The sequence below is a fragment of the Streptomyces sp. NPDC037271 genome (assembly GCF_055603605.1).
Window position 1 is genome coordinate 57,672 of record NZ_JBVJVN010000017.1, and the last position, 108,391, is coordinate 166,062.

Here is a 108,391-nt window from a genome sequence, read left to right on the forward strand (position 1 = left end):
CGGGCGGCGGGAGCCTGGCTCGCCCTCGCCTCCGCCGCCCACCGGCGCGTGTACGGCGGGGACTTCACCCTCGTCCACGGCCCGGCGCCGCTGCACGAGCTGCCGGACCACCTGGTGGACAGCCTGCTGGAGAACCCCATGGAGTGGTTCGACAGCGAGCGCGGCTCCATCACCGGACTGGTCGACCAGCTGGCCCGGGAGGGCGAGGCGGCGCACGCCTGGGACCTGGCACTCACCAGCGTCACCCTCTTCCAGAACCGCGACTACCTGGAGGACTGGCGCTACTGCGCCGACCGCGCGCTGTCCGCCGCCCGCCGGGCCGGCGACCGGCTCGGTGAGGCGGCCATGCTGCACTCCCTCGGTACCCTGGAGATCGTCGTCTGGGCGTACGACGCCGCCCTCGGCCATCTGGTGGACGCGCTACGGCTGTTCGGGGAGACCGGGCAGGACAAGGGACGCGCTCTGGTCCTGCGCAACCTGGCCCTGTGCGAGCGGCACCGCGGGGACCTGCACACCGCGCGGGACCTCGCGCACCGCTCCCTGGAGCTGTTCCGCCGCACCGGCGACCGCTACGCCGAGGCCCACGTCCTGGGCCTGCTCGCGCAGATCGAGCTGGAGCGGGGCCGGCCACAGGCGAGTTTCCTGCTGTCGTCGGAGGCGGTGGCCCGGAGCCGGGGCCTGGGCACGGCCCGCGGGGAGGCGCAGAGCTCGGTGCGGCTGGCCGAGGTGCTGATCCACCAGGGGGACGGCGAGCGGGCGGAGGAGGTCTGCCGGCGCGCCCTGGAACTGGTGCGCGCCACGGGGGACCGGCGCGGTGAGACCCATGCGCTGCGCACGCTGGGCGAGGCGCTGTGGCGGCAGGACCGGATCGCGCAGGCGGAGGAGGTGCTGGAGGAGGCGCTCACGGCGGCTGCCGACGTGCCCGACCGCTTCCTCGAGGCGCGGGCCGGAACCGTGCTCGGCTGTGTGCGGGCCCTGCGGGGCGACCGTGACAGCGCGGCGGACTGCTTCAAGATCGCCGCCGACCTCTTCGTCGAGGTGGGCGTCGAGTCCTGGCGCGACCGCACGACGCACCTGCTGGATCTGCTGTCGCGGTCCGGGCCGCTCGACATGGACGGGTTGTTCGGCATGGTGCGGCCGTGAGGGCTCCCGCCGTGCCGTCCCGGCACCGTCGGGAGAGAGGTCAGGTCCAGGGGTCGTCCCCGTTGAGGGCGGCCGTCCACGGGTCGTCGCCCAGCGGGGCGGCCGTCCACGGGTCGTCGCCCAGCTGGGCGGCCGTCCACGGGTCGTCGGCGCCGGCGTGGGCGGACATGGAGAGCGGAGCCAGCGCGTGGGCGGTGCCCGCGCCGGCCACCGCCAGCCAGAGGGCAGCGCCCGTCGTTGCGACGAGCCTGGCCGGAGCGGTGCGAATGCCGTGCATGTGCCCTCCCGGGGACGAGCGTTGAGCGGGTGACCCGCGGGCCGGAGAGCCGCGGTGCACAACGAAGGTACGAAGCCGCCTTTCTCCGGCGGTTTCGCATCGCTTTCGCGGGGGCGAAATCGCACCGATGCCGCTACGGAAGCCCCGCCCCCTAGCGTGCTGCGGAGTCCGCCCGGTGACCGCACCGGGCCTGCCGCAGGAGGGCGACATGGACTTCCGGATTCTCGGCTTCGTGTCGGCCGAGCGCGAAGGCCGGCCGGTCGCGCTCGGCGGCGGCAAGCAGCGCACCGTGCTGGCCGCCCTGCTGCTGGCCCGGGGCAGGGTGGTCCCGGACGAGCGGCTCACCACGCTGCTGTGGGACTGCGACCCGCCGGCCACCAGCACCAAGCAGCTGTACACCTATGTGTCCCGGCTGCGCACCGGACTGGGCGACACGGTCGTCGTGGAGCGCAGTGGCCAGGGCTACCGCATGGACATCGGTGACGCCTCCTTCGACTGGGCGTCCTTCCGCGAGCTCCGCGAGGCCGGGGCCGCCGATCTGGCGGCGGGCCGGCACGCCGAGGCCGAACGCCGTCTCGCGGCCGCCCTCGCGCTGTGGAACGGGCCCGTGCTGACCGGCGTGACCGAGCGCTTCGCCGCGGCCGAGGGGCCCCGTCTGGAGGAGGCCAGGCTCGCCGTCGTGGAACAGCACGCCGAGGCCGCGCTGGCCCTCGGCCGGCACGCCGAGTCGGTGCCGGCCCTCACCCGCGCGGTGGACCGGTACCCGCTGCGCGAGCGGCTGAGGGGCCAGTTGATGACCGCGCTGTACCGTTGCGGCCGCCAGGCGGACGGGCTGGCGGTCTACGAGGAGGGCCGCCGCCTGCTCGCCGACGACCTCGGCATCGACCCCGGCCCTGACCTGCGCACCCTGCACCAGCGGATACTCACCGCCACCCTGCCGCCCCCATCCGCCGCTCCCGCGCCTCCTGCCCCTCCCGTCTCTCCGGCACCCACGGCGGTCACGGCACCCACGGCGGTCACGGCACCCACGGCGGCCGGCGGCGCCGGGACCGCGGCGCATGCCCCGCCCGCCCCCGCCGCGGGCCCCGCACACGGCGGGGACGCCCGGCCCGTGCCGGCTCAGGTGCCCGCGCCCCCCGGTGACTTCACCGGGCGGCGGGCCGAGGTGGCACAGGTGGCCGGTGCGCTGCTGGGCGGGCGCGACGTGGTGGTGACCGGTGCACCGGGGACCGGGAAGTCCGTGCTCGCGCGCCGGGCCGCCGAGCAGTGCCGTGACGCCTTCCCGGACGGTCACCTCTACGCCGACCTCGGCTCCCCGGCCGCCGTGCGCGGCGGCCCCCGCGAGATCCTCGGCTGGTTCCTGCGTGCCCTGGGCGCCGGCGACCTGCCCGCCGGACTCGACGAACGCGTCCACCTCTACCGCACCGTGTCGGCGGGCCGGCGCATGCTGGTCGTCCTCGACGGCGCGGTGGACGACGTCCAGGTACGCCCGCTGCTCCCCGGCGGCGGAGCCTGCCGCACCGTAGTCACCGGCGTCCGTGCCCCGCTCGCCTCCCTGGAGGGCACCAGCCTGGTGCGGCTCGGGCAGATGGCGCCGGCCGACGCGGTGCGCCTGCTCGCCGCCGTCGCGGGCCGGCCGCGCATCGTCGCCGAGCCCCAGGCCACGGTGCGCCTCGCCGAGCTGTGCGACCGCAACCCGCTGGCGCTGCGCACAGCCGCGGCCCGCCTCGCGGCGCGCCCCCAGTGGTCCGTCGCCCGGTTGGTGGCCCGTCTGCAGCCGGAGGAGCGCCGGCTGGCCGAGCTGCGCCTGGGCAGTCTCGACGTGGCGGCAGGCCTCAGCGCCGTACGGGACACGCTGCCCGCGTCCCTCGCCGCGGCGTTCACGGCGCTCGCCGCCTCGGGCGCGGGACGGCTGACCGCCGCCGACGCCGCCCTCGTGCTGGGCACCGGGGCGGACGATGCCGAGGACGCCCTCGGCCAACTGGCCGACGCCGGGCTGCTGGAGGCCGAGGACGCCGACGGCGGGGACTGGCCGTCCTACCGGCTTCCGCCGCTCGCGCGCCTGCTCGCCCGCCGCTCCCACGGTCACACGCTCGCCGCGGCCTGACCGCCCCTTCGGCACGCCCCCACGCAAGGGGCCGGCGACCGCGCATCTCCGGTGGGCGGTCCGCAGCGCCGGGACGGCCCACCGGTGCCTGCCGTGCCGTCAGCCGCAGCCGCCCGCGTGCCCTTCGTCGAAGGTGTACATCTCCGCGGGGGGCTCGACGGTACGTCGTGCCATCAGCTCGGTGAGCGCGTTGACGTACTCCGCGAGGAGCCGGGCCCTGGGTACCGGACCGTCCTGCGGCGGCTCCAGGCCGACGCCGGCCCACGCCGCCGCACGCTGCTCGATCTCGTTCAGGAACTGCAGCGGATCCTGAACCCCGGCAGCGGATCCGTGATCGTCGCGCATGGCTCCTCCTCTGTGTCGGTCCCGGCCTTCGTGGGCCGTGACGACAGATTCGGAGGAGCCGGTATACGAATTGCCGCGCCCTTCTCCGCCCCCGGGTACAGGGGCGTGCAAGCTCGGATACAGATTCCGTACAGACCCGCGGCGCCGGGCAGCCGGCGGCGTGGCCGCGGGCGCGACCGGCGGCTGCGCACCGGGGCTGCATGAAGCTGCCACGGGACGCCGGGGCGGGGCGAGTTCGGCCTAGGGTGACCCGCGACCTACCCCAGGGAGCGGTTTCATGGCATTACTGGCTGAAGGTGAATTCGGCGACGTGTCCCTCACTCTCCTCGTCGCCCTGATCGCCACCGTCCTGCTGGCCGTCCTCGCGTTCGGCGTCTCCACGGCGTCGCGCCGGCTTCTCGGGGTCACCGTCGCCCCGCTGCGCGCGCTCGGTGCCGGCCTGGTGGGCGTGGCCAGCCTCTTCGTCTACGGGCAGGTCCCGGGGAGCCGCGACGACGACCTCGGGGCCCTGTCGACCATCCAGATACCGCTGGCGCTGTTCGCGGCGATGGCCACCCTGGTGGCCCTGGAGGTCTTCGTGCCCTACGGCACCTGGGCCCGGCCCCTGCAGGCGGCCCGCGGCCTCGGGGACCGGATGCGACGTGCCCGCCGCTACGCGCAGATCAGCCGCATCCTCATGCGCAACGGACTGGGCTGGGTACTGCGTGGCCGGGCCGGCTGGGACCGGGCGATGCGGCCCGGGCCGTACGGGGAGCAGTCCGCCCGGTCGGCGCGCCGCGCCGTGGAGGAGTGCGGCGGGGCTCTCATCAAGTTCGGGCAGGTGCTCTCCACCCGGCGCGATCTGCTGCCGCCCCACTTCATCGACGAACTGAGCAGGCTGCAGAGCGATGTGCCCCCGGCACCCTGGCCGGAGGTCGAGGCGGTGCTGCGCAAGGAGCTGGGCAGGCCGGTCGCCGAGGTGTTCGAGAGCATCGAGCACGAGCCGCTGGCCGCCGCCTCCATCGCCCAGGTGCACCGGGCGCGGCTGCGCGGCGGACCCACCGTCGTGGTCAAGATCCAGCGGCCCGGCATCCGCGAAGTGGTGGAGCGGGACCTGGACATCGTCCTCGCGGTCAGCCGCAGTCTGCAGAGCCGGGTGCGTGCCGCGCAGGCCTTCGGTCTGCGCGAGCTGAGCGACGGCTTCGCCGGGTCGGTGCGCGAGGAGCTCGACTTCCGTATCGAGGCGCGCAACGCGGGCGCCATCGCCAAGGCCACCGGAGGCCGCGAGGGCGACGCCCGGGTGCGCATCCCGCACGTCTACTACGAGTACACCTCGGCGCGGGTCCTGGTGCAGGAGTGGCTGGAGGGTGTCACCTTCGACCGGGCGGCGGCGGTCGCCGACGAGTCGGGCCGCGACCGGGAGGCGCTGGCCCGCACCGCCCTGCGCTCGATGCTCCACCAGATCCTGCGGGTGGGCGTCTTCCACGCCGACCCGCACCCGGGCAACATGCTGCTGCTGGAGGACGGGCGGATCGGGCTGATCGACTTCGGCTCGGTGGGGCGCATCGACCCCTCCGCGCAGAGCGCCATCCGTGAGCTCCTGGTCGCCGTGGACCGGGGCGACCCCGCCGGGCTGCACGACGCGCTGCTCACCCTGCTCGGCACCCGCGCGACCGTGCACGAGGAACTGCTGCCCGGTCCGCTGCTGGAGCGGGAGCTGGCCCGGTTCATGGCCCGGCACCTGGGCGTGGACGCGCAGCCCGACACCGAGATGTTCACCGCCCTGTTCCGGATGCTGGCGCAGTTCGGCCTGGCGGTGCCCCCGGAGGTCGCCGCGGTGTTCCGGGCGCTCGCCACCATCGAGGGGACCCTCACCCGGATCGCACCGTCCTTCAACCTTCTGCAGGAGGCACGCGCGTTCGCCGTCGGCATGCTCACCGACCGGTTGAGGCCCGGCGCGTCGAAGGCGTACGGCGGGGCCGGTGATTCCGGTACGACGACGGTGTCGGCCCTGATGCACGGAGCGGCCCAGGAACTGCTGCACGTGCTGCCCATGCTGCGCAGGCTGCCGCGACGGGCGGAGCGGATCAGCGCCTCACTGGAGGAGGGCCGGCTCGGGGTGCGGATCCGGCTGCTCGCCGACGAGCGGGAGCGGCGGTTCGTCTCCGGACTCATCCACCAGGTGACCGTCAGCCTGATGGCCTGCTGCACCGGGCTGATGGGGGTGATGCTGGTGGTGTTCGGCACCGGCAAGGGACCCCGGGTGACCCGCCAGCTGGAGCTGTACCCGCTGGTCGGCTACCACGTGCTCGCGGTGAGCGCGATCCTCATCCTGCGGGCGCTCTACACGGCGATGCGCCGCCCGGAGTGAGCGGCGCGTCGCCCGGGTCTCACGGACGCAGCAGGACCGGCAGGGCCTTCAACGGGCGTACGACCACGTTCTGCTGGTACTCCAGACGGGCGGGGTCGACGGCCAGCCGGGCGTCGGGGAACCGCTCGAAGAGCCGGCGGGCGGCGATCTCGGTGATCACCTTGGCCAGGTGTGCGCCGGAGCAGTAGTGGATGCCGTGCCCGAAGCTGAGGTGCGCCGGCTTGGGCCGGTCCAGGTCCAGTTCGCCGGGGTGGTCCGGGAACTGCCCGGTGTCCCGGTTCGTCGACATCACGCAGATGACGACCACTTCACCGGCCGGGATGGTCACCCCGCCCAGCTCCACCGGCTCGGTCGTGACGCGCTGCAGCGCGTTGCTGATCGGGCCGACGTACCGGATCAGCTCGTCCATCGACTTGCCCCACCGGCCCGGCTCCGACATCAGCCGCTCCCGCTCGGCGGGATGCGTCAGCAGCGCGGCGAGCACCCCGCCGACCAGGCTCGCGGTGGTGTCGTTGCCGCCCGTCATCAGGGCGAACCCGGTGGACAGGATCTCGGTGCTGGTGAGCCGGCGTTCCGGATCGGCGTGGATGAGCGCGGAGAGCAGGTCGTCGCCCCGTTCCCGTTCCTTGCGGGCGATCAGCTCCGACATGTAGGAGGACAGCTCACGGATGTTGCGGTCCAGGGCGCCGGAGCCGTCCGTCGGCGAGTACGTGCGCAGGGCGGCCGACCACCGCAGGAAGTCCGGCCACCGGTCGGAGGGCACGCCCATCAGCTCGGCGATGGTGATGACCGGCAGGGGATCGGCGTATCCGGCGACCAGATCGGCGCCGGCACCGGTGGGCAGTGCGTCGAGGAGGCTGTCGGCGATCACCTCCACCCGGGGCCGCAGGGCCTCCGCCCGGCGCGGGGTGAACGCGAAGCTGATCGCCCGGCGCAGCGGTGTGTGCCGTGGCGGCTCCAGGTTCGCGAGGTGGTTGGCCTCCTCGGGCGGCGGGTTCATGGTGCGCCCGGTGCGCTCGGACATCAGCCGGTAGTGAACGTGGATGTCCCGGCTGAGCCGCGGATCGGCGAGCGCGGCCTTCGCGTCCTCGTAGCGGGTCACCACGAAGGCCCGTCCGCCGTCCGGAAAGGCGAGTTCGCGCACCGGGCATTCCCGCCGCACGTATTCGAGCACCGGATAGGGATTCTGGGTGAACTCGTTGGTGAGCATCCAGAACCTGGAGAGGGTCCGCGTGGCTGTCATGTCCGACCTCCGTGCCGCCGAGCCGGGAGTACCCCGTTCGGTCCAGCACGCTAGGCGGGCTCTGCCGTTCGGCGCAGTGCTGGTTTCAAGAGTTCGATCTGCGCTCGGAACAGGGGGTCGGACCGGGAGACCATCTATGCCGTTTGGTGGATGTGGCCCGAGCGGGTCCGCTCGTAGGTTCTTGTCCACGGCCGGGCACGGTGCACAGTGACCCGCTTATGAACCATCCGATCTCAGAACCCTTGTGGGGAGTGTGAGTCATGACCGCGACCATTTCGGCTTCGACGAAGCGACAGGTCGCCGCCCGAGCTGTCGGGGTGACGAAACTGTACGGCGAAGGGGAGGCGCAAGTCGCGGCATTGCGTGGTGTGGACGTCGAATTCACCGCCGGTGAATTCACGGCGATCATGGGGCCGTCCGGCTCCGGGAAATCGACGCTCATGCACACGCTGGCCGGCCTCGACACGCTCACCGAGGGCGAGGTCTACATCGGTGACGCCCGGGTCAGCGACATGTCGGACAAGAAGCTGACGCTGCTGCGGCGCAATCGGATCGGCTTCATCTTCCAGCAGTTCAACCTGCTGCCGACGCTGACGGCCGAGGAGAACATCCTGCTGCCCCTGGCGATCGCCGGCCGCAAGCCGTCGAAGGACTGGTTCGACCGGGTCGTCGACACGGTCGGCCTCGGCCAGCGGCTCGGCCACCGGCCCACCCAGCTGTCCGGCGGCCAGCAGCAGCGCGTGGCCTGCGCCCGCGCCCTGGTCTCCCAGCCGGAGGTCATCTTCGCGGACGAGCCGACCGGCAACCTGGACTCCGCCTCCGGCACCGAGGTGCTGGAGTTCCTGCGGGACTCCGTGCGCACTCTCGGCCAGACGATTGTCATGGTCACGCACGACCCGCGGGCCGCGTCCTACGCGGACCGTGTCGTCTTCCTCGCCGACGGCCGGATCGTGGACGAACTGCGCGAGCCCACCGCCGACGCGGTCCTCGACAAGATGCGCAACCTCGACTCCCGGGTGCGGGTGGCGTGATGCTGACCGCGACCCTCAAGAGCCTGCTCTCCCGCAAGCTGCGCCTGGTCCTGTCGGGCCTCGCGATCGTGCTCGCCGTGATGTTCGTGTCCGGCGCCATGGTCATCAAGGACACCCTCAACCGTTCCGTCGACGCGCAGTTCAGCGGCGCGTACGAGGACATCGACCTGTACGTGGAGCGCAAGCCCAAGGTCGAGGCGCAGACCGCCGACGACCCGGCCGTCGTACCGCCGGTGGACCCGGCACTGGTCGAGACGGTCTCCCGTGTCGAAGGCGTCGACCGGGCCGGCGGCCTGGTCCTCGCCGAGGGCGCCCGCGCCATCGGCAAGGACGGCAAGGTCGTCCCCGGCACCGGCGGTCCCCGCTACGGCGGCAGCTGGCGCGGGGAGAGCGATCTGATCAAACTCCGTGAGGGCCACGAGCCGCGCACCGACGGCGAGGTCGCCGTCAACGCCGGCCTCGCCCGGGAGGCGGACCTGAAGGTCGGCGACCGGATCGGCGTGCTGACCAACGAGCCGCGGCAGGACTTCACCGTGTCGGGTGTCTTCGGATACTCCGGCGACCGCGATTCCATCGGCGGCGAGCAGACGGTCGTGTTCAGCGAGCCGGTCGCCCAGCGGCTGATGCTCGACGGCGCGGGGGGCTTCTCCGGGGTGCGGGTCGGCCTCGCCGCGGGTGCTTCCGCCGAGACCGTGGCCGCCTCGCTCGGCAAAAAACTGGGCGCCGACTACGAGGTGCTGACGGGGCGTGAGCTCGCGGAGAAGGCGTCCGACAAGTCACGCGGCATCCTCGACATGATGAGCACGGTGCTCCTCGGCTTCGCCGGTGTGGCCGTCCTCGTCGGGGTCTTCCTGATCATCAACACCTTCTCCATCATCGTCGCCCAGCGCCTGCGGGAACTGGCCCTGCTGCGCGCCCTCGGCGCCAGCCGCAAGCAGATGATCGGCTCCGTGCTCCTCGAGTCGTTCGTCGTCGGCCTGGTCTCCTCCGCCCTGGGGCTGGCGGCCGGCATCGGTATCGGTGCGCTCGGCTCCAACCTGCTGGCCGGCTCGACCGACGGCCTGGAGGTGGCCTCGCTCGGCATCCCGGCCAGCGCCGTGGTCACCGCGTTCGCGGTGGGCGTCTTCACCACCATGCTGGCGGCCCTCTTCCCGGCACTGCGGGCCTCCAAGGTCGCGCCCATCTCGGTGATCAGGGCGTCGGCGGGACCGGAGGGCCGGCACCGCAAGCAGACCTGGACCGGCGGAATCCTCCTCGGCCTCGGTGTACTGCTGCTCGTCGCGGGCTCCCTGTCCTCCGACGGGGCCAACCTCATCCTGCTCGGCCTCCTTCCCGCGTTCATCGGCGTCGTCCTGCTCACCCCGCTGATCAGCCGGCCCGCCGTCCACCTGCTCGGAGCGGTGTTCGCCCGCTCGGTGCCCGGGCGGCTGGGCCGCGGCAACTCCGCCCGCAACCCCCGCCGTACCGCCATCACGGCCTTGGCCATGATGATCGGGGTCGCGCTGGTGACGGCCATCAGCACGGTCGCCGCATCCTCGGAGGACAGCGTCACCCACGACATCCGGCGGGACCTGAAGGCCGACCTGGTGGCCATGGGCGAGGCCGGTTCGGCCAACTCGGCGTCCATCGAGCCGGCCGCCCTGGACCGGATCGCCGAGGTGCCCGGGGTCCGCCACCTGGCCGCCGCGGTGATGGACACCGCCGCCGTCGGCAAGGAGAACCAGCCGGTCGCCGCCTGGCGGGACTGGAACGCCGCGCGCGAGGTGCTCGGCCTGCGGTCCGCCGGCGGTTCCGTCGAGACCCTGGCCGCCGGGACCGTGGTGATGAACACGAGCACGGCCGAGGCGCGCGGACTGAAGGTCGGCGACACCGTCCGCCTCCAGCTCCAGCGCGGCGAGGAGCGCACCTACCGGGTCGGTGGCCTCTTCGCCAACTCCACCCTCGTCAACGGCATGGTCGTGCCGTGGGCGGACGCCGAGGCCGGCTTCCGCACCGGACAGCCCTCGCAGGCCTACTTCCAGCTGGCGGGCGACGCCGACGAGTCCGAGGTGCGGTCGCGCATCGAGACGCTCCTGAAGGACAGCCCCGAGGTGACGGTGCAGACCCGGGAGGACGTCATCGAGGAGTTCAGCGGCGGGTTCGCCATGATGCTCGCGATCGTCCAGGCACTGCTGGGCGTGGCGATGCTCATCGCGATCCTCGGCATCGTCAACACCCTGGCCCTCTCCATCCTGGAACGGACCCGCGAGATGGGCGCGCTGCGCGCCATCGGGCTCAGCCGGGGACAGACGAGGCGCATGATCATGACCGAGTCGGTGGTGATCTCGCTCTTCGGCGCCGTGCTCGGCATCGCGGTCGGCGGAGTGCTCGGCCTCGCCGTCTCCCACGCGATGGAGGACCAGGGCGTCACCCGGCTCTCCCTCCCGTGGGGGCAGATGGCCGCCTACCTGGTCGGCGCGGCGGTCGTCGGGGTCATCGCCTCGATCGCCCCGGCCCGGCGCGGCGCGCGGCTCAACGTCCTCGCGGCCGTCAACCACGGCTGACCGCACGGCACCCGTACGAGCCCGGTTTCCCCCTACTGCGGGGGAAACCGGGCTCGATGCTGTCCGTGGCACGTCCCCCGTTTGCAGCTTCCTGCACCGTTCATTGCCTCTTCAGACCAAGTCGGCTGACATGGAAGCGCATTTCGACGGAATCCGGCGCCACCGCGCGGAGGCCCGTCGGAGCCGCTTGTGTTCCACCAGACAGACAGGGGGAGTGATGCACGAGCGTGAGTTCCGTGCTTTCGTGTCCGTGGCAGAGATCGGGCGTATGGACCAGGCCGCCAGGGTGCTCGGATATTCACAACCGGCCATCAGTTACCAGATCAAGTGCCTCGAACAGGTACTGGGTATCAAACTCTTCACCCGCGATTCGACCGGCGCGAGACTCACCCGCGAAGGCCGGATGATATTGCCCTCGGCGCGGGCGGTACTCGCATTGATCGACAGTATGAAAGACGTCTGTGCGCCGGCCTGACCCGGCCGGCTCCGGCCCCGGCGGAGGGGGCCGGCGCCGGCCGGATTCCGTACGGTCAGTTCTGGGCCAGGCCGTTGCCCCACACCCAGGCGGCGATGCCCACCCGGTTGCGGGCGTCCAGTTTCCGCTGGATGTTGGCGATGTGCGTCTTGGCCGTACCGGCCGAGATGAACAGCTCCGCGCCGATCTCGGCGTTCGTCAGTCCCTTGGCGACCAGCCGGGCGATCTCCGTCTCCCGCTCCGTCAGCGACTCCAGCGGCCGCGCGGCACTGGGCCGGTTCGCGCCCTGCAGATTCTGCAGCAGGCTCACCGTCAGCGAGGGGCTGATGAGGGTGTCGCCGGCCATCGCCGCCCGTACGGCCTCCACCAGGAGGGTCGGGCCCGAGCGCTTGAGCAGGAACCCGCAGGCACCGTTGTGCAGTGCGGTGTGGACGTACTCGTCCAGCCCGAACGTCGTCACCACCACGACGCGCACCGGGTTCGCGGCCTCGGGGCCGGCCAGCCGCCGGGTCACCTCGAGACCGTCCATGCGGGGCATGCGGATGTCGGCGAGCACCACGTCCGGCTTGAGCCGCTCGGCCAGATCCACCGCCTGCCGTCCGTCCTCCGCCTCCCCGACGACTTCCATGTCCGGCTGGGAGTCCAGGATCAGGCGGAATCCGATGCGTACCGACTCTTGGTCGTCGGCGAGAAGAATACGAATGGTCACGGACAGCACCGTAGTTGGACGGGCCGACGGGCAGCCACCGGAGCGTATTCAAAGATTCTCTGCGGACTGGGGCCCCGATCCGGCCACTGACAGGATCGGGACGGCAGTACCCGAGCGCCGCCGCGCGCCGCCTTCCCCCCTTCTTCTCGCTTCTTCCCTCTTTGGAGCGGTGATTGAGCATGGCTCACACCAAGAGACTCGGATGGACCGCCGCGACCGCGGCGACGGCTCTGTCCTTCACCCTGCTGGGAGCTGTCCCCCCGGCGGCGGCCGAGGCCGCGGCGCGAGGTGACGCCACCCGGGTGCCACTGCTGCCCGCCGATCCCGGATCGCCCAACCGGCCCGCATGGCCGGAGGGCGACTTCGACACGGCCGCCACGCCGTCCGACGGCAGCGGCGCCCGGCCCGCCGTGCTGGCGCCCGCCGACGGTGCCGCCGTCACCGGTGCCCGGCCCTGGCTGTCCGCCGAGCGGCAACGCGGGGCGCGCGCCTACGAGTTCGTCATCGGCAGCGGTGACGGCGCGCGCACCGGGCAGGTGACCTCGTCCGGCTGGATCCGGTCGCCCCGGTGGCAGGTTCCTGCCGGGCTGCTGAAGGACGGTGGCCGCTACCACTGGACGGTACGCACCAAGGACGCCGCCGGCCGCGTCGGCAAGGACGCCGAGGCCCGCACCCTCACCGTTCGCCGACTGCTCGGCGCACAGGAGGCGGGCGGCCCCGTTCCCGTCGACAGCCTCGGCCCGGTCACCGTCGACCTCGCCACCGGCAACGTCACCACCTCCGTCAACACCGCCCAGGTGCCCACCGGTTCGGGCGACCTCGGCGCCACGTTCAGCTTCGACGCGCAGGGCGCCGCCACCGTCGGCGGACTGACCGGCTCCTATTACGCGGGCGACGACGAGGCCCGTATCGGGGAGGCCGCCGAGCCGGCCGAGGTGCGCACCGACGCCCGCGTCGACTTCCGCTGGGGCGGCGGCGCCCCCTACCCGGACGCCGAGCCCGGCGCCGGGTTCCGGGTGCGCTGGAGCGGACGGCTGTCGGTTCCCGCCGACGGCACGTACCGCCTCGGCGGCACCTACGACGGCGGACTGCGCGTCCTCGTCGACGGAAAGCCGCTCCTGGACGACTGGCAGGGCGACCGGGCCGGTGAGGACGGGCCGGTGTACGGGCGAAACGTCCGGCTGAAGGCCGGAACCGCCCACCGGATCACCGTCGAGTACCGCCGCCCGGAGCAGGGCGGCCAGGTCACCCTGTGGGCCGCCGCCGGCCGCCACGCCGCCCCCGTCCCCGCCTCCTGGCTGCAGCCGTCCGGCGCCGTGCTCCCGCCCGGCTGGACGGTCACCCCCGACGCGACGCCTCCCGCCGCGGCCTCCACCGCCGGCGCGCCCACGACGCCCGGAGCGGCGGCACCGGCCGCCACGCGCGCGGGGCAGGCGCCCGCCGGGGCCACGACCGCAGGGCAGGCGCCCGCCGGGGCCGCGGCCTCCGGGCCCACCGCCCCCGGGCCTGCCCCCTCCGGCTCCGCCGCCTTCCCCACGCCCGGAGACCGGGCAGAACGGGGCGACCGCGCCGGCGACGCCGGCGAGGACGGCGCCGACGCGGTCCCCGCCGCCGTCCCCGAGGGCCAGGCCGCGGCGATCGACGCCGCCGAGGAGGAAGGGCTCACCTTCCGCTACGCGGGCGACGAGGCCTGCGCCGATCACAACGCGCCGGCCGGGTACGTGTGCGCCGTCCGGGTGCCCGGCGCCGGCACCACCCAGCTGCACTACCGCGACGGCAAACTCGTCCGCGTCGTCAACCCCGGTGCGGAGGTGACGGACTTCGGGTACACGGCCGACCACCGGCTCACCACGGTGCGCCCGCCGCTGGTCATGGACTGGATCGCGGCCGGCACCGGCCGCGACACCGCCGCCGCCCAGTACCGCGTCGCCTACCGCGGGGACACCCCCGTCGTCTCCCGTGTCACCGGACCCGTGCCGGACGGCACCGACGCCGGGTCCGCACTCCGGCCGATGCGTTCCTACGCCATCGCGGCACGGGGGACCGAGGTCGAGGTCGCGGGAGTCACCACGCCGCAGGGCTGGGCGCGCCGGGTCACCTTCGACGCCGCCGGCCGGCTCGCGACGGACACCGACGCCACCCGCCGCACCACCCGCTACACCTGGACCGAGGACGGCCGCCCGCGGTCGCGGACCGACCCGGCCGGGCGGACGAGCACGACCGTCTACGACGAGACCGGCATGCCGTCCGGCTCCTACGGCCCCGGACCGCGCGAGTGCTTCGGCGCCGATCTGCGCCTCATCAGCCCGGCCCCCGACGGCTGCGCCCGAGTCCCGGCGCAGACCACCCGAGTCGGCGCCACCGGTCTCACCACCGTCCGTGCGGACTCCGACGGCGTGCCGCCGCTGACCACGCAGACCCGCCTCGACGAACTCGGCCTCCCGTCCGCCGTGGTGACCGACCCCGACGGTCTCGCCCTCGCCACCGGCTACACCTACGACGAGGCGTTCCGCCCGGTCGCCGAGACCAGCCCGGCGGGCACCCGGAAGACCTTCACCTACTACGGCAGCGCGGAGAGCGCGGACAACCCCTGCACGGAGGAGAACGACCCCGCGCCGCAACGCGGACTGCCCGAGTCCATCGCACTGCCCGCCGGCGCCGACGGCGCCGCCCGCGTCGAGAGGTTCGTCTTCGGCGCTCGCGGCCTGCCCGTCGCGGTCAACTTCGGCGGCCCCGAATGGACCTGCGTCGAGTACGACGAGCGCGGTGTCATCAGCAGGATGTCCATGCCGGGCAACGCCAACCTGCCCGCCTGGAGCGTCACCTACGACAACAGCCACGGCGGCGACCCGCTGACGCTGCGGGCCACCCAGCACGACCACACCATGACCCGCACCGTCGACCTGCTCGGCCGCACCGTCGACTACACGGACGGCCAGGGCACCCGCACCCGGACCGCCTACGACCGGGCCGGCCGCGTCGTGCTCGAGACGGTGACCCCGCCGTCCGCGGGCGACGCGCCCCAGGTCACGAAGTTCCGTCGTGACGCCGCCGGCCGCGTCGGCACCGTCGTCCTTGACGGCAGGCGGCTGGCCACGGCCGAGTACGACGCCGCGGGCGGGCTGAAGGGCGTGCGCTACGCCAACGGCACCCGGCTCGCCGTGGAGCGCGACGCCGCCGGACGGATCACCGCCAAGAACTGGACGCTCGCCGACGGCACCGGCAGGAACACCGGCGTGACCCGGTCCCGGTCCGGCACCGTCGTGGACGAGACCGTCGCGGGCGCCGACGGACGCCCCGGCGGCCCCGACTTCGTCTACGACACGGCCGGGCGGCTGGTGCGCGCCTGGACCACGGGACACGAGTACGTCCGCGACTTCACCTCCCGGGCGGCCGACGACTGCCCGAGCGGCACCCGGCCGGACGCCGGCGCCAACGGCAACGTCGTCCGCCTCACCGACCGCACCGCCCGCGGCACGACGGTCACCGGTTACTGCTACGACGACGCCGACCGGCTGCTCGCCACCACCGGCGACCACGCCGTCACCGGCCCGGACTACGCCCTCAACGGTCACCTCACCGGGTACCGGGCCGACGGCACGCGGGTGACGCAGCGTCCCGACGCCGCGGAGCGCTACCTCGGCGCCCGTCTCACCGGCGCGGGCGCCGGCGACGCCGACGTGACGTACAGCAAGGACATCGCCGACCACGTGATGGCCCGCACCACCACCACGGCACAGGGCACCCGGCACCTGCGCTACGGGCACACCGACATGGCCGAGGCCGCTCCCGACCTGGTGCTCGACGGCGACGGGCGGCTGCTGAACCGGGTCGTCGGCCTGCCCGGCGGAGTGGTGCTGACCGTGGACGCCGGCCGGGACGGCGCCACACCCACGACGTGGAGCCACCCCACGGTCCGCGGTGACGTCTTCCTCGTCACCGGCGACGACGGCCGGCAGCGCGGGGACCTCCACCGTTACAACCTGAACGGCGAGCCCGTGACCGCCGACGGCACCGTCGACCCGCGGGGCGTGCCGGACAACATGCCCGGCGACTTCGACTACGGATGGCTCGGCCGGTACCAGGTGGGCACCGAGCATGCCGGAGCCCTCTACAACGTGGTCCTCGACACCCGCGTGTACAACCCCTCCTTCGGGCGGTTCTCCGCCCCGGTGTCGTCGGGACCCTTCCTCAACCCCTACGAATACGCGGCCGGCGACCCGGTCAACCACACGAGCATCAACGGCTACAGCCTGGACGTGGAGAAGGAATGATGACGACGCCTTTCACCGACGCCGAGACCGAGCTGGTCGAGCACAACGGCACCCACCTGGTACGGGTGACGCCCCGTTCCGGCGGCGACCACCGCGGCTGGTTCACCGCCAACGCGGAGGCGCTGCGATCGACGATGTACGAGCACGCCGCCGTCATGGTGAAGGGGAGCGGGCTCGCCGAGCAGGCCGAACTGGCCGAGATCGCCGAGGAGATCGGCGGGGGACCGAGCCTGGAGTACAACGAGCGCTCCACCCCGCGCAGCCGGGTGACCGGCAACGTCTACACCTCGACCGAGTACCCGCAGGAACAGACGATCCCGCAGCACAACGAGAGCGCGTACTCGCAGAACTGGCCCCACAACGTCTTCTTCTTCTGCGCGCGCGCCGCGCAGACCGGCGGGGAGACCCCGGTCGCCGACAGCGCCGCCCTTCTCGACGCGCTCCCCGCCGACCTGGTACGCCGGTTCGAGGACAAGGGCGTGCTCTACACCCGGACCTACCGCACCGGCATGGGCCTGTCCTGGCAGGAGGGCTTCCAGACCGACGACAAGGGCCGGGTCGAGGCGTACTGCGCCGAGCACGGCATCGAGGCCGAGTGGGACGGCGACGTGCTGCGCACCCGCCAGCGCCGGCCCGCGGTCATGGAGCACCCCGTCACCGGGCGCAAGGTCTGGTTCAACCAGGCGCATCTGTTCCACGTCCACGCGCTGCCCGAGGCCGTCCGCGAGGGCCTGCTGGAGATCTGCGGCGAGGACGGTCTGCCCCGCAACGCCTACTACGGCGACGGCACGCCCATCACGGGCGACGAGATCGACACCGTCCTCGGCGCCTACCGGGACAAGACCCTGGCCGAGCCGTGGCGTACCGGCGACCTGCTGATGATCGACAACATCCTCACCTCGCACGGCCGCCGTCCCTTCACCGGCGACCGCACGGTGCTGGTGGCCATGACCCAGCGCACGGCGGACGCGGCATGACCACCGCCACCAGGGCCCCGGGCGACGTCGACCTCACGGACATCGACCTCACCGACCCGCGGACCTTCCTGGACCGCCAGGAGGAACTCGTCGGCATCTGGCGGGCATTCCGGACGCAGGACCCGGTCCACTGGCATCCCGTGCGGGGACGTGCCGTGCCCGGTTTCTGGGTCCTGTCCCGCTACCGGGACGTGATGGAGGTGTACCGGGACAACAAGCGGTTCACCTCCGAGCGGGGCAACGTGCTCGCCACCCTCCTGGAGGGCGGCGACTCGGCCGCCGGCCGGATGCTGGCCGTCACCGACGGACGGCGCCACCGGGAACTGCGCAACGTCCTGCTCAAGGCGTTCGCGCCCCGTGTTCTGGAGCCCGTCGTCGAGGGGGTGCGCCGGCGCGCCGACCGGCTGGTGCGCGAGGCGGTGGCACGCGGCACCTGTGACTTCGCACAGGACGTCGCCGAGCACATCCCGATGGCGACCATCGCCGACCTGCTCGGCGTGCCCACCGCCGACCGGGACTACCTGCTGTCCCTGACCAAGCAGGCCCTCAGTTCCGAGGAGGAGGGCCAGTCGGAGGAGGAGGCGCTGGTCGCCCGCAACGAACTCCTGCTGTACTTCTCCGACCTGGCCGCCGACCGCCGGGACGATCCCCGCGACGACGTGGTCAGCGTGCTCGCCGCGGCCACCGTGGACGGCGAGCCGCTCAACGAGCAGGAGATCGTGCTCAACTGCTACAGCGTCATCATCGGCGGCGACGAGACCAGCAGGCTGTCGATGATCTGCGGGATGCACGAGCTGATCGAGCACCCCGATCAGTGGCGCCGCCTCAAGGAGGGCGAGGTCACCGTGGAGAGCGCGGTGGAGGAGGTGCTGCGCTGGGTCTCCCCGGCCATGCACTTCGGACGCCGTGCCCTGACCGACGTGGAGATCGGCGGCCGGACGATCCGTGCCGGGGACGTCGTCACCCTGTGGAACAGCTCCGCCAACTACGACGAGGACGTCTTCGACCGGCCCGAGGTGTTCGACCTGCGCCGGACACCCAACAAGCACGTCTCGTTCGGGTACGGACCGCACTTCTGCCTCGGGGCCTACCTGGGCAGGGCGGAGATCCACGCGATGCTCAGCGCGCTGCGCACCCATGTCGCGGAGGCGGCCCTGACCTCGCCCGGACGTCCCATCCACTCGAACTTCCTGCACGGGTACAGCAGTCTGCCCGTCTCCCTGCGCGCGGAGCGGTAACCCCCCGGCCGACCGTGCGCACCCCGGGTGCCCCGCCTCTTCCGAGGTGGGGCACCCGGTGCTTTCCGGGTACCTGGAATGCCCTGCTGTACAGCGCGATGAGCATTCTTCGATATGGCTCTCCGGCGCTTCGAAGTTTTCCATGAGTCCACCTGACCGGCGGGATTTCATTCGTAGGGTGGGCCGGGTCGCCGCGACTGCCGCCCCCTGTCGGCAGGCGATTCTTCACGGGTCTCGACGCATCTACTCAATCGGAGTGAATGGCAATGGCCGATCGGAATGGACACCAATTGCCGCTGACGGCCGCTCAGTACGGAATGTGGCTGGCGCAGCAGGTGAATCCGGAAAACCCGATGTACAGCATCGCCGAGTGCGTTGAGATATCGGGGGAGATCGACCCGGGCCTGTTCGAGACGGCGCTGCGCCGGACGGTCACCGAGGCCGACGTGCTGCGCGTCCGGCTGGCGGAGGGCGACGAAGGCCCCGTGCAGAGCGTGGTGGCGGAGCCGGACTGGCAGCTGCACACCCCCGACGTCAGCGGTGCGGCGGACCCCGCCGCCGCTGCCGAGCAGTGGATGCTGGAGCGGGTGAGGGCGCCGGTCGACGTGGCGTCCGGGCCGCTGTTCACCTTCGGCCTGGTCAAGCTCGCCGACGACCGCCACACCTGGTTCAGCCGGGTCCACCACGTCCTCGTCGACGGCTACAGCTGGTCCCTGATCGTGTCCCGGGTGGCCGCCGTCTACTCGGCGCTGGTGGCCGGCGAGGAACCCGCGCCGGCCGGCTTCGGCAACCTGCGCGAACTCGTCGACCTCGACACCGCCTACCGCGGTTCGGACCAGTTCGCGGCCGACGCCGCCTTCTGGAGCGAGGAGCTGGCCGACGTCGCCCCGCCGACCGGCCTGGCCGGCCGGCCCGCCCGGGTGCCGGCCGACCACGTCCGTCAGGCCGGCCACATCACCCCCGGCACCGCGTCGGCGCTGCGCGACCTGGCCCGCGAGACCCGGGTCAGCTGGCCCGCCGTGGTGGTCGCGGGCCTCGCCGCCTACCTCAACCGGCTCACCGGCGCCGACGACATCGTCGTCGGACTCGCCGCCGCCGCCCGCCCCGGGGCCGCCGCCCGGCGGACCCCCGGCATGGTCTCCAACGCCCTGCCGATCCGCGTGCGGGTGCGGCCCGGAACGAGCAGTGCCGAATTCCTGGCCTCGGTCAGCGACGGCATCCACCGCGCCCTGCGCCACCAGCGCTACCGCTACGAGGACATCCACCGCGACCTCGGCCTGGTCGGTGACCGCAAGCGGCTGTGGGGCCCGGAGATCAACTTCGTCATGTACGGCGAGCCACTGGTGTTCGCCGGCCGCCCGGCCACCGTGCGGGGCTTCTCGATCGGCCCGGAGGAGGACCTGTCGCTGGTCGTCGACAACCGCGCATCCGACGGCGGATTCCTCATCGACTTCCACGCCAACGCCGACCTCTACACCGAAGAGACGCTCACCGGTCACCGCGAGGCCCTCACCGCCTTCCTCGCCGCGCTGGCCGGCGCGGATCCGGACGCCCCCCTCGACTCCGTCGCGCTCACCGCGCCGGCCGGCTGGGCCCCGCCGCGGACGGACGACGACGCCGGCGGGCCCGCGGCCGCCGAGGCGGTGGCGTACCGCGCGCCCGGCACCCCGCACGAGGAGACCCTGTGCGGGCTGGTGGCCGACGTGCTGAAGGTGCCCCGCGTGGGCCTCGACGACAACTTCTTCACCCTGGGAGGCCACTCGCTCACCGCGATCCGCCTGCTCGGCCGGATCCGGGAGGCGTTCGGCGCGGAGCTGTCCATCCGCGCCGTCTTCGAGACACCGACCGTCGCGGGGCTCGCCGCCCGGCTCGACGGCGCCGGTGACCGCCGCAGAGCCCTCGAACCCGCCCCCCACCGCCCCTCCGAACTGCCGCTCTCCCTGACCCAGCAGCGACTGTGGCTCGTCAACCGGCTCCAGGGCCCGAGCGGCGCCTACAACATGGGCCTGGCACTGAAACTGACCGGCCGGCTCGACAAGGCAGCCCTCGGCGCCGCTCTCGCCGACGTCCTGGCACGGCACGAGAGCCTGCGCACCACCTTCCCGGAGGCCGACGGACGGCCCCGCCAGCACGTGCTCACCCCCGAGGAGGCCGCCACCCGCGCACGCCTCGTGGAACTGCCCGCCGACCCCGACACCGTGGACGCCACCGTCGCCGGGGTGGTCGCCGAGGGGTTCGACCTCACCACCGACCTCGCCGTGCGCCCGCGCCTGCTGGTGCTCGCCCCCGAGGAGCACGTCCTCCTCGTCGTCCTGCACCACATCGTCGCCGACGGCCTGTCGCTCGCCCCTCTCGCGCGTGACCTGGGACGCGCCTACACCGCCCGCACCGCCGGCCGGGCCCCGGACTTCGCGCCGCTGCCGGTGCAGTACGCCGACTACACCCTCTGGCAGCAGTCGGTGCTCGGCGACGACAGCGACCCGGACAGCCCGCTGGGCCGCCAGCTCGCCCACTGGACCCGGGTGCTGGCCGGCCTGCCGGAGGAACTGGACCTGCCCGTCGACCGGCCGCGCCCGAGCGAGCTGAGCCAGCGCGGTGACATCGTCCGCTTCGAGATCGGTGCCGAACTGCACCAGCGGCTCATCGACCTGGGCCGCACCCACCGGGCCAGCCTCTTCATGGTGCTGCAGAGCGCGGTCGCCGTACTGCTGAGCAAGCTCGGCGCGGGCGACGACATCCCGCTCGGCAGTGCCGTGGCGGGCCGCGGCGATGCGCGGCTGGACGAACTGGTCGGATGCTTCGTCAACACCGTGGTGTTCCGCAACGACGTCTCCGGCAACCCGACCGTCGCCGAACTCATGGACCGCAGCCGGGAGACGGCACTGTCGGCCCAGGCGCACCAGGACCTCCCCTTCGAGCGGCTGGTCGAAGTCCTCAACCCCGAGCGCTCGCTCGCCCGGAACCCCCTGTTCCAGGTGATGATGGACGTCCAGACACCGGCCGAGGCCACCCTTGAACTGCCGGGCCTGGCCACCGCCCCGCAGCAGGTGGACCCGGGCGTCACCAAGATCGACCTGTTGTTCGGGTTCGACGAGCGGTCCGCGGGACACGAGGTCGCCGCCGGCGTCTCGGGCCGCCTGGAGTACAGCACCGACCTCTTCGACCGGTCGACCGTCGAGGCGATGGGCGACCGCCTGCTGCGGGTGCTGGAGGCCTTCGCCGCCGACCCCGCCCGGCGGACCGGCGACATCGGCGTCCTCTCCACCGCGGAACGCCGGCAGGTCCTCGAGGAGTTCGCCTCCGCCCCCGCCGTCGCCCCCGAGGCGCTGCTGCCGCGGCTGTTCGAGCGGCAGGCCGCGCGCAGCCCGCGGGCCGAGGCGCTGCGGGAGGGCGACCGGGCGCTGACGTACGCGGAGCTCAACGCGCGAGCCAACCGGCTGGCCCACCACCTGATCGCGGCCGGCGCGGGCCCCGAGCGGCGAGTGGCGGTCCTGCTGCCCCGCTCCGTCGAACTGGTGATCGCGCTGCTCGCCGTCACCAAGTCCGGCGCCGCCTACGTCCCGGTCGACCCGGACTACCCCGCCGAGCGGATCGCGTACATGCTCGACGACTCCGCGCCCGCACTGGTGCTGGCCGACGAGCGCACCCGGGCAGCGGTCCCCGGACGGCTGCCGGTCGTCGACCCCGGCGCGGAGCACTCCGCCCCGGAGACCGACCCCACCGACACCGACCGGATCCGGCCGCTCGGCCCCGCCCACCCCGCCTACGTCATCTACACCTCCGGCTCCACCGGCCGGCCCAAGGGCGTGGTGGTCGAGCACCGCTCCGTCGCCGTCTACCTCCAGTACGCCCGCGAGCACTACCCGTCGGTGGCCGGCGGTACGCTGCTGCACTCCCCGGTCTCCTTCGACCTGACCGTCACCTCCCTGTACGCGCCCCTCATCACCGGCGGCACCGTCCGCGTCACCGCGCTCGACGGACCCGCGACGGGAGCCCGGCGCCCCGCCTTCCTGAAGGCCACTCCCGCCCACCTGGCCCTGCTCGGCGTGCTCCCCGAGGAGTTCTCGCCCACCGGGGAACTCGTCGTCGGCGGCGAGATGCTGATCGGCGAGGCCGTCACGGAACTGCGCCGCCACCGCCCGGGCGTGACCGTCGTCAACGAGTACGGCCCGACCGAGGCCACCGTCGGCTGCGTCGCGTACCGCATCGGCCCCGACGAGCCCGTGCCCGGCGGACCGGTGCCGATCGGGCGCCCCATGTGGAACTCGGTCGTCCATGTGCTCGACCCCGCCCTGGGCCCCGTCCCGCCGGGCGTGGCCGGCGAGATCTACATCGGCGGCGGGCAACTCGCCCGCGGCTATCTGGACCGGCCGGCGCTCACCGCGGAGCGGTTCGTCGCCGACCCCCACGGCCCGGCCGGCGCCCGCATGTACCGCACCGGCGACGTGGGCCGCTGGCGCGCCGACGGCCGGCTGGAGTACCTCGGCCGGGTCGACGACCAGGTCAAGCTGAACGGCTTCCGCATCGAGCTGGGCGAGGTCGAGGCCGTGCTCGCCCGCCACCCGAAGGCGGCGCGGGCCGCCGCCACGGTGCGCGAGGACCTGCCCGGCCACCGGCAGCTCGTCGGCTACGTGGTCCCCGGCGAGGGCGAGCGGCCCGGACCCGAGGAGGTCCTCGCGCACGCCGCCGGGCGGCTGCCCGCCTACATGGTGCCCGCGACGGTCGTCGTCGTGGACACCCTGCCGCTCACCCCGAACGGCAAACTGGACCGCGAGGCCCTGCCCGCCCCCGAGGCCACCGCCGGGACCCCGGCAGGTGAGGACCGGCCGCGCACCCCGGTGGAGGAGACGCTCGCCGCGCTGTTCGCCGAGGTCCTCGGCCGTGACGCCGTCGGCCTCGACGAGAGCTTCTTCGAACTCGGCGGTGACAGCATCGTCTCCATCCAGCTGGTGGCCCGCGCCCGGCGCCGCGGCATCGCGCTGAGCCCGAAGGACGTCTTCGAGCTGAGGACAGTGGCGGCCTTGGCGGCCCAGGCGGCCCCCATGGAGACCGGACCGGCCGACGACACCGCCGCGAGCAGCGGTCCGCTCACGCCGACCCCGGTCATGCGCTGGCTGCGCGAACGCGGCGGCCCGGTGGACGCCTTCCACCAGTCGATGCTCGTGCAGGTCCCGCCCGGCCTGGGGGAGGAACCGCTCACGGAGGCCTTGCAGGCCCTGCTCGACCGGCACGCGGCCCTTCGCCTCCGCCTGGACCGGAGCGGCGCCGAGTGGACGTACGACATCCCCGCGCCCGGCAGCGTCCGTGCCGCCGGCCTCGTGCACCGGGTCGGCATCGCCGGGCAGCGCGGCGAACGGCTGCGGGCGACCCTGGAACGGGAGGCCCGCGCCGCCTGGCGGCGCCTCGACCCGGAGGCCGGCACGATGGCCGGGCTGGTGTGGTTCGACGCCGGTCAGGACGCCCCCGGCCGACTGCTGTTCGCCGCCCACCACCTGGCCGTCGACGGCGTGTCGTGGGGTGTCCTGCTGCCCGACCTGCGGGTTGCCTGGGAGGCGGCCGCGGCCGGCAAGGAACCCGAACTCGCCCCCGTGGGCACACCGTTGCGGCGCTGGGCCGAGCTGCTCACCGAACAGGCCACCGCCCGGGCCGCCGAGGAGGAGCTGTGGGCACGGACGCTCCGGCAGCCCGCCCCCGCCCTCACCGACCGGCCGCTCGACCCGGCCCGGGACACCGCGCACGCCGCCCGGCACCTCACCCAGGTGCTGACCGCCGACGCCACCGCCGGACTCCTGGACCGGGCGCCCACCGCACTCAACGCCGGTGTGCACGAGGTCCTGATCACCGCGCTCGCCGTGGCGGTCGACCACTGGCGCAGGCACCGGCACCGCGGCGGGGGCGAGGGAGTCCTCCTCGACGTGGAGGGCCACGGCCGCCAGGAGATCGCCGACGGCGTCGACCTGTCGCGCACCGTCGGCTGGCTGACCGCCATCCGGCCCGCCCGGCTCGACCCCGGCGTCGAGGACTGGGAGGGGCTGTGGTCCGGAGGGCCGGAGGCCGGCCGGGTGCTGCGCACGGTCAAGGAACAGTTCCGGGCCGTACCCGACGAGGGCATCGGCTTCGGGGTACTGCGCCATCTGCATCCGGAGGCCGGGCCACGCCTGGCCGGGCTCGCCGCCTCACCCCTGCTCTTCAACTACCTGGGACGAGTCGCCGCCTCGGGCGGCGACTGGGCGGCCGCCGCCGAGAGCGACGTGGTCCTCGCCGAGGGCGCGGACCTGCCGCTGTCCCACCCGATCGAGATCAACGCCCTCATCCAGGAGCAGCCCGACGGGCCGCGCCTGACCGCCCGCTGGACCTACCCGGGACGGCTCCTGTCGGAGGCCGACGTCCGCGAACTGTCGGACACCTGGTTCCGCGCCGTACGCGCGCTGCTCCACCACGCCGAACGCCCCGACGCCGGCGGCCGGTCCCCGTCGGACCTGGCCCTGGTGGAACTTTCCCAAGACGAGATCGACGGCCTCGAAGCCGAGTGGAGGACGCTGCAATGACGAACACGGGTCCCGAGGACATCCTTCCGCTGTCCCCGCTCCAGGAGGGACTTCTCTTCCACGCGCTGTACGACGAGACCGGCAACGACGTCTACACGGTGCAGGTCGTCCTCGACCTGGGCGGAGCCCTGCACACCGAGGCGCTGCACCGCACCGCGCAGGCACTGCTGGACCGGCACGCCAACCTCCGGGTGGCCTTCCTGCACCCCAAGCAGAGCCGGCCGGTGCAGGTCGTCGCCCGACAGGTCGAGGTGCCGTGGGCCGTGAGCGACCTCAGCCCCCTGGGCGAGGCCGAGCGGACCGCCGAACTGGCCCGCATCCAGGCGGCGGAGAAGGCCCACGCCTTCGATCTCACCCGCCCGCCGCTGATGCGCTACCGCCTGGTCCGGCTCGCCGAGGACGCGCACCGCCTGCTGTGCACCTTCCACCACATCCTGCTCGACGGCTGGTCCACGTCCGTGCTGCTCGGCGAGCTGTTCCAGGTGTACGCCGCCGGCGGCGACGCCTCCGGCCTCGAACCGGTGACGCCCTTCCGTGAGCACCTCGCCCACCTCGCCCGCCAGGACCACCGGGCCTCCGAGGAAGCCTGGCGCCGCGCCCTCGCCGGCATCGACGCCCCCACCCGGCTGGTGCCGTCGGACCCGGCGCGCGAGGTCCTGCACCCCGACACCCGCGTCCTGGAGCTGTCCACCGAGCAGACCGAGGCGCTCTCGGCCCGGCTGCGTGCCCTCGGCCTGACCTTCTCCACGGCCGTCCACGGCTCCTGGGCCCTGCTGCTGTCGGTGCTCGCCGGCCGCGACGACGTGGTGTTCGGCACCGTGGTCTCCGGCCGGCCCCCGGAGGTGGCGGGCGTCGAGCGCATGGTCGGCATGCTCATCAACACCCTGCCGGTCCGCGTCCGGCTGGGCAGCGGCGACACCCTGCACAGCGTGCTCGACGCGGTGCAGCGCGAGCACCTGGAGATGACGGCCCACCAGTACACGGGCATGCGGGACATCCTCCGTGTCTCCGGCCACCCCGAACTCTTCGACACCTACGTGGCGTTCGAGAACTTCCCCTTCGACCTGCAGAGCCTGCGCGGGCTGGCCGGTGACCTCAGGATCGACGGCTTCGACGTCCTGGACGCCAACCACTACCCGCTCTGCCTCGTCTCGCACGTCCACGAGGGCCGGCTCCGGTTGCTGCTCAACTACCGCCCGGACCTGTTCGAACCCGAGCAGGTCGAGGTGATCGGCGCCCGGCTGGTGAACATCCTGAACACGCTGGCCGAGGACCCCGCGCGAACCGTCGCGGGCCTGGACCTGCTCGACGACGACGAGCGGGCCCGCCTGACCGCGGGACCGCAGGAGGTCGAACAGGCCACCTTCCCCGAGCTGTTCGCCGCCCAGGCGGCCCGCACCCCGAACGCCGTGGCGGTGGACGCCCCCGGCCTCACGCTCACCTACGCCGAACTGGACGCGCGCACCGACGCGCTCGCCGCCCGCCTGAGCGCCGCGGGCGTCGGCCCCGAGCAGACCGTCGCCCTCGTCCTGGGCCGCAGCGCCGAGTCCGTCATCGGCTCGCTCGCCGTGATGAAGGCCGGCGCCGCCTACCTCCCGGTCGACCCCGACTACCCGGCCGAGCGCATCGCCTTCATGTTCGACGACGCGCGTCCCGCCGCCGTGCTCACCACCACCGCCCACCGCGCCGTCGTCCCCGCGGGCGACGCCACCGTCGTCGTCCTGGACGACGACCACGCCCGGACCGACCCCGCCGAGCGGCCCGCCGGGCCCGTGTCGGCGGCCTCGCCCGCCTACCTGATCTACACCTCCGGCTCGACCGGCGTGCCCAAGGGCGTCGTCGTCAGCCACGCCGGGCTCGCCGCGTTCGCCGCCACCGAGCGCGAGCGGTTCGCCGTCGACGCCACCGCCCGCGTCCTGCAGTTCTCCTCGCCCAGCTTCGACGCCTCGGTGCTGGAGCTGTGCATGGCGCTGACCTCCGGGGCCGCTCTCGTCGTCCCCGAGCCCGGCGCGCTCGCCGGTGAGCCGCTCGCCGAGCTGATCGGCGCCCGACGGGTCACCCACGCCCTGATCCCGCCGGCGGCGCTGGCCAGCGTGCCCGTCTCCGAACTGCCGGGCTTCCGCTGCCTGATCGTCGGGGGCGACGCCTGCCCGCCGGAGCTCGTGGAGCGCTGGGCACCCGGCCGCCGCATGGTCAACGCCTACGGTCCCACCGAGTCCACCGTCGCCGTGTCCATGAGTACTCCGCTGGAGCCCACCGGAACGGTCCCGCCGATCGGCGCCGCGGTGCGCGGCACCCGCCTCTACGTCCTCGACGCGGCACTGCGCCTCGTGCCCCAGGGCACCGAGGGCGAGCTGTACGTGTCCGGCGCCGGTCTCGCCCGCGGCTATCTGCGCCGTCCGGGCCTGACCGCCGAGCGCTTCGTCGCCGACCCCTTCGGCTCCCCGGGCGAGCGGATGTACCGCACCGGTGACGTGGTGCGGATACGGCCGGACGGACAGCTGGAGTTCGTCGGCCGCGCCGACGGCCAGGTCAAGATCCGCGGCTTCCGCATCGAACTCGGCGAGATCGAGAGCGCCCTGGCACGCCACCCGGCGGTGGACCGGGCCGCCGTCGCCGTCCACGAGCTCCAGGAGGGCGTGCGGCAGCTCGTCGCCTACGTCGTGCCGTCCGGGACGGGCGACGCCGACGCCGGCACGCTGCGCACCCACGTCGGCGAACTGCTGCCCGAGTACATGGTGCCGTCCGTCGTCGTCACCCTCGACACGCTGCCGCTGACCGCCAACGGCAAGCTCGACCGCAAGGCGCTGCCCGCCCCGCGGCCCGCCGCCGGCGCGGGCCGGGCCCCGGCCACCGAGCGCGAGGAACTGCTGTGCGGGATCTTCGCCGAGGTGCTCGGACTGGAGAAGGCCGGCGCCGACCAGAGCTTCTTCGAGCTCGGCGGTGACAGCATCGGCTCCATCCAGCTGATCAGCCGGGCCCGCAAGGCCGGACTGCGCCTCACCCCCCGCGACGTGTTCACCCACCGCACCGTCGAGGCGCTCGCCGAGGTCGCCCAGGAGGGCGCCGCCCCGCGCCGTGCCGCCCCGTCCGACGGGGTGGGCGGGGTCCCGCTGACACCGATCATCCACTGGTTCCGCGAACACAGCGGCCCCGCCGCCCGGTTCAGCCAGGCCATGCCCGTGCCGGTGCCCGCCGGCCTGGACACCGCGCGGGTCACCGCCGCCCTGCAGACCCTCCTCGACCACCACGACGCGCTGCGGCTGCGGCTGACCCGCATCGAGGACATCGACGAGTGGACACTGGAGATCACCCCGCCCGGCACCGTCGCGGCCGCCGACACCCTGCGCCGGGTCGACGTCGCCGGCCTCGAGGCGGACGCCGTGCGGGCCGTCACCGAGCGGGAGTCCGCCGCCGCCCAGGACCGGCTCGCCCCCGAGGAGGGGCGGACGGTGCAGGCCGTCTGGTTCGACGCCGGTGCAGGCCGGCCCGGCCGCCTGCTGCTGGTCGTCCACCACCTGTGCGTGGACGGCGTCTCGTGGCGCATCCTGCTGCCGGACCTCTCCGCCGCACTCGACGCGGCCGCCCGGGGCACCGCCTTCGCACCGGAGCCCGTCGGCACCTCCTTCCGGCGCTGGGCCCAGCACCTGACCGCGGCCGCCGGCGAACCCGACCGCATCCGCGAACTCTCCCTGTGGCGCTCCGTCCTCTCCGCGCCCGACCCGCTGCTCACCGACCGCCCCCTCGACCCGGCGACCGACACCCTCGCCGGCGCCGGGCACCTCACCCTGCGCCTGCCCGCCGACGTCACCGAGCCGCTTCTCGGCCGGGTCCCGGCAGCCTTCCACGCACAGATCAACGACGTCCTGCTGACCGCCCTCGCGCTCGCCGTCGCCGACTGGCGGCGCCGGCAGGGCCGCGGCGACACCTCGTCGGTGCTGATCGGGCTCGAGGGCCACGGCCGCGAGGACATCCTCGACGGCGCCGACCTGTCGCGCACCGTCGGCTGGTTCACCAGTCTCTACCCGGTGCGTCTCGACCCGGGCCCGGTCACCGCCGTCGGCCTCGCCGCCGAGGGGCCCGCGGCGGCCCGCGCGCTCAAGGCCGTCAAGGAACAGCTGCGGGCCATCCCCGACAACGGCATCGGCTTCGGCCTGCTGCGCCACCTCAACCCGCGCACCGCGGCCGCCCTGGCCCGGTTCGCCGAGCCGCAGATCGGCTTCAACTACCTCGGCCGCATCGGCGAGTCCGGCGACACCGCCGACGACGGGCAGGACAGCGGCCTGGGCGGCGGCGCGGACCCCGGCACGCCGCTGCCGTACACCCTCACCGCCAACGCGGTCACCGAGACCCACGCCGACGGCCCGCGGCTGACGGCCACCTGGACCTGGCCCGGCGGCCTGCTCACCGAGGAGGACGTGCGGGACCTCGCCACCGGCTGGTTCGACGCCCTGCGCGCCCTCGTCGCGCGCGCCGACCGGCCCGAGGACACCGGCGGCCTGGTCCCCTCCGACCTGCCGCTGGTCGCCCTCGACCAGAACGAGATCGACCGCCTGGAGCGGGCCAGGCCGCGGCTGACCGACATCCTGCCGCTCTCCCCGCTGCAGGAGGGCCTGCTCTTCCACACCGAGTACGACCAGGACGCCGAGGACGTCTACATCACCCGGCTCGCCGTCGACGTGCGCGGTGAACTGGACACCGGGGCACTGCGCGGTGCCGTCGCCGGGCTGCTCGCCCGCCACGCCAGCCTGCGCGCCTGCTTCCACCGCACCACCGACGGCACACCCGTGCAGCTGATCCCGGCCGAGGCCGGCACCCCCTGGCACGACATCGACCTCAGCGGCCTCGGCGAAGCCGCCCAGCAGGCCGAACTCGACAGGCTGCTGGCCGCCGAGCGGTCCCGTCGCTTCGACCCCGAGCAGCCGCCGCTGCTGCGCTTCACCCTCATCCGGCTCGGCCCGGACCGCCACCGGCTGCTGTTCGCCGCCCACCACCTGCTGCTCGACGGCTGGTCGGCACCGGTGCTCGCCGGCGAGCTGTTCGCGCTGTACGGGCAGCGTGGCGACGCCCTGGCGCTGCCGCCCGTCGTCCCGTACCGGGAGTACCTCGCCTGGCTCGCGCGGCAGGACCGCGGCGCCGCACAGGACGCCTGGCGGGCGGCGCTCGCCGGCGTCGAGGAGCCGACGCTCGTCGCTCCGCAGGCGGCCGGGCACGCCGCCGCCCTGCCCGGCCGGATCGTGGACGAACTGCCGGCCGGCCTCACGGCCGCCCTGACCGCGGCGGCCAGAGCCCACGGCCTCACCATGAACGCCGTGGTGCAGGGCGCCTGGGGCCTGGTGCTGGCCGGCCTCACCGGCCGCGGCGACGTGCTCTTCGGAGAGACCGTCTCCGGCCGCCCGCCGGAGCTGCCGGGTGTGGAGTCCATGGTCGGTCTGTTCAGCAACACCGTGCCGGTACGCGTCCGCGTCGACCCGGCCCTCTCGCTCGCCGAGACGCTCACCCGCGTCCAGGCGCAGCGCGTGGAGCTCCTCGGCCACCACTACCTGGGCCTGGCCGACCTCCAGCGCCTGACCGGCCTCGGCACCCTCTTCGACACCGCCGTCGTCTTCGAGAACTTCCCCGCCGACGACGGCACGGGGCGGACCGTGCACGGGCTCACCCTGTCCGACGTCGACACCAAGGGCGACAACCACTACCCGCTGGGCATGGTCGTGATGCAGGACGACCGGCGGATGGTCATCAACTGGTACTACCGCGGCGACCTGCTCGACGAGGACCTGGTACGGTCCGCGACCCGTCAGCTGCGCCGCGTCCTGGAGGCCGTCGTCACCGCGCCCGACACCCCCGTCGGCCGGCTCCGGCTGCTGGACGACGAGGAGACCCGGCAGCTGACCACCGGATCCGCCGGCCCCGCCGTGGCCGCCGCCGCGACCCTCGTCCCCGAGCTGATCGAGGCCCAGGCCGCCCGTACCCCCGACGCCGTCGCCGTCGCCGACGCCACCACCGAACTCACCTACGCCCAGCTCGACGCACGCGCCAACCGTCTCGCGCGGACGCTGACCGCCGAGGGGGCCGGACCCGAGCAACTCGTCGCCGTCGCCCTGCGACGGTCGGCGGACCTGGCGGTGGCGCTGCTCGCGGTACTCAAGTCCGGTGCCGCCTACGTGCCCGTCGACCCCGCCCACCCGGCCGAGCGCATCGGGTACCTGCTCGCCGACGCCCGCCCGGGCCTGGCGCTCACCGACCGGGCGACGGCCGCCGTTCTCGCGGACCACGACGTGCCCACACTCGTCGTCGACGATCCGGAGACGGCCCGGCGCGCGGACGCCCACCCGGCCACCGCCCTCGTGAACGCCGACCGGCGCGCCCCGCTCACCGCCGACCACCCGGCGTACGTCATCTACACCTCCGGCTCCACCGGGCGCCCCAAGGGTGTCGTCGTCACGCACCGCTCCGTCGTGGACTACCTCACCTGGGCGGGGAGCGCCTACCGGGGTGCCGCCGGCCTCGCGCTGCTGCACTCGCCGGTCGCCTTCGACCTGACGGTCACCGCCCTGTTCACGCCCCTCACGGTCGGCGGCACGGTACTGATGGCCGCCCTGGAGGAGGACCCGGCGACCGCCGGGCGGCTCCGGCACACCCCGGTCGCCTTCATGAAGGCGACCCCCAGCCACCTCCCGCTGCTCGGCGCCCTCCCCGAGGAGTACTCGCCGTCCGGTGAACTCCTCCTGGGCGGCGAGGCCCTGCTCGGCGAGTCGCTGACCGCCTGGCGGAACCGCCACCCCGACGCCACCGTGTGGAACGTCTACGGCCCCACCGAGGCGACCGTCAACGTCACCGAGTACCGCATCGACCCCGGCACCGAACTCGTCCCCGGCCCGGTCCCGATCGGCCGGCCCCAGGGCAACGTGCGGGCCTACGTCCTGGACCGGGCGCTGAGGCCCGTCCCGGTCGGTGTCCCGGGCGAGCTGTACCTCGCCGGGCCCTGCCTGGCCCGCGGCTACCTCGGGCGCCCCGGCCTGACCGCGGAGCGCTTCACCGCCGACCCCCACGGACCGGCCGGCTCACGGATGTACCGCACCGGAGACGTGGCCCACCGGCTGCTCGACGGGAACCTGGTGTTCACCGGCCGCGCCGACGACCAGGTGAAGATCCGCGGCCACCGGGTCGAGACCGGCGAGATCTCCGCCGCCCTCGCCGCCCTCCCCGGCGTCGCCGCCCAGGCCGTCGTGACCACCGGCTCCGCCGACGGAGCCCGGCTGCTGGCGTACGCCGTGCCCGCGCCGGGGACGGCGCCGGCCGCCGCCGCGCTGCGCGAGCAACTCGCCGCGGTCCTGCCCGACTACATGGTCCCGGACGCCGTCGTCCTCCTCGACGAGCTGCCGCTCACCCCGAACGGCAAGCTCGACCGCAGCGCCCTGCCCGAACCGGAGACGGCCGCCGGCCCGGCCACCCGCGCCCCGCGCGGCCCGCAGGAGGAGATCCTGTGCGGCCTGTTCGCCCAGGTGCTGGACCGCCCCGAGGCCGGCCCCGACGACCACTTCTTCGAGCTCGGCGGCAACTCGCTCAGCGCCGTCCGGCTCCTCAGCCGGATCCGCTCCGCCTTCGGCTCCGAAGTCGACGTGCGCGCCGTCTTCGAGGCGCCGACACCGGCCCTGCTCGCCGCCCGGCTGACCGCGTCCGGCAGCCGGCGCCCCGAACTCACCGCCCGGGAGAGGACCGCCGGGATCCCACTGTCGTACGCCCAGCGCCGGCTGTGGTTCCTGAGCCGGCTGCACGGCCCGTCCGGCGCCTACAACATCCCGCTCGCCATCCGGCTCGACGGCGCCCTCGACGTGCCGTCGCTGCGCGCGGCCCTCGCCGACGTGGTGGCCCGGCACGAGGCGCTGCGCACCGTCTTCCCGGACGACGGCGGCAGGCCGCGGCAGGCCGTCCTCGACGCCGACGGCACCCCCGTGCCGCTGCGCGTCGTGACGTGCGGGCCGCAGGAGCTCGACGCGGCGCTGCGCGAGGAGGCCGCCCGCGGCTTCGACCTCGCCACCGAACCGCCGCTGCGGGCCACTCTGTTCGCCGTCTCCGACACCGAGCACCGTCTGCTGCTGACCCTGCACCACATCGCGTCCGACGGCTGGTCCAACGCCCCGCTGGCCCGCGACCTCTCCCGGGCGTACGCCGCCCGGCGGGCCGGCCGCGCACCGGACTTCGCGCCACTGCCCGTGCAGTACGCCGACTACACCCTCTGGCAGCGCGACCTGCTCGGTGACGAGGAGGACGCCGACAGCCTCGCCGCCCGCCAACTCGCCTTCTGGCGCGACGCCCTGGCCGGCGCGCCCGCCGAACTGGCGCTGCCCACCGACCGGCCCCGGCCGGCCGAGATGACCGGCGACGGCGCCACGGTGGGCTTCCGGATCGAACCCGCGCTGCACGCCCGCCTCACCGAGCTCGCCCGCACCCACCAGGTCAGCCTGTTCATGGTGGCGCAGGCAGCACTGGCGGCACTGCTGACCAGGCTCGGCTCCGGAACCGACATCCCCGTCGGCACCGCCGTCGCCGGCCGCTCCGACGCGGCCCTCGAGGACCTCGTCGGCTTCTTCGTCAACACCCTCGTGCTGCGCACCGACACCTCCGGCGACCCCACCTTCGCCGAGCTGCTGCGCCGCGTGCGGGCCACCGACCTGGCGGCCTACGCCCACCAGGACCTGCCCTTCGAACGGCTCGTCGACCACCTCGGGGCCGAGGCCCGGTCACTCGCCCACACCCCCCTGTTCCAGGTGTTCCTCGCCTTCCAGAACAACGCGGCCCCGCGCCTGGAGCTGCCCGGTCTCACCGTCCGGCCGGCGGCCGTGGAACTCACCTCGGCCAAGACCGACCTGGGCATCGAACTCACCGAGGAACGGACCCCCGACGGGGGCCCCGCCGGACTGCGCGGACTGGTCAGCTACCGCACCGACCTGTTCGACCGCGGCACCGTCGAGTCCGTGGTGTCCCGCTTCACCGCACTGCTCGGCGCGGTCACCGCCGACCCGGACCGCCCGCTCGGCAGGATCGACCTGCTGCCCGAGGCCGAACTGCACCGCATGCTCACCGAGTGGAACGACACCGCCCGTGAGGTGCCCGCGGCCACCCTGCCGCAGCTGTTCGAGCGGCAGGCCGCCGCCACCCCCGGGGCCACGGCCGTGATCACGGGACAGGAACGGCTCACCTACGCGGCCCTCAACGCCCGGGCGAACCGCTGGGCGCACCACCTCATCAGGCACGGTGCCGGTCCCGAGCAGCGGGTCATGGTCGCCCTGCCCCGCTCGGCGGAGTGGCTCGCCGTCACCCTCGGCGTGCTCAAGGCGGGCGCCGCCCACCTGCCCGTCGACCCCGGCTATCCGGCCGAGCGCATCGCCTACATGGCCGAGGACGCGCGCCCCGCCCTGGTCGTCACCAGCGGCGAGGCCCTCGCGGACCGGGCGCTGCCCGCCGGGGTGCCGGTCCTGCGCGCCGACGCCGCCGACGTCCGGGAGGCGGTGGCCGCCGCCTCGGCGACCGACCCGGCGAACACCGACCGCACGCGGCCGCTCGCCCCGGACCACCCCGCCTACGTCATCTACACCTCCGGGTCGACCGGCCGGCCCAAGGGCGTCGTCGTCACCCACCGGGGTGTCGCGGGCATGGCCGGGGCCCACGCGGAGAACTTCGCCATCGACGCGGACAGCCGGATCCTGCAGGCCGTGTCGCCCAGCTTCGACGTGTCCGTCGCCGACCTGGCGATGACCCTGCTGAGCGGCGCCGCCCTGGTGCTGCCCGACGGCAACCGCGCCCCGGTCGGCGACGAACTCGCCCAGCTGCTCACCGAGTACGAGGTCACCCACCTGCAGATCACGGCCGGCGTGCTGGCCACCCTGCCGGGCGACCCGCTGCCCCACCTGCGCACCCTCGCCGTCGGCGGCGAGGCCTGCCCGCCCGAGCAGGTGGCCCACTGGTCCCGGGGCCGCCGGCTGCTCAACGTCTACGGCCCGAGCGAGGTGACCGTCTGCGCGACGATGAGCGCGCCCCAGTCCGGCGCGGTCCAGCCGCCGATCGGCGCCCCGCTGTGGAACACGCGGGTGTACGTCCTCGACGACTTCCTGCGCCCGGTGCCGGCCGGGGTGACCGGCGAGCTGTACATCGCCGGCGACGGGCTCGCCCGCGGCTACCTCGGCCGGCCCGCCCTCACCGCGGAACGCTTCGTCGCCGACCCGTTCGGGGCGCCCGGAGCCCGCCTGTACCGCACCGGCGACCTGGTGGCCTGGAACACCGACGGGCAGCTGCGGTTCGCCGGCCGCGCCGACGACCAGGTCAAGATCCGCGGGTTCCGCATCGAGCTCGGGGAGATCGAGGCCACGCTGGACGGCCACCCGTCCGTCGCCCGCTCGGCCGTGACCGTCCACCACGGCGACGACGGCCGCAAGCAACTGGTCGCACACGTCGTCGCCGCCGACGGTGCCGACGCCGACCCGCGGATGCTGCGCACCCATCTCGCCGAACGGCTCCCGGAGTACATGGTCCCCGCGGCGTACACCCTGCTGGAGGCCCTGCCGCTGAACGCCAACGGCAAGGTCGACCGCGCGGCGCTGCCGGAACCGGACTTCGCCTCCCGGGGCGAGGGCCGCGCCCCGCGCGACGCCAAGGAGACCCTGCTGTGCGAACTGATCGGTGACCTGCTCGGCGTGGAGTCGGTGAGCGTCGACGACAGCTTCTTCGACCTCGGCGGCGACAGCATCGTGTCCATCCAGCTGGTCAGCCGGGCCCTCGAGGCGGGCCTGGAGTTCACCGCGGCGGACGTCCTGCGCCACCGCACCGTCGAGGCACTCGCCGCCGCCGCGACCGGACCGGCCGCGCTCCTCCCGGCCGACGGCCCGGGCGGCTCCGGTGACCCCGGGACCGGCGAGGTTCCGCTGCTGCCCGCCGCGCACGCACTGCGCGAACGCGGCGGCCACGCCGGCCACTCGGCGGCCACCGCCGTGCTCGCCCTTCCGCCCGGCACCGGCGAGTCCCGGCTGCACACCGTGCTGCAGGCACTGATCGACCACCACGACGCCCTGCGGCAACGGCTCACCCGCCGGGCCGGCAACCTGGTATGGGGCCTGGAGGTTCTGCCGCGCGGCGACGTACCGGCGGCCGGCCTGCTCACCCGTATCGACGTGGCCGCGGCCGACAAGGACGCGCTCGCCGCCGAGACCGCCCGGCAGACGGACGCCGTCCGGTCCGCCCTGGCGCCCGAGGACGGCGTGCTGCTGCGGGCCGCGTGGCTGGACGGCGGACCCGACGGTGAGCACCGGCTGGTCCTCGCGGTGCACACCCTCGCCGCCGACGCCGCCTCCTGGCGGATCCTCCTCGACGACCTGCGCACCGCGTGGCAGGCGGCCGGCACCGGGGCGGCGCCCCAGCTGCCGCCGGTCACCACCGCCTACCGCACCCGGGCCGAGCAGATCGCCGCGGCGGCCGCCGTCCCGGAACTCGTCGACGAGCTCGAAGCCTGGACCGACATGCTCGCCGCCCGGGCCGTGGCCCCGGTGGCGGCGGCGCCGGACCAGCGCCGCGACACCGAGGGGACCGTCCGCCGCCTGGAGATGACCTTCTCCGCGGCCGAGTCGAAGGCCCTGCTCACCACCGTCCCCGAGGGCCTGGCCACCGGGGTGCGCGAAGTGCTGCTCGGCGCCCTGACGGCCGCGGTCGCCCAGTGGCGCACCCGGCGCGGACTGCCCGCGGACGCGGGTGTCCTGGTCGCCGTCGAACAGGACGCCCGCGACGCCCGGAGCGGCACGGGCCGTACCGTCGGCCCGTTCACCGCCGTCCACCCGGTGCTGCTCGGCACCGGCGAGCCGGGCACCGCGCCCGCGGCCCGGGTCAAGCAGGTCAAGGAACAGCTCGCGGCCGTCCCCGGTGACGGCTCCGGCTACGGCCTGCTGCGGTACCTCAACCCGCAGACGGTCCCCCTGCTGGCCGGGCTGCCCGCCCCGTGGGTGCGCGTCGCACACCGGGACGGCTGCGCCGAGCCGCTCGCCGACGGCTCCGTGCCGGTCGACGCACCGGGAGCCGCCCGGCCCGTCCGCGGCGAGGACGCGGACACACCGGCCCGCTACGTCCTCGACGTGGAGACCTGGTCCCACGACGGCCCGGGCGGCCCCCGCCTGACGGCCGTCTGGTCCTGGCCCGAGGCGCTGTTCGGGGACGGCGAGGCCGCCGAACTCGCCGCGGACTGGCAGCAGGCGGTCCGGGAGACGGCCGCCGTCCACGACGGTGGCCGGTCCCCGTCGGACTTCCCGCTGGTGGACCTCACCCAGCAGGACATCGACGTCCTCGAACGCGACGGACACCGGCTCGCCGACGTGCTGCCACTGGCCCCGCTGCAGGAGGGGCTGCTCTTCCACTCCCTCTACGACCAGCGCGAACCGGACGTGTACACCGTGCAGTTCGGACTCGACCTGGAGGGCGACCCGAAGACCCCGGTGCTGCGGGCCGCGGTCGGGGCGCTGCTGCGCAGGCACGCCAACCTCCGCGCCGGCTTCGCCCACCAGGGCCTCAGCCGACCGGTGCAGTTCATCCCCGAGGACGTCGACGTGCCGTGGTCGGAGACCGACCTCGGCGACCTCGACGAGGCCGCACGGCAGGACGCCGTGGAGCGGGCGATGCGCGAGGCCGGGACGGAGCGGTTCGCCATCGGCAGGCCCCCGCTGCTGCGCTGCGCGCTGCTCCGCCTCGGCGGCGGCCGGGCACGGCTGGTGCTGACCCTGCACCACCTGCTGCTCGACGGCTGGTCCACGCCGGTCCTGCTCGACGAGCTGATGCGGCTGTACGCGGCAGAGGGCGACCCGGCGGGTCTGCCCGAGGTCCGGCCGTACCGCGACTACCTGTCCTGGCTCGCCGGCCAGGACCGCGCGGCCGCCGAGCGGGCCTGGCGCCGGGTGCTGGACGACTCCGCCGAGCCGACCCTGCTGGCACCCGCGGACCCGGAGCGGGCGGCGGTGGCGACCGAGAAGATCTCCGTAACCTTCGGCGGCGAACTGACCGCCGGCCTCGCGGCACTCGCCGCCCGGCACGGCACCACGATGAACACGGTCGTGCAGGCCGCCTGGGGACAACTGCTGGCCCGGCTCACCGGCCGCGCCGACATCGTCTTCGGCGCCACCGTCTCCGGCCGGCCGCCCGAGGTCGCGGGCGTCGAGCGCATGGTGGGGCTGTTCATCAACACCGTGCCGGTACGGGTGAGTCTCAGGCCCGGGGAGAGCGCCGAGGCCGTGCTGCCCCGGCTGTGGGAACAGCAGCTCGACCTGACCGCACACCAGTACATCCGTCTGGTCGACCTTCAGCGGCTGACCGGCAAGGGCGAACTCTTCGACACCCTGCTGGTGTTCCAGAACATCCCGGCCGACGGCGCCGGGTTCGGCGGCGACGACGACCGCGTCCGGGCGGTCGACCTGGTGATGGACGACGCCACCCACTACCCCCTCACCCTGGACGCCGGCCTCGCCGGCGACCTGCTGCACTGCCGCTTCGGGTACCGGCCCGACCTGTTCACCAAGGCCGACGCCGAGGCCGTCGCCGACGGGCTGCGCGACGTCCTGGAGGCGCTCGCCGCGGACCCGGCCGGGCCCTGGCGTCCGGCGGACGACCCGCTCCCCGGCTGGTGGGCCGGCGTCCGCGCGCGCATCGCGGGGCAGCCGGCGCGGGAGCGGCCCGCACGTGAGGCCGGCGTGCCGGAACCGGCCGACGCGGACGGCCCCGCCACGCGTGAGCGGATCCTCACCGGGCTGTTCGCGGAGCTGCTGGGCGTCGCCGAGGTCGGTGCGGACGACGACTTCTTCGAGCTGGGCGGCGACAGCATCGTCTCCATCCAGCTGGCCGGCCGGGCCCGCAGCGCGGGCCTGCTGATCAGCCTGCGGGACGTCTTCAAGCACAAGACGGTCCGCGCGCTGGCCCGCATCGCCCGGCAGGACGACGGCGCCGGAGCCGGCGAGGCCCCCGAGGAGGCCATCGGCGAACTGGCCCTCACCCCCGTGATGCACGACCTGTACGAGCGGGGCGGTCCCACCGACGAGGTCCACCAGGCGGCCCTGCTCCAGGTCCCCGCCGACGCGGGCCGGCGACGGCTGGCGGCAACCCTGCAGGCGGTCCTCGACCACCACGACATCCTGCGCGCACACACCGTCGCCGGGCCCGCGGGCCCGCGCCTGGAGGTCACCCCGCGAGGCTCGGTCGACGCCACAGCGCTGCTCGACCGCGTCGACGTCACCGGTGTGGCCGCCGGGGACCTGATCGGCGTCGTCGCCGACACCCAGACCCGGGTGCAGGGCGACCTGTCGCCCGCCGACGGCAGGATGGTCCGCGCCGTCTGGTTCGACGCGGGCCCCGGCCGGCCCGGACGCCTGCTGATCCTGGTGCACCACCTCGCCGTGGACGGCGTGTCCTGGCGGGTGCTGCGGCAGGACCTCAAGGCGGCCTGGGACGCGGTGGCCGAGGACCGCGAGGTCCGGCTGGAACCGGTGCGGACGTCGTTCCGCCGCTGGTCCCACGAGCTCGGGAGGGAAGCTCTGAGCGAGCGCCGCACCGCCGAACTCGGCCTGTGGCGCGACATCCTGGACACCCCCGACCCGCAGCTCGGGCGGCGGCCCCTCGACGCCGCGGCGGACGTCGCCCACACCGCCCGGCGACTGACCGTCAGCCTGCCTCCCGAGGCCGCCGCCCCCCTGCTCGGTGCGGTGCCCGCGGCCTTCCGCGCCGCGGTCGACGAAGTGCTGCTCACCGGCCTGGCGCTGGCGGTCGCCCGCTGGCGGCGGGAGCGGGGCCGCGGTGACGGCAGCGCCGTCCTCGTCGGTCTGGAGGGACACGGCCGTGAGGAGATCGTGCCGGGCGCCGACCTGTCCCGCACGGTCGGCTGGTTCACCAGCCTCTACCCGGTCGCCGCCGACCCCGGCGCACACGGCGACCCCGGCGCCGCCCTCAAGACGGTCAAGGAGCAGCTGCGGGCCATCCCCGACAAGGGCATCGGCTACGGCCTGCTGCGCCACCTCAACCCCGACACCGCCCCCGAACTGGCCGGCCGCCCCGAGCCGCAGATCGGCTTCAACTACCTCGGCCGGTTCGAAGCGGCCGGCACGGCCGCCGAACGCGCCGAGGACTGGGCCGCGCCGCCGGAGGCCACCGAGACCCTCGGCAGCGGCGGGCACGAGCAGCGGCCCCTCACCCACGCCCTGGGACTGAGCGCGGTCGCCCAGGACCGCCCCGACGGGGTGCACCTCGTCGCCATCTGGTCCTGGCCCGGCGCCCTGTTCACCGAACAGGAGGTCGGCGAACTGGCGGACCTGTGGTTCCGGGAACTGACAGCGCTCGCGCAGTGCGCCGAGCGCCCCGAGGCCGGCGGCCTCACCCCGTCCGACGTGGACCTGCTGCAACTGTCGCAGGACGAGATCGATGAATTCGAGAGTGATCTGAGCTGATGGAAGGAAACAGCACGGTGACGAAACCTGGATTCGTCGACATCTGGCCGCTGTCCCCGCTCCAGAAGGGCATGCTCTTCCACGCCCTCTACGAGGACGGGGACCGGGACGGGACGCGGAGCGATGACGTCTACGTCATCCAGATGGCGCTCGACCTGCGCCGCGACCTGGACACCGCCGCCCTGCGGGCCGCCGTGACGGCCGTCCTCGGCCGGCACGACAACCTGCGCGCCTCGTTCCGCAACCGCAAGAGCGGCGAACCGGTACAGGTCGTCCTGCGCGACGCGGACCCCGACTGGTCCGAGACCGACCTGAGCGGACTGCCCGGTCAGGAGCGGGAGGAGGCACTGCGGCGCCTGCTGGACGCCGACCGCACCCGACGCTTCGACCTCACCCGCCCCCCGCTGCGGTTCTCCCTGGTCAAGCTGGCGCAGCAGGAGTACCGGTTCGTCCTCACGGCCCACCACATCCTGCTGGACGGCTGGTCCATGCCGCTGGTGCTCGGCGAGCTGATGACGCTGTACACGGCCGGCGGGGACACCTCGGCCCTGCCGCCGGTCGTGCCGTACAAGGACTACCTGGGCTGGCTCGCCCGGCAGGACCGGGGCGCCGCCGAACTCGCCTGGAAGCAGGCGCTCGACGGGGCCGAGCCCACGCTCGTGGCCGGGGCCGAAGCGGGCGCCGCCCTGCCGGTGACCCTGATCAAGGACGTCGGCCCCGACCTGACCACGGCGCTGACGGAGCGGGCCCGCTCGCTCGGACTCACCCTCAACAGCGTGTTCCAGACCGCCTGGGGCCTGGTCCTGGGCGGGCTGACCGGCCGCGACGACGTCGTGTTCGGCGAGACCGTCTCCGGTCGCCCGCCGGAGCTGCCCGGCGTGGAGAAGATGATCGGCCTGTTCATCAACACGCTGCCCGTGCGGCTGCGCCTGGACCCCGCCCTCACCCTCGGCGAGCAGGTGCGGGCGCTGCAGGACGGTCAGGCGGACCTGCTCGCCCACAAGCACCTGGGGCTCCCCGAGATCCAGCAACTGCTCGGCGCCGGCCCGCTGTTCGACGCCATCACCATCTTCGCCAACTACCCTGTCGACACCGACTCCCTGCAGGACTCCGCCGAGGGCATCGGTGCCGTCGCCGCCACGACCCGGGACGCCACGCACTACGCCCTCAACCTGGAGGGCACCGTCCGCGGCGACCGTATGACCGTGCGCCTCGACCACCGCCCCGACCTGTTCACCGAGGACGCCGGACGCGAGATCCTGGACCGGCTGCTCGCCGTACTGACCGCCTTCGCCACCGACCCCCACCGGCCGGTGGGCACCGTCGGCACCTTCACGGCCGCCGACCGCGCACGGCTGCTTCACGCGGGACGGACCGGGCCCGCCGCCCCCGAGCCGGCCGCGCAGGCGGCACCGGCGGGCGGCGCCGACGTGGAACGCGAAGCGCTGCTGTGCCGGCTGTTCGCCGAGGTGCTGGGCGTCGAGTCGGTCTCCGTCCACGACAGCTTCTTCGAGCGCGGCGGAGACTCCATCAGCTCCATCCAGCTGGCCCACCGCGCCCGCAAGGAGGGCATCGCCCTCAGCCTGCGGGAGATCTTCGAGCACCGCACGGTCGCCCGGCTCGCCGCGCTGGCCCCGACGGCCGGCGCGGCCCAGGCCGCGCCGGAGCAGGGCCCGGACGACGGTGTCGGCCCGGTGCCGCTCACCCCGATCATGCACTGGCAGGAGAGCCGGGGCGGCCCGGTCGACGCGTTCAACCAGACCATGACCGTGCCCGTGTTGGCGGGCCTCGACGAGGCGCACGTACGGGCCGCCGTGCAGGCCCTGCTCGACCACCACGACGCGCTGCGCCTCAGGCTCGGCCGGACCCCGGACGGCCACTGGAGCCTGGAGGTCGCCGAGCGGGGCGCGGTCCGCGCCGAGGCCTGCGTCCACCGGCACGTCCCCGCCGGCGAGGACGCCGAGGACGCCGAGGACGACGAGGCGGCGCAGGTCCGGGCCGCCACGGCGCGGCTGGCACCGGCCGAGGGCCGCATGGTGCAGGCCGTCTGGTTCGACGCCGGCCCGGCCGCCGAGGGCCGGCTCGCCCTCGTCGTGCACCACCTCGCCGTCGACGGCGTGTCCTGGCGCATCCTGCTGCCGGACCTCCGGGCGGCACTCGACGCCGCACGCACCGGCACCTCCGTCCGCCTCGAAACGGTGGGCACCTCCTTCCGGCGCTGGGCGCGGGAGCTGCGGCAGGAGGCGCTGAGCGAGCGTCGTACCGCCGAGCTCGACCTGTGGCGCGCCGTGCTGGACACCGAGGACCCGCTGCTCGCCGACCGGCGCACCGACCCCGCCCGCGACACCCTGGGCGTGGCCCGCCGGCTCACGGCGGCCCTGCCCGCCCCTGCCACCGAGGCGCTGCTCGGCCCGGTGCCCGCCCTGTTCCACGCAGGTCCCGAGGCGGCCATGCTCACCGCGCTGGCGCTGGCGGTCGCCCGCTGGCGGCGGGAGCGGGGCCGTGGTGACGGCAGCGCCGTCCTCGTCGGTCTGGAGGGACACGGCCGTGAGGAGATCGTGCCGGGCGCCGACCTGTCCCGCACGGTCGGCTGGTTCACCAGCCTCTACCCGGTCGCCGTCGACCCCGGCGCACACGACACCGACGAACTGTTCCGCGGGGGACCCGCCCTCGGCGCGGCGTTCAAGACGGTCAAGGAGCAGCTGCGGGCCATCCCCGACAAGGGCATCGGCTACGGCCTGCTGCGCCACCTCAACCCCGACACCGCCCCCGAACTGGCCGGCCGCCCCGAGCCGCAGATCGGCTTCAACTACCTCGGCCGCATGGGCACCGCCGACCCCGCCGAACAGGCCGCAGCCGACACCGTGCGCGTGCGCGACCTCGCCGGCGCCGGCGACGCCGGAATGCCGCTCGGCCACACCCTCGAGCTCAACGCCGCCACCGTCGACCACCCCGAGGGCCCCCGGCTGACCGCCTCCTGGACCTGGTCCGGCGAGCTGCTGACCGAGGACGAGGTCCGGGAGATCGCCCGGCTGTGGTTCGCGGCGCTCGAGGCCCTCGGCGCACACGCCGCCCAGCCCGGAGCGGGCGGCCTCACCCCGTCCGACCTGACCCTGGTCACCGTCACCCAGGACGAGATCGACCGGCTGTCCGCCGCGCCCGGCGGCCTCGCCGACGTCCTGCCGCTGTCGCCGCTCCAGCGCGGACTGCACTTCCACGGCCTCTACGACGACACGGTCTCCGACGTCTACACCATCCAGTCGGCGCTCGCCCTGGACGGACCGGTGGACACCGCCGTGCTGCGGCACTCGGCCGAGGTCCTGCTGCGCCGCCACGACAACCTCCGGGCCTGCTTCGTCACCGGTGCCTCGGGAGAACCCCTCCAGGTCGTCCCGGCCGAGGCCGAACTGCCCTGGGCGGAGGCCGACCTGAGCCACCTGTCCGGCGCCGCCCAGGACGAGGAGCTGGCGCGGGTGCTCTCCGGCGACCGCGGACGCCGCTTCGACCTCGGCAGCCCGCCCCTGCTGCGCTGCACCCTGGTCCGGCTCGGCGAACAGCGGCACACGTTCGTCCTGACCGTCCATCACATCGCGCTGGACGGCTGGTCCCTGCCGCTGCTGGTGAGCGAGCTGTTCGAGCTGTACGGACGCGGTGGGGACCCCGCCGGGCTGCCCCGGCCGGTGCCGTACAAGGACTACCTCGCCTGGCTCGCCGCCCAGGACCGCACGGCCTCCGAGGACGCCTGGCGCTCCGCCCTGGCCGGCCTCGACGAGCCGACCCTGCTCGCGGCCGAGGCCCAGGACCGCGACCCCGTCGCCCCCGAGCGGCTGCAGACGGAGCTGCCCGAGTCCTTCGCGGCGGACCTCGTGGCCCGCGCCCGCGAGCACGGGCTGACGGTCAACACCCTGGTGCAGGGCGCGTGGAGCATGGTGCTCGGCGCGCTCACCGGCCGCGAGGACGTCGTGTTCGGCGCCACCGTCTCCGGCCGCCCGCCGGAGCTGCCCGGCGTGGAGAAGATGATCGGCCTGTTCATCAACACGTTGCCGGTGCGGGTCGCCGCACGGCGCGACGACACGCTGCTCACCCTGCTGCGGCGGGTCCAGACCCAGCAGGCGGGCCTGCTCGCCCACCAGCACCTGGGGCTCGCCGAGGTGCAGCGGCTCGCCGGCCTCGGCGAACTCTTCGACACCGTGCTCGTCTTCGAGAACTACCCGGTCGACTTCGAGGCCCTGGAGACCTCCGCGCAGGAACTCGGCGTGGTCGACGCCCAGGTGCACGACGCCATGCACTACCCGCTGGCGCTGGGCGTCGCCCTGCGCGGCACCCGGATGAGCATGACGTGGCAGTACCGGCCCGACCTGTTCGCCCACGCCGACGTCGAGGCCGTCGCGGACCGCGTGCTGCGGCTGCTCCGGGCCTTCGTCGCCGACCCCGCCCGCCCGCTCGCCGGCCTGGAGCTGGTCTCCCCGGCCGAACGCGCCGTGATGACCGCCCCGGGAACGCCGGGGGGTACCCCGGCGCACCCCGCCACGTTCCCCGAGCTGTTCGCCGCCCGGGTCGCCGCCCACCCCGACGCCCTCGCCGTGGACGCCCCCGGCCTCCGGCTCGGATACGCGGAACTGGACGAGCGCGCCAACCGTCTGGCGCGGCTGCTCGTGGCGCAGGGCGCCGGCCCGGAGCAGACCGTGGCGCTGGTCCTCGGCCGCTCCGTGGAGTCCGTGGTCGCCCAGCTCGCCGTGCTCAAGTCCGGCGCCGCCTACCTGCCCGTCGACCCCGAATACCCGGCCGACCGCATTGCGTTCATGTTCCGCGACGCCGGGCCCGGCGCGGTCCTGACCACGGCGGCCCACCGTGCCGCCGTGCCCGAAGGTGCCGTCCCGCACATCACCGTCCTCGACGACGCGGACGTCGCCGCACGGCTGGACGGCCTGCCCGGCACCGCCGTCACCGACGCCGACCGCGTGGCACCGCTGCGCGTGGACCACCCGGCGTACGTCATCTACACCTCCGGCTCCACCGGCGTGCCCAAGGGCGTGGTCGTCACCCACCGCGGGCTCGCCGACTTCGCCGCCGCCGAGCACGAGCGGTTCGACGTCACCCCGGACAGCCGGGTCCTGCAGTACGCCTCGCCGAGCTTCGACGCCTCGGTGATGGAGCTGTGCATGACCCTGCTCGCCGGTGCCGCCCTCGTGGTGCCCGAGCCGGGCCCGCTGGCCGGCGACCCGCTGGCCGGCATCCTGGCCGACCGCGGGGTGACCCACCTGCAGATCCAGCCGGCCGTCCTCGCCACCCTCTCGCCGGACGCCGTACCCGGACTGCGCAGCCTCGCCGTCGGCGGCGACACCGTGCCCACCGACCTCGTGGACCGGTGGAGCCGCGGCCGGCGCTTCGTCGTGGCCTACGGACCCACCGAGGCGACCGTGGCCACCACCCTGTCCGAGCCGCTCGCCCCCGGCCACGGCACACCGCCCATCGGCCGGCCGGTGCCCGGCAGCCGCGCCTACGTGCTGGACGCCTCGCTGCGGCTGGTACCGCCGGGCACCGCCGGTGAGCTGTACCTGTCCGGAGGAGCGCTGGCCCGCGGCTATCTGCGCCGGGCCGCGCTCACCGCCGAGCGGTTCGTCGCCGACCCGTTCGGCCCGCCCGGCGCGCGCATGTACCGGACCGGGGACATGGTGCGCCGCCGTGCCGACGGTACGCTCGACTTCGTCGGCCGCGACGACCAGCAGGTCAAGATCCGCGGCGTACGCATCGAACTCGGCGAGATCCAGACGGTCCTGGCCCGCCACCCCGACGTCGACCGGGCCGTGGTCGTCGTCCACGAGACGCAGCCCGCGGTCAAGCGCCTGATCGCCTACGTCGTCGGCGCGGACGGCCGGACGCCCGACCCGCAGGCGCTGACCGAGCACGTCGCCGCCGCGCTCCCGGCGCACATGGTGCCCGCCCTGTGCGTCCCGCTCGACGCGCTGCCGCTGACCGTCAACGGCAAGCTCGACCGCAAGGCCCTGCCCGAACCGGAGGCCGCCGCTCCCGCCGCACTCACCCGCGAACCGCTCAACGACACCGAGGCGACGCTGTGCAGGCTGTTCGCGGAGGTCCTCGGGGTCGAACGGATCGACGTGGCGGAGAGCTTCTTCGCCGCCGGCGGTGACAGCATCAGCTCGATCCAGCTGGTCAGCCGCGCCCGCAGCGCCGGGCTCGCCTTCAGCCCGCGCGACGTGTTCGTCCACCGCACCCCGCAGGCCCTCGCGGAACTGCTGCTGGGCCGCGAGGAGGAACCCGCGGCGGAACCCGCCGAGCCCTCCGACGGGGTCGGTGACGTGCCGCTCACCCCGATCATCCACTGGATCCGGGAACGCGGCGGCTCCATCGACCGCTTCAACCAGACCATGTCCATGCCCGTCCCGCAGGGCACGAAGGCCGCCACCCTCACCGCCGCCCTGCAGGCCGTGCTCGACCATCACGACGCGCTGCGCATGACCCTGTCCCGGCTCGGCGCCGACTTCGGGTGGTCCCTCGAGATCGCCCCGCCCGGCACCGTACGCGCCGAGGACTGCGTCCACCGGGTCGACGCCGCGGCCCTGCTCGCCGCCGGCCTCGACGAGGACGAACTCGACGCCCGCGCCGTCGCGGAGACCACCGCGGCCCAGGCGCGGCTCGATCCCGAGGCCGGCGCGATGGTGCGCTGCGTCTGGTTCGACGCGGGCACCGACGCCCCCGGCACCCTCACCCTCGTGGTCCACCACCTGGCCGTCGACGGCGTGTCCTGGCGCATCCTGCTGCCCGACCTGGAGGCCGCCCTGGAGGCGGTGGCGGCCGGCCGCGACGTCACCCTCGAGCCCGTCGGGACCTCCTTGCGCAGCTGGGCCCGGCGCCTGACCGAACTGGCCGCGCAGCCGGAGCGGATGAGCGAACTGGCTCTGTGGCGGAACGTCCTGGACGGCCCCGACCCGATGCTGACACCCCGCCCGCTGGACCCGGCGCGGGACACCTTCGGCACCGCCGCACGGCTGACCCTCCGCCTGCCCGCCGAGTACACCCGGCCGCTCCTCGGCCCCGTCCCGGCACGCTTCCACGCCGGCATCAACGACGTGCTGCTGACGGCGCTCGCCGTCGCCGTCGCCGACTGGCGGCAGCGCACCGGGCGGGGCACCGGCACCGACGTCCTGATCGACCTGGAGGGCCACGGCCGCGAGGAGATCACCGACGGAGTGGACCTGTCCCGCACCGTCGGCTGGTTCACCAGCCTGCACCCCCTGCGCCTCGACGCGGGCCCGCTCCCCGACGAGGAACTGTGGTCGGGCGGACCGGCGGCGGGCACGGCCCTGAAGCGGATCAAGGAGCAGCTGCGCGCCCTGCCCGACAACGGCATGGGCTACGGCCTGCTGCGCCACCTCAACCCGCAGACCACCCAGGTCCTCGCCCGCTACCCGCAGCCCCAGATCGGGTTCAACTACCTCGGCCGCCTCGGCACCGCCGGGGAACCCGACAGCACCGAGGCCGAGGTCGACCGCGACCTGTCCGGCGTCGCCGAGGCCGCCATGGCCCTGCCGCACGCCCTCGACCTCACCGCCACCGCCGTCACCCACCCCGACGGCCCCCGCCTGACCGCCACCTGGATCTGGGCCGGGGAGCTGTTCTCCGACGACGACGTGCGCGACCTCGCCGAGAGCTGGTTCAGGGCGCTGCGCGCCCTGGTCGACCATGCCGAAGCGGCCACCGGCACGGGCGGCCTGAGCCCCTCCGACCTGAGCCTGGTCACCGTCGACCAGGACGAGATCGACCGCCTGGAAGCGGCCACCGACGGCCTGACCGACGTCCTGCCGCTCTCCCCGCTCCAGGAGGGTCTGCTCTTCCACGGGCTCTACGACGAGCGCGGCGCCGACATCTACACCACGCTGTTCGCCTTCGACCTGCGCGGCCCCCTGGACCCCGCCCGCCTGCGCGACGCCGCCGGCGCGTTGCTGCGCCGGCACGACAACCTGCGCGCGGCCTTCCGCCCCGGCGCCACCGGTCAGTCCCTGCAGGTCATCCCGCGCGACGTCGAGGTGCCCTGGCGGGAGGTGGACCTCAGTGCCCACGACCCCGGCACGCGCGAGAGGGAACTCGAACGGATCACCGCCGAGGCGCCCGCCGAGCGGTTCGACCCGCGCACCCCGCCGCTGCTGCGCTTCACCCTGGTCCGCACCGGTCCCGAGACCCACCGGCTGCTGCTGGCCAGCCACCACATCCTGTTCGACGGCTGGTCGGGCCCCGTCCTGACCGGTGACCTCTTCGAGCTCTACCGCAACGGCGGGGACGTCACGGCGCTGCCGCCCGTGACCCCGTACAAGGAGTACCTCGCCTGGCTCGCCGGACAGGACCGGGCCGCCGCCGAGGAGGCCTGGCGCAGCGCCCTGGCCGGCGTGGACGAGCCCACCCTGGTCGCGCCCGCCGACCCGGCCCGCGAACCGCTGCGCCCCCGCATCCGCGAACTGACCCTGTCGCAGCGGGCGACCGCCGGCCTCACCACCGCGGCCCGCCGCCACGGCGTCACCAAGAACACGGTCGTCCAGGCCGCCTGGGGCCTGCTGCTGGCCGGGCTCACCGGCCGCGACGACGTCCTGTTCGGCGAGACCGTCAACGGCCGCCCCGCCGAACTGCCCGGCGTCGAGACCATGGTGGGCCTGTTCATCAACACCCTGCCGGTGCGGGTGCGCGTCGAGCGCGGCGACTCGCTGCTCGACGTGGTCACCCGGCTGCAGGAGCAGCAGTACGGGCTGCTGCCGCACAAGTACCTCGGCCTGACCGACATCCAGCGGATCACCGGCACCCAGGCACTGTTCGACACCTCCACCGAGTTCAGCAACTACCCCGTCGACAAGGAGAACCTGGAGGAGACCGCGGAGGACCTCGGCATCGTCGACGCCAGCATCCAGGACGGCACCCACTATCCGCTCGCGCTCGGCACCTCGGACAACGGCACGGCCCTCACCCTGCGGATCGACTACCGGCCCGACCTGTTCGACGACGGCACCGCCCGCGCCCTCGGCGAGCGGCTGCGCGGCCTGCTGGAGGCGTTCGCCGACGACCCCGGCCGGAGCGTCGACTCCCTGGCGACCCTGACCGCGGCCGAGCGCCACACCCTGCTCGTGGAGTGGAACGACACCGCGACCGACGTGCCCGGACAGGCCGTGCCCGAACTGCTGCGGGCCCGGGCGAAGCGCACTCCCGACGCCCCGGCCGTCGTCTTCGGCGACGTGACGCTCAGCCACCGGGAGCTGGACGAACGCTCCGACCGGCTCGCCGGCCGGCTGGCCGGCCTCGGTGTCGGCCCGGAGACCCCGGTCGCCGTGCTGATGGAGCGCTCCGCCGACCTGCCCGTGGCCCTGCTCGCCGTCCTCAAGGCGGGCGGCGCGTACGTGCCGCTGCGCGAACGCGATCCGCTCGCCCGGCAGCAGCAGGTCGTCACCGCCACCGGCGCCCCCGTCGTGGTCACCGACGCCGCCCTCGCGGACCGGGCGGCCCGCCTCGGCGTCACCGTGGCCGGCGCGCACGAGGACGCACCGGGCACCGCCCCGCGGCGCACCGTCCTGCCGGAGCAGCTGGCGTACGTGATGCACACCTCCGGCTCGACCGGCGTGCCCAAGGGCGTGGCGATCACCCACCGGGACATCGTCGAACTGGCCGTGGACCGGCGCTGGCAGGGCGGCGCGCACCAGCGGGTGCTGCTGCACTCGCCGACGGCGTTCGACGCGTCCACCTACGAACTGTGGGTACCGCTGCTGAACGGCGGCACGGTCGTCGTCGCCCCGCCCGCGGACCTCGACGTGGCCGGCCTCGGACGACTCCTCACCGCCCACGACGTCACCGCCCTGTGGCTCACCGCCGGACTGTTCCGCCTGGTCGCCGAGGAGGCACCGCACAGCCTGGCGGGCGTGCGCGAGGTGTGGACCGGCGGCGACGCCGTACCGGCCGCCGCCGTGCGCAGGGTGCGCGAGGCCTGCCCGGACACCGTCGTCGTGGACGGCTACGGCCCCACCGAGTCCACCACGTTCGCGCTGTCCCACGCGCTGGCCGCCGACGCCCCGGTGCCCGCCCGGATACCCATCGGACGGCCGCTGGACAACATGCGCGCCTACGTTTTGGACGGCGCGCTGCGCCCGGTCCCCGTCGGAGTCGTCGGCGAGTTGTACATCGGCGGTGCGGGGCTCGCCCGCGGCTACACCGGCCGGCCGGGCACCACCGCGGAGCGGTTCGTGGCCGACCCGTTCGGTCCGGCCGGCTCCCGGCTGTACCGCACCGGAGACCTGGCCCGCTGGACGGGCGAGGGCGTCGTGGAGTTCGCGGGCCGCGTCGACGAGCAGGTCAAGCTGCGCGGCTTCCGCATCGAACTCGGCGAGATCGAGGACCGCCTCGGCCGCCACCCGGCCGTCGCCCAGGCCGCCGTCGTCGTCCGCGAGGACCGGCCCGGGGACAAGCGCCTGGCCGGGTACGTCGTCGCGGCGGCCCCCGTGGAGCCGGGGGAACTGAAGGAGTACCTCGCCGCGGAACTCCCGGACTACATGGTGCCGTCGTCGCTGCGGCTGCTGGACGCTCTGCCGCTGACCGCCAACGGCAAGCTGGACCGCAGGGCCCTGCCCGCCCCGGAGCTCGGCGGCTGGGCGGAGCGCCGCGCCCCGCGCGACGAACGGGAGCAGACGCTGTGCGCCCTGTTCGCCGACGTCCTCGGGGTGCCCGAGGTCGGCATCGACGACAGCTTCTTCGACCTCGGCGGACACTCCCTGCTGGCCACCCGGCTGGTCAACCGGATCCGCGGCGCGCTGGGCGCCGAGGCGCCGGTACGGGCCGTGTTCGAGGCGCCGACCGTCGCCGCGCTCGCCACCCGGCTCGGTGCGGCCGAGACCGCCCGGCTGCGCCTCGCCCCGGCCGAACGGCCGGCCCGGGTGCCGCTCTCCCACCAGCAGCGCAGGCTGTGGTTCATCGACTCGGTGGAGGAAACGGCCGGTTCCTACAACATCCAGCTGGCCGTCCGGCTGCTCGGCGACCTGGACGCGCCAGCCCTCCAGGCGGCCCTGAGCGACGTGGTGGAGCGCCACGAGACGCTGCGCACCGTCTTCCCCGCCGAGGGCGGCACGCCCCACCAGCGGGTGCTCGACGCCGGCGAGGCCGCCCCCGCCCTGGAGACCCGCGCGGTCACCGAGGACGAACTGGGCGATGTACTGGCCGAGTCGGCCGCGTACGCCTTCGACCTGGCCGCCGGCCTGCCGCTGCGGGCCCGGTTGCTGCGCCTCGCCCCGCGCGAGCACGTGCTCGACCTGGTGCTCCAGCACATCGCGGCCGACGGCTCCTCCCTGGCACCGCTCGCCCGCGACCTCGGCACCGCGTACGCCGCCCGACGGGCGGGACACGCACCCGAGTTCGAACCGCTTCCCGTGCAGTACGCCGACTACGCGCTGTGGCAGCGCCGGGTCCTCGGCGACGAGAGCGACCCGGACAGCCCCTTCGGCCGGCAGCTGCGGCACTGGCGCACCGCGCTGGCCGGACTCCCCGAGGAACTGGAGCTCCCGGCGGCCCGGCCCCGCCCGGCGGACGCGGCCGGCCACGGCGGCCGTGTGCCGCTGGTACTGCCCGACGAGGTGGCCGAGGGCGTGCACCGGCTGGCGTCGGAGAGCGGCGCGAGCCTGTTCATGGTGCTGCACGCCGCCGTCGCGGCCCTGCTCCACCGGCTCGGCGCCGGCACCGACATCCCGGTCGGCACCGTCGTGGCGGGCCGCGGCGACGAGGCCCTCGACGACCTGGTCGGCTTCTTCGTCAACACCCTGGTGCTGCGCACCGACCTGAGCGGTGCCCCCGGCTTCCGGGAACTGGTGGACCGGGTACGCGCGGCCGACCTCGCCGCGTTCAGCAACCAGGACGTGCCCTTCGAGCGGCTGGTCGAGGAGCTCAACCCGCCGCGGGTGCTCGGCCGCAACCCGCTGTTCCAGGTGGCGATCAGCCTGGAGAACAACGAGGAGGCCCGGCTGGACCTGCCCGGCCTCACCCTGGCACCGCAGCCGACCTCGGCGGACATCGCCAAGTTCGACCTGTCCTTCTCGTTCGGGGAAGTACCCCGCGACGGCGGCACCAGCGGTATCGGCGGCGAACTGGAGTACAACAGCGCGCTGTTCGACCGTGCCACCGCCGAGGCGTTCGCGGACCGCCTGACCCGGCTGCTCGCCGCGGTCGTCGCCGACCCCGCCGCCGGCATCGCCGACCTCGACCTGCTGGCGCCGCACGAGCGGTCCCTGCTGGCGGAAGCCAACGACACCGACCGGGAACTGCCGGGCGGGACGATCGTGTCGCTGTTCGAGGAGCGGGCGGCCGAGCGGCCCGGCGCACCGGCCGTCACCGGAGGCGGAACCACCCTCGACTACGCCGAACTGGACGCGCGGGCCGGACGGCTGGCCCGCCGGCTCGCCGCCGCGGGGGTCACCCCCGGCGACCGCGTCGCGATCCTTCAGGAACGCTCGGTCCATCTGCTGGTCGCCACGCTCGCCGTCCTCAAGGCGGGAGCCGCGTACGTCCCGCTCGACGTGCGCTACCCGGTGCCGCGCCTGGAGCACATCGTCGCGGAGACCGGCTGCGCCGTCCTGCTCACCGACGAGGCCATGTCCGGCGTGGAGTTCGAGCACACCGCTCGGGTGCTGCGGGCCGACCTGGAAGCCGACGGCGACGACGACGGTCCGGCCGGTCCGCTGCCGGGCGGGCCGGTCCACCCCGACCAGCTGGCCTACATCATGTACACCTCCGGATCGACCGGCCGGCCGAAAGGCATCGGGATCACCCACGCCAACGTGGTCGCGCTGGCCGCCGACACCCGCTGGCGCAGCGGCCACGAACGGGTCCTGATGCACTCGCCGCACGCCTTCGACGCCTCGACGTACGAGATCTGGGCCACCCTCCTGCGCGGCGGGCAGCTCGTCGTGGCGCCGCCCGGGCAGCTGGACGCGGCCGGGCTGCGCCGGCTCGCCGGGGAGGAGCGGCTGACCGCGGCCTTCATGACCACGGCGCTGTTCAACCTGCTCGCCGAGGAGGACCCGGCCTGCTTCGCCCCGCTCAGCGAGATCTGGACCGGCGGCGAGCAGGTCTCCCCGGCCGCCTTCCAGCGGGTCCTGGACGCCTGCCCCGACACCACGGTGGTGCACGTCTACGGCCCGACGGAGACCACCGTGTACGCCACCTGCCTGCCGCTGCGCGCCCCGTACCGCACCGGCCGCGGCATCCCCGTCGGGCGGCCGATGGACAACATGCGGGCCCATGTCCTGGACGACCGGCTGCGGCCCGTCCCGGTCGGCGTCGCGGGTGAGCTGTACCTGTCCGGGGCGGGCACGGCGCGCGGTTACGTGGGCCGCCCGGGGCTGACCGCGGAGCGCTTCGTCGCCGACCCCTCCGGGCCGGCCGGCGGGCGGATGTACCGCACCGGCGACGTGGTGCGCTGGGACGCCGAGGGACGGATCGAGTTCGTCGGGCGCGCCGACCACCAGGTGAAGATCCGGGGTCTGCGCATCGAGCTCGGCGAGATCGAGGCCGTCCTGCAGGACCAGCCGCAGGTGTCCCGCAGCCTGGTGACGGTCCGCGAGGACCGGCCCGGCAGCAAGCAGCTGGTGGCGTACGTCGTGCCGGTGCCCGGCGCGGACACCGCGGGCCTGCGCGAGCAGATGGCGTGGCGCCTGCCGGACTACATGGTTCCGGCCGCGTTCGTGGCCCTGCCCGAACTGCCGCTGAACACCAACGGCAAGGTCGACCGCACGGCGCTGCCCGCCCCGGACTTCGGTCCGTCCGGCGGCAGCCGCGGGCCGCGCAACCCGCGCGAGGAGCTGGTGTGCCGGCTGTGGGCGGAGCTGCTGAAGCTGGACCGGGTGGGCATCGACGACAACTTCTTCGAACTCGGCGGCGACAGCATCATCTCGCTCCAGCTCACCAGCCGGATCCGGTCCGTCCTCGGTGCGGACCTCTCCAACCGGGCCCTCTTCCAGGCCCCGACGGTGGCGTCCCTGCTGGAGCTGATGGGGGCCGGCAGCCGTCCGGACGACTCCTTCGAGGTGGTCCTCACCCTGCGCGACGGGGGAGAGGCGGCGCCGCTGTTCTGCCTGCACCCGGTGGGCGGGGTCAGCTGGATGTACTCCGGTCTGCTGAGGTACGTGGACGGCGCGCACCCCGTGTACGGCATCCAGGCCCGCGGACTCGCCCGGGACGAGCCGCTGCCGCGCTCGGTGCCGGAGATGGCGGACGACTACGTGGCGCGCATCCGCGAGGTCCAGCCGTCCGGCCCCTACCACCTCCTCGGCTGGTCGATGGGCGCGGTCCTCGCCCACGAGGTCGCCGTCCGGCTCCAGCAGCAGGGACAGGAGGTGGCCCTGCTCGCCAACCTCGACCAGGTGCCGATGAGTGCCGAGGACCTCGACGGCGAGTACACCGAGGCCGACGAGCAGAAGGTCCTGCTGGCCCTGCTGGACTTCGTCGGCCGCGACCCGGGGATGTTCGGGGACGGTCCGCTGCGGCACGAGGAGGTGATGGCGGTGCTCCGCGAGGAGGGCAGTGCCCTCGCCACGTTCGACGAGGAGCACATCATGCGGATCGGCGCGGTGAACAACAACAACTGGCACCTGACGATCGGCTTCGAACCCGGCGTCTTCGACGGCGACGTCCTGCTGTTCGTGGCCACCCGGGACGAGGACCACCCGGAGGACAAGACCGCACGCTCGGTGGCCCGCCTCAGCCGCTTCGTCACCGGTGCGGTGGAGGTCCGCGAGGTCGACTGCGAGCACCGGCAGCTGCTCCAGGCCGGACCCGTCGCCGAGATCGGCCGTGCCCTGAACGACCGGCTCGGCGGGCGCTGACCACCCCGCACCACCGGGCCCGGCTCCGTACCAGCGCCACGGCAGCCGGGCCCGCGCGCTGCCCGTGCCGCTCCGTGCGGATCTGCCGATCGGCAGATGTGGCGGCGGACCACCGCGAGCCATGCTGAACGTGCAACGACCGAAGGAGAGGCAGGCGCCATGACACGGGTGGAGAACGCGCCCTTACGACGAGCGGCTCGCACCGGGCACCGGGCGCACGGCCGGCCCGCCCTGATCGGCTGGGCGGCCGTCGCCGCGCTGACGGCCTACGGCCTCGCTCATGTCCACTGGGCCCTGGGCGGGTCGGGCTTCCCGTTCGGCGCCGACGACGCGAACCCGGAGTACTCGGCCTTCGAACACGTCGGCCGGGACCTGCTCGCGCCCTGGATGGCGACGGGGTTCATGCTCAGCGCCGCGGTGGCCGTGCTGCTCGCGCTGCCCGGCCGGCGCCGGGTCCCGACCCCGGTGCTGCTCGGTGCGACGGGGCTGTCCGTCGCCGCGGTGCTCGGGGTGATCGCGGACTTCCGGATCCTCGGCAACCTGGCCTACGTGTTCATGCTGAGGTTCAGTGCCATCAACTGGACCGTCATCAACCAGGTGTTCGCGGTCGTCGCCGTCGGACTCATGACGATGTCGGCGGTCACCTACCAGCGGCGCACCACCGGGGCCTGTACCGCCTGCGGGCGCACGGACTCGCGGGCCGACTGGACCTCGAGGGAGTCCGCCGCACGCTGGGGGAGGAGGGCCGCCTACACCGCCGTCGCCGTGCCGCTGGTGTACGCCAGCACACGCTGGGCCTGGGCGCTGGGCTATCCGCTCGGCATCTCCGACAAGATGTGGGAGGAGGGCAAGGAGGACAAGCTCTGGCTGTTCGGTGCCGCCCTCGCCACGATGGGCGCGCTCGGTTCGCTGCTCACCCTGGGGCTGGTGCAGCGCTGGGGCGAGGTGTTCCCCCGCTGGATTCCCGGACTGCGGGGCAGGCGGGTGCCGTTGGCCCTGGCGATCGTGCCCGCCTCACTCGTCGCCGTCATGGTCACCACCGCCGGGATCATGTACATCCGCCTGCACTTCCAGGGGGCCTTCGAGGACCCGGCGGCGAACTGGGGCGCCACCGTGCCCGAGACCATCTGGCCGGTGTGGGGCGCGGCCCTCGCGGCGGCCACGCTCGCCTACTACTTCCGGCGGCGCGGGGCGTGCAAGCACTGCGGCCGGGGCGGCCCGCAGGGCGTGGCGGCGGAGCCGGCGCAGGACCTCGATTCGAATTCGTCGATGCGTGCTTGAGCGGCTGTCCGGCGCCGGATTCAATGAACCGGCACCGCGAGACAGAAGTCGGCAATACAGCACACGGCAATACAGCACACGGCAAGACACGGACAGCACGACAGGAAATACCTTCCGAACCCGCTGATTCACAGACCGGCGGCTTCGGGCCCGCCTTCCCCCGCCGGGCCCGGAGCCGCCTTTTTCGTGTCCTCGCGCCGGCCGGGATTCCCGCCGAGATCTGCTGAACGGCAGATGCGCCGACCGGATCGCGGGCCGCAGTCTTGTTTTCACGACGACAGGAACCGCACCCTGCGGGGAGCGGTGGGAGAAGGACGACCGTCATGGCAGACACAGCCGTTGAAGAGCCGGACAGCCTGCGGGCAGCGATGAATTCCGAGGACCCCGCGCCCCACCGCCGCTGGTGGCACCGGTGGCCGGACTGGTCGGGCCGCCTGGTCGTGGTGTGGTCCGTCCTGTACGGCCTCGCGGGCCTGTACTGGGCCCTGGGCGGGGACGGGTACCCCTTCACCAAGACCGTCGAGGACCGTTCCTCCTCGTCGATCCTGGAGCCGAGCAGCGCTGCGGTCGTCGCCCCCGTGATGGCGGTGTTCGGTGCCGTGGGGGCGGTCGCCGGGACGCTGATGGTCCGCGGACGGGGCACCGGCCGCACCCGCCGTGCGCTGCTCGCGTTCGGCTGGACGGCCGGCGGCCTGCTGACCTTCCTGATCCCCGACTACTCGCTGCTCGGACTGCTGGTGTTCTCGCCGGTGCTGCTGGTGTTCGTCTTCACCGGGGTCCCGGGGCCGCAGGACCTCGGCGACATCCTGTACTGGCACCGCATCCACCTGATCATCGTCTTCGTCGGCGGGCTGCTCTGGATCGCCACCACGCTGGCCTACCAGCGGCGAACGGGCGGCAGTTGCGTGCGCTGCGGGCGCGGCGAACGGGCGGCGGCGTCCTGGACCGACCCGGCGGCGACACTGCGCTGGTCCCGCTGGGCGGTGTGGATCGCCGTCATCTCCACCCTCCCGTACGACATCACCCGGATCGCCTGGTACTTCGGCTGGCCGCTCGGCATCACCGACGACTTCCTGAAGGACATGCAGGAGACCCCGAACATGCTGGAGATGGGCCTGGCTCTGGGAGTCGTCTCCACACTCGGCAGTCTGCTGATGCACGGTCTGATCGCGCGGTGGGGCGAGGTGTGGCCTCGCTGGGTGTGGTTCAAGCGCGGCCGGCCGGTCCATCCCGCGACCGCGGTCGTGCCCGCGTCCGTCGTGGCCGTGGTGCTCGTCCCGGCCGGTCTGATGGCGATCCGGGACTTCGACCCGCACATGTGGGGAACGCTGGGGCCGTCCGTCTTCTGGGCGGTGTGGGGCGTCGCGCTGGGCGTGGCGACCTTCGGCTATCAACTGCGCCGCCGCGGCGGCTGCGCGCACTGCGGCCGTGGCTGATTCCCGTCGCGATCGCGGAGATTCGCCAGGTGTCCGGAAATGAATTCGTTGATCTGCGACGGAGCGGCGATGTCCGCCACTTGTTCCATTGATTTCCGTACGCCGAACCGACGGCATGACAGACGAGAGACACGGAGGAACGGGAATGAAGAGGATCACTCGCGCGATGGGCGCCGCAGTGGCCGGGCTCGCGCTGGTCGGCGCCGTGCACGGCACCGCCCGGGCCGCCGGCCCGGAAGCGGCCGCGTCCGTGCCCGGCTGCGTGGTGGCCAAGCCCATCCACCTGGTGACGGTCACCGTGCGGATCACCAACAACTGCTCCACCACCCAGCAGGTGAACGTCCAGTACAGCAAGGGCGGGGTGCGGTTCGTGCCGGACGAGTGCCACACCGTCGCACCGGGCCGGACGGTCAGCACCGGCGAGCCCTCCTGGGTCGCGGACCGCTACGTGGGGCTCATCCCCTGCTGAGCCGCCGCCCCCAGCACACCGGGGCCCGGAACCAGTCGCTGGTTCCGGGCCCCGGCCGTGTCCGTGTCCCGCGGTCAGGTCGCGCGGCGGAAGCTGCGGACCGCCAGCGGCGCGGTGACGGACACGATCACCACACAGGTGCCGAGGGTGGCCAGCACGGTCGCCGTGCTGGGCTCGCCGAGCGCCAGGTCCCGGGCCGCGGTGATCGCGTACGACATCGGGTTGACCTCGGCGAACGCCCTCAGCCAGCCGGGCAGTCCCTCGGCCGGCACGAACGCGTTCGAGGCGAACAGCAGCACCATGTTCACGATGCCCCCGATGGGCTGCAGGGCCTCCGGCTTCCTCACCCACGCGGACAGCGCCATGAACACCCAGCCGAGCGACCAGCCGAGCATCACCGCGACCAGCATCGCGCCGAGCGAGCCGAGCAGCCCGCCGTCCGGGCCGTACCCGAAGACGAGCGCGGCGGCCGCCAGCATCACCAGCATGTTGACGCAGTTCAGCACGGTGTCGGCGATGCTCCGGCCGACCAGGACCGACCCCGTGTGTATGGGCATCGCCTTGAAACGGGCGATGATCCCGTTGTTCATCTCGGTCGTCAGCGCCACCCCGGACTTCAGGCCGGCGCTGATGGAACCGGTGACCAGGAAGGCGGGCAGCAGGTAGTCGATGTAGCTGACGCCCGCCGGGAAGGCGGAGGTCTGCGAGACGCTCTTGAAGACCTGGCTGAACACGGTCAGCATCAGGATCGGCTCCAGGACGCCCGGCAGCACCAGCGCCGGCTCGCGCAGCGCCCGGAGCGACCGCCCCGACAGCACGGAGACCTGCCGGAGCACGCCGGCCCCGCCGTAACGGAGCGGGCGCGTGAGCGCGGAGGCCGGGGCCCCCGCTTTCTGATCGGTGGTGAGGGTCATGGGGGCATCCCTGCCTAGCGTCCGTCGGAGTGGTTCAGGGCCATGTACACGTCGTCCAGCGAGGGTTCGCAGAAGGCGAGCCCCGCGAGGTCCACGCCCGCCTCGTCGGTGGCCCGGACGACCTGGGCCACGGCGGTGGAGTCCCGTACGGGCATCGTCAGCACCAGGCCGTCGTCCTCGTGCGCGGGGCTGAGACCGGCCCTGCGGAGCGCGGCGGCCGCCGGCTCCCGGTCGTCGGCGCCGCGCACGGTGACCGACACCGACCGGTGCCCGATCCGGTTCTTGAGCTCCTCGGCGGTGCCCGACGCGACGACCCGGCCGGACGACAGCACCGTGATCGAGTCGGCGAGGACGTCCGCCTCCTCGAGGTACTGGGTGGTCAGCAGCACGGTGGTGCCCTCCCGGACCAGCCGCTGGACGACGGTCCACAGGGCCCGGCGGGCCGTCGGGTCGAGCCCCGTGGTGGGCTCGTCCAGGAAGATGACATCGGGGTCCCCGACCAGACTCGCCGCCAGGTCGAGGCGCCTGCGCATGCCGCCGGAGTAGTTCTTCACGGCGCGGTGGGCGGCGTCCGTGAGGGAGAACAGCTCCAGCAGTTCCTCCGCGCGGGACGCCGCCTGGGAGCGGGACGCGCCCAGCAGCCGGGCGATGAGCAGCAGGTTGGCGTGCCCGGACAGGGTCTCGTCGACGGCCGCGTACTGACCGGTGAGCCCGATGCGCCGGCGCACCTCTCCGGGATGGCGCACCACGTCGACCCCGGCCACCCGGGCCTGCCCCGACGTCGGTACGGCGAGCGTGCTGAGGATGCCGACGACGGTCGTCTTCCCGGCGCCGTTGTGCCCGAGCAGGCCCAGCACGGTGCCGTGTGGCACCGTGAGGCTGACCCCGTCGAGAGCCTTGGTGGAGCCGAACGTCTTCGTGACGTCGGTCAGTTCGATCATCGGGGTGTCCATGGAATTCCCTTTCGCTGGATCCCGGAAGTCCGCTACCGGTCTTCGGGCGTTTTCAGGGATGACCGAAAGGGACCCCATGGGCCGTCACCTACAGCTGTACGGTAGCCGCGCGGCGAGAATTCATGGAGCATGGATCAGAACTGTTGAAGTGGAATTGCGGGATTCCCGGAAATCGCCGTCGGCGTGGTATGCCGCGCCGGAGCGGCGTGCGCCGGCGTCAGCGCAGGGGAAGAACGGCGGTGACCCGCCAGCCGCCGTCGCCGTGGCCGCCGTACTCCAGGCTGCCGCCCAGCGCGCCGGCCCGCTCGGCCAGCCCGGTCAGTCCCGTGCCGCCGCCGCGCCGGCCCCCGTCACCGAGCAGACCGCCGGGCTCCGTGATCGACGGCGGACTGTTGGTCACCGACACGGTGAGGACCGGCTCCGCGGCCTCGGTGTCGAGCGTCACGGACACCGAGACCAGCGGCGTGGCCGCGGCGTGCCGGCGGATGTTCGTCAGCGCCTCGACGACGATCCGGTGCGCGGTGCTGCCCACTTCGCGCGGCACCTGATCGATCTGCTCCGGCGTCAGGTCCATGCCCAGGCACAGCTCGGACCGCCCGGCCGACCGGAACCGGTCGACGACGTCGGGGATGTCGGGCAGCCCGTACGCCCGCGTCTTGCCTTCCCCGGCGGCCGGGGCGGCCGTACCGGCACCGTCGTCGAGCATCTGCACGGTGCGGTCCATGGAGCGGAGCGCCTGCTGCCCGGCGGTCTCGATCTGGCTCAGGATGGGCATCACCTTCTCCGGGTGGTCGCCGCCGACCACCTGGGCGGCCTGCGCGAGAACCACGATGGCGGACACGTCGTGGGCCACGAAGTCGTGCAGGTCCCGGGCGAGCTGGAGGCGCTGGTGGCGGCGTGCCTCGTGCACCGAGCGCAGCCGGCGTCCTTCCAGCCCGCGCAGATAGCCGCCGACGGCACCCGCGGCCACCGCACCCAGGGCGAAGAACGTGCACTGCGCGGCCGCCTCCAGCAGCGTCGGCGGCACCTGCAGGCGCAGGATCACCGTGGACGCCAGGACGCCCAGCACCCCGCACAGCACCACGGCGGCCCGCGCGGCGGCGTACCGGGCGACCAGACAGACCAGCAGCAGGGTGGCACCGATCTCCAACAGTGTCACCAGGCCCGTCGACTGGCGCTGCACCGGCGGGTCGCCGAAGAGTGTGCCCAGCGCCGAGGCGGCCGCCACGACCACGGCCGTCGGCACGATCGGCACCCGGTCGCGCCGGCCGGCCACGGCCAGCGCGCCGAGCACCGCGATCATCATGGGGACGACCGCCCGCCAGCCCGCTGTGGGGCCGGTGACCAGGCCGCCCGTGACCGTTGCGGCCGCGAGCAACGCACAGAGCGGCTGGAGGAGACGGCGGCGGACGGGATTCCCGGACTGGTTACCGGTCGGCAGAGGCATCCCGCCGATTCTAGTGACGGCCGGTCAACTCCGCCCGCCCGTGGGCGACATGCCCGATACGAGCGGAGGCGGAGGCTGCGGCGTCCAGCCGTGCACGTCCAGCAGACGGCGCATCTCCTCCGTGGACGACTGCTCCACGACCAGCTCCACCCGGCCGCTCGGCTGGTCCACCGAGTGCTCGATGCTGACGTCCTCGATGTTCACCCCCGCCGCGCTGACCGCCGCGAACAGCCGCGCCAGCGCACCGGGCTGATCCGGCACGGCCACCGGCACCGTGACGTACTCGGCGGGCGGCGTGCCGTGCTTGCGGGGCACCCGCGCCGCGCCGAGGGCGCCCCGCCGCAGTACCCCGTCCAGGTCGGCGGCCGCCTGCCGCCGCAGCGAGCCGTCGGCACCGTGCAGGGCGCGCAGCGCGGCGACGGTCCGGTCCAGATCGGCGGCGCAGGCCTCCAGCACGTCCGCCACCGCCTCCGCGTTGGCCTCCAGGATGTCGCCCCACAGAGCGGGCTCGCCCGCCGCGATGCGCGTCATGTCCCGCAGTCCCTGACCGGACACCCGGATGTGCTCGTCGTCCGCCCCGGCCAGCCGGGCCGCCGTCAGTGACGACACCAGATGCGGGGCGTGCGAGGTCAGCGCCACCGCCCGGTCGTGCGCGACGGTGTCCATGATGACCGGGGTGCCGCCGCACAGCGCCACCAGCTCCAGCACCGGGTTCAGCGCGGACCGGTCCGTGGCCTCCGCCGGGGTCAGCACCCACAGCCGGCCGTCGAAGAGGTCGGCCCGCGCCGCGAGCGGCCCCGAGCGTTCCCCGCCGGCCAGCGGATGCCCGCCGACGTAACGGCTCGGGTCGCCGCCCGCGAGGACGAGGTCCTGGTACGGCCGCTCCTTGACGCTGGCCACATCCGTGTACGTCCCGGCCAGCCCCTGCTCCTGGCAGCGGGCGAGGACCGCGCCGACGTGCGCGGGCGGCACCGCCAGCACGGCGACGTCCACCCGGGCGGGCGGCGGCGCGAGGGAACCCGCGCCGAGGGCCTCGGCGGTCCGGGCCGCGGTGGTGTCCCGGTCGTCGAGGAACACCGCCACGCCCCGCCGGCTCAGCGCCAGCGCCACCGACGTGCCCACCAGTCCGGTGCCGATGACGGCGGCGCTCCTCACAGCTCCACCTCCGCCGGCTCCGCGGCGCTCGGCCCGGCGGACCGGGCCGTTTCCGCCCGCACGAACCGGGCCAGCCTGGCCACCCCCGCCTCGATCTCCTCGGGACCGAGGCTGCTGAAGGACAGCCGTATCGCCCGGTCGCCGCCCGCCCCCGGGTGGAAGTGCGCCATCGGCGTCCACAGCACGCCGAACTCCTCGGCGGACCGCACGAGTGCCGCGTCGTCCGCGCGGAACGGCACCCGCAGCGTGAGGAAGAACCCTCCGTCCGGCCGGTTCCAGTCCACGCCGTGGACGGTGCGCCAGGACTCGGGCAGCTGCCGGTCGAGCTCGTCCAGCAGGGTCCGCAGCGCGGCACCGTAGTGCTTGGCGGGCACGGCGTTGTACGAGACGAGACTGCCCTCGGCGGCGAGCAGGGCGCCCGCCACCGCCGCCTGGCTGAGGGCCGGGGTGTTGACCGTCACCATGCTCTTGATCCTGGCCAGTTCGTCGGCGAGCAGCCCCTGCCGGCCGCCGGCGTCCACGACCGGCTGGTCGGCGACCACGAAACCGATCCGCGCGCCCGGGAAGACGCTCTTGGAGTACGAGCCGAGATGGACGACCCTGCGCGCGTGGTCGAGGGACTTGAGCGTGGGCAGCTGCGGGCCGGGGCTGACCAGCCGGTACGGGCTGTCCTCGAGGATCAGCAGATCGTGCCGGCCCGCCAGGTCGAGCAACTGCTCGCGCGCCGCCCGGGACAGCGTGGTGCCGGTCGGGTTGGAGTGGTCCGGCACCAGGTACAGCGCCCGGGGACGGCGTCCCGCGGCCCGCTCGGCGCGGACCGCCGCCTCGACGTCCGCGCACCGCAGCCCTTCGGCGCGTTCCTCGACCGGCACCACCGGGATGTCCAGCAGCCGTGCCGCGCCGGTGATGCCGACGTAGCAGGGACTGACGACCAGGAGCACGTCGGCGGGGCCGGCGAACAGGGCGCGCAGCGTCAGCAGCATCGCCTCCTGGCCGCCCACGGTGACCACGATCGACTCCGGTGGCACGTCGATGCCCTCGTCGGCGCGGAGCGAGCCGGCGATCAGCTCACGGATCCGCCCCGCCGTCGGCCCGTACTGGAACAGGGCCGTGCGGATGGCCTCCGGGGAGGCGCCCTGCCCGGCGAGGTGGTCCAGGTAGCGGTGGACGTGGGCGAAGATCTGCTCGGTGTCGAAGAAGCCCTCGTACGGCCGTCCGGGCGCGAAGGAGATCGCCTCGGGGAAGCGCTCGGTGACCTCGTTGAGGAAGGTCATGGTGTCCAGCACCGGGTCCAGGACGCTCCGGTGCAGCTCCTGCCTGCGCAGCCGCACCTCACCGGGCCGGGCGGGCCCGCCCGGCGGCACGGGCTGCTCCGCCGGGTGCTGTGCGGGCGGCGCCACCGGCGGGGTGCGGAGCAGCGCGGGGCCGGCGTCCGCGACCGTCGCGGTGCCGGTGAGGGCCATGGCGTCGGCGAGTCCGTCGGTGAGCAGGCGCAGCACCCCGGACACGCCGTCCCGGCCGCCGGCCGCCAGACCGTGCAGGACCGGACGGCCCACCAGCACCGCGTCCGCGCCGAGCGCCAGCGCCGCCAGCACGTCGGACCCCCGGCGCACACCGCCGTCCAGGAGCAGCGGGGCATGCCCGCCGACGGCCGCGGCGACTTCGGCGAGGACGTCCAAGGTGGCCGGGGCGCCGTCCAGTTGGCGTCCGCCGTGGTTGGACACCACGATGCCGTCCGCTCCGGCGGCGCGTGCCCGGACCGCGTCCTCGGCGGTCAGCAGCCCCTTCACCAGCACCGGAAGCCGGCTCACCGAGCGCAGCCAGGCGAGCACGGACCAGTCCATGGCGGGGTCGAGCCCGCGGCGGCCGTGCTCGGCCGGGGACGAGTAGTCGCCCGCCGGCAGGTTGGCGGGTGTGATGCCCCGCGGCAGCCGGAAGCCGTTGCGCTCGTCCCGCAGCCGGCGCCCGAGCCGGGGCGCGTCCACGGTGAGGACCAGTGCCTCGAACCCGGCGTGCTCGGCGCGTTCGACGAGTCGGCGGGTGGTCTCCCGGTCGCGGAAGCAGTACACCTGCAGCCACAGCGGCGCCCGCGCCGCCGCGGCGATCTCCTCGAACGGGCGGCCCGCGAAGGTGCTCACGACCAGTGGGACCCCCGAGTCGCCCGCGGCATGTGCCGTCGCCGTCTCGCCCTCGGGGTGCATCAGGGTGTGGTACGCCATCGGCGCCACGGCGAGCGGCGCGGCCCAACGGCGGCCCAGCACCGTGGTGGTGAGCGACGGGACGCCCGCGCCGGTCAGTACCCGCGGCCGCAGCCGGACCCGGTCGAAGGCGCGCAGGTTCGCGGCGAGCGTGCGCTCCTCGCCGGCACCGCCCTCGACGAAGTCCCACACGGCCGGTTCCATCCGGCCGCGGGCACGCTCGGCGAAGTCGGCGACGGTCAGGGCCGGGCGGCGGTCCCCGGCGGTGTCCGGCCGGCCGGTCATGCGGTGACCGCCCTGGCCCGCTCGACCGCTTCGTACAGGGCGCGGATGTTGGCGCTGCCGAAGCCCTGCGCGCCCTGTCGCTGGATCAGTTCGAAGAACAGGGTGCGGCGCTCGAAGGGGGAGCGGCTGAACAGCTGCAGCAGGTGCCCCCACTCGTCCCGGTCGGCGAGGACGTTCGTCTTGCGCAGGTCGGCGATCACCGCCTCGAGCGAGGGGATCCGCTCGGCCAGCGCGTCGTAGTAGGTGTCCGGGGTGCGCAGGAACTCCACACCCCGCGCCTCGAACGCCATGACGGCCGGGACGATCTCCTCGACGAGGAACGCCAGGTGCTGCACACCGCCGCCGCCGTTGCGCACCAGGAACTCGTCGATCTGGCCGGGCTTGCGGGACACGTCCGGCTCGATGACCGTGAACGTGATCCCGGCGGAGGGGCTGCGCACCACGATGGAGTCCATCGCCTGCTCGCCGACGGCCAGGTACTCGCTGTAGAACTGCTCGAAGCCGAAGCCGTCGAGGTAGTAGCGGACGACATCGTGCAGCGTCCCGGCCTCCAGGCACACCGCGACGTGGTCGAGGGCGGTCAGCGCGGGTGGCGCGGCCTGCGCGGCACCGGCCGGCGTGGACGGCCCGAGGTCGGTCCAGTCCCAGCCGGCGGGCAGCAGGGCCGGCGCCCCGGGCGCCCGCCGCACTAGGGTGTGGCGCACCGTGCCGAAGCCCGACACGACGAGCGTCTCCGGTGCCGGCCCGGTGAGCGCGCGCCCACCGGCGGCCACCGCCTCGTCCCGCGTGGCGACCGGGTCGGTGCAGGCGAAGGCGATGTCCACCACGCCGTCGCCGTGCGCGGCGAGGTGACCCGCGGCGGCCGGACCCGCGGCGACGACGAGGCGGACGGCGCCCTGCTCCAGCAGCACCGCCTCCAGGCCGGCCGCCGTGCCGCGGGCCCGCGTGCGGAAGCCGAACGCGGACGTGAAATAGGCGCAGGTCGCCTCCAGGTCGCTCGTGAGGATCTCGATGTATTCGACGTCGTGTGCGGTCACGTTGTTCCCCATCCGATGTGTCGGGTGCGGCGGCATTCGATTGAGCCCGCCGTTCTCGGGCCGGCGAGCGGCACGGCGCTTTTTCTGTCAACTTGCTGAATGGCGGCCGGACGGCCGGGCGTGCATGTGTGGCGAAACGGCCTGTCGCTGACATTTACCTGCCAGTGGACCGGTCCCGGCGAGACCATTTCGAAAACTTCTCTAGAATGTTCCGCGGAGTCAGACGGCTGCCTTTTCGTGAAGGGGACTGAAATGCCTGGTGAGAGCGGATCGGAACTGGACCGGCTGTTGCCCGAATGGCATTTCCGGGAAGTGCACCGGATCTCGGTGCCCGGCACCACGGAGCAGGTGATGAGGGCCGTCCGGGCGGCGACCTGGTCGGAGGCGCCGCTGGCCCGTGTCCTCGTGGCGCTCACCCGGGCGGATGTGTCGGCCGAGCGCCGTATCGTCTCCGACTACCTGAGCGGCATGGGCGAGGTGATCCCGGCCGGCGACGACGAGTTCCTGTTCGCCGGGGTGCAGTCGCCGCACGACGTCCCCCGGCCCCCCGGCACCATTTCCGAGATCGTGACCGGATGCCATGAGCCGGGAATCCTGAAGGTCGGGATGAACGTGCGCTTCGAGGGCGGGACGCTGAGTACGGAGACGAGGGTCCTCGCCACCGACGCGCGCACCCGCCGCTCGTTCGCGCCCTACTGGTGGCTGGTGCGGTTCGGCAGCGGGCTGACCCGGGCGTCCATGCTGCGGGCGATCCGCCGCAGGCTGGTGCGCGAGGTCGGTGCGGCCTGATCCGGCGGCGGTGTTCCGTCCGGCGCGCCCGGGCGGAACACCGCCATGTGCTCGGGCAGCCGCCGCCACACCGCGGGCGTGTAGAAGTGGCCGCCCTCGAGCCGGGTCGCCTCGAACGGACCGGTCGTCAGCCCGCTCCAGCCGGCCAGGTCCGCCTCGGTGAGATCGTCCTGGTCGCCGTGGAGCAGCTGCAGCGGCGCGTCCACACGGTCCCCGTGGCGGAACCGGTAGGTGTCCGCCGCGATCAGGTCGGCGCGGAGCACCTCGACCGCCATCCGCAGCAGCTCCGGCTCGCCGCGCACCGCCTCGGAGAGCTGGCCCGCGGTGAGCATCCAGTCGAGGAGTTCCCGGTCCGTGTTGCGCGGGTGCGGCGGCACGTCGGTGTGCCGGGAGAGCACGGCGGGCGCGTGCGCCGCCGACACCACCACCGCCTCCGGCTCCGCCAGCCCGGTGCGCCGGGCGCGCACCGCGAGGTCGAAGGCGACCCAGGCGCCCATGCTGTGGCCGCACAGCACCACCTCGCGTCCGGCGAGCGTGCGCAGCGCGGCCAGCGCCCCGTCGAGCAGGTGCTGCCAGTTCCGGGCGAACGGCTCGCCGTAGCGGGCCTCGCGGCCGGGATAGCAGTACAGCGCCAGTTCGGTGTTCTCGGGGAGGCAGTCCGCCCAGGGCCGGAAGGGCGCGGTGGCGCCCCCGCAGAAGCTCAGGCAGAACAGCACCCGGCCGGCCTGCGGCCTGGGGAGCGGGCGGATGAGGTGCCCGGCCATCCGGCCTCCTTTCCGAGGGCTCGTGTCGGCTCGCGACGGGCTCGCAGCAACGTAGCGGTTGCGGCCGGCCGGCGGCGCGGCCGGCCAAGAAATCTTCGATGCCCGGAAGTGACGCTCGGTGGCCGGGGACCGGCGGAGCAGTGACGATCGGCCCCTTCCGCGGCCCGGCCGGACCTGCGGGACCCCGTTCCGGGGCACGCCGGCCCGAACGGTGCGGGCAGGCCGAAAGACCCGCAACACGTTATTCAATTCTTCTCATTGAAAACTCTCGAACGCACGGTCGGGGCGATCTCCGAGAAGTCTTGTCCGAGTGAAACTCCGCTGCGTACAGTCGAGCCGAATTACGTGACCGTGCCAGGAAGGAAGACGCCCATGGCCAATCCGTTCGAGGATGACAATGCCGAGTACTACGTACTCGTGAACGACGAGGGTCAGCATTCCGTCTGGCCCGTGTTCGCGGAGATTCCGGCCGGCTGGGAAAAGGCGCACGGTGCCGCATCCCGCCAGGAATGTCTGGACTACGTCGACGAGCACTGGACCGACATGCGCCCGCGCAGCCTCGCGGCCGCCATGGACGCCGGGGCCTGAGGGACAGGCCTGCCGAACCCGTCACATCGCACACCGAACCGTCTAGGAGAAACAACGTCATGCCGATACTTGCCGAAGACCGCCGGTCCGCTGTCAAGGAAATCGTCTGCGACATCCTCGAGCTGGAGGAGGACGAGGTCACCGACACCAGCCTCTTCATCGACGACCACGGCGCCGACTCGCTGCGTGCCATCGAGATCCTGGCCTCCCTGGAGAAGGAGTTCGGCATCACCATCGACCAGTCCGAGCTGGCCCAGATGGTGAACCTCGAGGCGGTCTACACCATCGTCGCGGAGGCCCCCGCCCGCTGACCCGGGCACCGTCCCGCCGAACCGAAGGTTTAAGGGGAAAACATGTCCTCAGTACGCCCCGGCGGCGTAACCGGAAATCGCCGGGTGGTCCTCACCGGCTTCGGAGTGATCTCCAGCATTGGCATCGGGGCCGAGGAATTCACCGAGAGCCTACGGGCCGGCCGCAGCGGTGCCAGCCCGATCTCGCTGTTCGACGTCGAGGGCTTCGCCCACGTCAACGGCTGCGAGGTCAAGGGGTTCGACCCCGAACAGTGGATCTCCCGCACCCCGGTGCGGGAGTTGGGACGCGCCAGCCGCTTCGCCGTCGCGGCGGCGGTCATGGCGCTGCGTGACGCCGGTCTGGATCCCGCGGACCTCGCCGGCCGACGGGGACTGATCTCCGTCGGCACCACGGACGGCGAGTCCTACGAGCTGGACCGGCTGGTGGCCGCCGAACTCGCCGACGGTCCGGAGCACATGGACCCCCAGATCGTCCGGCGGGTTTCGGCGGCCCGGCTCTCCACGGCCATCGCGCACGAACTGGACCTCACCGACGTCGAGGCCCCCACCATCGCCACCGCCTGCTCCGCGGGCAACTACGCGATCGGCTACGGCTTCGACGCGGTGAGCTCCGGCGAGGCGGAATACGCGCTGTGCGGCGGCGCGGACGCCATGTGCCGCAAGACGTTCACCGGCTTCTACCGGCTCGGCACCATCGCCCCCGAGGTGTGCCAGCCCTTCGACGCGGACCGCAAGGGCATTCTCACCGGTGAGGGCGCCGGTCTGCTGGTGCTCGAAAGCCTGGAGTCGGCCCTGGCCCGCGGCGCACGCATCTACGCCGAGGTCCTGGGCTACGGCCTCAACTGCGACGCCTTCCACCAGGTCGCCCCGAACGGCGACAGCGTCGCCCAGTGCATGAGCCTCGCGCTGGCCAACGCCGGCGTGAAACCCGCGGAGGTGGACCTCGTCTCCGCGCACGGCACCGGCACCAAGGCCAACGACATCACCGAGGCCGCCGCCATCCGCTCGGTGTTCGGCGCCGACACCCCGCGCACCATCTCCCTGAAGTCGATGCTCGGCCACACCATGGGCGCCGCCAGCGCCCTCGGCGCCATCGCCTGCGGCCTCGCCATCACCCACCGCTTCATCCCGCCCACCATCAACCACCGCCGCACCGACCCCGAGTGCGAGATCGACTGCGTGCCCAACCACGCGGTCGACGCCGACCTGCGCGTGGTGCAGAACAACGGCCTCGCTTTCGGCGGCAACAACGCCATCGTCATCCTCGGCAGATACGACCGGGACGGTGACATCGGATGACGTACCCCATCACCGGTACGGGCGCGGTCGCCGCCATCGGCGCCGACCCCGGCGAGATCTTCGACAGCCTCTGCGCCGGCCGCAGCGGACTCGCACCGCTGAAGGCCTTCGACCGCTCCCGGTACCGCGCCCAGCAGCTGTTCGAGATCGACGACCGCCCCCACCCCGGCCTGGACGAGCCCGGCCGGGCCGGCCACCTCCTCGCGGAGGCCGTCCGGCAGGCCGCCGCCGACGCCGGACTGCCCGAGGACCTCGGCGGCATACCCGTCCTCGTCGGCACCGGACTGCGCGAACTGCGCTCCCTGGAACTGTGGTGGCGCGACGGCACCGTCTTCGACGCCGACCGCCTGCACTTCGAGAACGTCCTGCGCGAGCGGTTCGGAGCCATCGACACCCACACCTTCGCGGGGGCCTGCTCCGCCTCCCTCTACGCGCTGGCCCTCGGCTGGGACCTGCTGGAACTCGGCGAGGCCGACACGGTCGTCGTGGCCGGCTGCGATGTCGTCACCGAAAGCATGTTCGGCCAGGCCGACCGGGTCCAGTTCGACCCGCCGCCCTCCGTGCGCCCCTTCGACAAGGACCGCCGGGGCACCATCCTCGGCGAGGGCGCCGCCGCCGTCGTCCTGACGCGCGAGGCGCGGCCCGGCCGGCCCGTGCGGGGCCTGCTGCACTCGGTCGCCGTCAACTGCGACGCGCACCACCAGACCGCACCCGACGAGACGGGCGTCGAGAGCGCCGTCCGCGAGGCGCAGCGGCACGCCGGAGTCGCCCCGGCCGACATCGACCTGGTCGTCCTGCACGCCACCGGCACCCCGCTGAACGACCGTACCGAAGCCACCGTCACCGCCCAGGTGTTCGCCGGCACCCACCCGGCGCTCACGGGCATCAAGTCCCTCACCGGACACACCTCGGGCTCGGCCGGACTGCTCAGCCTGATCGTGGCGCTGCGCTGCCTGGAGGCCGGGGTCGTGCCGCCCATCGCGGGCCTGGCCGACCCGCTGCCCGAGGGCAGCACCCTGCGCCTCGTCGCCGGCGAACCGCTCGTCACCCCGATGCGCCTCGCCCAGGTCAACAGCTTCGGCTTCGGCGGCGTCAACGCCGTCGCCATCGTGGGAGGTGCCGCATGACGCTCGCCGTCTCGGGCGTCGCGGTGGCCCTCCCCGGCGCGTCGGGCCCCGACGCCCTGCTGCGTCCCGCCGTCGCCGGTGCCGACCCCGTCGACCCCGCGGCCCTCATCGGCCGCAAGGGGCTGCGCTTCAAGGACCGCGCCACCCGGCTCGGGCTCCACCTGGCGTATGCCGCACTCACCGACGCCGGTCTCCTCGGGTCCGACGGCAGAGCCGTGACCGGCGACCGGGTCGCCACCGTGGTCAGCTCCAACCTCGGCAACGCGGACACCGTGTGCCGGGCGGTGGAGACCATCGCCAAGGAATCCACCGCGGCCCTGAGCCCGATGGACACCCCGAACGCCTCCAGCAACATCATCGCCTCGGAAACCGCCATCCGGTACGGGCTGCGCGGCCCGAACCTCACGGTGTGCAACGGCCGTACCTCCGGCCTCGACGCCGTACGCTGGGCCGCCCTCCTGCTGCGCTCCGGACGCGCCGACCACGTCCTGGTCACCGGCGTCGAACCGGACAACGAGGTCACCCGGCGGCTCGTCGGCCGGCCGGTCGCCGACGGCGGCGCGGCGCTCGTGCTGAGCCGCACCGCCACGGGTGAGCCGCGCGCCCTGCTCGGCCCGGTGGTGCGCACCGCACAGCCCCTCGCCACCGTCGCCGAGCTGACCCGGCGCACCCCGCGCGGCGGGCTGTGGCTCAGCACCGACACCGGCCCCGTGCCGTCCGGCACCCTGCGCGTCGCCCTCACCGGCTGGGGCGAACTGTCCGGCGCCCTCGGCGTGGTGCAGTGCGCCGCCGCCGTCGGCTGGTTCGCCGAGGGAGGCACCCGGCCGGCGTACGCCCTGACCGGCGCCGCCGGAGCGGCCCTGCTTCCGCCGGGAGGCGCGGCATGACGAGGGTGGTACTGCTGCACGGACTCGCCAACAACGAGGGCATCTGGGACCCGCTCGCCGGTCACTGGCGCGACGGCGTCGACGTACACGCCCCGCGGCTGCCCTGGCACAGCGGCGGCATCGACGACTGGCGTCACGAGACCGACTCCGCGGCCCGGCTGGCCGAGGTGCTCGACGCGGTCCCGGGCGGCGCCGACGTGGTGGTCGCCCACTCGTTCAGCTCGGTGGTACTGCTCGACCTGCTCAGCGGCCGCGCCGCCGCGGACGACCCGCTGAAGCTGCCCGGCGTCGTCCTCGTCAACCCCTTCTACCGGTCCGACGCCGACGACTTCCACTGGGACATGATCGCGCCGACCCTGGACGACTTCCCGCGGACCATGGCCGAGTCGATCCGGCTGCGCACCCCCGGCCACCGCATCGAGGCGGAACGGCTGGCCGACATGGCCCGGCGCATGACGGAGTGGATCGGCCCCTACGGCTGGCTGCGGTTCTTCGAGGCCTATCTGCGCACCCCGCTGTTCCGCGTGGACCTCGTCGAGACGCCGGCTCTGGTGATCGGCGGGGAGACCGACCGGTCCGCGCCCGTCGCCCAGGCACACCACCTCGCCGCCCGGCTGCCCGCCGGAGAGTGCCTGGAACTGCCCGGCTGCGGCCACTTCCCGATGCTCGAGGCGCCCACCCGGTTCACCGGCGCCGTGCACGCCTTCCTCGACCGGATCCCGGACCGCGTCCGGCCCCTGGCGGACGCCTGAGAAGCCCCGCACCACCCGGCCGACCCGAAACACCCCGACACGAAGGAGTCCGTGATGGACCCGACGCCCCACCCCTCGGTGACGGCGCTGCTGCAGACCTCGACCACGGCGCGGCTGCGTCCCCTGTTCGAAGGCAACAACATCAGCTTCGCCATCGGCTTCAAGCACATCAACTACGTGGCCGAAGCGGCGGTTCTGCATCACTTCAGGGAAGCCGGGCTGCCCGTCGTGGACCTGTACCGGCGCCACGGACTGGGCTTCGACGTCGTCGACATCCGCTCCCGGCTCGGCGCGCTGCTCGCCGTCGACGACGACGTGGAGGCCGTCGTCACACCGAAGACCAAGGACGGTGAGAACCGGTTCCGCTTCCGGGTCGAGCAGTTCGTCGAGCGTGACGGCAAGCGGGTGCGGTGCGCGGACTCGACCCTCGTCGTGGTGCTGCGCGCCGACGGCCACATCCGCGCCGAGGAACCCTGGCCGGCCGGTCTCGAACGCTTCACGACCGCCCGCCTGGGCACGGGCGAACGGCTGGACCTGGCGACCGCACCCGTGCCGTACGGCGAGTTCACGGCCGGACGCGGCACCAGCGCCGACCCGGTGCTCACCGAACTCATCGGCGAGACCAACGCGTTCGGCTGGCGCTGGCGGGTCGGATACTTCTACTGCCACTACAACGAGCGCGTCCAGATGTCCGGCTTCCTGCGCATCATGGAAGAGGTCGAGGACCTGTTCCTCGCCGACCGGGGACTGGCCATCAAAGAGGTCCTCGACACCCGCGGGTGGATCCCCGTCGTCACCCAGTCCCGCGTCGAACTCCTCGACGAGACCGTGATGGAGGAGGAGCTCTACACCGTCTACACCGTCGAGAACATCTTCAAGACGTTGCTCTACACCACCCGCATGGACTGCTACGTGGTGCGCGACGGGCAGCTGGTGAAGACCGCCACCGGAACCATCACGCACGGCTACCTCCACGAGACCGAGCCCAACCAGTGGGAGATGGCGGAGTTCGACGAAGCCACCGTCACCGCACTCACCACGCCCCGCAAGGCGGTGTCGTGAACGCCGTCGTGACCGGGCCGCCGGTCATCACCGGCTGGTCGGCGGTCTCCCCGCACGGCATCGGTGCCGAGGCCTTCGCCGAGGGCGTGCGCGCCCAGCGGCCGACCCTGGCCCCCGTGGACACCGAACGCTGGAACGTCCCCCTCAGCCGGGCCCACCTGGTCCCCGGCTTCGAGGTCCGTGAGGTGCTCGGCAAGAAGGGCACCCGCTCCATGGACCGGGTCACCGGCCTCGCCGTCGCCGCCGTCGGCTCCCTGCTCGACCGGCCCGGAGCACAGCGCGAGACGGAGACCGGTGAGCGGGCCGCGCTCGTCCTGGCGACCACCACCGGCAGCGCCGCCAGCATGATGGACTTCACGCGCAGCTCCCTGGTCGGCGCCCGGCCCTACGACGTGGACCCGGCCGTGATGCCCAACGCGGTGATGAACTGCGCGGCCGGCCAGTGCGCCATCTGGTACGGCATCAAGGGCCCCAACACCACGCTGGCCGGCGGCCGGGCGGCGGGCCTGCTCTCCCTCAACTACGCGATCCGGCTGCTGTCCACGGGCCGCGCGGACACCGTGCTGTGCGCCGCCGCCGAGGAGTACTCGCACGCCCGGTACTGGCTGGAGCGGCACAGCCGCGGCCCCGAGGCACCCGGCGCCGCCCTCGGCGAGGGCTCGGCCGTCATGCTGATCCGCCCCGCCTCCGCGGCCACGCCCGAGCGCCCCGCGCTCGCCGAGATACTGGCGGTGCGGTCCCGCGTCGCCACAGGCAGCCGGGTGCGCGCCACGCTCGAGGCCTGCGTCCGGTCCGCCCTCGAAGCGGCGGGCGTCACCGCCGGCCAGGTGTGGGCGGCGAGCCCCAGCGACGCGCCGGGCCTGCTCGGCCACCTGGAGCGGGACGTCCTCACCGAGGTCTGCGGGGCACCCGCCGTGGACCGGGTGCCGGCCGTCGGCCGGATCGGTGACGTGTCCGCGGCGTCGGCCCAGTTCCAGATCGCCACCCTGCTCGCCACCGCCGCCGACGACACGACGGCCGCGGGCGGCATCGCCCTGGTCACGTCCGCCGACCGGGACGGCTCCCTGGCCTGCGCGGTTCTCAGGCTGGCGGGTCCCCGATGAGCGGCGCGAGCGACGGTCACGGCGCCGGACCCGCCGCCACCGCCCTCCGCGACGCGCCCGGTGCCTCCGCGCCCGCCGCCGCCACGAGCGGTGCCACCGCGGTCAGTCCCGTCGCCGCCCGGATCGTCGTGGAGTCCCGCACCGGCGAGGGGCTGGCGGCCCGCGCCACGGCCGAACTGCGCGAGACGGAACCGGTGTTCGCCGGGCACTATCCCGGATTCCCGATCTTCCCCGGCGTCTGCGTCCTGGAGTGCGTCCGCCGCGCTGCCCTCGACGCGGATCCGGCGTCCGCTCCCGGCACGCTCGCCGCCGTCGAGTCGGCCCGGTTCTCCGGCGCCGTCTACCCGGGCGACACCCTCCGACTGGCCCTGACCTGGCAGCACACCGGCACCGCGTGGCGCTGCAAGGCCACCGCCACCACCTCCCGAGGCCCCGCCGCCCGAGTCCGCCTGCGCTTCGAGCCCGCCGGAGGTGCCCGATGACCGCCGTCGGCCCGGCCTCGTCCGTCGCCGGGTTGCTGCCGCACCGCTACCCGATGCTGCTCGTCGACCGCGTCGTCGACGTGGTCCCGGGCGAACGGATACGCGCCGTGAAGGCGATCACCGTCAACGAGCCCTGGTACGCCGGCACGGCCCCGGACGCGGACCTCGCCTACCCGCCGAGCCTGCTCGTCGAGTCCTGGGGGCAGACGGCGGGCCTGCTCACCGTCGTCGGCGGCGGCGCGCCGCCGGACCAGATCATGCTCTTCGGCTCGGTGGCCGACGCCGTGTTCCACCACCCCGTCCTGCCCGGCGACGTCGTCGAGCACCGGGTGGCCGTCACCCGTACCTTCACCGACTCCGTCGTCTTCGAGGGCAGCAGCCACTGCGGCGACCGCACCGTGATGACCGTGGGGCAGATGGTGATGGCCTTCCGCCCCGCCGGCCTGCTCCGGCCCCCGGGGCCCGACGCCCCCACCCACCCGTCCGCCGCAACCGGAAATGAGGCCGAACGATGACCGAGACCAGGCCCGTGGCCCTGATCAGCGGAGGCTCCCGGGGTATCGGCCGGGCCGCCGTGCTCAAGCTCGCGGCGGACGGCTACGACATCAGCTTCTGCTACCGCACCAGCCAGGACGCCGCCGAGATCCTGGCCAAGGAGGCGGAGGCACTCGGCGCCCGCGTGCTCCACCGCGGCGTCGACGTCTCCGACGCCGCCGCGGTGCGCGCCTGGGTCAGCGCCACGGAACAGGAACTGGGCCCCGTCGAGACCGCCGTCACCTCCGCCGGCATCACCCGCGACAAGGGCCTGGTGATGATGTCCGACGAGGACTGGCGCTCGGTGCTGAGCACCAACCTCGACGGTGTCTTCCACATCTGCCGCGCCGTCACCTTCGGGATGATGAAGCGCCGCCGGGGCTCGCTCGTGAACCTCTCCTCCGTGGCCGGCGTGTACGGCAACGCCACCCAGACCAACTACGCCGCCTCCAAGGCCGGGATCATCGGCCTGTCCAAGTCCCTCGCCAAGGAGGTCGGCCGCTACGGCATCCGCGTCAACGTGGTGGCCCCGGGATTCGTCGAGACCGACATGGTCGCCGCCGTGCCCGAACGGCTGCGCACCGAGGCACTCGCCTCCGTCGCCCTGGGCCGGATGGGCACCGCCGAGGAGGTCGCCGACCTCGTCGCCTTCCTCGCCGGACCGCGCGCCGCCTACATCACCGGTTCCGTCTTCCAGATCGACGGGGGGATAGCCCTGTGAGCACCGTACACGGCAGGAAGAAGCAGCCCAGGTGGTACTTCTCCCTGCGCAGCCCGTACTCCTGGTTCGCCTACCGCGACCTGTGCGAGAAGTACCCGGACGTCCTCGACAGCATCGAGTGGATCCCGTACTGGGAGCCCGACGAGGAGTCCACCCGGCTGCTCGCCGACGCCGGCGTGACCCTGCCGGTGATGCCCATGCACCGCACCAAGAACTTCTACATCCTCCGTGACGCCCGCCGCTGGGCCCACGCCCGCGGCTGGCAGGTGACGTGGCCCGTGGACCGCGCCCCGCACTGGGAGGTCTCCCACCTCGCCTACCTGGCCGCCGAGGAGCAGGGCCTGGGCCGGCAGTTCGTCGACCGGGCCTACCGGGCCCGCTGGAACGAGGGCCGGGACCTCGCGGACCGCGCCACCATCGCCGCCATCGCCCGCGACCTGGGCCTCGACCCGTCGGTCGCCGACTCGGTCGACGACCCCGAGCTGCGCATCAAGGGCGCCGAGTGCCTGATCGCGGCCTACCACGACGACGCCTTCGGCGTGCCGTTCTTCGTCCACGGCCGCGAGCCGTTCTGGGGCGCCGAGCGGGTGGGCGCGTTCGTCGCCGCGGTCCGCGGCGAGGCCTGGGACGGCGTCAGCGACGCCCCCTTCGACGCGATCCCGTCGCCGGCCGCGCCGGACGGCAGCCGCCCGGTCTGACAGGAGACACCGATGACGACCACGCCGACCCCCCAGCGGACCGTGCCCCGCTGGGTCGCGCCAGCCCCGGCCGGTGAACCCGGCCGCCCCGGCTGGGCCGAACTGCGCCACCCCGTGCCGCACCGGCTCGCCGCCCGGACCCGGCTGCTCTCCCGCCGTACCGGCACCGGCTGGGAGGCCGCCGCCCTCGCCGCCCACACGGCCGTGCTGACCGCGATCAGCGGCGAGCGGACCCTCCTCGCCGGCTATCTGCCCCCGGCGCCGCACCCCGCATCCCCGGCCACCGCCGCACCGCGACCCGTGCCCGTCGTTCTCACCCTGGAGGGACACACCTGGCGCGAGCTGCTCACCGCCTCCGCGCGGGCTGCCGCCGAGCCGGCCGAGGGCGCCTTCGAGACCGTCCTGGACCTCGGCAGTGCCACCGGTGCGCCCGCCGCGCCGTCCGGGCACACGGCCCTGCGCGTCGCCCCGCGTCTCGACGCGGACGGTCCCGCTCTGCTGATCGGGTACCGCACCGACGTCCTCGACGCGGCCGCCGCCGAGCGGATCGCGGGCTACCACGTCACGGCCCTGAAGCAGTTGACGGACGGCCCGGACACCCCCGCCCACGCCCGGGGGCTGCTGTCCGAGGCCGAGTACCACCACCAGGTCCACGAACTGTCCGGCCCGAACCGCCCGTTGCCGGACCGCCGGTTCCACGAGCTCTTCGAGGAGCAGGTCCGCCTGCGGCCCACGGACGTCGCCGCCGTGCACGCCGGCCGCAGCTGGACCTACGCGGAGCTCAACACCCGCGCCAACCGCGTCGCCCACGCCCTGCTCGCTCGCGACCTCGGCACCGAGCCCGTGGTCGCCGTCATCACCGAGCGCACCCTGGACTGGCTGGCCTGCGTCATCGGCGTCTTCAAGGCCGGCGCCGCCTACCTGCCCGTCGAACCGCACGCCCCCGCCGACCGGATGGCACGCACCCTGGCCCGCAGCGGCTGCCGCCTGGTGCTGACCGAGGACAGCGCGCTCGGCCAGGTGCGGCAGGCCGCCCCCGAGGGCGTCGAACCGCTCACGGCCGCCGACGCGTACGCGGAGGAACGCCCCACCGGCGACCCGGGAGTGCCCGTCGCCGCCGGGCAGCTCGCCTACCTCTACTTCACCTCGGGTTCCACCGGCGAACCCAAGGGCGCGATGTGCGAGCACGCCGGCTTCGTCAACCACCTGTTCGCGAAGATCGACGACCAGCGCATCACCCAGGGCCAGGTCGTGGCCCAGACCGCCCCCCAGTCCTTCGACATCTCCCTGTGGCAGCTGGTCGCCGCCCTCGTCGTCGGTGGCCGCACCCTGATCGTCGAACAGGAGGCGATCCTCGACGTCGACCGCTACCTCGACACCGTCGAGCACGGCGAGGTCGCGGTCCTCCAGGTCGTCCCCTCCTACCTGGAGGTCGTGCTCAGCCGCCTGGAGGAGAGCCCCCGCGACCTGCCCGCGCTGCGCTGCGTCTCGGTCACCGGCGAGGCCCTGAAGAAGGAGCTGGTCGTCCGCTGGTTCGCGCGTTTCCCGCACATCGCGCTGATGAACGCCTACGGCCTGACCGAGACGTCCGACGACACCAACCACGAGGTCATGACCGCCGTCCCGGCGTGGGACTCCGTGCCCCTCGGCCGCGCCGTCAACAACGTCTCCGTGTACGTCGTCGACGAGAACCTGCGCCCGGTGCCGCTCGGCGCCCCCGGCGAGATCGTGTTCTCCGGCGTCTGCGTGGGACGCGGCTACATCAACGACCCCGAACGGACCGCCCAGTCCTTCACCGAGGACCCGCACCGCCCAGGCCACCGCCTGTACCGCTCCGGCGACTTCGGACGACGGCTGCCCGGAGGCACCCTCGAATTCCTCGGCCGCCGCGACGCCCAGGTCAAGATCCGCGGGTTCCGCATCGAGATCGGTGAGATCGAGAACCAGCTGCTGCGCGTCGACGGCGTCCGCGACGGTGCCGTCGTGGTCGTCGAGTCACCCGACCGGGGACGCCGTCTCGTCGCCTTCCAGTGCGGCTTGGACACGACGTCCGACGCCCTGCGCGACCGGCTGCGCGAGACCCTGCCGGCGTACATGGTGCCGAGCCGGGTGGAACGGCTCGACGCGCTGCCGCTCACCCCCAACGGCAAGACCGACAAGCGCGCCCTGCGCGCCCTCGCCGCGGAACTCGCCGAACAGGAGGGCACGGCGGAGCGCGAGGAACCCCGCACCGCCACCGAGCGCCGGCTCGCCGCCGCCTGGGCCGAGGTCCTCAGGCTGCCGGTGGAGCGGATCGGCCGCGCGGACGGCTTCTTCGACCTGGGCGGCACCTCACTCTCCGCGGTACGTCTCGTCGTACGGACGGAGCGCGCCTTCACCCTGCGCGACGTGACCCGGTACCCGACCCTCGCCGCGCTGGCCGCCTTCGTCGACGACCCGACCTCCGCCGCCCCCGCCCCCGGGCCGGCGGACCCGGCGGCCGGTCCCGCGGCCGAGGCCGGTCCGGCCGCCGCGACCACCGCACCCGGCGCCGACGGCGGTGCCGCGCCGTTCGACGTGGTCCGCACCGAGGGCCGGCCCGCGGTGTTCGTCCTGGACGGGCCGCCGCCCGCCGACCCCGCCGCCTGGGCCGCCGAACACGCCGGCCGGCTGCGTGCCACGGTCGCCGAGCACGGCGCCGTGCTCGTGCGCGGCCTCGGACTCGCCGACGCCGGGACCGTCGGCCGGGTCGGCCGGGCCCTGTTGCACGAGGTGATGACCGAACGCGAGGGCTTCGCCCCGCGCCGGCGGCTCGCCGACGGCGTCTACTCGTCCACGGAGTGGCCGGCCGACCAGCCCATGTGCATGCACCACGAGCTGTGCTACGCCCGTGAGGTGCCCGGCACCCTCCTCTTCGCCTGCCTCACCGCGCCCGAGTCCGGCGGCGCCACCGGGGTCAGCGACTCGGCCGAGGTGCTCGAGGCGCTCCCGGCCGGCCTCGTCCGCCGCTTCGAGAGCGAGGGCTGGCTCGTCGAACGCAACTACACGGGCACCGTCGGCGTCGGTCTCAACGAGGCCTTCGGCAGCGACCACCGTGCCGACGTCGAGGCGTACTGCGCCGCCCGGGGCATCGAGTACCGCTGGGAGCCGGGCGGCGACCTCCGCACCCGGCAGCGGGCCGCCGCGGTGCTCACCCACCCGGTGACGGGCCGGCCCGGCTGGTTCAACCAGATCGCCTTCCTCAACGAGTGGACCCTGGACCCCGTCGTCCGCGAATACCTCACCTTCGAGTTCGGGCCCGACGGACTGCCCTTCAACAGCCGCTACGGAAGCGGCGAACGCCTCGACGAGGAGACGGTGCTCACCATCAACGGCGTGTACGAGAAGCACACGCTCCGCGAGCCGTGGCGCGACGGTGACCTGCTCGTCGTCGACAACCTCCGCATGGCGCACAGCCGGGAGCCCTACGAGGGCGAGCGGCACATCGCCGTCGTCCTCGGCGACCCGGTCGCCCTCCCCGCGTCCTCCTGACCGCACGCCGGCCGGGCGCGCCCGCCGCGCCCGGCCGCCCACCCACCACTCACGGATGGAGCAACCATGTCCCGCCAGCCGCTCGTGCCCCCCTTCGCCGTGATCACCGGCGCGCAGGTGGCCGAGGTGCTCACCGGCAGCGAGAAGCACGTCGTGAACCTGGTCGAGGACGTCTACCGGCTGCACGGCCGGGGCGACTCGGTGAACCCGCCCTCCTACTTCCTGCGTTTCCCCGACCGGCCCAGCGCGCGCATCATCGCGCTGCCCGCGTCCGTCGGCGGCGACCGGCCCACCGACGGACTGAAGTGGATCTCCAGCTTCCCCGAGAACGTCGCGGCCGGAATCCCCCGGGCTTCCGCGGTGCTCATCCTCAACGACCCCGCCACCGGATACCCGATCGCCTGCCTGGAGAGCTCCATCATCAGTGCCTCCAGGACCGCCGCCTCGGCCGCCCTCGCCGCCGAGCGGCTCAGCCGCGGCGAGCGCCCGCGACGCATCGGCTTCATCGGCGGCGGGCTCATCGGCCGCTACGTCCACCACTACCTCGAGGCCACCGGCTGGACGTTCGACGAACTCGGCGTCCACGACCTGTCGGACACCCACGCCGAGTCCTTCGCCGGCTACCTGACCGGCCGCTCCGGCGACGCCTCCGTGGTCGTGCACCGCACCGCCGAGGCACTCGTCCGGTCCAGCGACCTGATCGTCCTGGCCACCGTCGCGCCCCGTCCGCACATCCACGACCCGGCCTGGTTCGCGCACAACCCGCTCGTCCTCAACGTGTCCCTGCGCGACCTCGCCCCCGAAATCCTGCTGGCCTCCGCCAACATCCTCGACGACGTCGAGCACTGCCTGAAGGCCGACACCTCTCCCCACCTGGCCGAACAGCTCACCGGCGGAAGGGACTTCATCGACGGCACGCTGTACGACGTCCTCGAGGGCCGCGTCGGGCTCCCCGCCGACCGGCCCGTCGTCTTCTCGCCGTTCGGCCTCGGCGTGCTCGACCTCGCCGTCGGCCGCCACGTCCTCGACACACTGCGCGACACCGGCCGCCTGCCGGTCGTCGAGGGCTTCTTCCACGAGCTCGACCGCTACGGCCGCCAGGGCGACCCGGCGCCGAACGGAATCCGGTGATGAAGTGACCGTCATAACCGCCCCGTACGAGATGAACGTCGACGACGTCTTCGTCGACCTCCGGTCCGTCTTCGACGTACCCCTCTACCTGAAGTACGAGGGGATCAACCTCGCCGGCTCGGTCAAGCTGAAGGCCGCCCTGGAGATGGTGCTCGCCGCGGAGCGGGACGGCACCCTCACCCCGGGCGCGGTGCTCGTGGAGTCCTCCTCCGGCAACCTCGGTGTCGCCCTCAGCATGATCGCCGCCCACCGCGGCTACGGCTTCGTCTGCGTCACCGACTCGCGCTGCAACCCCGCCACCCGGCGGCTGATGGAGTCCTTCGGAGCCCGTGTCCTCGTCATCTCCCGCGCCGACAAGGAACGCGGGCTGCTCGGCGCCCGCATCGACTACGTGCAGCGCCTGGTCGACTTCGACCCCAACTACGTGTGGCTCAACCAGTACGTCAACCCTCACAACTGGCTGGCCCACTACCGCACCACCGGCCCGTCCGTCGCCGCCCAGTTCCCGGACCTGGACGTGCTGTTCGTCGGCGCGGGAACCACCGGCACGCTCATGGGCTGCGCCCGCTACTTCCGCGAACGGGGCGGCGGTGTGCGGATCGTCGCCGTCGACAGCGTCGGCTCGGTCACCTTCGGCGGGCCGGCGTCCACCCGCCACATCCCGGGCCTCGGCGCGGGCGTCCGTCCGCAACTGCTCGACGAGGGGCTGCTCGACGAGGTCGTGATGGTGCCCGAGCGGGACACCCTCCAGAGCTGCCACGCCATGGCCCGCCAGGGCTTCCTGTTCGGCGGCTCCACCGGGACCGTCGTCAGCGGCGCACTGCGCTGGCTGGCCGGCCGGCCGCGCGGCGAGCGGCTCACCGCGGTGGCCCTCTCCCCGGACCAGGGGGACCGCTACCTCGACACGGTGTACGACCCCGCATGGGTGGAACGGCACTTCGGCGCGCCACAGACCTGGGACGCGGGGGAGCCGGAGAAGGAGCTGGAACTGGTCCCCGGCGCCGGCTGAGTCCCCCACGCGCCCCGCAGGAGGGCGCCCCGAGACACCTGTGAGACAAGGAACCCGCGACATGGACAAGGCAGTCGTACTGATCGCCGAGGAACTCTCACCCGCCACCGTCGACGCCCTCGGCCCGGAATTCGAGGTCCGGTACTGCGCGGGCGCCGACCGGGCCTCGCTGCTCGCGGCGCTGCCCGGCGCCGACGCGGTGCTCGTGCGCAGCGCCACCCGGATGGACGCCGAGGCGATCGCGGCGGGCACCCGGCTGAAGGTGATCGGCCGGGCCGGGGTGGGCCTGGACAACGTGGACGTGCCCGCGGCGTCCCGCGCCGGCGTGATGGTGGTGAACGCCCCCACCTCCAACGTGACCAGCGCCGCCGAGCTGACCGCCGGTCTCCTGCTCGCCGTGGCCCGCAACATCCCGCAGGCCGACGCCGCGCTCAAGGGCGGGCAGTGGCAGCGCGGCCGGTTCACCGGCGTCGAACTGTCCGGCCGGACACTCGGCATCCTCGGACTCGGGCGCATCGGCTCCCTGGTGGCCCGCCGCATGGCCGCGTTCGGCATGCGGCTGCTCGCCCACGACCCGTACGTTCCGGCCGGGCACGCCGAACGGCTGGGTGCGCGCGTCGTCGGGCTCGACGAGCTCCTCGAGTCCTCCGACTTCCTCACGGTCCATCTGCCGAGGACACCGGAGACCACCGGCATCCTCGGCTTCGACGCCCTGCAGCGCGTCAAGCCGGGCATCCGCATCGTCAACGCCGCCCGCGGCCACATCGTCGACGAGGCGGAGCTGTACGCGGCGCTGAAGGAGGGCCGGGTCGCCGCCGCGGGCATCGACGTGTTCGCCACCGAACCGTGCACCGACTCCCCGTTGTTCGAGCTGGACAACGTGGTCGTCACCCCCCATCTCGGGGCCGGCACGGCCGAGGCGCAGGAACGGGCGGGCGTGGCCGTCGCGCGTTCCGTGCGGGAGGCGTTGGCCGGCCGCTTCGTGCCGGAGGCCTGCAATGTGCGGCTGGGCGAGGTCGACGCGGAACTCGACCCGTGGCTGGCACTCGCCGAGCGGCTGGGCGGCCTGTTCACCGCGACCGCCGGGGCGCTGCCCGGCCGGCTGCGCGTCACCGTCTGCGGGGAGATCGCCCGGCACGAACTCGCGGCCCTGGAACTCGCCACGGTCAAGGGCCTCCTGGCACCCGTGGTGGAGGGCGGGGTCACCTACGTCAACGCGCCGCTGCTCGCCCAGGAGCGAGGGCTGGACACCGAGCTGGTCACCGGGCCCGAGAACGCCGCGCACCGCAGCCTGGTGCGGGTCGAGGGCACGCTGCCCGGCGGGGAACACGTCTCGGTCTCCGGCGCCCTGACCGGGCACCGCGGTGGCGAGCGTCTGGTGGAGCTGCTCGGACACGAGGTCGACGTACCGTTCGGCGACGGCCTCGCCTTCTTCCTCGCCCCCGACGAGAGCGGGCTGATCACCCGTGTCGGCGAGGCGCTCGCCCGGGCCGGAGCGGCGGTCGAGTCCCTGCGGCTGGCCCGTACCGGCGGGGACGGCGGCACGGCCCTGGTCGTGGCGGCCCTCGCCGCCCCCCTCGGTCCGGCGGCGCTCGACGACGCCGCCGTCCGGCTGGGTGCCGTGCGCGGCTGGGGTCTGGAGCGGCGACGATGACGGCGTACGACTGGCTGATCGAGCAGCTGGTCGGCGCCCGGGCCCGGTTCCGGCTGATCGACCACCCCCCGGAGGGGCACACCGAGCGGGCCAGCGAGCTGCGCAGGCACCCGCTGGCCCAGGCCGCCAAGTGCCTCGTCGTGCGCGTCGCGACGGGACGCCGCTCCCGGCGGTACGTGCTGGCGGTCGTCCCTGGCGACCGGCGGGTGGACCTCGACGGGCTGTGCGGGATGTACGGCGGCTCGGAGGCCGCCTTCGCGGCGCGGGACGTGGCCGAGCGGCTGGCGGGCAGCGTCAGCGGCTCGGTGGTGCCGTTCGCCCGCCATCCCGAACTCGACCTGGTGGTCGACCCGGAACTGCTCGTGCACGACGAGATATTCTTCAACGCGGCGCGCCTGGACCGCTCGGTCGCCCTGGACACCGACGACTACGTGGCTCTCGCCCGCCCCCGGGTGGAGTTCATCACCCAGCACTCCGCCACCCGGCCGGAGTCCGCCGGAAGGACGACAGCATGAGTCTCGGCCCCCGTACCACGGCAGCGCGGACCGCTGTCGCCGGGGAACAGTGGTTCCGCCGTTACCCGGCCGCCCACGCCCCGCGGCGCCGCCTGGTCGTCCTGCCGCACGCGGGGGGCTCGGCGAGCTTCTTCCACGCCTGGGGGACCGCCTTCGACGCCGGCACGGAGGTGGTGGTGGCCCGCTACCCGGGCCGGCACGACCGGCTCGCCGATCCGTGCGTGGACAGCATGGCGGAGCTCACCGAGCAGGTGACGGAGGCGTTGCTGCCGCTGCTCGACGTGCCGGTGACCCTGTTCGGGCACAGCATGGGCGCGTCCCTCGCCTACGAGATGACCCTGCGGCTGGCCGAGCGGCACGGCGTGTCGCCCGCCGCGCTCCACGTGTCGAGCCGCAAGCCGCCGCACCGGCTCACGCCGCGGCGCCTGCACGAGCAGGGCGACGACGCGCTGATCGCGGAGGTCCGCCGGCTCGGCGGCACGGACGAGGCGCTGCTGTCCGATCCCGACCTGCGCGACATCGTGCTGCCCGCGATCCGTGCCGACTTCACGATCGTCGGCACCTACGGGCCGCGCCCCGCGGATCCGGTCGACTGCCCCGTCTACGCGTACCTCGGGGACCGGGACCCGTCGATCGGCGTCCAGGACATGTCGGGCTGGGCGGACATCGCCCCTTCGCGCTTCCGGCTGGACGTGCTGAGCGGCGGCCACTTCTATCTGCAGGACCACCGCGAGTCCGTCACCCGCCTCGTCGACGCCCGCATGGCCGGCCGCGCCGGCTGAGCGGCCCCCTCCGGACACCCGGCGCCGCCCGTGCCCGACGGGCGGCGCCGGGCGCTGTCACGACCGCATCCGGTCCCTTCATCCGGTCGCTTCCAGTGCGGACACCGACCGGCGGAGGGCACGTCCCGCGCATCCTGGCCGCCTGACCGCACAGCCCGACAGCGAGGTCCAGGCGGGAACCCACGCCCGGCTGCCCTCGACCTCGGCCGGTGACACGGGCTTGCGCGTGCCATGGTCGCGCGCGGTGCCGGACGGTCAGCCGGGCATGTGGAGGAGACCCACGGCGTGCGGTGCCGTGGAGTTCTACTCCGGGTCGGGGGCCGGCCTCCGGTCGGGGTCCCCGTGAGCGGTGCGCTCGGGTTCCCCGTGCGCGGTGCGCAGGGGCGTCTCCCGACTCAGCAGGACGGCGGTCAGCGCGAGCAGCGCGAAGGGTACGGCGGTGGCGAACACGTCGCCGAAAGCCTGCCCGTACACCGCCTGGACGCTCTCCACGGCGGAGGGCGGCAGGGAGCCCAGGTCCGGCAGGCCGCCGTCGAGCCCGGTTCCGGCCGCGGTGTGTGCGCGGGACAGGGCGTCCACGCGGGCGGTCAGCAGGGAGCCGAGTGCGGCGAGCCCGAGTACACCGCCGAGGCTGCGGGAAAGGACCACCAGAGTGGTGGTGGCGCCCAGGTCGTCCGGCGGCGCCGCGTTCTGGGCGATCAGCACGAGGTTCTGCGAGACGATGCCGATGCCCGCGCCTCCCGCGAACAGGGCGGCGCCCACCAGCGGCAGCGGGGTGTCCGCCGCCACGGTGCCCATGAGCGAGAAGCCGAGGACGAGCAGCAGGCCTCCGACGGCCAGGACGCGTTTCCAGCGGCCTCGCGTGGCGATCAGACGCCCGGCGACGCCGGAGGCCACCAGCAGACCCGCGATCATCGGCAGGGTCAGCAGGCCCGACACGGCCGGCGACTGCGCCCGGGCGGTCTGGAAGTACTGGCTCAGCAGCGCGGGAGCGGCGAACAGCGCCGGCCCGACCGCGAAACCGGCGAGCGCCGACAGGGCGACGGTGCGGTCGCGCAACAGGCGCAGCGGCACCAGCGGATCGGCGGCCCGCGACTCGCGACGGACGAACAGCACGGCCAGGACGAGCACGGCGCAGGCCGCTCCCGCGGACGGCCAGGACACCCACGGGACACCGTCACCGGCCCGGGTGACGGCGAGGAGGAGCGTGCCGACCGCCGCGGTGAGCAGGGCCGCGCCCCAGAGGTCGGGGCGGCGCCCGCCCGTCGCCCGCCCGGAACCGGCCCCGGGCGCCGGCGCGGGCAGCTTCAGGGTCCGGTGGAGGGCGAGTCCGGCGCCGGCCGCGAGGAGCACGCCCAGATGGAAGCAGCCGCGCCAGCCCACCCCGGGGGTCTCGGCGAGGAGGCCGCCGAGCGGGGGACCGGCGACCGTTCCGGCCGTGATGACCAGCGTGACGCGGCCGTTGTACCGGCCACGCTCTCGTGGCGGGACCAGCGTGGCCATGATGACCTGGGCCAGCGCGTTCACCCCGCCGGCTCCCAGCCCCTGCACGGCCCGGCCCGCGATGAGCTGCCCGACATCACCGGCCAGCGCGCACCACGCCGACCCGAGGGCGAACAGGCCGAGCGAGCACTGGATCAGCGTCTTGCGGTCCGCGAGGTCGGCGAGCTTTCCCCAGAGCGGCAGACTCAGCGTGGAGGAGACCATCGTGGCCGCGACGACCCAGGTGAAGGCGGCCTGACCGCCGCCCAGGTCGGCGACGACGCGGGGCAGCGCGGTGACGACCACGGTGCTGGACAGCAGTCCGGCGAAGAGGCCGAGCAGCAGGGCGCGGAACGCGCGGCGGGTTCCGGCAGGGCTTGTCGGAGGGGTGCCGGGCTGCGCCATCGGAGTCCTCGGGGTCGGTGCCGCACAGCGCGGCGGGAGGGGTCGGGAAGGATCAGGAAGGGGTGGGGGAGGGATCGGGGGCAGGGTGCGACGCATACCGGCGGCGGGCCCGGGGTGCGGAACGAAGCGGCGCCGCGACAGCTGGATGATGGCATCCGGGCCGCGAACGGCGGACGCCGCTGCGGACCGTGGGCGTCACCGCAGTTGGGGGAAAGTTCAGCCGGGTGAACAAGAGGTCCCCGCAAGTGATGCCGGGGTGAATGCCGGGCGGGCGCCACGGACGGGACACGCAGTTCCCGCGCCCCCGCCGGCCGCCGCGGAGGTTCCGCGCCGCGCGGGACAGTTCACCTGAAGATCATTTTCTGTCGGCGGGCATCCCCGGCCGGTCAACTCGCCGTGCTAGACACCCTGATGACAGCCCGTCACCACGGCCCTGGGTCGGCCGGCACGGTGAATGCCGTGGTCACCGGGGTTTTCCCGGTCCGATACCGAGGCCGGGCCACGCTCACCGCTCATCCGCATGCCTGGGAGTTACGCACGTGCTAGACGACCACCCTTGTGGCCTGCCGCTGACCCCGGGACAGTCGGGCGTCTGGTTCGGCCAGCAGCTGGCGCCGGAGAGCCGCGCCTACAACCTCGGCATCTACGTCGACATCGCCGGTCCGCTCGACCTCTCGCTGCTGGCCGAGGCGACGCGCCGCTTCCTCGACGAGGCCGACGGGTTCCGCGTCCGGGTCGGGGAGCACGAGGGCGAACTGCGCCAGTGGGTCGAGCCGACCGGTGCGTGGGAGCAGCTCTTCGTCGACGTGTCGGCCGAGGCCGACCCCGAGGCCGCGGCACACGCCTGGATGAGGGCCGACATGGCGCGCCCGCGCCTCCTGGGCCACCCGCCGAACCTCACGAACGCGGTGATCCGCGTCGCCGGGCAGCGCCACTGGTGGTACACGGGCCTCCACCATCTGATCAGCGACGGGTACGGTGCCGGGATCGCCGTGCGGCGTGCGGCGGCCCTCTACACCGCGCTCTCCGAGGGACGCGAACCCGTGGGGGGCGCCCTGCGGCCGGTCCGGGAACTGCTGGACGAGCAGGCGGCCTACCGGGCCTCGGACGACTTCCGCGCCGACCGGGCGTACTGGCTGGACCGGATGGCCGGCCGGCCCGCACCCGCCGGGCTGGTGGACCGGACCGCGCCGCCTTCCGCCCCGGTGCACCGGCGGACCTCACGGCTGAGCCCCGGGACCGAGTCGGGAATGCGGAAGGTCGCGCGGAGCGGCCGGTCGAGCTGGCCGGCCGCCTTCGTCGCGGGCGTCACCGCCTATCTGCACCGGATGACCGGGGCGGACGACCTGGTGCTGGGCTTCCCGGTCACCGCGCGCGTCGGTTCCGTCGCGGAGACCGCCCCCGGCATGGTGTCCAACGTCGTCCCGTTGCGGCTGAGGGTGCACCCCGGCCTGACGTACGGTGAGCTGACCGCCCGGGTCGCGGCCGAGATGAAGAACGCGGTGCGGCACCAGCGCTACCCGGAGGCCGACCTCGCCCGCGACCTCGGTCTCTCCGCGGGGGGCCGGCTCTACGGGCCGCTCGTCAACGTCATGCCGTTCGGCCAGGACTTCACCTTCGGCGGCCTCCACGGCTCCCTGCACCATCTCGCCGTGGGGCCGGTGGCCGACCTGTCGGTCGCCTGCTACGGCGGGCGCCCGGGACAGCGCGGCGCGATCAAGGTCGCCGTCGACGGGAATCCCGCGCTGTACTCGGCCGGTGAACTGGCCGGACACCACGAGCGGTTCCTGCGGTTGCTGGAGAGGCTCACCGCGGGCGACGACGCCGCCGCGCGGCCGATCGGCCACGGTGACCTGCTCGACGAGGACGAGCGCCGGCGCGTGCTGGGCGGCTGGTCCGGTGGTGCCGGAGCCGTCGGCGATGTCGCCCCCGGCGGGGAACGCGACACGGAAGGCGCCCCGGGGAACGCTCCGGAGCGGGTTTCGGAGGGTGAGCCGGGGAGGGCCCTGGAGCGGATTTCGGAGGATGAGCCGGAGGGCGCCCCGGAGAGCGACCCGTGGCGGCTGGTCGCGGTGCAGGCGGCCCGCACTCCGGACGCCGTCGCGGTGACCGCCCGGGGAGCGTCCCTGACGTACGCCGAACTGGTCGGCCGGGTGGCCCGGCTGGCCGGTGTCCTGGCCGGTCACGGAGTGGGGCCGGAGGACCGCGTGGCGCTGGCTCTGCCGCGCTCGGTGGACCTGGTGGCCTGCGTGCTGGCCTGCCTGCGTGCCGGCGCCGCCTATCTGCCGCTGGACCTGTCGCACCCGGCGGAGCGGCTGGAGCTCATGGTGGCCGAGGCACGGCCGGCCGTCGTCCTGACGACGGCCGAACTGGCCGAGCGGGTGCCGCCGGGGCCGCGACGCGTGCTGACCGACGGGGCGTGGGCCGTCGCTCCCGTCGACGCCCGTACCACTGAGCACGCGCCTGTTCACGCACCCGGTCGTGCTCCTGCTCAGGCCCCTGCTCACGCCTCCGCGGAGGCCGACGTCGCGGCGACGCCCGCCGTGGTGCACGGTTCGGCCGCCGCCTACGTCATCTTCACCTCGGGGTCGACGGGACGCCCCAAGGGCGTGGTCGTCCCCCGGTCGGGCCTCGCCAACCTGCTGCTGGACATGGCCGGGCGGGCCGGCCTCGGCGCCGGCGACCGCCTGCTCGCCGTGACCACGCTGGGCTTCGACATCGCCAACCTGGAGCTGCTCGCGCCCCTGGTGGCCGGCGCCGCGGTGGTGGTGGCCGGACCAGACGAGTCACGCGACCCGGCACGGCTGCGGCGACTGCTGCCGGCCGAGGGCGTCTCGGTGATGCAGGCGACGCCGAGCCTGTGGCAGGCGGTGTCCGCGGAGGTCGCCCCCGCTCTCGGCGGCGTCCGGGTCCTCGTCGGCGGCGAGGCGCTGCCGGCCGCCCTGGCGCGTGAACTCCTCGCGTCCGCCGCGTCGGTGACCAACGTCTACGGACCCACGGAGACGACGGTCTGGTCGACCGCGGCGGACCTGTCCGCCGAGGACGCCGAAGCGGCGACGGTCACCATCGGACGGCCGATCGCCGGCACCGCGGTGTACGTGCTGGACGGGGCGGCGCGACCCGTGCCGCCCGGCGTGGTGGGCGAGCTGTACATCGCCGGCGCCGGACTGGCACGCGGGTACGCGGGACGGCCCGGCCTGACGGCCGAGCGCTTCGTGGCCGATCCCTTCGGCGCCCCCGGCACCCGCATGTACCGGACCGGCGACCTCGTACGGTGGACGCAGGACGGCCGGCTCGCCTACGTGGGCCGGGCGGACCAGCAGGTCAAGGTGCGCGGACACCGTATCGAGCCGGGCGAGATCGAGGCCGTGCTCGAGCGGCAGCCGGGCGTGGACCGCGCCGCGGTCGTGCTCCGCGAGGACACGCCGGGCCGGCGGCAGCTGACGGCGTACCTCGTCCCGGGCACGGAACAGGTGGCAGGCGAAGAGGAGCTGGCCGCGGCGCTGGCGCGGAGCCTCCCCCCGTACATGGTGCCCGCCGCCTTCATGACCCTCCCGGAACTGCCCCTGACGGCGAACGGCAAACTCGACCGCGCCGCGCTGCCCGCGCCGGCGGCGGCCGTCCCCGGTGGCGGCCGGACGCCGCGGAACCCGGTCGAGGAGACCCTCTGCAGGCTCTGCGCCGGCCTGCTCGACACACCGGGCGTCAGCATCGACGACGACTTCTTCGCCCTCGGCGGCGACAGCGTCTCGGCGATGCGCCTGGTCGCCGCCGCACGCCGCGAGGGACTGACCCTCACCCTGCGCGACGTGTTCGAGCACCCGACCGTGGCGGACCTCGCCACCCGCGCGCTCCCGCGGGAGGACGCCACGGGCGACACCTCCCCGGTACCGGAGTCCTCGGACGCCGCCCTGTTCGCCGAGGCGGAACTCTGGCGCCTGCGCGCCCGCTACCCACGGCTCTCGGACGCCCTGCCCCTGACCCCCGTGCAACAGGGCCTGCTGTTCCAGTCCCTGCACGACGCGCAGGCCGCCGGGGACGACGACTACACCGTGCAGCTCGGCTTCACGGTCGAGGGCCCGCTGGACGGCCACCGGCTGCGCGCGGCCTGGCACGCCCTGGTGCGCAGGCACCCCGTCCTGCGCTCCGCCTTCGTCGCCGACGCCGCCGACGTACCGGCACAGGTGGTGCTCGACGACGTCGAGCCGCCCTGGCGCGACGTGGACCTCACACAGCCGCCCACGGACACCGACGACCGGGAGCGGGACCGGCGCCTGCGGCGGGTCGCCGCCGAGGAGCGGGCCGGACGCTTCGACCTGGCACGCCCCCCGCTGCTGCGGATCGCCCTGGTGCGGCTCGCCCCCGAGCGGCACGCCGTGCTCTTCACCCACCACCACATGCTGCTCGACGGATGGTCGCTGCCCCTGCTGGGCCGAGAGCTGTTCGCGCTGTACCACGACGAGCCCCTGCCGCCGGTGACCCCGCCCCGCGCGTACCTGTCCTGGCTCGGACGGCAGGACCGCGACGCGGCCCGCGCCGAGTGGAGCGCCGCGCTCGACGGGCTCGACGCACCGACGCTCCTCGTGCCGGACGCCGCCCAAGCGGCGGAGCCGGCGCAGGGCCGGTACACCGTCGACCTGCCGGCCGGCACCACCGACGCCCTGCGGGACCTGGCCGCCGCGCACGGCCTCACCCTCAACACCGTCGTCCAGGGCGCCTGGGCCCTCCTCCTGGCCGGGCTGACCGGGCGCGACGACGTCGTGTTCGGCACCACGGTCGCCAGCCGTCCCGCCGAGATCGACGGGGCCGAGTCCATGGTCGGGCTGTTCGTCGACACCGTCCCCGTGCGCGTACGGCTGCGCCCGGCGGACGACCTGCTCGGCGTCCTGCGCGGGATGCAGCACCGGCAGTCGCGCCACACGGCCGCCGCCCACCTGGGCCTGCCGGACATCACCCGCCCGACCGGGCTGGACCGGCTCTTCGACACCGTCCTGACCTTCGAGAACTTCCCCGTCGACCCGGCCGCCTTCCGGCCGGGACCCGGCCTCGGCATCACCGGTCCGCACGTCCACGCGGGCACCCACTACCCGTTGACCCTGCTGGTGGTGCCGGAGACCGCCGGGCTCAGCCTGCGGTTCGGCTACCGGACCGGTGCCTTCTCGCCCCAGGACATCGCCCTCGTCGGTGAACGGCTGGTGCGGTTGCTCCAGGGGCCGGCCGCCGACCCCGACCGGACCGTCGGCGCCGTCGACGTGCTCCTCCCGGAGGAGCGGCGGCAGGTGCTGGCGGAGTGGAACGACACCGCCGTGCCGGTGCCGCCCGTCACCGTGCCCGAACTGGTCGCGGCACGTGCGGCGGCCACGCCCGACGCGACCGCCGTGGTGTACGGGGACGGCGCGGACGGCACCGAGGAGCTGACGTACGCCGAGTTCGACGCCCGGGTGGCGGCGCTCGCGGCGCTGCTGCGCGAGCGCGGGGCCGTGCCCGAGACCCGGGTGGCCGTCTCCGTGCCGCGCTCGGCGGACCTGCTCGTCGCCGTCCACGCCGTGCTGCGCGCGGGCGCGGTGTACGTGCCGGTGGACCCGGACCTGCCGGCGGAGCGGATCGGGCTGCTGCTGGACGACGCGGCCCCGGCCTGCGTCCTCACCACGCGCGGCCTCGTCGAGCGGTTCCCCCGTCTGGGCGGCCCGGACACGGTCCTCCTCGGGGACGGCGCGCCCGCCGGTGTCGGTGCGGCCCTGGCCTCGCCGGTCCCCGTGGCGCCCGGCTCGGCCGCGTACATGATCTTCACCTCGGGTTCGACGGGCCGCCCGAAGGGCGTCGTCGTCTCCCACGAGGCCATCGCCAACCGGGTGCTGGGCATGCAGCGGGAGTTCGCCCTGACCGCCGACGACCGGGTGCTGCACAAGACGCCCGTCGGGTTCGACGTGTCCGTGTGGGAGCTGCTGTGGCCGCTGACCACGGGTGCCGCGGTGGTCGTGGCACGCCCCGGCGGCCACCGCGACCCGCAGTACCTGGCGGCGGCCGTCGAGACCCACCGGGTGACGACGGTGCACTTCGTCCCGTCGATGCTCCGGGTGTTCCTCGACGTCCTCGACGAGCCCGCCGCGGCCGCGGCGGGGGCCGGGCTGCGGCGCGTGATCTGCAGCGGCGAGGCGCTCCCGGCCGAACTCGCCGACGCCTGCCTCGGCCTCCTCGGCGTTCCGTTGTTCAATCTGTACGGGCCGACCGAGGCGGCCATCGACGTCACCCGGTGGAGCTGCGTCCCCACCGGGGCGGGCACCACGGCGCCTGGCGGGGCGGGCGTCACGGCCCCTGTCGGGGCCGGAGCCACGGTCCCCATCGGTCGTCCGGTGGACAACACCCGGGTGTACGTGCTCGACGCGGCGCTCCGGCCGGTCGCCCCGGGCGTCGCGGGTGAGCTGTACCTGGCGGGACGCCAGCTCGCCCGCGGTTACCCGGCCCTGCCCGGGACGACCGCGCTCCGTTTCGTGGCCGACCCCTTCGGCCCCGCGGGCAGCCGCATGTACCGCACCGGCGACCTGGCGCGGTGGCGCGGCGACGGCACGCTGGAGTACCTGGGCCGGACCGATCACCAGGTCAAGATCCGAGGGGTGCGCGCCGAGCCGGCCGAGATCGAGGCCGCGCTCGCCGGGCACCCGGCGGTGAGCCGGGCCGCGGTGATCATCCGGGAGGACGAGCCGGGCCGGCGGCAGCTCACCGCCTACGTGGTGCCGGCCGTGCACGGGCGTGACACGGACGGGTCCGGGGCCGAGCAGGCACAGGCACGGGCACAGGTTCGGGAGTGGAACGCCGTCTGGGAGTCGGTCTACGCGCCCGCCGCCCGGACACCGTCCGCACCGAGCACCGCCGCGGAGCTTCCGGCCGGCGAACTCCCCGCCTTCGGCGACGACTTCTCCAGCTGGGACAGCAGTTACGACGGCCGGCCCCTCCCGTACCGGGAGATGAGCCTTTGGCGCGACGCGACCGTGGAACGGATCCGCGCCCTGCGTCCCGTACGCCTGCTGGAGATCGGCGTCGGTGCGGGCCTGCTGCTGTCGCGGCTCGCCGGGGACACCGAGACCTACTGGGCGACCGACTTCTCCGCCGAGGTGATCGGCACACTGCGCGACCGGCTGCCCGGCCACCTCGCCGGCCGCGTCACCCTGCGGCACCAGGCGGCGGACGACACCGAGGGCCTGCCCACCGGGTTCTTCGACACCGTCGTACTGAACTCGGTGATCCAGTACTTCCCGGACGCCGGCTACCTGGACCGGGTGTTCCACGCCGTCGCGCCGCTGCTGGCACCCGGCGGGCGGATCTTCGTCGGTGACGTACGGGACCTGCGGGCCGCCCGCGTCTTCGAGACGGAGAAGCACCTCGTCCGCCTCCCCCCGGGCCGGCACACCGGCACCGCGGCGCTGCGCCGGTCCATAGGCCGGGCCCTGCTGAACGAGAACGAACTCCTCGTCGACCCCGCCTGGTTCACCGGACGGACCGGTCCCCACAGCCCCTTCACCGCCGTGGACGTCCAGGTGAAGCGGGGCAGGTACCGCAACGAACTGAGCCGCTACCGCTACGACGTCGTCCTGCACACGGCCCCGGCAGCCGTGGCGGAGCCGCCGGCCGACAGCCACGACGCCGACGCCGGCGACGGCGTACACCTGGACGGGCTGCGGCACACCCTGGCCACGGCCCGCCCGGCTCAACTGCGCGTGTCCGGGCTCCCCGACGAGCGCACCGCCCGGCAGGTCCAGGCGGCCGGGAGGCTGGACGAGGGGGCCGAACCCGCCCGCGCCGCGCGCGTCCTCGCGGACGACGTCCCGGTGCCCGGCGCGGTGGACCCCGAGGACCTGTACGCCCTCGCCGGGGAACTGGGCTACCGCGTGGCCGTGGCACCGTCGGTGACCGGCCCAGGCGCGGTGGACGCCGTCTTCCGGCGCACGGACACCCTGGACTCCCCGGCCGGTGAGGCCACCCCGGCCGCCATGAACGGTCAGGCCGTCCCGGCCGCCATGACCGGTCGGGCCACCACCCCTGGCACCGTGACCGGTGAAGTGCTGTGCGCCTACCAGCCCGCGACGGGGTCCCTCCCGGCCCCGGCACGACGCACCAACGAGCCGGGTCTCGCCCGCAGGCTCACCGCGCTCCCGGCCGAACTGCGGACCCTCGCCGAACGCACCCTGCCGGAGGCCCTCGTGCCCGCCGCCTTCGTGGTGCTGGCGGAGCTGCCGCTCACCGCGAACGGCAAGCTGGACCGCGCCGCCCTTCCGGCGCCGGACTTCGCGGCCGCACCGGACAGCCGGGCGCCGCGCGACGCGACCGAGCAGGCCCTGTGCACCGCCTTCGCCCAACTGCTGGGCCTCCCGCACGTGGGGATCGACGACAGCTTCTTCGGACTGGGCGGCGACAGCGTGCTGGCCATGCGGCTGGTGGGCGCCGCGCGCCGGGCGGGTATCGGCCTGGCCGTCCGTGACGTCTTCGCGCACCCCACCGTCGCGGCCCTCGCCTCCGTGGCGCGGGAGGCCCAGGACACCGGCGCCACCGAAGCGCCGGAAGCGGCGGGCGAGGAGCCCCTGCTGACGCTGCCGGTGCCGGTGCGCGAGCGGCTGACCGCCCCGTACCCGGGCCCGGCGGACATGCCGGTCCTCCCGCTGACACCGTTGCAGGAGGGGCTGCTCTTCGAGTCCCTGGCCGCCGCGCAGGCCCCGCGGGCGGGGGGCGCAGGGGAGACCGGGGAGGACGGCCGGGCCCGGGTGGACGACTACACCGTCCAGCTGTCGCTCACGCTGGAGGGCCCCCTCGACCCGGCCCGGCTGCGCACCGCCTGGACCCGGCTGCTGGCCCGGCACGGCAGCCTGCGGGCCGCCTTCGTGCACGACGCGGACGCGGGCCCGGTGCAGGTCGTCACCGGCGAGGCGGCACCGCCCTGGCGGGAGACGGACCTGTCCACGACCGACGGGCCGGAGCGGGAGGCGCGGCTCGCCGAGCTGCGGACCGCGGAACGGCAGACCCCGTTCGACCCGTCACGGCCGCCGCTGCTGCGCGTGGCGCTGGCACGCCTGGCCCCGCACCGGCACACCATGATCGTGACCTACCACCACATCCTGCTCGACGGCTGGTCGCAGCCGCTGCTCCTGAACGAACTGCTGACCGCCTACGCCGAGCCGGACTCCCTCTCCCCGGCGGCGCCCCAGTTCGAGCGGTACCTGTCCTGGCTCGCCCGGCAGGACAAGGACGCGGCACGGCAGGCGTGGCGGCAGGCGCTCGACGGCGCCGAACCGACCCTCGTGGTGCCGGTGACCGGCAGCCGGGCCGACCACGGCGACACCGGCAGCCGGGCCGATCACGACGACACCGGCAGCCGGGCCGACGACGACACCGGCAGTACGGCGTCCGCGGCCGGGCACGAGGTCGTGGAGCGCCTGCTGCCGCCGGACCTGACGTCCCGCCTGACCGCGCACTGCCGCCGCCACGGCCTCACACCGGCCACCCTGGTGCAGGGCGTGTGGGCCACCCTGATCGGCGCGCTGACGGGTCGCGACGACGTCGTCCTCGACGCTCCGAACGCGGGCCGCCCGGCCGACGTCGAGGACGTGGAGTCCGTCATCGGCCTGTTCATCAGCACCGTTCCCGTGCGGGTACGCCTCGACCCGGTGCTGCCGATGTCCGCCGTCCTGCGCCGGCTCCAGGACGAGCAGTCCCGCCTCGCCGCCCACCAGCACCTCGGACTGCCGGAGATCCAGCGCCAGACCGGTGCCGGAGCGCTCGCCGACACGATGGTGGTGTTCCTCAACTTCCCGCTGGACCCGGCCGTGTTCCGGCCGGCGGACGGCGTCCGTGTCTCCGCCGTCGACGGGGGAGTGGCCACGAACTACCCGCTGCGGCTGCTCGCCGCCCCCGGCGAGCGGATGCACCTCACCCTCGGCTACCACACCTCCGCCTACGACCGGGCCGCCGCCGAAGCGCTCATGGACCGGCTGGTGCGCCTCTTCGAGGAGCTCGGCGACGGCCTGGACCGGCCCGCCGGCCGCGCCGGAGTCCTCACCCCGCGCGAACGCGGCCACCTGCTGACGGCCTGGCAGGGAGCACAGGACGGGACCACGGCGGCCGGCACCGTCACCGGCGTCCTCGAGGACCGGACGGCCACCGCCCCCGACGCCCCGGCGGTCGTCTTCGGGGACGAGTGGCTCACCCACCGCGACCTGCACGCCCGCGCCAACCGCCTCGCCCGCCTGCTCGTCGCCCGGGGCGCCGGCCCCGAACGGACCGTCGCCGTCGCGGTGCCCCGCTCCCCGGACCTGGTGGTGGCCCTGCTGGCGGTCCTCAAGGCCGGCGCGGCGTACCTCCCGGTGGACCCCGGCTACCCGGCGGACCGCATCGCGTACATGCTCGGCGACGCCGGGCCGGTGACGGTGCTGACCACCACCGGGGCGGTCGCGTCGCTCCCCGAGGACGTCCGCTCCGGCGCCGTACGGCTCGACGATCCGGACACCGGACGCGCGCTGCGCGCCCTGCCGGACGGCGACCCCACCGACGACGAGCGCACCGTGCCCCTGACGCCCGGCCATCCGGCCTACGTCATCCACACCTCGGGTTCCACCGGGCGGCCCAAGGCGGTCGTGGTGCCGCACCAGGGAGTCGCCGCCTACTTCTCGTACCTGATGTCCGGGATCGCCCGGCTCGGCCCCGACGACGTCGTGCTCAACCTGGCGTCCGTCTCCTTCGACCCCTCGGTGCGCGACATCCTCGGCACCCTGGCCGCCGGCGGGCGTGTCGTCATGGTGCCGCCCGACGAGGCCAACGACGCCCGCGCCCTCGTCCGCGCCATGCGCCGCCACCGGGTCACCGCGCTGCTCTCCGTCGTACCGTCCCTGCTGGCCGCCCTGAACGAGGAGGCGGCACAGCTGCCCGTCGGCGAACGCCCCTCCCCGCGGTTGGTGATGACCTGCGGCGAAGCGCTCACCGAAAGCCACCTCCGGCAGACGGCCGCCCTCGGCTACCCGCTGGTCGTCAACCAGTACGGGCCCACCGAGGCGACCATGAGCAGCACCTTCCAGGCGGTGGACGAGCCCGGGGCACCGCGGTCCGGCGGGCGCTTCCTGATCGGCCGTCCCCGCCCGGGCGTCCGCGCCTACGTCCTGGACCACCGGCTGCGCATGGTCCCCGCCGGAACGCCCGGCGAGCTCTACCTGGCCGGTCCCGGCGTCACCCGGGGTTACGCGGGGCGCCCGGGTCCGTCCGCCGAGCGCTTCCTCGCCGACCCGTACGGCGGGCCCGGCACCCGCATGTACCGCACCGGCGACCTGGCCCGCTGGACCGCGGACGGCCGCCTGGACCACCTCGGCCGCGCCGACCACCAGGTCAAGGTGCGCGGCCACCGCGTCGAACTCGGCGAGGTCGAGGCGTTCCTGGAGAGCCACGAGGCGGTCGCCCGCGCCGTCGCGGACGTACGCCGGGACACCCCCGACGGCGACCTCCGGCTGGTCGCCTACGTCGTCCCGGAGACCGGAACCGGAACCGTATCCGGAACCGGAACCGGAACCGTATCCGGAACCGGGCCCGAGAGCGTCCCGTCCCCGGCCGGGCTGCGCCGCCACGCCGCGGCCGGCCTGCCCGGCTACATGGTGCCCTCCGCGTTCGTCGTCCTGGACCGGCTGCCGCTCACCCCCAACGGCAAGGTCGACCGCCGTGCCCTGCCCGATCCCGGTGCCGCCGACGGCTCCGCGGCGGACGGCGGCCGCGCGGCGCGCACGCCGCTCGAGGAAGTGCTGTGCGGCCTGTACGCGCGGCTCCTCGGCGTCGGCCGGATCGGCATCGACGACAGCTTCTTCGAGCTGGGCGGACACTCGCTGCTCGCCACCCGCCTCGTCGCCCACATACGCAACGCGCTCGGCGCCGACCTGCCGGTCCGCGCCGTCTTCGAGGCCCCCACGGTCGCGGAACTCGCCGAACGCGTCACCGCCGCCGCCGGCACCCCGCCCCGTCCCCGCCCCACCGCCGGCCCCAGGCCCGACGAAATCCCGCTGTCCTTTGCCCAGCGCCGCCTGTGGTTCCTGCACCAGCTCGCCGAGGGCGCCACGGACGGCTACCACATGCGGGTGGTGCTGCGGCTGCGCGGCCCCCTCGACCTCCCCGCGCTGCGCGCCGCGCTCGCCGACCTGACCGCCCGCCACGAGGCGCTGCGCACCGTCTTCCCCGACACCGACGGCCGCCCCCGCCAGGAGATCCTGGACGCCGATGCGGAGCCGACCCGCCCGGAACCGGTCGCGGTCCGCGTCGCGGAGGCGGACCTGACCGCGGAACTGGAGCGGACCGTCCGCCGGCCCTTCGACCTGGCCACCGAGATCCCGCTGCGGGCGGCCCTGTTCGAGCTGGGGGAGGACGACCACGTCCTGGCACTGGTGCTGCACCACATCGCCGCCGACGGCTGGTCGTTCGGACCGCTGGCGGCCGATCTGTCCACCGCCTACCGCAGCCGTACGCGGGGACGGGCGCCCGACTGGGCCCCGCTGCCCGTCCAGTACGCCGACTACAGCCTGTGGCAGCACGACCTGCTCGCCGACGACGGCGCGGACGGCGTGACGGGCCGACAGCTCGCGCACTGGCGGCGGCGGCTCGCGGACCTGCCGGACCGCATCGACCTGCCCGTGGACCCCACCGCCGCCGCGTCCGGCGTCCCCGGCACCGACGCACCCGGTGCCACCGCCCTCGTCGCACCGGGTGACTCCACCGGCACCGCACCCGGCGGCTCGTACCTCTTCCGCATCCCGGCACCGCTCCACGCCCGCCTGGCGGAGCTGGCCCGCGAGCACTCCGCCACCGTCTTCATGACGCTCCAGGCCGCCCTCGCCGCGCTGCTGACCCGCCTCGGCTCCGGTACGGACATCCCGCTCGGCACGGCCGTGGCCGGACGCGGTGACGAGGTGCTGGAGGACCTCGTCGGATGTTTCGTGAACACGCTCGTCCTGCGCACCGACACCAGCGGCGACCCGGACTTCCGCGAGCTGCTGCGGCGGGTGCGGGAGACCGACCTCACCGCCTACGCCCACCAGGACGTGCCCTTCGAGCGTCTCGTCGACGACCTGGACGTGACCCGCTCCCTGGACCGCAACCCGCTGTTCCAGGTGATGCTGGCCGCCCAGCCCGAGCTCACCCGCGACGCCGTCGAACTCCCCGGCCTCACCGCCGAGCCGATCCGCGTCGGCGCCGCCACCGCCCGCTTCGACCTCTCCTTCAACATGGCCGAACACCGCACCCCCGAAGGCGCTCCGGACGGGATCGCCGGCCGTGTCGAGTACCGCGCGGACCGCTTCACCCCCGCGACGGTACGGCTCCTCACCCGGCGCTGGACCCGGCTCCTGGAGTCCTTCGCCGACGACCCGGACCTCACCGTGTCCCGGGCCGCCACCACCGCCGCCGACGAACGCCGGCGGGTACTCACCGACTGGAACGACACCGCCATGGACGTCCCGTCCGCCACCGTGCCCGAACTCCTCACCGACCGCGTCGCGCGCACCCCGCACGCCGAGGCCGTCGTCTGCGGTGCCGACCGGCTCACCTACGTGCAGCTGGACACCCGCGTCGACGCCCTCGCCCGCCGCCTGCGCGCGGCCGGGGCGCGACCGGAGTGCCGCGTCGCGGTGCTCGTCCCGCGCTCGACCGGCCTGCCCGTGGCCCTGCACGCGGTCCTGCGCACCGGTGCCGCCTACGTGCCCGTGGACCCCGACCTCCCGGCCGAGCGCATCGCCCTGCTGCTCGCCGACACCGACCCGGTGTGCGTGGTGACCACGGAGGAGACGCGCGGCCTGCTGCCCTCCGCCGTGCCGGTCCCGGTCCTGCCGCTCGACGGGACGCCCGGACCGCAGGACGACGCCTCCGGGCCCGCCGCCGGGTTCGCCGCGCCGCACCGCGACAGCACCGCCTACGTCATCCACACCTCCGGCTCGACGGGGCGTCCCAAGGGCGTCGCCGTCCCGCACCGGGCCGTCGTCAACCGTCTGCGGGGCATGCAGGAGCAGTACGGCCTCCAGTCCGACGACCGGGTGCTGCACAAGGCCTCCGCCGGCTTCGACGTCTCCGTGTGGGAGCTGTTCTGGCCGGTGCTCGCCGGTGCCGCCGTGGTCGTCGCCGAGCCCGAGGCGCACCGCGACCCCGCCCGGCTCGCCGAGCTGATACGGGAGCGGTCCGTCACCACCGCGCACTTCGTGCCGACCGTCCTGCGCGCCTTCCTGGACCAGCCGGCCGCCGCCGGCTGCACCGGGCTGCGCCGGGTGTTCTCGGGCGGCGAGGCCCTGCCCGCCGACCTCGTACGGCGCTTCCACGACGTGCTCGGTGCCTCGGGCGTGGCTCTGTTCAACCAGTACGGGCCGACCGAGGCCACCATCGACGTCACCTGGTGGCGCTGCCCCGCCGACCCCGAGGGCCCGCCGCCGCTCGGCCGGCCGGTCGCCAACACCCGCCTGTACGTCCTCGACGCGGCCCTGGAGCCGGTGCCGCCGGGCGCCTCCGGCGAGCTGTGGATCGCCGGCGCCCAGCTGGCCCGCGGCTACCTGGGCCGCCCCGGCGCCACGGCGGAGAGCTTCGTCGCCGACCCCTTCGGCCCGCCCGGCACCCGGATGTACCGCAGCGGCGACCTCGCCCGCTGGACGGAGAACGGCGAACTGGAGTACCTGGGCCGCGTCGACGACCAGGTCAAGGTCGGCGGCGTACGCGTCGAGCCGGGCGAGGCCGCGGCCGCGCTCGGCGAGCAGGAGGGGGTGAGCGCCGCCGTGGTCGTGGCCCACGAGGCTCCCTCCGGAGGCCGGCGCATGGTCGGCTACGTCGTGCCCGAGCGCGGGCGCACCCTGGACGGCGGACAGGTGCGCCGCCGGGCCGCCGACACCCTGCCCGAGTACCTGGTCCCCGCCGAGATCATGGTGCTCGACACCCTCCCCGTGACGCCCAACGGCAAGCTGGACCGCGCGGCCCTGCCCGTGCCCGACCCCACCGGCACGACGGACGGAGGACGCGCCCCGCGCACCCCGGCCGAGGAGACCCTCCGCGGCATCTTCGCCGAACTGCTCGGCGTCGACGCCGGGAGCGTGGGCACGGACGACGGGTTCTTCGCCCTGGGCGGGGACAGCATCATGTCGATCCAGCTGGTCAGCCGGGCACGGCGGGCCGGTCTCGTCCTCACCCCGCGCGACGTCTTCACCCACCAGACGGTGTCCGCACTCGCGCGGGTCGGCGGACGAGCGGACGACCGCCCGGCCGCCCGCGCCGAGGACGACGGGACCGGACCCGTCGAACTCACCCCGATCGTCCACCGGTTGCGCGAGCGCCGCGGACCCGTCGACGCCTTCCACCAGTCGGTGCTGCTCCAGGTCCCGGCCGGGCTGGGGGAGGAGCGGCTCACGGCGGCGGTGCGGGCGCTGCTGGACCACCACGACGCCCTGCGGCTGCGGCTGACCCGGACGGCGGGCGGACTGGTCTGGGCGTTGGAGGTGGGGGAGCGGGGTTCGGTGGACGCTGCCGGGTCCGTCCGCCGGGTGCCTCTCGCCGATGCCGTTGTGGCGGAGGAGGCGCGGGCGGCGGTGGCGCGGCTGGCGCCGGAGTCGGGTGTGGTGGTGCAGGTGGTGTGGTTCGACGCGGGCGCGGAGGCGTCGGGCCGGTTGCTGGTGGTGGTGCACCACCTGGCGGTGGACGGGGTGTCGTGGCGGGTCCTGCTGCCGGACCTGCGGCAGGCGTGGGAGTCGGTGGCGGCCGGTGGGCCGGTGCGGCTGGACCCGGTGGGCACGTCGTTCCGGCGCTGGGCGGGACTGCTCGGCGAGCGGGCACAGGACCCGGCGCTGCTGGAGGAACTCCCCTACTGGACCGACACGTTCGCGGCCCCGGAGCCGCCGCTCGGTTCCCGCCCGCTGAACCCCGTGCAGGACACGGTGGGCACGGCGCGGCAGCTCACGGTGACGCTGCCCGGGGCGCACACGGCTCCGCTGCTGTCGTCCGTCCCGGCCGCCCTGCACGGCGGGGTCAACGACGTGCTGCTGGGCGCGCTGGCCCTCGCGGTGCGCCAGTGGCGCGAGGCGCGGGGCGTGGACGCCGACGGCGGGGTGCTGGTCGACCTGGAGGGCCACGGCCGTGACAGCGACCGGCCGGACGTGGACCTCTCCCGCACGGTGGGCTGGTTCACCCGCGTCCACCCCGTACGGCTCGACGCCACGGGCGACGATCCCGTGGACGCCGCCAAGCAGGTCAAGGAGCAGCTCGGCCGGGTGCCGGGCCAGGGCTTCGGCCACGGCCTGCTGCGCTACCTCAACCCGCAGACGGCCCCGCTCCTGACGCACTGCGCCCGGCCGCAGATCGGCTTCAACTACCTCGGCCGTACGACCACGTCCCTGGACTCCCAGGCCCCGTCCGGGTCCGGAGGGGCCGACGGAAGCGCCGACTGGACGGTGGCCGACGACGCGCACGGACTGGGCGCCGGCACCGACCCCGCCACCCCGCTGCTGCACGCGCTCGACGTCAACGCGGTCGCGGTCGACGGCGCGGACGGCCCGGTGCTGTCGGCGACGTTCGCGTGGGCGGGCGGTCTGCTCGACGAGGCGGAGGTGCGGGAGCTGGCCGAGCGGTGGCTGCGGGCGCTGGAGACCCTCGCGGGCACGGATGCCGGGGCCGGCGGCCACACGCCGTCCGACTTCCCCCTCGTACCCGCCCTCACCCAGGAGCAGGTGGAAGCCCTGGAGGCCGCGTACCCCGGCCTGGAGGACGTCCTCCCGCTCTCCCCGCTCCAGCAGGGCCTGCTCTTCCACGCCGTCTACGACGGCGGCGAGAGCGACGTCTACACCCCGCAGCTCTGCCTGGACCTCGAAGGTCCGCTCGACGCGGACGCGCTGAAGGCCGCCTGTACGGCGCTGCTGGCCCGGCACGCCAACCTGCGGGCCGCGTTCGTCCACGACATCACGGACACCCCCGTCCAGGTGATCGCCCGCGATCCCCGACTCCCGTGGCTGACGGCCGACCTGAGCGCCCTGCCCGACACCGCGCAGGCCGCGGAGAGCGACCGGATCGCGGACGCGGAGCTCGCCGAGCGCTTCGACCCGGCGCGCCCGCCGCTGCTGCGGGCCGCCCTGCTCCGCCTCGGCGACGAACGCCACCGACTTGTCCTGACACACCATCACCTCCTGCTGGACGGCTGGTCGGTGCCCGTCCTGGCCCGTGATCTGTTCGCCCTGTACGCGGCCGGGGGACCGGCGGTCACGCTGCCCCGGGTCGCCCCGTACGGCGACTACCTGCGCTGGCTGGCCGCGCAGGACCGCGACGACGCGCACGCCGCCTGGGCGCGGGCCCTGGACGGGGTGGACGAGCCCACACTCGTCGCCCCCGCCGCCTCCGACCGGCCGGCGCCGGCCGCCCGCCCCGGACGGGTGCACCCCGAGCTCCCCGAGGGCCTCGCCACCCGCCTCGTCACGTGGGCCAGGTCCCGCGGGCTCACCGTCAACACGGTCCTCCAGGGCGCCTGGGCGCTGCTGCTGTCCCGGCTGACCGGCCGTGACGACGTGGTCTTCGGCACGACGGTGTCCGGCCGGCCGCCGGAGGTGCCCGGCATCGAGACCATGGCGGGCCTGTTCATCAACACCCTGCCCGTCAGGGCGCGGCTGGACCAGGACCGGACCCTCGAGGAACTGCTGCGCGGCCTCCAGGACGAGCAGGCCGGGCTGATGGCCCACCAGTACCTCGGTCTGAGCGACATCCAGAGCCTCGCGGGCCTGCCCCGGCTGTTCGACTCGGCCATGGTCTACGAGAACTATCCGGTCGACGAGAAGGCCACGGCCCTCACCGGCACCTCCCTCACCCTCACCCGCGCGGAGACCCGGGAGGCCGCCCACTACCGGCTCATGCTGATCGCCGCACCGCGCGAGCAGGGGGTGTCCCTGCGCATCGAGTACGCGCCCGCCGCGTTCGGCGACGAGGAGGCACGCGTGCTGGCCGACCGGTTCGTGCGGGTGCTGCGGGCGTTCGTGGACGCCCCCCACCGGCCCGCCGGCACGGTGGACGTGCTGTCGCAGGAGGAGCGGCACCGCATCCTGGCCGACTGGAACGACGTCGACGCGGACACGACGAGAGACGCGACGAGTGTCGTCGAGGCGTTCGCGGCCCAGGTGGCGCGCACGCCGGAGGCCGTGGCCGTCCGCTGGGACGGCGGTGTGCGGACGTACCGGGAACTCGACGAGCGGGCGGACCGCCTGGCGACGCGGCTGGTGTCCCTGGGGGCCGGTCCGGAGGACCGGGTCGCGCTGCTGATGGAGCGTTCGCCGGAGACCGTGACGGCGATCCTGGGCGTGCTGAAGGCCGGAGCGGCCTACGTGCCCCTCGCCCCCGACCTGCCCCGGACCAGGCTGGACGAGATGCTGCGGCAGACCGGTGCGTCGGTGGTCGTCACCGACGAGACCCACCGGGGCACCGCGCCCGGCCTGCTGCCCCGAGCCACCCACTTCTTGGCGGTGACCGGCGACGACCCGCGACACGACGACCCGCGACACGACGACCCGCGACAGGACGACCCGCGACAGGACCCGGCCGTCGTGCCTCCCGTGGTGCGCCCCCACCCGGACAACGCCGCCTACGTGATGTTCACCTCCGGCTCCACCGGAGAGCCGAAGGGCGTCACGGCCACCCACCGCGGCGTGGTGAGCCTGGCCACGGACCGTCACTGGACGAGGACGGCGACCGATCGCCCCGTCCGGACGCTGCTGCACTCGCCGTACGGCTTCGACCCGTCCACCTGCGAGCTGTGGACGCCCCTGCTGAACGGCGGGGAGGTCGTGGTGGCCCCGCCCGGCGAGCCCGACGTGGCGGCCATCGCCAGGGCGGTCCGCGAGCACGAGGTCACCCTTCTCCTGCTGACGGCCGGGCTCTTCCGCGTCGTGGCCGAAGAGGACCCGGGCTGCCTCGCCGGCGTCCGCGAGGTGATGGTCGGCGGCGACGTCGTCACCGCCGCGACCGTCCGCCGGGTGCTGGAGCACTGCCCCGACACCGTGGTCACCGACGCGTACGGCCCGACCGAGATCACCGTGTACGCCACCGCCCACACCATGGCCGGCCGGCGTTCGGTGCCGTCGACCGTGCCGATCGGCCGTGCCCGTGACGGCATGCGGGCCTATGTGCTCGACGGCCGGCTGCGACCGGTGCCGCCCGGGGCGCCGGGGGAGCTGTACGTCGCCGGCGACGCCCTGGCGCGCGGCTACCTGAACTGGTTCGCGCAGACGGCGGAGCGGTTCGTCGCCGATCCGTTCGGTCCGGCCGGTACCCGCATGTACCGCACGGGCGACCTGGTGCGCTGGACCCCGGGCGGAGTGCTGGAGTTCCTCGGGCGGGCCGACCACCAGGTCAAGATCCGCGGCTTCCGCATCGAACTCGGCGAGATCGAGGCGGCCCTCGGCGAGCAGGACGACGTGGCCGACTCCGTCGTCCTCGTGCACCGGGCGCCCTCCGGAGCCAAGCACCTGGCCGGCTATGTCGTGCCCGAACCGGGCCGCACCCTCGACACCGACCGGCTGCGCGCCCTGATCGCCGAGCGGCTGCCCGAATACGCGCTCCCGAACACCCTGCAGGTCCTGGACGCACTGCCGCTGACCCGGCACGGGAAGCTGGACCGCACCGCCCTCCCGGTGCCGCACCCGCAGGGCGCGGGCAACGGCAGGGAACCCCGCACGGAACGGGAACGGCTGCTCTGCGCCCTCTTCGCCGACGTGCTGGGCGTGGAGCGGGTCGGCGCGGACGACGGGTTCTTCGCGCTGGGCGGGGACAGCATCATGTCGATCCAGCTGGTCAGCCGGGCACGGCGGGCCGGTCTCGTCCTCACCCCGCGCGACGTCTTCGAGCGGCAGAACCCCGCCGCACTGGCACAGGTGTGCCGCGACGCCGACGGCCCCGCCCCCACGGCGGAGGACGACGGTACGGGTCCGGTCGAGGCGACTCCGGTGATGCGCTGGCTGCGGGAGTGGCGGGGCACGGCGGAGGGTTTCCAGCAGTCGGTGTTCCTGCG

47 protein-coding genes and 1 pseudogene (1 of these 48 running past the window's edge) are annotated in these 108,391 nt (G+C 74.2%); 35 read left to right on the forward strand and 13 right to left on the reverse strand.

Annotated elements, in window-relative coordinates; all coding sequences use genetic code 11:
- A protein-coding gene (locus tag ACZ7G3_RS25510) for an AfsR/SARP family transcriptional regulator (protein ID WP_470928374.1) crosses the window boundary here: on the forward strand, positions 1-1,143 show its end. Its footprint begins 1,842 nt before the window's first position; only the last 1,143 of its 2,985 coding nucleotides appear in the window; its start codon lies off the left edge, out of view; the stop codon is at positions 1,141-1,143.
- Between the two features lie 40 nt (positions 1,144-1,183).
- On the opposite strand, the gene ACZ7G3_RS25515 is transcribed toward ACZ7G3_RS25510, so the two are convergent.
- Positions 1,184-1,420 (reverse strand): hypothetical protein, encoded by a 237-nt coding sequence (locus ACZ7G3_RS25515; protein WP_426600375.1) that lies wholly within the window; start codon positions 1,418-1,420, stop codon positions 1,184-1,186.
- 175 nt (positions 1,421-1,595) lie between these two features.
- Here ACZ7G3_RS25515 and ACZ7G3_RS25520 point away from each other — a divergent pair, with 175 nt between their 5' ends.
- The gene (locus tag ACZ7G3_RS25520; RefSeq protein ID WP_470928375.1) at positions 1,596-3,527 is read left to right on the forward strand and encodes an AfsR/SARP family transcriptional regulator; all 1,932 of its coding nucleotides are present in this window, start codon (positions 1,596-1,598) and stop codon (positions 3,525-3,527) included.
- Positions 3,528-3,626: 99 nt separating this feature from the next.
- On the opposite strand, the gene ACZ7G3_RS25525 is transcribed toward ACZ7G3_RS25520, so the two are convergent.
- A complete protein-coding gene (locus tag ACZ7G3_RS25525; protein ID WP_470928376.1) occupies positions 3,627-3,872 on the reverse strand; it encodes a DUF6269 family protein in 246 nt (81 codons plus the stop codon).
- Between the two features lie 277 nt (positions 3,873-4,149).
- Here ACZ7G3_RS25525 and ACZ7G3_RS25530 point away from each other — a divergent pair, with 277 nt between their 5' ends.
- Positions 4,150-6,222 (forward strand): ABC1 kinase family protein, encoded by a 2,073-nt coding sequence (locus ACZ7G3_RS25530; protein WP_426600378.1) that lies wholly within the window; start codon positions 4,150-4,152, stop codon positions 6,220-6,222.
- Positions 6,223-6,241: 19 nt separating this feature from the next.
- Here the strand turns inward: ACZ7G3_RS25530 and ACZ7G3_RS25535 are convergent, their stop codons facing one another.
- Positions 6,242-7,465 (reverse strand): cytochrome P450 family protein, encoded by a 1,224-nt coding sequence (locus tag ACZ7G3_RS25535; RefSeq protein WP_426600379.1) that lies wholly within the window; start codon positions 7,463-7,465, stop codon positions 6,242-6,244.
- Between the two features lie 260 nt (positions 7,466-7,725).
- Here ACZ7G3_RS25535 and ACZ7G3_RS25540 point away from each other — a divergent pair, with 260 nt between their 5' ends.
- The 3 genes from ACZ7G3_RS25540 (at position 7,726) to ACZ7G3_RS25550 (ending at position 11,514) form a co-directional block, all read left to right on the forward strand.
- The gene (locus ACZ7G3_RS25540) at positions 7,726-8,496 is read left to right on the forward strand and encodes an ABC transporter ATP-binding protein (protein WP_426600380.1); all 771 of its coding nucleotides are present in this window, start codon (positions 7,726-7,728) and stop codon (positions 8,494-8,496) included.
- Positions 8,496-11,039 (forward strand): ABC transporter permease, encoded by a 2,544-nt coding sequence (locus ACZ7G3_RS25545; RefSeq protein WP_470928377.1) that lies wholly within the window; start codon positions 8,496-8,498, stop codon positions 11,037-11,039. Before ACZ7G3_RS25540 ends, ACZ7G3_RS25545 begins: the two co-directional genes overlap by 1 nt.
- Positions 11,040-11,256: 217 nt before the next feature.
- Complete coding sequence (locus ACZ7G3_RS25550) at positions 11,257-11,514, forward strand: LysR family transcriptional regulator (RefSeq protein WP_426517904.1); 258 nt, start codon at positions 11,257-11,259, stop codon at positions 11,512-11,514.
- Between the two features lie 55 nt (positions 11,515-11,569).
- Here the strand turns inward: ACZ7G3_RS25550 and ACZ7G3_RS25555 are convergent, their stop codons facing one another.
- A complete protein-coding gene (locus tag ACZ7G3_RS25555) occupies positions 11,570-12,223 on the reverse strand; it encodes a response regulator (protein ID WP_470928378.1) in 654 nt (217 codons plus the stop codon).
- Between the two features lie 179 nt (positions 12,224-12,402).
- On the opposite strand from ACZ7G3_RS25555, the gene ACZ7G3_RS25560 reads away from it, so the two are divergent.
- The 9 genes from ACZ7G3_RS25560 (at position 12,403) to ACZ7G3_RS25600 (ending at position 58,771) form a co-directional block, all read left to right on the forward strand.
- On the forward strand, positions 12,403-16,497 hold the full coding sequence (locus ACZ7G3_RS25560) for a PA14 domain-containing protein (protein ID WP_470928379.1): 4,095 nt from the start codon (positions 12,403-12,405) through the stop codon (positions 16,495-16,497).
- The gene (locus ACZ7G3_RS25565) at positions 16,494-17,474 is read left to right on the forward strand and encodes a TauD/TfdA family dioxygenase (RefSeq protein ID WP_426517900.1); all 981 of its coding nucleotides are present in this window, start codon (positions 16,494-16,496) and stop codon (positions 17,472-17,474) included. The genes ACZ7G3_RS25560 and ACZ7G3_RS25565 overlap by 4 nt, the downstream gene beginning before the upstream one ends.
- Positions 17,471-18,712 (forward strand): cytochrome P450, encoded by a 1,242-nt coding sequence (locus ACZ7G3_RS25570; protein WP_470928380.1) that lies wholly within the window; start codon positions 17,471-17,473, stop codon positions 18,710-18,712. Before ACZ7G3_RS25565 ends, ACZ7G3_RS25570 begins: the two co-directional genes overlap by 4 nt.
- Before the next feature lie 266 nt (positions 18,713-18,978).
- The gene (locus tag ACZ7G3_RS25575) at positions 18,979-25,260 is read left to right on the forward strand and encodes an amino acid adenylation domain-containing protein (RefSeq protein WP_470928381.1); all 6,282 of its coding nucleotides are present in this window, start codon (positions 18,979-18,981) and stop codon (positions 25,258-25,260) included.
- Positions 25,257-40,724: an amino acid adenylation domain-containing protein gene (locus tag ACZ7G3_RS25580; RefSeq protein WP_470928382.1), complete on the forward strand. Its 15,468-nt coding sequence runs from the start codon at positions 25,257-25,259 to the stop codon at positions 40,722-40,724. Before ACZ7G3_RS25575 ends, ACZ7G3_RS25580 begins: the two co-directional genes overlap by 4 nt.
- The gene (locus ACZ7G3_RS25585; RefSeq protein ID WP_470928383.1) at positions 40,724-55,585 is read left to right on the forward strand and encodes an amino acid adenylation domain-containing protein; all 14,862 of its coding nucleotides are present in this window, start codon (positions 40,724-40,726) and stop codon (positions 55,583-55,585) included. The genes ACZ7G3_RS25580 and ACZ7G3_RS25585 overlap by 1 nt, the downstream gene beginning before the upstream one ends.
- 159 nt (positions 55,586-55,744) lie before the next feature.
- Positions 55,745-56,866 carry a hypothetical protein gene (locus tag ACZ7G3_RS25590; protein ID WP_470928384.1) on the forward strand — a complete coding sequence of 374 codons (1,122 nt, stop codon included), beginning with the start codon at positions 55,745-55,747 and terminating at the stop codon, positions 56,864-56,866.
- Between the two features lie 323 nt (positions 56,867-57,189).
- A complete protein-coding gene (locus tag ACZ7G3_RS25595) occupies positions 57,190-58,302 on the forward strand; it encodes an NYN domain-containing protein (protein WP_470928385.1) in 1,113 nt (370 codons plus the stop codon).
- 145 nt (positions 58,303-58,447) lie between these two features.
- Positions 58,448-58,771 carry a hypothetical protein gene (locus ACZ7G3_RS25600; RefSeq protein WP_470928386.1) on the forward strand — a complete coding sequence of 108 codons (324 nt, stop codon included), beginning with the start codon at positions 58,448-58,450 and terminating at the stop codon, positions 58,769-58,771.
- 74 nt (positions 58,772-58,845) lie between these two features.
- Here the strand turns inward: ACZ7G3_RS25600 and ACZ7G3_RS25605 are convergent, their stop codons facing one another.
- The 7 genes and pseudogenes from ACZ7G3_RS25605 to hppD all read right to left on the reverse strand — a co-directional run bounded on the left by ACZ7G3_RS25605 (position 58,846) and on the right by hppD (position 66,760).
- Complete coding sequence (locus ACZ7G3_RS25605; protein WP_426602054.1) at positions 58,846-59,685, reverse strand: ABC transporter permease; 840 nt, start codon at positions 59,683-59,685, stop codon at positions 58,846-58,848.
- 14 nt (positions 59,686-59,699) lie between these two features.
- On the reverse strand, positions 59,700-60,638 hold the full coding sequence (locus ACZ7G3_RS25610; protein WP_470928387.1) for an ATP-binding cassette domain-containing protein: 939 nt from the start codon (positions 60,636-60,638) through the stop codon (positions 59,700-59,702).
- Positions 60,639-60,855: 217 nt separating this feature from the next.
- Positions 60,856-62,085, reverse strand: coding sequence for a sensor histidine kinase (locus tag ACZ7G3_RS25615; protein WP_470928388.1), 1,230 nt, complete (start codon positions 62,083-62,085; stop codon positions 60,856-60,858).
- Positions 62,086-62,109: 24 nt separating this feature from the next.
- A complete protein-coding gene (locus tag ACZ7G3_RS25620) occupies positions 62,110-63,240 on the reverse strand; it encodes a prephenate dehydrogenase (RefSeq protein WP_470928389.1) in 1,131 nt (376 codons plus the stop codon).
- On the reverse strand, positions 63,237-64,703 hold the full coding sequence (locus ACZ7G3_RS25625) for an aminotransferase-like domain-containing protein (RefSeq protein WP_470928410.1): 1,467 nt from the start codon (positions 64,701-64,703) through the stop codon (positions 63,237-63,239). Before ACZ7G3_RS25625 ends, ACZ7G3_RS25620 begins: the two co-directional genes overlap by 4 nt.
- 6 nt (positions 64,704-64,709) lie before the next feature.
- A pseudogene (locus tag ACZ7G3_RS25630) lies at positions 64,710-65,723 on the reverse strand (alpha-hydroxy acid oxidase); the annotation flags it as partial.
- The gene (gene hppD, locus ACZ7G3_RS25635) at positions 65,720-66,760 is read right to left on the reverse strand and encodes a 4-hydroxyphenylpyruvate dioxygenase (RefSeq protein ID WP_470928390.1); all 1,041 of its coding nucleotides are present in this window, start codon (positions 66,758-66,760) and stop codon (positions 65,720-65,722) included. The pseudogene ACZ7G3_RS25630 and the gene hppD, both read right to left, overlap by 4 nt.
- Positions 66,761-67,012: 252 nt before the next feature.
- Between hppD and ACZ7G3_RS25640 the strand changes: the two genes are divergently transcribed.
- Entirely contained in the window at positions 67,013-67,549 is a 537-nt protein-coding gene (locus ACZ7G3_RS25640; RefSeq protein WP_470928391.1) for a hypothetical protein, read from the forward strand.
- Here ACZ7G3_RS25640 and ACZ7G3_RS25645 read toward each other — a convergent pair.
- A complete protein-coding gene (locus tag ACZ7G3_RS25645; protein WP_470928392.1) occupies positions 67,453-68,313 on the reverse strand; it encodes a thioesterase II family protein in 861 nt (286 codons plus the stop codon). The genes ACZ7G3_RS25640 and ACZ7G3_RS25645 overlap by 97 nt on opposite strands.
- Before the next feature lie 372 nt (positions 68,314-68,685).
- Between ACZ7G3_RS25645 and ACZ7G3_RS25650 the strand changes: the two genes are divergently transcribed.
- From ACZ7G3_RS25650 to ACZ7G3_RS25735, 18 genes are all read left to right on the forward strand, one after another.
- Complete coding sequence (locus ACZ7G3_RS25650; RefSeq protein WP_426602062.1) at positions 68,686-68,901, forward strand: MbtH family protein; 216 nt, start codon at positions 68,686-68,688, stop codon at positions 68,899-68,901.
- Positions 68,902-68,960: 59 nt separating this feature from the next.
- A complete protein-coding gene (locus ACZ7G3_RS25655) occupies positions 68,961-69,212 on the forward strand; it encodes an acyl carrier protein (RefSeq protein WP_426517866.1) in 252 nt (83 codons plus the stop codon).
- A 42-nt stretch (positions 69,213-69,254) separates the two neighbouring features.
- Positions 69,255-70,511, forward strand: coding sequence for a beta-ketoacyl-[acyl-carrier-protein] synthase family protein (locus ACZ7G3_RS25660; RefSeq protein WP_426602063.1), 1,257 nt, complete (start codon positions 69,255-69,257; stop codon positions 70,509-70,511).
- Positions 70,508-71,638, forward strand: a complete 1,131-nt coding sequence (locus tag ACZ7G3_RS25665) for a beta-ketoacyl-[acyl-carrier-protein] synthase family protein (RefSeq protein WP_470928393.1) — start codon at positions 70,508-70,510, stop codon at positions 71,636-71,638. The genes ACZ7G3_RS25660 and ACZ7G3_RS25665 overlap by 4 nt, the downstream gene beginning before the upstream one ends.
- A complete protein-coding gene (locus ACZ7G3_RS25670) occupies positions 71,635-72,525 on the forward strand; it encodes a beta-ketoacyl synthase N-terminal-like domain-containing protein (protein ID WP_470928394.1) in 891 nt (296 codons plus the stop codon). The genes ACZ7G3_RS25665 and ACZ7G3_RS25670 overlap by 4 nt, the downstream gene beginning before the upstream one ends.
- Positions 72,522-73,277, forward strand: a complete 756-nt coding sequence (locus ACZ7G3_RS25675) for an alpha/beta fold hydrolase (RefSeq protein WP_470928395.1) — start codon at positions 72,522-72,524, stop codon at positions 73,275-73,277. The genes ACZ7G3_RS25670 and ACZ7G3_RS25675 overlap by 4 nt, the downstream gene beginning before the upstream one ends.
- 54 nt (positions 73,278-73,331) lie before the next feature.
- Positions 73,332-74,339: a hotdog family protein gene (locus tag ACZ7G3_RS25680; RefSeq protein ID WP_470928396.1), complete on the forward strand. Its 1,008-nt coding sequence runs from the start codon at positions 73,332-73,334 to the stop codon at positions 74,337-74,339.
- On the forward strand, positions 74,336-75,442 hold the full coding sequence (locus ACZ7G3_RS25685) for a beta-ketoacyl synthase N-terminal-like domain-containing protein (protein WP_470928397.1): 1,107 nt from the start codon (positions 74,336-74,338) through the stop codon (positions 75,440-75,442). Before ACZ7G3_RS25680 ends, ACZ7G3_RS25685 begins: the two co-directional genes overlap by 4 nt.
- Positions 75,439-75,924: a 3-hydroxyacyl-ACP dehydratase FabZ family protein gene (locus ACZ7G3_RS25690; protein ID WP_470928398.1), complete on the forward strand. Its 486-nt coding sequence runs from the start codon at positions 75,439-75,441 to the stop codon at positions 75,922-75,924. Before ACZ7G3_RS25685 ends, ACZ7G3_RS25690 begins: the two co-directional genes overlap by 4 nt.
- Positions 75,921-76,439 (forward strand): 3-hydroxyacyl-ACP dehydratase FabZ family protein, encoded by a 519-nt coding sequence (locus ACZ7G3_RS25695; protein ID WP_470928399.1) that lies wholly within the window; start codon positions 75,921-75,923, stop codon positions 76,437-76,439. The genes ACZ7G3_RS25690 and ACZ7G3_RS25695 overlap by 4 nt, the downstream gene beginning before the upstream one ends.
- Positions 76,436-77,179 carry a 3-oxoacyl-ACP reductase FabG gene (gene fabG / locus ACZ7G3_RS25700; RefSeq protein ID WP_470928400.1) on the forward strand — a complete coding sequence of 248 codons (744 nt, stop codon included), beginning with the start codon at positions 76,436-76,438 and terminating at the stop codon, positions 77,177-77,179. The genes ACZ7G3_RS25695 and fabG overlap by 4 nt, the downstream gene beginning before the upstream one ends.
- Positions 77,176-77,877, forward strand: a complete 702-nt coding sequence (locus ACZ7G3_RS25705; protein WP_470928401.1) for a DsbA family protein — start codon at positions 77,176-77,178, stop codon at positions 77,875-77,877. Before fabG ends, ACZ7G3_RS25705 begins: the two co-directional genes overlap by 4 nt.
- A gap of 12 nt (positions 77,878-77,889) precedes the next feature.
- Entirely contained in the window at positions 77,890-81,387 is a 3,498-nt protein-coding gene (locus ACZ7G3_RS25710; RefSeq protein ID WP_470928402.1) for an amino acid adenylation domain-containing protein, read from the forward strand.
- Positions 81,388-81,453: 66 nt separating this feature from the next.
- Positions 81,454-82,518 carry a 2,3-diaminopropionate biosynthesis protein SbnB gene (sbnB, locus tag ACZ7G3_RS25715; protein ID WP_470928403.1) on the forward strand — a complete coding sequence of 355 codons (1,065 nt, stop codon included), beginning with the start codon at positions 81,454-81,456 and terminating at the stop codon, positions 82,516-82,518.
- Between the two features lie 4 nt (positions 82,519-82,522).
- Entirely contained in the window at positions 82,523-83,527 is a 1,005-nt protein-coding gene (gene sbnA, locus ACZ7G3_RS25720) for a 2,3-diaminopropionate biosynthesis protein SbnA (protein WP_426517840.1), read from the forward strand.
- A gap of 61 nt (positions 83,528-83,588) precedes the next feature.
- Positions 83,589-85,181 (forward strand): phosphoglycerate dehydrogenase, encoded by a 1,593-nt coding sequence (serA, locus tag ACZ7G3_RS25725; RefSeq protein WP_470928404.1) that lies wholly within the window; start codon positions 83,589-83,591, stop codon positions 85,179-85,181.
- Entirely contained in the window at positions 85,178-85,696 is a 519-nt protein-coding gene (locus tag ACZ7G3_RS25730) for a YbaK/EbsC family protein (RefSeq protein WP_470928405.1), read from the forward strand. Before serA ends, ACZ7G3_RS25730 begins: the two co-directional genes overlap by 4 nt.
- On the forward strand, positions 85,693-86,478 hold the full coding sequence (locus tag ACZ7G3_RS25735; RefSeq protein ID WP_470928406.1) for a thioesterase II family protein: 786 nt from the start codon (positions 85,693-85,695) through the stop codon (positions 86,476-86,478). Before ACZ7G3_RS25730 ends, ACZ7G3_RS25735 begins: the two co-directional genes overlap by 4 nt.
- A 303-nt stretch (positions 86,479-86,781) precedes the next feature.
- Here ACZ7G3_RS25735 and ACZ7G3_RS25740 read toward each other — a convergent pair whose 3' ends face one another.
- Positions 86,782-88,365, reverse strand: coding sequence for an MFS transporter (locus tag ACZ7G3_RS25740; protein WP_470928407.1), 1,584 nt, complete (start codon positions 88,363-88,365; stop codon positions 86,782-86,784).
- 539 nt (positions 88,366-88,904) lie between these two features.
- On the opposite strand from ACZ7G3_RS25740, the gene ACZ7G3_RS25745 reads away from it, so the two are divergent.
- Positions 88,905-108,391: amino acid adenylation domain-containing protein (locus ACZ7G3_RS25745; RefSeq protein ID WP_470928408.1), on the forward strand; the 19,487-nt coding region annotated here is incomplete at its 3' end.

Excerpts from the sequence above, each read along its gene's own strand:
- ACZ7G3_RS25515 (WP_426600375.1), bottom strand. The coding sequence starts at position 1,420 with ATGCACGGCATTCGCACCGCTCCGGCCAGGCTCGTCGCAACGACGGGC.
- ACZ7G3_RS25525 (WP_470928376.1), bottom strand. The coding sequence starts at position 3,872 with ATGCGCGACGATCACGGATCCGCTGCCGGGGTTCAGGATCCGCTGCAG.
- ACZ7G3_RS25530 (WP_426600378.1), top strand. The coding sequence starts at position 4,150 with ATGGCATTACTGGCTGAAGGTGAATTCGGCGACGTGTCCCTCACTCTC.
- ACZ7G3_RS25535 (WP_426600379.1), bottom strand. The coding sequence starts at position 7,465 with ATGACAGCCACGCGGACCCTCTCCAGGTTCTGGATGCTCACCAACGAG.
- ACZ7G3_RS25540 (WP_426600380.1), top strand. The coding sequence starts at position 7,726 with ATGACCGCGACCATTTCGGCTTCGACGAAGCGACAGGTCGCCGCCCGA.
- ACZ7G3_RS25545 (WP_470928377.1), top strand. The coding sequence starts at position 8,496 with ATGCTGACCGCGACCCTCAAGAGCCTGCTCTCCCGCAAGCTGCGCCTG.
- ACZ7G3_RS25550 (WP_426517904.1), top strand. The coding sequence starts at position 11,257 with ATGCACGAGCGTGAGTTCCGTGCTTTCGTGTCCGTGGCAGAGATCGGG.
- ACZ7G3_RS25560 (WP_470928379.1), top strand. The coding sequence starts at position 12,403 with ATGGCTCACACCAAGAGACTCGGATGGACCGCCGCGACCGCGGCGACG.
- ACZ7G3_RS25565 (WP_426517900.1), top strand. The coding sequence starts at position 16,494 with ATGATGACGACGCCTTTCACCGACGCCGAGACCGAGCTGGTCGAGCAC.
- ACZ7G3_RS25570 (WP_470928380.1), top strand. The coding sequence starts at position 17,471 with ATGACCACCGCCACCAGGGCCCCGGGCGACGTCGACCTCACGGACATC.
- ACZ7G3_RS25575 (WP_470928381.1), top strand. The coding sequence starts at position 18,979 with ATGGCCGATCGGAATGGACACCAATTGCCGCTGACGGCCGCTCAGTAC.
- ACZ7G3_RS25580 (WP_470928382.1), top strand. The coding sequence starts at position 25,257 with ATGACGAACACGGGTCCCGAGGACATCCTTCCGCTGTCCCCGCTCCAG.
- ACZ7G3_RS25585 (WP_470928383.1), top strand. The coding sequence starts at position 40,724 with ATGGAAGGAAACAGCACGGTGACGAAACCTGGATTCGTCGACATCTGG.
- ACZ7G3_RS25590 (WP_470928384.1), top strand. The coding sequence starts at position 55,745 with ATGACACGGGTGGAGAACGCGCCCTTACGACGAGCGGCTCGCACCGGG.
- ACZ7G3_RS25595 (WP_470928385.1), top strand. The coding sequence starts at position 57,190 with ATGGCAGACACAGCCGTTGAAGAGCCGGACAGCCTGCGGGCAGCGATG.
- ACZ7G3_RS25600 (WP_470928386.1), top strand. The coding sequence starts at position 58,448 with ATGAAGAGGATCACTCGCGCGATGGGCGCCGCAGTGGCCGGGCTCGCG.
- ACZ7G3_RS25605 (WP_426602054.1), bottom strand. The coding sequence starts at position 59,685 with ATGACCCTCACCACCGATCAGAAAGCGGGGGCCCCGGCCTCCGCGCTC.
- ACZ7G3_RS25610 (WP_470928387.1), bottom strand. The coding sequence starts at position 60,638 with ATGGACACCCCGATGATCGAACTGACCGACGTCACGAAGACGTTCGGC.
- ACZ7G3_RS25615 (WP_470928388.1), bottom strand. The coding sequence starts at position 62,085 with ATGCCTCTGCCGACCGGTAACCAGTCCGGGAATCCCGTCCGCCGCCGT.
- ACZ7G3_RS25625 (WP_470928410.1), bottom strand. The coding sequence starts at position 64,703 with ATGGCCCTCACCGGCACCGCGACGGTCGCGGACGCCGGCCCCGCGCTG.
- ACZ7G3_RS25640 (WP_470928391.1), top strand. The coding sequence starts at position 67,013 with ATGCCTGGTGAGAGCGGATCGGAACTGGACCGGCTGTTGCCCGAATGG.
- ACZ7G3_RS25645 (WP_470928392.1), bottom strand. The coding sequence starts at position 68,313 with ATGGCCGGGCACCTCATCCGCCCGCTCCCCAGGCCGCAGGCCGGCCGG.
- ACZ7G3_RS25650 (WP_426602062.1), top strand. The coding sequence starts at position 68,686 with ATGGCCAATCCGTTCGAGGATGACAATGCCGAGTACTACGTACTCGTG.
- ACZ7G3_RS25655 (WP_426517866.1), top strand. The coding sequence starts at position 68,961 with ATGCCGATACTTGCCGAAGACCGCCGGTCCGCTGTCAAGGAAATCGTC.
- ACZ7G3_RS25660 (WP_426602063.1), top strand. The coding sequence starts at position 69,255 with ATGTCCTCAGTACGCCCCGGCGGCGTAACCGGAAATCGCCGGGTGGTC.
- ACZ7G3_RS25665 (WP_470928393.1), top strand. The coding sequence starts at position 70,508 with ATGACGTACCCCATCACCGGTACGGGCGCGGTCGCCGCCATCGGCGCC.
- ACZ7G3_RS25670 (WP_470928394.1), top strand. The coding sequence starts at position 71,635 with ATGACGCTCGCCGTCTCGGGCGTCGCGGTGGCCCTCCCCGGCGCGTCG.
- ACZ7G3_RS25675 (WP_470928395.1), top strand. The coding sequence starts at position 72,522 with ATGACGAGGGTGGTACTGCTGCACGGACTCGCCAACAACGAGGGCATC.
- ACZ7G3_RS25680 (WP_470928396.1), top strand. The coding sequence starts at position 73,332 with ATGGACCCGACGCCCCACCCCTCGGTGACGGCGCTGCTGCAGACCTCG.
- ACZ7G3_RS25690 (WP_470928398.1), top strand. The coding sequence starts at position 75,439 with ATGAGCGGCGCGAGCGACGGTCACGGCGCCGGACCCGCCGCCACCGCC.
- ACZ7G3_RS25695 (WP_470928399.1), top strand. The coding sequence starts at position 75,921 with ATGACCGCCGTCGGCCCGGCCTCGTCCGTCGCCGGGTTGCTGCCGCAC.
- fabG (WP_470928400.1), top strand. The coding sequence starts at position 76,436 with ATGACCGAGACCAGGCCCGTGGCCCTGATCAGCGGAGGCTCCCGGGGT.
- ACZ7G3_RS25710 (WP_470928402.1), top strand. The coding sequence starts at position 77,890 with ATGACGACCACGCCGACCCCCCAGCGGACCGTGCCCCGCTGGGTCGCG.
- sbnB (WP_470928403.1), top strand. The coding sequence starts at position 81,454 with ATGTCCCGCCAGCCGCTCGTGCCCCCCTTCGCCGTGATCACCGGCGCG.
- serA (WP_470928404.1), top strand. The coding sequence starts at position 83,589 with ATGGACAAGGCAGTCGTACTGATCGCCGAGGAACTCTCACCCGCCACC.
- ACZ7G3_RS25730 (WP_470928405.1), top strand. The coding sequence starts at position 85,178 with ATGACGGCGTACGACTGGCTGATCGAGCAGCTGGTCGGCGCCCGGGCC.
- ACZ7G3_RS25735 (WP_470928406.1), top strand. The coding sequence starts at position 85,693 with ATGAGTCTCGGCCCCCGTACCACGGCAGCGCGGACCGCTGTCGCCGGG.
- ACZ7G3_RS25740 (WP_470928407.1), bottom strand. The coding sequence starts at position 88,365 with ATGGCGCAGCCCGGCACCCCTCCGACAAGCCCTGCCGGAACCCGCCGC.